A 95,487-nucleotide genomic window follows, 5' to 3' on the forward strand; every position below is an offset into this window, starting at 1 on the left:
CCCGCCCCTTGGCGGGTTTGCCGTCCCCGTGCGAGACGGGGGCGGATGCACACCTCTGCGATGGAGGCAGACCATGACCGAACCGACCACACCGGCCGATCCGACCACGGCACCGGCCGAGCCCGACCCGGGAACCGTCCAGCAGGAGCCGGCGGCCGATCCGCCCCAGACCGCACCGGACGAGCCCCTGGGCGAGGGCGGCAAGAAGGCGTTGCAGGCCGAGCGAGAAGCTCGCCGAGCCGCCGAGAAGGCCGCCCAGGAAGCCGCGGAGAAGGTCCGCGCCTTCGAGGACCGCGACAAGACCGAACTCCAGAAGGCCCAGGACGCGGCGGCCGAGGCCGACAAGCGCGCGGTGGATGCCTGGCGCGAGGCGCTGACCACCGCACACCAGATCAGCGAGGACGACGCCGCGGTGTTCCTGACCGGCTCAGACGCCGAGACGCTCAAGCGCCAGGCGGCCCGCCTGGTGGAGCTGCGCGGCGCCCAGGCCCCGGCACCGGCCGCGCAGCCGAGCCAGCGCACCCCGGTGGAGAACCTGCGCCCCGGCCAGGTCCCGGAACCGCCGGAACCGACCGTTGCCGACCAGATCGCCGCGGCTGAGAAGGCCGCCGACTGGCAGACGGCGCGGCGGCTGAAGACACAGCAGATGCTCACCAAGAAGTAGGCGGGGATCACTCCCCCGCCGGGATAGAGAGGGCACGCGATGCCTGGAATCGTCGGGCAGGGGACCACGTTCAACCTGCCGAACTACGTGGGCGAGCTTCTCGCCACCACACCGCAGGACACCCCGTTCCTGTCCGCGATCGGCGGGCTGACCGGCGGCGTGTCCACCGACAGCACGCTGTTCGCGTGGTCGACCTACGACCTGCGCGACCCCGACCACGAGCGCCAGCGGCTGGAGGGCGGCGACGCGCCGGCCCCGACCGCGCGGACCCGCCAGCGGGTGCGCAACGTGGTCGAGATCCACCAGGAGGTTCTTGAGGTCTCCTACACCAAGCAGGCCGCGACCGGCCAGCTCGGCGGGACGGGGTCCAACCACCCGCACGGCGACGCGCTCGGCGGAGCCACGAACCCGGTCATGGATGAGGTGGACTGGCAGGTTCGCCAGCACCTGGTTCAGATCGCCCGTGACGTCGAGGTCGGTTTCATCCTGGGTGAGTTCCAGGAGCCGAGTGACAACGAGTCTCCCCGTCGCACACGCGGGCTGATGGAGGCGATCGAGACCAACGCCATCGACGCCGACGGCGAGCAGCTGTCGGAGAACGGCGGCGAGGTGCTGCTGGACCTGATGCAGCAGGTGTGGGAGTCGGGCGGAATCCTGGAGCAGGAGACCGCCACGATCATGGTGTCCGGGACGCAGAAGCGCCACCTGACTAACGCCTTCATCACCCAGGGCAACTACCGCGAGGCTTCTCGGACGGTCGGCGGTGTGCGGGTCGACACCGTGATGACGGATTTCGGCGAGTTGAACGTGATGCTGAACCGCTACGTCCCCTCGGACACGGCGATCGTGACCAGCCTGGAGCAGTGCGCGCCGCGGTTCCTCGCCATCCCCGGCAAGGGGCACTTCTTCGTCGAGGAGCTGGCCAAGGTCGGCTCGGCCGACCGTTACCAGATCTACGGCGAGATCGGCCTCGAATACGGCAACGAAGCCGCCCACGGCAAGATCGAGGGGCTTTCGACCTCCTCGCCCTCGAACGGGAACGGGAGCTGACCCATGGCGAACATCAGCAGGCAGAAGCGGCCCGCGACCACCGCGACCGTGCCGGTCACGGATGAGAACGGGCGCCGCCTGAAGGTGCCCGAGAAGGCGGTGCAGGCGTGGGAGAACCGCGGCTGGACGCGCGTGTCAGCTCCTGCGGCCCGCCGGTCCGCTGGCGGCAAGCAGGGCAAGTAGATGCGGGCCCTGATCCTGGCGCAGGGCGACGGGCGACGGTGGCAGCGGCCGGACGGGTCGCTGCCACTGGGCGTTCCCAAGCACCTGGTCCAGGTGGACGGACAGACGCTGGTGGAACGCATCGTCGGCCAGCTGGCCGAGCGGGGCGTGTCCGACATCGTCGTGGTGGGCCCCGAGGACGACCGGTACCGGGTGGCGGGTTCGCGCCTGGTCACGCTGGATCAGCCGCACCCGACGGCCACGTCCATGGACAAGCTGATCGGCACCCGCGAACTGTGGGCCGAGGAGGACCGGACCACGATCCTGTGGGGCGACTGCTATTACTCGTCCGAGGCGAGGGACCTCATCGTGGCCTGCGACAGCGCGGACCCGCACTGGTTCCGGCGCCCGTGGCCCTCCGAGGTCACCGGGCACAAGTGGGACGAGTCGTTCGCGTTCAGCTTCCTGCCCGAGCACCACGAGGACGTCCACGACCTGGCCGACCTGATCGCCGACACGGTGCCCGCACGCAAGAGCCACATGTGGCGCCACTACGCCGGCCAGCTCGGCCAGGATCCGGCCACCGCGCGCATCCGCGACTACGAACACACCCCGCACCAGACCGTCATCGACGACTTCACCGACGACATCGACTCGTGGGCGGAGTGGTGCGCGTGGATGGGCCGCTACCACGCGGGCCGGGTGCCGCTGGCGGTGTGCATCCCCTGGTGGGACACCGGGTGCCCATGGCGGCAGGCATCGGCCGAATGGACAGAGAAGTACTGGCGTGCCCTCGGTGTGCCGGTCGTCTACGGCACGGGCGAGTCCCGATCGGCCGCACGCAACGACGCCGCACGCACAGCCATCGGCCAGGGTGCGGAGGTGCTGGTGTTCACCGACGCCGACACCATCGTGCCCGCACACCAGCTCTGGGCAGCCGCCCATCTCGCGCGGGAGTCGGACCGGCTCGTGCCGGCCTACGTCACCCACGTGCGCATGGACCGCACCTCGACCACACGGCGGCTGCGCCAAGACCCGGGAAGGTCCCTGCCGCGCCGCGGCCGGGACGTGCAGGGGTCCGCGTCGGGCTGCATCGCCATCAGCGCCGGTTCCTACGCCGAAGTGGGCGGGCACGACGAGCGCTTCATCGCCTGGGGCGGTGAGGACCGGGCGTTCCAATACGCCTGTGACACCCTCCTCGGCCCCGGCGAGCGCATCCACGGACGCTCGTTCCACCTGTGGCACCCGCCCTCGGAGTCGGCCCGCAAGGGCGACCCCGGCCGGGCCGAGAACGTTGCCCTGGCGCTGCGATACAAGGAGGCGGCCGGCTACCGGCCGGTGGCCGGAGTGCTGGGACGCACCCCTAGTGCCGAGCCCTGCGCGGAGTCCGTGCGGGCGATCCTGGCCGAGCCGGGCGGGCCCTACGACACCTGGAGGTGACGACGGTGCTGCCGCCTCTGGCCACGACGGACGACCTTGCCCAGCTTCTCGGGCGCGAGCTGACCGAGGACGAAGCCACCCGCGCCCAAGCGCTGATCAAGGGCGCCTCGGCGCGGGTGCGCCGCTACACCCGGCGCCGGTTCGCCGTGAAGGTCTCCGACGACGTGGTGCACGTGGTGTGCGCGATGGTGCTGCGCACCCTGCTGTCGCCCTCCCAAGCCGACGGCATGGTCTCCGAGCGCATCGGCCAGTACAACTACCAGCTCCAACAGGGAGCGGGCACGGCCGGGGCGACCGTGCGCATGTCCGCCGACGACCGCGAGGCGCTCGCGCCCTACCGGCGCACCGCCGGAACGATCCGAGTGCGGGCGAGGTGAGCCGATGAAGACCCGCGGTCTGCCCGAGCACCTGTTGCCCCACCGGGTTGTGCTCGTCCATCCGGCGCAGAGCACGGACGACTACGGCAACACCGTCTACGACTACGGCGAGGGCGCCACACGCACGCCGGTGCGGGCGTGGATGCAGCAGGACCAGCGCTCCCAGCTCGCCTCATCCGAGGGCGCCGAACCGTTGCAGGCACGGTGGCTCATGGCCACCAACCACACCGACATCCATCGCCGCGACCGTATCGAGTGGCCCGGCCACCCTGAATCCGAACCCGACCATCCGGTGGTCTTCACTCTGGACGGGCCGTCGGCTCCGCTGACGAACCCGCTGTCCGGCGAGCCGGTGCACCACCACGAGGTGAACCTGAAGGTGGTGCAGGGCTGATGGCATCTCGGGTCCGGTTCCAACGCAACTCGCGCGGGTTCGACGCCCTACTCAAATCGTCCGGTGTCCGGGCCGACCTGCAACGCAGGGCCGACGCCGTCAAACGCGCGGCCGAACCGCAGTACTCCGGCCGAGACCTGCGCGGCACCGACGTGCAGGTCATCGCCGACACCTACGTCGGCAAAACCCGCGCCGGTGCGACCGTCATCGCGATCCATCCGGCCGCCATGGCCATTGAGCGCAAGCACCGCGTGCTCGGCTCGTCCATGGATGCCGCCTCCGACTGACCCACGGCGACCGCCCCGACCTGATGAGAGGGGGCGGTCATGGGTTTTCCCGACCTCGTCCCGCACCTGCGGGACTACCTGGTCACCGACGTTGTGTCGGTCCCGGTGTTCACCTTCCGCCCCGACCCGCGGCCGACGGCCTTCGTGCAACTGCGCCGGGTGGGCGGCACCGCCAACGATCCGGTCCAGGACCAAGCGCGCGTGGACCTGTTCACGGCCGCGCCCACCGACGCCGAGGCCATGGCGTTGGCGCTCCAGGCCCGCGCGGCCGTGTGGGCGCTACCCGGGACCGCGCGGCTCTCACCCGTCGTGGTCTACCGGGTCGCCGAGTTCCTCGGCCCCCGCATGGGCCAGGACAGCGACACCGCCACGCCCACGGTGTGGGCGACCTACGACATCACCATCCGCGCGAACTCAGCCATTCACCTACCACCACCCATGGAGGGTTCACCATGAGCGCCGAGCTCGCCGCGGAAGAGGTCCGCGTAGCCATCACCGGTGCGTTCTACAGCGCACCCCGAGGCGAGGCCGAGGCGCCGGCCAGCGCCTCCAGCTCCCTCGACCCGAACTTCATCGGCCACGGCTACCTGAACGAGGACGGGGCGACGGAGAACTGGGACGACAGCGTCGACAACATCATCGCCTGGCAGGGCGCGACCACGGTGCGGGCGGTGCGTACCGAGTCCACGGCCACCCTGGAACTGACGCTCATCCAGACCCGCGGCTCCACCCTGGAGCTGTTCCACCCCGGTTCCCGGATCGAGGAGATCGACGGGCCTGGCCCGGGGTCGGGCTGGAAGATGCACGTCAAGCCGCCCACCTCCGACCCGCGAGCGTTCGTGCTCGACGTGGTCGACGGCTCGGACCTGATCCGCATCTATGTCGGCAACGGCGAGCTGACCGAGCGCGACGAAGTGCCCTACGCCAATTCCGGCGATCCGGTCCAGTACCCCATGACGCTGACCTGCTACCCGGATGAGAACGGCGACCTCATGGTCAAGTACTCCAACTCCGATGCCTGGGGCGAGGGCCTTCTCGAAACCTCCTGACAGACCACCCTGTGGCGCATCTCGCGCGGAGTGCGCCACAGGGTGCCCACCCTTGTCCGCGCACTGGGAGAGGAGATCCGCGCGATGGCGACATTCGACGCACGCGAATCAGTCAAGAAGCTGGAACCGTTCACCTTCGTGGACCTGGACGGCGAGGAACACGAGCTTCCACACATGAAGTCGGTCAAGTCCGCTCTGGTTCAGCGCCTACAGGCCGGCGACGAAGACGCTCTTCGGGAGATCGCCGGGGAAGACGCCTTCGAGGCCCTGCAAGAGATGCCCGCCGGCGTCGGCGAGGACCTGTCCAACGCCTGGGCGGAGCACTCCGGCGCCTCGGGAAAAGAGCGCTCGCCCTCCTCGCCGACGAAGAAGCCTTCGAAGCCGCGGAAGCGGACCTAGCCGCACGCGGGACGGCCGCGCTGGAGCTGTCGGTGGGCCAGCTCGCCGGGGCCGCGCAGGTGCTGGCGGCTGACCGCACTTCCCTGTTGGCGCGGCACCTGGGCGGGGACGGCTACACCCTCTCCGAGCACCTTCTGATGCTGGTCGTGGATGAGCTGCGGCTGGCGAACTGGCAGCGCTCCAAAGACGGATCGAAGGGCCGGCGCAAGCCCAAGCCCATCTCTCCCCTGGCGCAGAAGGACACCTCCACCAGCTACGGCGACACCAAGGGCCGGGACCCGGCCGAGGTCGCCGCTCTGCTTGACCGGTTCGGACCCTCCTCGTAGCGCCACCCGTGGCGCCCTGACTCGTGAGGGGGTGCCGCGGTGGCCAGCACGGAAGTCGGCGTCGGCCACGTTCGTTTGGTCCCGTCGATGCGCGGGTTCTCCGGGGCCGCTCAGCAGCAGCTCACCGCGGGGATGATGGCTCCGGCCGCCGCGGCCGGCCGCCAGTCCGGCCAGCGCATGGGCCAGACGGCCACCACCGCGGCCGGTGCGGCCCTGTCGCAGTCGGGCCAGCGGCTCACCTCGGCACTGTCCGGCCCGGCCGCCGCGGCCGGTACGGGGTTCTCCCAGACCCTCGGAGGCCGCGTCAGCGCCGGGGCGGGTGCGGCGTTCGGGTCGGTAGGTGCTGCCGCCGACCGGGCGGGCACCTCGGTGCGCGGCGCCGCCTCGGGGATGGGTTCGGCACTGTCGACCACGCTCGGGGTCTCGGCCAACAACGCCTCGCACAGCATCGGCGGCATCGGCGCGAGTTTCCGTCAGATGGGCGCCGCCGGTTCGGCGGCTCTGGCCGCCATCGGCATCACGAACTTCACCCAGTCCGTGTACTCCATGGGCTCCTCCATCCAGGACTCGACGGCCGCCCTGACCGGTTTGTACGGCAGCGCGGACACCGCCTCCTACACGGTGGATTCGCTCAACGAGTCCTTCGCGGCCTCCCGTCTGGGAGCCGAGGTCTTCCACGACGGCGCGGTGTCCCTGGGCTATCTGGGCATCGAAGGTGACCAGGCCGTCGGGATGCTCGAAAACATGGAGACCGGCGTCAACGCCCTCAAGGGCGGCCCGGCTCAGATCGACTCGATCACCTCGGCGCTGTCCAAGACCCAGTCCCAGGGCAACGCCTTCAACGGCGAGCTGAACATGATCAGCGAAGCCGGGTTCCCGATCTTCGCGGAGCTGCAAGGCCACCTCGGCAAGACCGAGGAAGAGATCAAAACCATGGCCTCCCAAGGCCAGATCGGGCTGGAAGACCTCCTCGCCGTCCTGGAGAACCCCACCTCGGACGCGTTCGGCAACGCCGTGGCCGCCGCCGAGGAACTCGAACAGACCTTCGCGTCGTCCTTCCAGGCCGCCAAGGGCGAGGTCATCACCGCCCTGGGCGAAATGATGGTCCCGCTGCTCGACAAGTTCGCGCCCGGCGTGGAATCCATCGGCGAGCACATCCAGTCCGGACTCGGCGCCCTGCCCGGACTGCTCTCCTCGGTCGGCGAGACCATGGAGCGCTACGGCATCACCGACGCTCTGAGCCGCTTCGCCTCCGGGCTCCAGGACGTCGCCGTCGGGGCGGTACCGCTGCTGAAGGGCTTGGCTATCGGCCTGGCCGGAGCATTCGGCGCCGTCCTTCTCGTGCTGGGCCCGCTCGGCGATCATCTCGCCACTCTTGGCGGGCTGATGCAGGAGCACCAGGGCATCGTTCAGACCCTGGGCACCATCGTCGGGGTCTGGCTCGGCGCCCGGTGGGCCGCCATGGGGGCCGCAGCCGTGCTCAACGCGGGCCGGGCCGCCGGGGCGTTCCTCTCAACGCAGGCGGCTGCGCTGCGGGCGATGGGCGCCCACATCCGCACGTTCGCGGTGATGACCGCCCAATGGGTCGCCACGGCTGCGCGTGCCGTGGCCTCGGCCGGCCGCATCGTGGGCGCGTGGATGATGACCGCGGCCGGTGCGGCGCGCGCCGCCGCCGTCCAGGTTGGCCAGTTCGCCCTGGTGGTGGCCGGGTGGGTCCGCATGGGCGCGCAGGCCCTGATCCAGGGCGCGCGCATGGCCGCGGCCTGGGTGCTGGGCATGGGCCCGATCGGGTGGGTGATCGCCGCGATCGTCGGCCTGGTCGCCCTGGTCGCCATCTACTGGGACGAGATCGTCGGGTTCATCACCACCGCGTGGGAGTGGATCCAGACCGTCTCAATGCAGGTATGGAACGCCATCTGGGGGTTCCTCACCGGCGTGTGGGACTCGATCGTGGAAACCGCGATCGGCGTGTGGGACTGGCTGGTGGACATCGTCTCCGGCGCCCTGGACTGGCTGCTTGATCTGTTCATGTCCTGGCACCCGCTCGGCATCATCATCAGCCACTGGGACTCGATCGTCGCCGCTTTCCAGGCCGGGATCGACTGGGCGCGAAACATCGTCGACGCCGGGATTCAGGCCGTCCTCGGGTTCCTGGGCAACCTGGCGCAGATCCCCGGCATGGTCGGCGGGTTCTTCTCGTCGATGGTCTCCACCGCCGCCGGGTGGATCTCGACCTTCCTCGGCAACGTCCGAGCGATCCCCGGAAACGTGCTCTCCGCGCTGGGCAACATGAGCCGCCTGCTGGTCAACGCCGGCAAGAACGTGATCACCGGGCTGATCAACGGCCTGCGCTCCATGCTCAGCAACTTGCGCTCGACCGTGTCCAACGTGGCCTCGACGATCCGCGACTTCCTGCCGTTCTCCCCGGCCAAGACCGGGCCCCTGTCCGGCAGCGGTAGCCCGGACCGGGCCGGCGCGGTGATCGGCGACATGGTCGCCGACGGGATGCGCGCCAGTATCGGCGGGGTGTCCACGGCCGGCGCGTCCTTGGCCGGTGCGGCCCTGCCCTCGGGCATGGGAGCGGTCCGGGGCGGCGACGGCGCGGCCGTGCAGGACCTGACGGTCACCATCGACGGCGCCGGAATGCCCCGTGCTCTGGAGCAGTGGCTCCGCAAGTCCGTTCGGGTCACCGGCGGCGGCAGTACTCAGCAGGCATTCGGACGGAGGTAGCCCGCGTGGATGAACAGCACGACTCACCAGGACCGGACAGGCCGGTTCTGGCGATCTCGGCCCTGGGACGCAAGGGCGCCCGGGGCGCGGCCGGTGTCCGGGCGGACGCGGGCACAGACGACAACGACGTGAAGGAGACGGGCTATGGCGCTGACCGTGAGTCTGCGTAACACGATGGTGGACGCGGCCACCGAGGAGGTGTCCGAGGTATCGCTGCACGATGGCGACCCGGGCGAGGAGGGCGACAACGAACTCAGCGGCAGCGGCTACAGCCGCCAGTCGGTGAGCTTCGACGACGCCTCGGGCGGGTCCGCGCCCGCCGATGACGACATTGTCTTCGACGTCCCGGGCGATGGCACCGAGGTCACCCACGTGGGGGTGTGGACCGACGACGGGACCTTCCTCGCCGGCGGCTCGACCACCGAGGAGTCCTTCAGTAACCCCGGCACGTACACGCTTACCGAGCTGACCCTGTCGGTGAACAACCCCTCGTCGTAGGGCAGAGAGGGGGCCGGACGTGGCGGTCGTGTGGAAGAACAGCTTCGACGGCGTCCCGTTCTCGCTGGTCTCCGAGGACCTCGACGGGCCCGGCACGTCCGGCGAGTGGGGCGACCCCATCGTGGACCTGCGCAACACCGGCGACGTGTCGCACGTGCGCTACGGCGATCGCGCCTATCACGGCCGGTCCTCGCTCATGCTGGGCGCCGACGACACCTTTTCCGGCAACCACGGGGATGTCCAGCTCACCGAGGCGTTGACGGAGTGGTCCGTCAGCTTCTACCTGTACCGCACCGGCGACGGATGGTTCAGGTTCCTTCAGGACGGCCGCGTCAACGTCACTGACTTGTACCTGGACTTCGACTCTGGGGCGCACTTCGTCGGCTGGGATGAACTCGACTCCGAGGCGACCGACCAGATGCCCGACCGGTGGGTGCGCATCGAAGCATCCCAGGGCGCCGACGAGGTGACGTGGCGGTTCTGGTGGACCGATCCGGACAGCACCGGCACGCCGGACTATGAGTTCACCGTCGAAGCCTCCGCGACCAGCGGTTACCTGTTTGTGCAGGGCGGCGGGAGCGAGGCCGATCATCCGCCCGCCTACATCGACTCCGTCCAGGTCGGCGAGGGCGAGTGGATCCGTCCGTGGCCTGCCGAGGACCACGAGGGCACCGCCGAAGTTCCGTCCCACGGGGCGGCCTCGGCACAGGGCACCAAGAACACCGGCACGCCCGTGCACCTGGCGTCCGAGGCCGGTCTGACCGTGACCGGCGGGCGCTCGGTCTCCTCGACGGTGTCTCTGGCCGCCAAGACCGACCTGGCCGCCCACGGGCACAAGACCACCACGGGCGCCCTCGACCTTTCCGGTACCGGCCACGTCCAGGCCGAGGGCACCGGCGTGCCCGTCACCACGGCCCGCCTTCAGGCCCGCGCGCGCCTGCGCGCCGCCGGCCGCAAGAGCGCGCAGGCCACCGGCCAGGTGCAGGGCCAGGGCGCCGCCTCGGCGCAGGGCTACGCCCCACCGCACCACACGGGCACCGCAGACGTGGCCGCCTCGGCCACCGTGTCGGCGCCCGGCACCAAACACGCCACCGGCCGCGGCTCCGTCCTTGCCGAGACATCCGTGTCCGGGCAGGGCCACCAGCCCGAACACCACACCGGCACCGCTCACGTGGGCGCGCACACCGCCGTCCACGGTGAGGGAACCGGTCTGGTCGAGGGCGAGGGCATGGCCCGCCTACAGGCCACAGCCGCCGTGCAGGCGTCCGGCCACAAGACCACCACCGGAACCGCGCACCTGTCCGGCCGCGCGGAACTGCATACGCGGGTGCCACCGCCCATGGTCATGGGCCAGATCACCATCCGCCTTGAGCTGGGGATCAACGGCCAATGGGTCGACGTCACCGAGGACGTGCCCGGACAACAGATCCAGATCACCCGGGGCCGCCAAGACGAGGCGTCCCAGGCCGACCCGGCCGAGATGACGCTGGAACTGGACAACCCCCACGGCGACTACACGCCCCGGCGTCCGCAGTCGCCCCACTACCCGCACATCCGACAAGGCACGCCGATCCGGCTCGCCGTGTGGTGGCAGGACGAATGGCACGTCCGGTTCGCCGGCGAGGTCGCCGAATGGTCGCCGACCTGGCCCCACGGGGACCTGTCCGTGCCCGAACGCGGCCTTCCCGGCGAGGCGCGCGTGTCGGTCACCGCCAGCGGTGTACTCCGACGGCTCGGCCAGGGACAGGCCGAACTGGGCTCGGCCCTGCGACGGTTCATCATGGCGCACCGGCCGTTCGTGTACTGGCCGCTCGACGTCGGCGAGGACTCCCGCCAAGCCGACCCCGTCCTCGGAGCCGGCCCGATGCGCTCTCAGTCTGCGCTCGGGGCGTTCTACGCCGACCAACCCTCGTGGGGGCGCGGCGAACTCGCCCCCTGGCTGGAACAAGTCGTGTTGCTCGACACCGACCGCGGCCGCATCACCTCCCGCGCACCCTTGCACTCCGGCAACGGATGGGTCGCGGACTGGGTGCGCTCGGGCGCCGGAGGCATCGACACCGTCACCTTGCGCGACGTGGGCGCGGGCACCGACGAGTCGCCGCGGGTTCAGTGGCACATCGGCACCGACCCGACCGTGCAACCGCGCGAGGCGCTGGTGTCAGTGTCCGTGTTCTCCGACTCGGGCGCCTCCACAACCATGCTCGCGCGGCTACCCAACGCTGTGATGTTCGCCCGGGGAGTGCACCACATGCGTTTCTCCGTCGTTCCCACCTCGGGCGGCGGATCGGCGTGGGCACTACTCGTGGACGGCGCCGAGCTGGCCTCGGGCACCCAGACGGGCATCTCCTATGCCCCCATCGGCGGGTCCACCACCGAGTGGTGGGTGCCCGACGACGGGATTTCCGAGGAACACGCCATGGGGCACCTGGCCTTCTACGACGCCGACCAGGCCCCGGAGGCCGGCGCCGTGGTCCGGGCCGTCAACGGCTACCGGGGCGAGACCTCCGGCCGCAGGATCGAGCGCCTGTGCTCCGAGGAAGGCATCGGGTTCGTCGCCCACGGCGACATGGACGACTGCCAAATCCTCGGCCCGCAGTACCCCAAGCCGGTGCTGGAGCTGTTGCAGGAGGCCGCCGAGGCCGACGACGGGTTGCTCTACGAGGCCCGCGAGGCAGTCGCGATCGCCTACCGATCCGGGCGATCCCAGTACAACCAGGGGGTGAACACGTGAGCGTGCAACACATGTGGGTAGGCGCTCTCACCCCGACCTCGGCGCGGGTGGTCGCCCGGGTCGAGACATCCGGGTCGGTGTACCTGACCGTGGGCACCGCCCCGGACCTGTCCGGCCCGAGGTTCGGGCCGGTGGCCCCTTCCCCGGACGGGATCGTGCACCTGCAGGCATCGGGGCTGGAGCCGGACACCGCCTACTACTACGGGATCTCCCTCGGCAACGAGGTGGACCCGCTACGCGGCCGGTTCCGCACCCACCCGCCGACGGGCGAGCCCGCCAGCTTCACCTACGCCATGGCCACGTGCGGCGGACACGCCGAAGCCGGGGGCGACCCCGACTATCCGGGGGTCGGCGAAGTGCTGGCCTCCAACCGCCAGACCAACCACCCGGTGTTCGACGCGATCCGCGGCCACGACCCGTTGTTCTTCATCCACGGCGGAGACCTCCACTACTACGACATCGGGTCCGGCAACCACGGCATCGAACCGGCCGGGGAGCTGGCCACGTTCCGGCGCGGCTATGACGACGTGCTCGCCCAACCCCGCCAGCACCAGCTCTACCGAGAGGTGCCGCTGGCCTACGTGTGGGATGACCACGACTTCGGCCCCAACGACAGCGACCGGACCGCGCCGGGCCGGGACAACGCGTGCCGGGCCTACCGGGAACGGGTGCCGCACTACCCGCTTCCGGCCGGTGAAGGCGCCAACCCCACCTACCAGTCCTTCCAGGTCGGCCGGGTGCTGTTCCTGATGCCGGACGTGCGAGCCGAACGCGACCCCAACGGCGACCCGCAGACCCGCGCCAAGACCATGCTCGGCACCCAGCAGAAACGGTGGATGGAACACCTGCTGTCCACCACCGAGGCCGAGGCCCTGGTGTGGGTGATGCCCTCGCAGTGGAACTCGGGGCACGTGGACGCCTGGAGTCAGTTCATGCACGAGCGCGCCGAGCTGGTCGAGATGTTCGGCGACCTGGGGTGGCTGAACCGGATGTGCATCAACTCCGGCGACGCCCACGCGCTGAGCATCGACACCGGCGGCGGACACCGCCACGGCGGGTTCCCCATCTACCAGTTCTCATCCCTGGACTCCGAGCCCTCACCGGGCCCGTCCACCGACACCGGCCCGAACTTGCCGGGCCGCGGCCAGTACGGCCTCGTGGACGTCGTCGACCGGGGCCACACCATCGAAGTGATGGGCACCGGCTATCGGATGGGCCAGCCGTGGCGCTCCCACACCTGGTACGCCCACGTCGGCAACCGCGTGTTCGGGCTGGACGCGCAAGCGCGCGGCCTCGGCGACATCGTCGAGCCCTTCACCCCGGTCCTGGACGACCAGGCCATGCGCAACGACGTGACCGCCTCCCGTCCCGACGGCGGGGAAGAACACGTCGACGACGAGGAACACGTGACCGAGCACGGACGCTTCGACGAGTCCGTCACAGTCGCCGTTGACCACGATGACCAGCTTCTCGACCAGGCCGGATGGCGGGTCCACCGCGGCACGTGGCCGGACATGCGCTACCCGCAGGTGGCCCCGGCGCTGAACGTCCGTCCGGAGCTGGTCGAGGACTGGCTACAGATGGACCTGGGCGACCAAATCCGCGTCGGCGGCCTGCCTCCCCAGCATCCGCTCGGGGCGGTGGAACTGCTCGCGCAGGGCTACACCGAGACCATCGAACCGCACCGGTGGGACGTGGAAGTCAACACGAGCCCGGCCGGCCCGTTGCGGGTCGGCCAGACCGGACCCGAGGAACATCCGGCCCCGAACAGGGCGGACCGCGCCGACACCACCGGTGCAGCGCTGATCCACCCGGTCGGCCCGGACGAGACCGAGTGGAGGGTGCGCACTCTCCAGGACGGCCCCACCGATTACCCGGTCTGGGTGACCTCCCTCGGGCCCGGCGCCGCCCCCGATCAACTGCCCGTGGATCTCCAGGTCGGCGGCGAGGTCGTGCGCGCCACCGACATCAGCTCGCTGGGCTGGGACGCCTTCGACCGCACCGTCACCGGCGGATGGGGCGAGGCCGACTCGGGCCAGGACTGGCACGCCGCCGGCGGTTCCTCCTCGGACCGGTTCGTCGACGGCGCAGGACGCATCGTGCTGTCCGAAGACACGACCCGGGCGCGGTTCCAGATCCTGGACACACCGGAGCTGGACGAGGCCGACCTGGCCGTGACGATGTCGGCCGACCAGTTCGCCGAGGACGCGAGCCTTGCGCCCTCCATCGTCGTCCGCTACCTCGACGAGGCGAACTTCTACGTCGTGCGCACCCACCTGACCGCAGCAGGCAACGTTTACCTGTCGCTGTCGCACTCGACCACGTCCACACACGAGGGAGAGATCGGCGGCAACGTCTCCACAGGCTTCACCTACGAGCCCGGACAGCGCTTCCGGGTGCGTACTCGCATCTGGGGACAGCGGGTGCTGGCGCGGCTGTGGCACGACGACGGCCGCCCCGAGCCCGGGTACTGGCAGCTCGACCGCACCGTTGAGACCGACCCGTTGGCGGCCGGTCGGGTGGGGGTGGCCGCCTATGCCTACACCGGCAACACCAACGACGACGTGCGGCTGACGTTCGAGCAGTTGGAGATTCTCAACCCGCAGACCGTGACGGTGCAGCGCGCGGTCAACAGCATCACCGCCAGCCACGACGAGGGCGCGCGGGTGGCGCTGGCAAACCCGACCGTGATCGCACTGTAGAAGGGCAAGACATGGTGTTTCGCTGGCGCGCGGGTGAGGTGATCACCGCGCACCGTCTCAACGCCGGACAACCGGTCCTGGTCACCCAGGAGAACGACCAGACCATCACCGACCAGGAAGAGTTCGAGCCCTCGGAGATCTCGTTCCTTCCGGAGCCGAACGCGGTCTATGCGTACTGGCTCTACATCTCCTACTCGGCGCACAGCACGCCCGACTTCGTGTGGCGGTGGCCGGCGACGGGCACCGGCGTCTCGTTCGCGTCCTTCACGCAGGCGTACCACCGGTCCGCCTCCGGGGGGATCAACTCCGGGTCGGAGATCATCTTCCGGCGCCCGGCCAACAGCACCAACCGGCTGGCGGGCGGCATCGGGGCGGACAACTACTTGTCCGCCTACGACTCAGGGACGTTCGAGTCGGACGGGGACCCGTCGACGACGACGATGGAGTTCGCCCAGGCGAGCGCGAGCGATGAACCGACCACACTGCGGGGCGGTAATCAGACCCGGATGCTGTACATGAGGATCGGGTGAGCGCGTGCCCGATGAGAAGCACCGCCCCTATGCCGTGGTGACCGTGGCCGACGTGTACGGGCAGCAACGAGAACTCGCCGGGAAGGTCGAGGCCGCTCTTGCTCGCCAGCAACAGAACGCCGCGCGCCTCGACGACCACGAGACCCGGCTGCGGTCGTTGGAGGCGTGGCGTTACGCGCTCCCGCTGTCGACGATCTCGGCGATCATCGCGGCACTCGCTGCCGTCGCCACGACCATCTTCGGCTGACCAACCCCGCACACACGCCCCGACCGATCCGGTCGGGGCTTTTCCATTTCCAGGAGGACATCCGCATGGTTTCGATCGTCCCGCGCTCCGACTGGGGCGCGAGGGCAGCACGCAGCCGGGACACCGTGGCGTGGTCGGCGCGCACCGGGTTCACCGTCCACTACTCCGCCGGATCACCGACGCAGACGGTGCGATCCATCCAGGACTTCCACATGGGCCCCAACGCCTGGAGCGATATCGGCTACAACTTCCTGGTCGATCAGGCCGGCACCGCCTTCGAGGGCCGTGGCTGGACTGTGGTCGGCGCCCATGCCGCGCCGCACAACTCGACTCACGTGGGGGTCTGCTTCATCGGCTCCGACGGCGACGCCACCGACGCCGCGAAGGCAACCATCCGCGCACTCTACGACGAGGCGTGCACCCGCGCCGGACGCACCCTCGCCCAGACCTGGCACGGCGGCCTGTCCGGCAACAGCACATCGTGCCCGGGTGCGGACCTGCGCGCCTGGGTTCAGGCGGGGATGCCCGCCACCGATTCTCTGGAGGGACACATGCTCGGACTCAAGCGCGGCGACACTGGCGCCCGCGTGGAACTGCTTCAGACCCGGCTCAGGCACGCAGGTTTCGCCGAGCTGCTCGGCACGAGCGGCCCGCGCGGCGATGGCGTGGACGGTGACTACGGCAGCGGGACCGAGGGCGCGGTGCTCGCCGCCCGCAAGTACGTCGGCTCCGGCGCCACGAGCGGGGCGACCATCTCGGGGCCGGCCGCCGCGCAGATCGAGCGTGCGGCGACGAAGAAGGACATCGAGCGCGCGATCGACGGCCTCGACCTCGACGAAGGGAGCTGCTGACATGGCACACGGCGCACCCGCACCGACCCCGGGCAGCAAGTCCGAGGCACGCAAGGACGCGCGCTCGCGCGGCTGGCGAACCGCCCTTCAGGGCGCGATCTCGACGGCCCTCGTCGCCGTCGCCGCCGTGGTGACCGACCAGGTCGTGCCCGGCGAGATCATCGACTGGCCGACGCTCGGCCTGGCCGCGGCCACCGCCGGCGGTACCGCGCTGGCCGCGTGGGTTCAGCGTCGCCTCGAAGGCGGCACTGACCAGCCCTGATGCGTGATATCTTCGTACACGTGTTCTAGTCGTGGCTGGGGAAGGCCCCGACGCGAACACAACAAGGCGCCCTCACTCTCTCGGCGGGAGAGTGAGGGCGCCTTTTTTCATGTCCAGGTCTCAGGCGAGCCGGTCGGCCGGGGCGCCGTTCAGACAGAGCCTGACGGCGCGGAGAGCGCTTCGAACTGCGCATCGCTCAGCCGGATGCGGGCCGCTCCGGTGTTCTCCTCGACGTGGGCGACCTTGGACGTGCCGGGTATGGGCAGCATCACCGGTGAGCGGCGCAGCAGCCAAGCCAACGCGAGCTGCGCCGGGGTGGCGCCGTGCCGTGCGGCGGCTACGTCGAGCGGGCCGCCGGCGCGTGCCAGATCGCCGGTCGCCACCGGGGCATACGGGATGAACGCGATGCCTTCTGCGGCGCAGTAGTCAAGGACCTCCTCGCCGGCCCGGTCGAGGAGGCTGTAGCGATTCTGGACGGAAGCGATGGGGGCGATCGCGCAGGCCTGCTTGATCTGCGCAACTGTGACTTTGGAGAGGCCGATGTGGCCGATCTTGCCCTCGTCGCGCATCGCGGCCAACTCGCCGACCTGGTCGGCTATCGGCACCTGTGGGTCGACGCGGTGCAGTTGGTAGAGGTCGATGTGTTCGAGGCCGAGGTGTCGAAGGCTCAGCTCGAGTTGCTGGCGCAGGTACTCCGGCCGGCACACAGGGCGCCAGTCGTAGGGACCGCGCCGAGTCAGCCCGGCCTTAGTGGCAATGACCAGGTCATCGCGGTAGGGGTGCAGCGCCTCCCGGATCAGCCGCTCGCTGACGAACGGTCCATAGGAGTCGGCGGTGTCGATGAAGTTCACCCCGAGGTCGACGGCGCGGCGCAGCACGCGCACCGCCTCGTCGGGGTCGGACGGATCGCCCCACACGCCTTCGCCGGTAAGCCGCATCGTGCCGTAGCCGAGGCGGTTGACGGGCAGGGCCCCGCCGATGGCAAACGTCCCCGACGTACCGGCGGGGCGTTCGGCGGCGGGGTCATCGATGGTGCTCAATATGGGTCCCTTCTGTGGGCTCCCAGGGAGGTTTAGAAGAGGGTCGGGTCTTCGGGGGCAGGCACACCCTGCACGGATGCGGCTGACAGCAGCTCGGCCACGGTGCGGACATCCGCGGACTCATTGACCAAGCGGTTCAACAGGAGCGCAGCGGCGACCGTGTCCCACAGCGCCCGATGCGGGCGTCCAGTAGGAACCGACTTGTCGACTTGCTCGCGTAGCTCGAACCGGTCGAGGAGCGCCCCGAGCCCGCGGGGGGCTGGGATGCCTGCGTGGCGGGCAAGACGAAGTGTGTCGACCAGGCCGAGAGGTCGAATGTCCGGGTAGTGGCGGTGAAGAAGCCGCCAGTCGACGCCGATGTTGTGTCCCACGAGGTAGCGGTCGGACACACGCTCGGCGAGGTCGTGTCCGACCTGCGCGGGGCTCGGGGCTTGGCTCAGCACGTCGTCGGTCAGCCCCGGGCTGATCCAACGTCGGCGAGGCACCGGGCGCCCGGGGTTGACGAGGCTCTCATAGGCCGATGACGCCGATGACAGGTCGGGGGAACCGTCCACGATCGCGACTACGGCGACCTCCAGGATCGCCTCGGACTCTCGGTCCTGCGCGCCCGTACCCTCGAGGTCGAGCGCGCACAGCGGCGCCTCGGTCCACGGTCGATCGAGCATGACGGTTCCCCCGGTGGTTCTAGTCGTCCTCGTGGCGAGCGGCGGCGTACAGACGCTCGCGCGCCTCGTCGAGCTGTCGCTGTTCATCCTCGCTCAGCTCGTACCCGGTCAGGGTGCGCCCGTGTGCGCGGTGAACGTGCGGGTGATCGACCTCCCACACCTGATAGCCGAGGGTGTGTTGGATCGCGTACCGGCGCTGCTCACCCAGCGCGTGCGTGAGGACGTGCCCTTCCTCCACGAGGAACGGCACCTCGGGGTCGTACTCCAGCTCGGCGAGGACGTTGCGGAACTCGGCCTCGGTCGGCGCGTGGTGGTTGTCGGCGCACAACTTGCGCTGCTTGGCCGGGCAGATGTCGCACAGCTCGGGCACACCCCAGTGCCCGTTGTAGTCCGGGAGCTGGTGGGCGTAGGTGACCCCGCAACTGGTCTTCCTGAACAACGGAACGGACGTCCCGTGCTCGCGCCACGCGGCGACCACCTTCGCGTCCAGCTCTTCGGGGAGCACCTTCCGGCGCTGGTAGTCGTCCTGATAAGGCACCTCGACGCCCTGACCCCGCAGGTACTCGGCGTTCTCCTCCTTGTGGTAATAGCCGGTGAACACCAGCGCATCGACACCGGCCTTGTCGGCGACGTCGAGCACGTGCGCCATGGTCTCCGGGGAGTCGTTCCACCCCGGCGTGATCGGACGCCAGTACAGGATCACGCCGGTCCGCTCGCTCAGGGCCGCCGCCGTCTCGATCGACTTCACCGTGGTCTGTGACTTCGCGATGGGCTCCACGCGTGCGTCCGCGATCCCCGAGTAGGTGAACAGCAGCGTCACCCGCACGTTCTCGAGGGACTCGAAGCGCTCCATGTCGCTCTTGCCGACGTGGAAACGGGTGATGATCAAGACCAAATTCGTCATGCCCCGACGGTCCAGTTCCTCGAGGACGGCGAAAGTATGCGGCTTCACGCCGGGCAACATCGGGTCGGTCGCCTTGTTGAACAACTGGATCGGCGTCGAGTGCGCCCGGAACGCCTCGTGACCGGTCAGCATCTCCACGGCCTCCTCGGTGGTGATGAGGAGTTGGGGCGTCTTCTGCTCGAAGTTGCCCCAGAAGTGGCGCACGCAGTACCCGCAGTCGAGCGGGCATCCGATGATGTGGTTCAGGCTCAAGCCGCTCTTGCGGTTGGTGATGATCTGAGCCATGTACGGGTCGAGGCCGGACTGTTGCTCGTCGGGCATCACCCGGAGGTTGTTCGGCCCTACGGGGATCGTGGCGCCGTTGATCAGGACGGACTCAGTCACGGGACAGCTCCTCGTGTTGGGGGGTGAGAAGGTGCGCGAACGCGGGGCCGAACCACACGTTGAACTCGCGCTCGGAACCTTCGGCGTCGTCTGAGGTGTGGATCAGGTTGTCGATGAACCGGCGCTCGGAGCGGGCTTGCGCGATGGAGTCCGCGCCGAAGTGGCCCCGGATCGTGGAGGGGTCGGCGCGGCCGGGGTCGTAGTGGCCGAGCAGCCCGCGCACTCGCTCGGGGGTGTCCTCGGTCTGGCCGTGGAACAGGGCGACCGTGACGGTCTTGCCGACCCAGTTGCGGCGCAGCTCGGCGCGCACGTCGAAGGGGAACCGGTCGTCGATCTCGATCATGTCGGCGTAGTGGGTGAAGATGTGCCGCTCGGTCACGACTACCGATCGGCGCTCGACCAGGCGGACCTCGGAGCCGATCCATTCCAGGATCAGCTCGACCAAGCTGCGGCGGGTCGCGTCCGGCTTGCACGTGGCGACGGTCCACCGGCCCCAACCATCGGCCGGCATCACGTGGTCCCCTCGAGCTGGGGCATGCGGTTCTTCCACCGACGGGTGACCAGCCACCGGTACCCCGGGTCGAGTGCGGCCACGTGGTCGGCGCTGACTGTCTCGTCGGTGTGCTTGATCTGCCGGAAGATCTCGAACAACAACAGGATCTGACGCCAGTACTCGCCCAGCCCCGTTTCCGTCAGGGTCTCCGGGGTGTGCGAGCGCTCGTTGGTGCGCAACGCTTCCTCGTGTTCCAAGACGACCTCGAGGGTCGACCAGGAGGTGTCAGCGGGCATCTCCGGCGGCCGGAACGCCGGTCGCAGGTACCCGGGTTGGCGGGGCTCGTCGAGCACGCGCCGCACGGTCGCCGCGTCGGAGTTGTTGACGTGCATCGACGCCACGTGGTGGGTGTAGTGCCCCAGCTCGACGCCGAGCTGACAAGCGGCGACCTCTTGGAGGAAGGTGAACGCGAAGACGTCCGAGACCATCCCCCTGTATCCGTCGTTGCCGCGCATGTAGCACGCCAGGTGCAGGCGTCCGTCTCGCACCAGGAATTGAGCGGCGACGGTGCACGAGACGTCGGGATTGTCGGGCACTGCCAGTTCGGAGGGCTGGTAGATGCCCAACACCGCGCGCTTGGTGTCAGGGTCGGCGCGAAGCAGGTCGAGGACGCGCCCCCACTGGGTGACGCCCTGGCCGTCGGGGGCGAACATCTTCGTTCCGTAGGCGGTGCCCGTCAGGGTCTTTCCGTCGACGGAGTGCTTCGCCATGCCGGGCGCGTAGTAGCCGATCATGTCGAGGTCATCACGGCCGGCGGCGTACCAAAGGGTCTCGGCGAGGTTGAAGACGATGTTCACCGGCCGCTGCATCAGGAAGGGAAGCCGGTCGCGGGGGTCGGCGATCCTGAAGCTGACGTTGGTCAGTTCGGCCGCGTCGTTGCCCCTCGACGAGATGGTGTGGTCGGTGTGGTTGGTGACGGCGTCGAGCACCGTCAAGTAGGCGTCGTGGAAGTTCTGTTCGACATGGGGGGTCAATCGCTGCAAGAGCAGTCCTTCCGTGTGGGGGGCGCCCTCGAGCCCCCGTGACTCGAGGGCGGGGCCCGCGTGCCTGGCGAACAGCCACGTAAACCAGGCACGCGGGGGTTCAGGGGGTCAGCAGCCGCGCGTTCGCGCGGCCTCGATCTCGTCAGCCAGGACTTCGCGCATCCTCGCCACGGGGTGACCGTCCTCGACGGCGCCGGGCGGGAGGATGAGCGCGAGGCCGACCGCGGTCACGGCGGTGATCTCCGGTGCCTCGGGTCTGTCATCGGACACGGTCACCACCTCCCGTAGACGTAGGGGCGAACCAGCGCCGGGGGAGGCTCCTCGTCGATTTCGCGAATGCGGCGGCGAGCCTCGTCGGGACAGTGGGCGCGCACGACGTGGGCACCACGGGCGGCGACGTAGTAGAGGCCGAAGCGCGCCGGGAGGACCAGCACTCGCCAGTCGGGGTGGTCGCGCGCGATCAGGTCGGCGTCGGCGTTCAGAGTTCGGCGCGCCTGGCGAGGAATGGGCGGGACGGCCGCGCTCGGTGCAGGTCGAGAACGGACGTCGGGTCGAACGGGCCGAAGGACGGCGCCGAGGAGGCAGAGGAACAGCCGGATCATCGCCGCCCCTCCCTCGGTGGGAGCACCGCATATGCCTCGTCCACGGGCACGCGAAGCTCGACGCCTCGGTGCGTGCGGATCATCAGCATGTGGCCGGCATCGCCGGGACGGCCCCGCTTGTAGCCGATGACCACGTCAGGCTCGGTGCGCTTGCTGTTGACGACACTCACCCATGAGCCGAGCGGGTAGTGACGCTGGAGCTCACGCCACAAGGTGTCGAGCCGAAGCGGCTCGAGCTGCTTCATCAGCTCGCCGATCTCGTCGCCGGTCAGCTCTCGTCCGTCAGCCAGGACGGCGTCGGTCGTGAGAATGACGTCTCTCTGGTCGTCCAAGGCGAACATCTCCATCACTCGACCACCGCCCAGTGGGTGCAGAGATAGGGGCGGACGCGGGAAGCGTTTCGGGGCCTGCCCAGGGGTGAGACACCGCGCGTTTGGGGAGTTCGGCCGGGGGTTCCTTCCATGAAACCGGACATTAGGGATCTTCTCCTGTCCGCTGTCTGTAGGAGCAATACTCAGGTGTCGACATCATGCGCCAGAAACACCGAGTAGCACAACCCCAAAAGAGAGACTCTACGATTTACGTGCGGAGGTACGATACGTCTATGGCACGCGCGAACCCCACCTACTCGCCGTCCGTTCGGCGTCGACGCCTCGGGCGGCACCTGCGACGTCTTCGTGATGACGCTGGTCTGACGATGGCTCACGTCAGCGAGCGCCTCGGCTGGGCGAAGGCCAAGGTCGGCAAGTTGGAGACCTCGGAGCTGAAGACGGTCAAGCCCGGCGACCTTGACTCGTTGCTGGCCCTCTACAACGTCGAGGAGAACGAGCAGCGGGAAGCGCTCCATCAGCTCGCGCGCGATGCCAAACAGAAGGGTTGGTGGTGGAAGTACCGGGATGTGTTCGGCGCCGAGAGCCTTCCGGACTTCGAGACCGAGGCAAACCTGATCCGCACGTATCAGGTCGCGATCGTCCCGGGGCTTCTACAGACGCCCGAGTACGCCGAAGGCGTGTTCCTCGGCGGCCGGTACACCTCTCCCGACAAGATCAAGCGCCAGGTCGACGCTCGCATGGAGCGCCGCGAAATCCTGACGAGGTACGAGGCACCGCCGCGGCTGGTGGCCGTCATCGACGAGGCCGCGCTACGCCGTCCGATGGGCGACCGGTCGGTGATGACAGGTCAGTTCGAGTACCTCTTGCGGATCGGCCAGTTGCCGAATATCGACATCCAGGTGCTGCCGTTCTCCGCCGGCCCGCACGCGTCGTTGGGGATGAGCTTCACCCTCCTGGACTTCCCCGATCCGCTGGATGCGCCGATCGCCTACACCGATAGCGTGGCCAGCGGCGTCTTCGAGGAGACCGAAGCCGAGTTGGAGCGCTACACGGCGACCTTCGGCGAGCTGCAAGGCGCTGCTCTCAGCACAGTGCAGAGCGCCCGTTTCATCGAGGACATCCTGTCCGAAGAAAGCGATTAAAAATGTTGACACCTGAGTTCGAAAAAGCGTCCTACAGCAACCACAACCAAGACTGCGTCGAATGCTCGCTCATGCCCGGTGCAGCCGGCGCGATCCGAGACACGAAGCACCGCGAAGCTGGCCACATCTCGTTCCCGCGCGGCGAGTGGACGGCGTTCCTCGCAGACGTGAAGCGGGGTCCGCTGGCCGACTAGTGAGCGGCCGCCGCTGGACACCACAGAACCCCCGTGCCGTCATCGGGCGCGGGGGTTCTGTGTACCTGAGTCGCGCCTACAGACGCGTCTTGAAGGAGCATACCGGCCCAAGCTCTCTCTCGATACGGGGGAAGCTGCGTGCGTCAACCGTGCGTCAGAACGCGCGTTCGTGCCCGAACAACCGCGAACATCCGCGAACAGAAATCGCAGGTCAGAGCATCATGCAAGTTGCTGACCAGGGGCTTTGGATTCCTTCGGGACGAAGAGGTCGTGGGTTCAAATCCCGCCACCCCGACAGAGGCAGATGCCCGGTAAGGTTCATTCCTTGCCGGGCATTTTGCGTTACCGGGACCTCGGGAGGTTCAGATGACCATTTCGCCTGCCGACGACGCGAACGCGCTCATCCCGCAGCCCCCGCAGAGACTCCCCGAGCTCCGACAGGCACTGGCAACGGTCGCACCGTCCCGCCCCAGCGATTTCTTCGACGAGATACAAGGCGCTTTCACCCAGGCAGGCGAAGAGAACAGCGTGGTTCCGACCGGCACTGGGAACACGACCCCGACACTCTCCTCGATGACCTGCCGGAAGGGGCTGTTCGCGCGGTAACCGCACTGGCTGCGGAGATCGCGGTCCGCGAATCCATGGTCTTCCTGGAGGGCGGCGCCCTCTCCGGAACCATGCCGGGTGTCCGCACCGAGCAACATGAGAGGCTCATGCTGACCTACCTCACTGAGGTCCGAGGTGAGCGCGTCGTGATCGTCCAAGTCACTTGGATGGGTTGAACACCTCCACCGGAGCGGCGAAAGGGGCACAAGCGACCATGGACGAGATCCAACAGATGTCAGCGGCGGCCCTGGTCCGCGCGATCCGGCGCAGGGAGGTCTCCGCCAGGGAGGCCGTCACCGCGCACTTGGCACAGATCGAGGCGGTGAACCCGGCGATCAACGCCGTGGTCACCGTGGAACCCGAACAGGCCCTCGCTGCCGCGGACGCGGCCGACCGGCGCACTCTTTCCGAGGCCGAGCTGCCGCCCCTGCACGGGCTGCCGATGACCCACAAGGACACCCACGCGGTGGCCGGCATGCGCAGCACCAGCGGATCCCCGGTCTTCGCCGAGCACGTCCCCGTCGAGGACGATCTGGTCATCGCCCGGCTGCGCCAGGCCGGCGCCATCGCCACCGGGAAGTCCAACGTGCCGGAGTTCGGGGCCGGGTCGCACACCTTCAACGAGGTCTTCGGCACCACGACCAACCCCTATGCCACCGAACGCAGCGCTGGCGGCTCCTCGGGCGGGCTGGCCGCGGCCCTCGCCGCCGGCATCCAGCCGCTCGGCGAGGGGTCGGACGTGGGAGGGTCGCTCCGCATCCCGGCGTCGTTCTGCAACGTGGTCGGCTTCCGCCCGTCCTACGGGGTACTGCCCGCGCCCGCGTTCAACAACGACTGGGCCTGGCTCGGCCGCACCGGGCCCATGGCCCGCGAGGTATCCGACATCTCGCTGTTCATGTCCGCGGTCGCCGGTCCCTCGGACCGGGTCCTGCCTCCCGCCCCGCTGACCGGTGCCGACTTCGCCGCGCCCGCAACCGGTGGCCTACAAGGCGTACGGATCGGCTGGAGTCCGGGCTTCGGGCTCGGTGTTCCCGTGGACCCCGAGGTCCTGGAGGTGCTGAACCGGCAGCTGAGCGTGTTCGAGGACGCCGGAGCCGTCGTGGAGGAGGCCGCTCCCGACCTCACCGGGGCGGACGGGGTCTTCCGGACCACCCGCGCCATCGACTTCGCCGCCGGGCTCGGCCCCCTGGTGCGCGAGCACCGAGACCTCATCAAGCCCGAGGTGGTGTGGAACGTGGAGGCGGGATGGGACCTGGACGCGCGGCAGATCATCGACGCCACCGAGGCGCGGACCCGGCTCGCCGCCGCCGTCCGGGACTTCTACTCGCGCTACGACCTCTTCCTCAGCCCGGCCGCCCAGGTCGTGCCCTTCGACGCCCGGCTGCGCTACCCCGCCGCGGTCGACGGCGTGGAATCCACGACCTACCTGGACTGGATGCGTTCGGCCTGTGTGCTGTCGGCCACGGGACTGCCCGTGCTGGCGGTACCGGCCGGGTTCACCCCGACGGGGCTCCCGGTCGGGTTCCAGATGGCCGTGGACCACTACCGGGACGTGGAGGTGCTGCGCTACGCACGGGCCTTCGAAGAGCGCACGCGCTGTGTCGACCGACGACCGGGTACCGACCACGTGAGGCGCCCCGGGCCGGCTGGCGAGGCCGGACCGGGGCTCGGGCGCGTGCGGGAACCAGCCGTCCACCGAACACGCCCTCGGCGCGCTCAGGCGCCCGGAGGGGATGGTTAGCTGATGTCGACGTCGACGCAGACGTAGAAGGCCATGTCGGTGTCGGCGACGTTCCAGCGGGCGAGCACCGTCTGCTCACCGCTGTAGCCGGACAGGTCGACGTCGTGGGTGAAGCTGAACGGCGGCTGCGCGCCGCCCTCGTCGAAGCTGTCGACCAGTTCGCCGTCGATGAAGTACTCCCACGTGGTGGTGGCGTGGGCGGCGGTGATCGTCCAGTCGAAGGCGGCGGTGCTGCTGACCGGGGTGACGTCCCAGCCGTAGTCGTCGTCGTCCAGCTCGGAGAAGGCTTCGTTGCCTCCGGAGCAGCTCATCAGGCCCTTGGGGCCCTCGACGCTCTGCGGCTCGTACTGGATGGGACCGCACTCGACGGTGCCCTCCGCACACTGGGCCTGGCGGCTGGGCGGGTCGGAGACGTAACCGTGGGCGCTGGCGGTGCCGGCCGGCATCATGGTGAAGGCCAGGGCGGTACCGGCGGCGACGGCCGCGGTGGAGCGGATCTTGCTGCGAATGCTCATGAACAGAGCCCTTCTGTGGGTCACGACCTCGGAAGGCCGTAGCGGGATGACCCGAACCGTTTCCGGTCCAGGGCGGGCGGGTGCAGGCTCACGGCCGGTTATTTCCGTGAGTCCCGGACGGGGTCCGGGAACTGTCCCTTGGTTTCCGGGAAAGTCCGTCCACCCAGTTCCGATGACGGTAAAGAGCGGGTTACCCGCCGTCAAGACCCCTGTTACCGGTGGGAGTGGAGTGGTTCCCGTACCAGTGCGCGGGCCCAGGCGGTGGAGTTCCGGCACCGGTACTGGTCGGCTGTCCCGGTCCGGAGCGCGCGGAACTGGACCGATGCCCGGCTCCTGGGCGACCGGTCTGTCGGGAAGAGGACTAGACCAAGAGGTCGACCCGCGGAGTTTCCGGCCAGACCTCACCGAAAGGACATATTTCCCTTACCTCCGACCCAGGAGGGAATTCCCTGCCCGGTGGGCACGTGAGGGCGCGGGAAAACCCGTGGACGGGCCGCGCCACGCATGGGAGAACGGGGTTCCGACCGGCCGGCCGGGCCTGGCCCGGCACCAGCGAGGAGAGGCCGACACCGATGACCGAACCGCCCCCGTTCCCGCCCGGCGTGGAACCGCCCCCGTACCAGCCTGACGGGGGACGGCCCCGATTCCTCCCCGGGGTCGAACTGTCCCGCGCCCTGTACGAGGAGGCCGTGGCCCCGCTGCTGGGCGGAGTGCCGCACGCGGCGGCGCTGGTGGGAGCGGGTTCGGAGGTGCTGGGCCTGGACACCGAGCGCTCCACCGACCACGACTGGGGGCCGCGCCTCCAGCTGTTCCTCTCCGAAGGCCACGAGCGGGTCTCCGACCAGTTGGCGGAAAAGCTGCCCCAGCGGATCCGCGGCTGGCCCACCCGGTTCGCCCCGGTACCGGACGACCCCGGGGTGCACCAGCTCACCGGCGGCGTTGGAGGGCGGCACCTCGTAGACGCCGTCGAACCCGGAGCGTGGTTCGTCGCGGAACTGGGATTCGACCCGCGCTCCGGTGTGAGCACCTCCGACTGGCTGGCCACCCCGACCCAGCGGCTGGCCGGAGCGGTGGGCGGCGCGGTTTTCCATGACGGCACCGGGGAACTCACGGCCGCCCGCCGGAACCTGGCCTGGTACCCGGACGACGTCTGGCGACACGTGCTGGCCTGCCAGTGGCAGCGGATCGCCCAGGAGGAACCGTTCGTGGGCCGCTGCGCTGAGGTCGGCGACGAGCTCGGCGAACGGGTGGCCACCGCCCGGCTCGTCCGCGACCTCATGCGGCTGTGCCTGCTGCTGGCCCGCCGCTACCCGCCCTACTCCAAGTGGCTGGGGTCGGCCTTCTCCGCACTGCCGGAGGCGTCGGAGGTGGCCCCGGTGCTGCGCCGGGCGCTGACCTCCGCGGACCCGAAGCAGGACCTGGCCGAGGCCTACCGGCTGGTGGCCGCGTGGCAGAACCGGACCGGACTCGCGGAAGCACTGTCGCCCGAGCCCCGTTCCTTCCACTCCCGGCCGTTCCCGGTGCTGGACGCCACGAGGTACACGGAGGCGCTCCTGGAACGGATCAAGGACCCCGTGCTTGTCGGCAGGCCTCCGGTGGGCGCAGTCGACCAGTACGTCGACAGCACCGACGCCTTGGTACGTCCAGGACTGCTCCGGGCCGTGTCGGCCACCGTCCGGTAGGGGCGGTGAGGTGGAGATGCCCTCCGGTGGGTGCGCGGTCGAGTAGGTGTGTGTTGCAGTGCGCGCTCGCGGACGCTGTCATACGATCCAGGCATGGGACGATCGTCCGACCAATCCCCGCTCCGGCGGATCAACGCGGAGGCCTGCCTCCTCGCCGGGGCGGGACGTGCGGTCCTGCTGCAGATAGCGCACCCCAGCGTCGCCCGGGGCGTGGCCGAGCACAGCGATTTCGCCTCCCGCCCCCTCGACCGGCTGCGCGGCACCCTGTACTACGTCTACGGGACAGCGCACGGCACCGAGGAGGAGCGCGAACGCGTCCAGGCCATCGTGCGCGCCATGCACCGCAAGGTACGGGGCCCCGGGTACAACGCCCTCGACCCCGAACTGCTGCTGTGGGTCGCCGCGACTCTGTACCAGACCGCTGTGCGCCTCTACGAGCTGACCGTCGCCGAGCTCTCCGAGGAGGAGCACGCCGAGCTCCTGCGCGAGGCTGCGGTGTACGCCACCGCCCTCGGATTGCCTCCGGAGGAGTGGCCGCAGAGCCCATCGGAGTTCGACGCCTACTGGGAAGGTGCCCACGCGCGTTTGGAAGTCAGCCCGGAGGCCCATCGCCTGGCCCAGGAGCTCTTCCGCCCGAACAACCGGCTGCTGTGGCCGCTCACCCTGACCCAGCGCTTCCTCAGCGGGGGCCTGCTGAGCCCGGAACTGCGGAGGGATTTCGGGATCCCCTGGTCGGAGGCCCACGAGCGCCGGTTCGACCGGCTTATGCGCCTCACCCGCAAGGTGTATCCGAAGCTACCAAGGGCAGTGCGCACGCTGCCCGCCCGGTTCTACCTGCGCTCGATGCGCCGGAACGGCGGCTGGACGGCGTCGAAGTCACGGTCCAGGAAACCCAAGCGGTCCGGCGGGGTCAGATAGCCGCCAGAGCCTCCCTGGCCTGCTGAACTTCGGGCAGCCCGAGCTCCTCGAAGGTCCGCAGTGCCTCTGTGAGCAGCTCTCTGGAGTGCATGGCCTCAACGACGGGTTCGGGAAGCCGCCCAAGCGCGAGTGAGGCGCGGGCCAACATGTATGCCTCGCCGCGCTCACTCGCGATATCCCTGGCTCTCTTGAGCACCTCTACAGCCTCGTCAGAGCGGGAGGCAGCCGCATAAGTCATTCCCAGGTCAGTGAGGATTTCAGAGTCCCCGCTACGGTCCCCCGACTTTTCCGCGAGAGCCAAGGCCTCGTTGTGGGACTCGATTGCCTCTTCCCAACACTCCGCCGACCGGTATGCCAGTCCGAGAGAATTGTGAACGTAGATCTGGTTGCCCACGAGCCGCAGCTTGATGGAGAATTCCAACGCTTCGCGCAGGTCCTGGAACGCGAGCGGGAGGTTTCCTAGCCCAATCCTGGCTTCCCCCGTCACGCGCTTGACCCTCGCCCTGACCTCGCTCTGTTCCTCCCCGCCCGACTTCAGTATTGCCTGCTGGCCACAGCGAAGCGCGTTTTCGTGTTCACCGATCGTCTGATGCAGCACGGCGAGGTTTCCCCACTGCTGCGCTTCCACTCTGACGTTGCCGATTTCAGCGGAACGATCCAGGACGCCCCGGATCGCCACCATTGAATCAGAGAAACGGCCGACTCTCTCATAGACCATACCCAAATTAGCCAGGGCACGAATGGTACCCTTCGAGTCACCGATTTCTTCCAGTAGATCACGAGCTTCCGTGAGGAAATTGAGCGCGTCATCGAAACGGCCCGATATGTAGTGGGCGATTCCGAGACCAATCAGCATCACGGCGCGCCCACGGTGGTTTCCCTGCTTGTCACTTATCTGGAGCGCCCGCTCCTGCGAGCTGACCAGCAGGCCCATCTGTCCACGCAGTGCATAGAAGCGCCATACGGCGTCAGCCATGCGCCACGCATGTTCACCGTTGTCGTGTGAAGCGAAGTGTTCGATCGCATCAGTCAGATTTTCCTGATGCAGCGAGAACCACTTCTCCGCACCCTCGGCGCCGGAGATATCCGTTCGGTACCTGGAGCTCAGACTGTCCGAGTCGTCACCATGTACGCGCGGGCCTAGGAGCTCTGCGGCGTGCTGAGCCGTGGACAGATAGTACTCCGCCAGGCGGGACCTGGCCCTCGCGGACTCGTCGTGCCCGAACTCCTCGACCGCACGCTTATGCGCGAAAACCCGGATCAGATCGTGCAGACCGTAGACGTCCCCCTGCGGTTCATCCAGCAGGCAGACGCCGACGAGCTCTTGGAGCGTGTCATCTGCGTCCTCCATCGACGTTCCAAGCAGAGACGAGGCACCGGCAAGGTCGATGGTGTGCCCGATCATCAATCCCAGCAGAAGAAAGGCCCGGCGCTGTTCGGGGTTGAGACTCTGGAAGGAAAGATCGATAGCCGACTCGACGCTCTGGCCTTCGACACGCAGTTCGTGGAGTTTTCGGTCCCTCTCTCCGAGCCTCCTGGCCACGTGCGCGAACGACCACCTGGGGCGGCTGAGCATTCGACCGGCGATCACCCGCAAGGCGAGCGGAAGACCACCGCATATACGTGTGATCTCGCGCGCCTGGCCAAGTTCGTTCCGTACTTTCTCATCCCCCAGAACTCGCCCCAGGAGTTCCAGTGATGACCTTTCATCGAACATACCGAGCGAGATGAAACGGGCACCACTGAGCCCGGACAACTCATTGCGGGTCGTGATGAGGGTGATCGACCCGGGGGAGGACAACAACAACGGGCTCACCTGAGCGTAGCTCGCCGCGTTGTCCAAGATGAGGAGTGCCTTGCGCCCCATGAGGGTCGCTCGCCACAGTGCTGACCGCTCCTCCAAGGACTCGGGTACAGCCCTTGGCTCGACCCCCACGGCACGCAGCAGGACACCGAGTGCGGAGGCCGCGTCGAGCGGCTCCCTGTTCGACGTGTATCCGTAGAGGTCGATGAACAGTTGGCCGTCGGGGTATTTCTTGGCGAACTCGTGTCCGAACCGAACCGCAGTCGTCGTCTTACCCTCGCCACCCGAACCGGTAATGACACAAACCTTGGCCCGCTGCTCGTCGGAGAAGGCCAGTTCCTGCAGCTTCTCCAACGACTCCTGGCGACCGGTGAAGTCGGTCAAGTCACGGGGAAGGTCATTGCGGACCAGGTAGGGACCAGCGGAGTCCGCAAGCGACGCGCTGGCTGGGTTCTCCCTCGAAACCTCCCCAGCGTCCTCTTGGAGGATCCGGGTGTGCAGACCGACGAGCTCCGGCCCGGGGTCGACGCCGAGCTCCTCCGCGAGCCTGGATCTGAACTCCTCGTACACCGCCAGCGCCCTGGCCCGCTCATTGTCTCGCCACAGCGCGGAGATGAGCAGATGGTGCAACCGCTCCCCGAACGGTTGCTCGCTGACGAGCGGGCTCAGGACTGAGGCCACATCGCCGTAACGACGGAGATCCATGGCATGCGTCGCCCAGGCGATGACGACGGACCAGCGTTCCTCGACCAAAGGGGTGACAACTGAGTGGTCAAGGTACTCGGAACCAACCCCAGAGAAGGGGGCACCACGCCAGCACCGCAGCGCCTGGTCCAGCAACTCGACAGCGGCTTCCGGATCACTGTCGGCCGCGCGCCTCCTTAGGCTGCGGAATCGGTGCAGATCAACGCTCTCCGGATCGACATCCAGAACGTAACCGCCCTGGGTCGTGGAGATACTTCCTGGAATAATACGGCGCAGGTGCGAGACTTGGACCTGAATAACCGAACGCGCTGTGCGCGGGGGATCATCACTCCAGAGATAACCGATGATCTGGTCAACGGTGACCTCCCGCCCTAAGTGCACCAATAGCGCACCTAGTACACAGCGCTGGCGTGGTCCGCCGACCGGAATCGGTCTGCCATCGGACCAGACGGTGATGGGGCCAAGCACTCCGAATTCCACAAGCAGCCACCCTAGCAAGGGGAATGGACCGTGAAGTGGAATCATGGCATGCCAACGGCTCCGAGCATCACCCTCCACGGGGACACTCGGAGTGACCGCTGGACTACCTTACGGAGAAGTCACTTGTCGTCGCCGGACTTCTCCTCGGCCGGAGCGGACTCGGCGGGCTTCTCCTCGGAAGGGGCAGGCTGCTCGCCGCCGTCGGGGTCGCGCAGGGGGCTCATCTTCGCCGTGATCTCGGCTCCGGCGATGATCGCCTCGAACTGCTCGTCCACGGTCAGCATCTTCGGCACTCGAACTCCTTTGCGTACAGCACTCGTGTAGAGCCGCAATGTTGCCCTACGTCGTCTACGAAGCATCATCAGGACTCACCGCCTTCCGGCGGACCGGCCACCCGCGGCGCTGCCGCCTCAGCTACGCCACGGGTGGCATGTGTCCAACGAACGTCGGACCGGATGGGACCACGAGCCGTCCTCTCGTGGAGACCGATCGCGTCGAACGTGCATCACACTAGAGAGATTCTCTTGCGCTCTGCTTTCAACCGGCTTTCAGCAACCACAAGAAACCCAAGGTCGTAGCGCCGCTACCCATTGTTGACTCCTGGCCTTATCGGGGCGGCCACGGGCCGCAGTCAACACTTCAGGTAACTACACGAACACGCCCGAGCGGTTCTTCGGGACTCCGTTGCCGGAACACAAGGGGAAGCCCTGAACGCTTTCGGAAGCGGGGTTCGGGACGAGAAGTTACCCGGGCGGCCTCACACTGAACACCATCGGCGTCGAAAGGGCGGGCCGCGGCCGAACCATAAGATTTGACCTGGCCTCTTCCGGCCACCAGCCGGTCTTCAGAGGTGATCGCGATCCGCTTCGCCCGCTTTCCGCCTACACTTCGGCCTCGTGGTTCACCATGTCAGCGAGGCCGACGTCCCCAATCGGCCCACCCTCCTCGGGAGTCCCCTAGCGCGCGCCGCGGTCCTGTCCGCGGTCGGTGCGGTCTTGGCGCTCGGTGTGCTCGTCGTGGCCGTGTTCGGGGGACTGGAAAAGGCCGACGCGCTCGCCGATCCCGAACCGGCCGGGACTGAGTTGGCCAACGACCTGATCCGCATCGCCCCGCACGAGGCCCGGGTGGTCTCCGACGAGTCCGACGACTTCCTGCAGGTCCGGGCGGACATCGAGATGCACGGGTCCGAGCGTCCGGTCGGGACCTTCGACGCGATCGAATCGGCCGTGGCGCACATCGGGCCCTCCGACGACGCCCTCGAGGACCCCGACCTCCTCTTCCAGCGCATGCCGGAGGGATACGTGTCCCACCTGCAGCCGCACATGTTCGAAGAGGACGCGATCATCTCCTGGCCCCTGCCGGACGGGATGGCGCCGGACGAGGTGGACGACGTGCGGGTGGCGGTGCACGAGATCGAACGGATCGAGGCCCGCGGCGGCGGGGGCATCCTGTGGGTGGCCGACGACGGCCTCGTGGGTTCCGTCTCCGTGCCGCTCGAGGAGGCCGGACCGTGAACCGAGCCCTCTCCGTGCTGGTCTGCCTGGCCATGATCGCCCTCATCCCCGTCCTCCAGTACTTCGTCGTCAGCGATGAGGACGCGGTCGGGCCGATCACCACCTCCGGCGACGCGAACGAGGCAGTGAGCACCGACGACTTCACCGTCGAAGTCGCCGAGGTCGACCTCACCAGCTCCCTGTCGGTCCCCAGCGGCCTCGGCGAGGGCGGTGAGACCGTGGAGGCCAATGGCGCCTGGTTGGTCGTCTGGGCGCGTCTCACGGCCGCACACACCACCATCGACGCGTTCCCCGCCGAGCTCCAGATGGCGGACGGCACCACCTACTTCGAGCGCGGTTGGTTCACCGACACCCTCGACCGTGAGTCCCTGTCCCCCGGACTCCCCCTGCAGGGCGCCTTCGTCTTCGAGGTCCCCGTCGAGCAGATCGACGAGCCCGCCCTGGTGGTGACGCACGCCGAGGGCTACGACGGCCGTCTGGGCGCCCAGGCCTCGATCGACTTGGGCCTGGCCGCCACCGAACCCTCCGACGAGCCCGTCGCCCTGCTCCCGCCGGAGATCCAGACCGGGGAGGACACCCATGCGTCCGAATGACCCCTACGGGCCGCGGCCCCAGGGGTGGCACCCCGGACAAGCTCCCTGGCAGCCGCCTCAAGGTCCTCCGCCAGCTCAGGGCCCTCCGCCGCCTCAGGCGCCCCCGCCCTCCCAGCCCCCGGGGCCGCCACAAGGGCCGCCACCGGGCGCGCACCCGCAACAGGGCCCGCCCCAGCAACCACCGCAGGGGCCTCCCGCATCCCCGGTGCCCCCTGGCCAACAGGGCTACGGACCGCCCGGACAGCACTGGCACCGGCCGCCGAACCAGCAGCCCCAGCACCCCGCCGCCGAGGCCACCCGGTCCGGCCGGGGGCGACGGCGCCGTACCGAACCCCCGAGCACAAGCGGTCTCCGGCACGTGCGCCCCCTGTGGAAACGCCTGCACCTGCCGTACGTGGCGGCTCTGCTGGTGCTCCTGCCGGTCATGCTCGGCTGGCCCTACTGGACGGAGCTCAACGAGGGCCGGGAACACGGGCTCATCCCCCCGGAGGCTGAGCCCGTGTCGGAGGAGACCGCCACCCTCGCCGGAAGCGAGTGGCACATGCTCGGGTACCTCACCGGGTACCTGGAGGGCAACCCGCCCCCGCCGGACGGGGTCGAGCTCGTCGACGCGGGCTTCCGCGTCACCCCCGACGACGAGGACGCCAGCGCACTGCTGCAGTCGTACTGCCGTTTCAAGGCGGTGGACGAGGACGGCCGCTCCTGGGAACCGGTCCCCGAGTACAGCATGCGCAGCCTGGCCGACGATCCCGGTTCGACCATGGGCGGTTGTGCCGACGGCGAGGGCCAGGCCATCGCACCGGGCTCCGAACAGACCTTGGTGCTGTCGTTCCTGGTCCCCGAGGACGTGGCGGAAGAGCTGCGCTTCGAGGTCACCGTGGCCACCTCCGACAGCGAGGAGGGGCCCAGCCCGGAAGCGCTGCTTTTCGAGGCCGAGCCCATGGAGTAAGCCACCGTGAACGGCTGCGTCAGGCCGCGGCGCCCCCGCGGCCGTCCGCCCCTTCCCCGGGCTCCTTCCCGTTCAGCCCCGGTGGCGGCGCTGGCCCGCCGCTGGTCGCCGTAGGGCGTGCCCGGCCACCTGCCACACGCGTCGGCCGGTGCTGTTCCCCTCCGCCCGGCGCAGCGCGATCTCGAAGGCCGCGGCCAGCAGGCACAGGCGCATCAGCATGTGCAGGGCCTCGACGGCGAAGTCGACCGGCTGCAGCCACGGCCACAGCTCGCCCTGGAACCGGCCGGGTCCGAGCAGGACGAACACGCCACGGTTCAACAGGCTGAAGATCAGGTCCAGGAGCACGAAGAACACGCAGAAGGACAGGTAGAACACCGGACCGGAGCGGAACACGAAGCGGACCGCGTTCACGCAGGGGAGGAACTGCTCCCGGAGGCCGGAGGCGGCATTGCGGCCGAACAGCCTGCTCAGGCGCGCCGCTCCTGCCACCGCGGTCCCGAAGCGTCCGTGCCGGCGCTGGTCGAAGAGCGCTTCCTGGTCGTCGATCTGGGCCCTGTAGACCACGGCGGTGATGGTGAGCCACAGCATCGGGCCGAGGAAGCCCTCCTTGACCGCGGTCCACACGGCCGCGAGCGCGGCGGTCACCCCGGCGGCGAACTCGGGGACGTTGATGAGCTCACCGAGCCCGTCGAGACTGTTGGTGTAGGCGGTCTCGACCGCCACCCAGGCGACACGGGCCGACATCCAGTCCTGGGCGAGGCCGATCATGGCACCGAGCGAGAAGATCACCATGAACATCCACACGCCCTCGAAGAGCGCGGTGAGGATGCCCAGCACCGGGTTGCGTCCGCTGTTGTAGAAGTGGCCGCAGACGCGGCGCAGGACCCAGGCGAGCAACGCGATGACCAGGGGCAGGCCGAACCAGGTGAGTTCGGTCGGGGCCGCGAAGGCCTCCACACCCGCGGTGTTCAGCAGGCTGATGCTGTAGGTGTTGTACTCCTCCTCGATCAACCCCCAGGCCCCGTAGAAGATCAGGAACGGCAGGATGGCCAGCGCCACCCCGTCGACCACCCGTCGCTCGCCCTCCGCGAACCCGCTCCGCTTGTTCCGCCGGACGACCTCGGACCCCAGTTCGGTGTCGACCAGCCGGAGTCCCGGCCTGAGCAGCTGGAACATGAGGACGAAGGTGACCAGCGTGACGAGCAGCGTGAGCCCGAGCCCCGCGAGGGAAAGGGCCGGGTTCACGTCGATGAAAGCCACCAGACCGCGCATGAGCAGGGTGTGCAGGAGCATCCCGGCGGTGTAGACGCACAGCAGGGGAGCCCAGTGGCGCCGGGCGAGGTCGAGCGCGTAGACGGGAAGGAAGGCTGCGGAAGAGGTCATACGGGCCATAGGTTCAAGAGATTAGCGGGAATGTCCCACTCGTTTTTCGGTTGTCCACAGGCAGGCGGGTGGCCGGACCCTTGATCGTCGGACGCGAGCAACCGCTCAGGTTGGAGGAGCTTGATGCAGGAGGGCGACGGAAACGGCTGGGTGGAACTGGCTGACGGCTCCAAGAGGTGGGGGCTGTACGGTGCCGCCGGGCTGCTGTTGTACGCCACCGACATGACCGGTTCCGGTCACGTGCTGCTGCAGCACCGGGCGGGCTGGACCCACATGGGCGGCACCTGGGGCATCCCCGGCGGCGCCCGCAACCGGGACGAGAGCCCGCTGGAAGCCGCCGTGCGCGAGTTCCGCGAGGAGGTCGCGGGCGACCTCGGAGACTACACCGTCCTGGGCAGCCACGAGCAGGACCTGACGGTGTGGCGCTACGACACCTTCCTGCTCCGGATCCCGAACCTGGCCCCGTTCCGCCCCGGCAACGCGGAGAGCAAGGAGATCCGATGGGTCCCGGCCAGCACCGCTGAGACGCTTCCCCTGCTCCCCGCCTTCCGCGCGTCCTGGCCGCACCTGCACGCCGGGCTGCGGTCCGATTCGGTCGGCGCCGGAGAGGCGGCAAACCCCGACACCCGGGGCACTTCCCAGGCCGGTTGATCGTTGAGACCAGAGGAGGGACAACGTGCGCACCTCTGGGATAGTTCGTACCGGTACCCGATGCCAGGTGCCGGGGACCCTCCTAGGGGGTAAGTCAGGGACGTGCCCTGATGTGTGCGCAGCCCTGGTATTGCATGCTGAAGGGAACGGCCCTGCGATGAGTGGGCGCCACGCGATTCGACTGGAGCTGTGAACATGACGCTGGAGCGCGGTAACGCATTCACTCCCGTCGCCTCGGCGACGATGATCTGGCCGTGGGGGGCATCCATCGTGGGCGGTTCGGTCGCCGGCGCCCTCTCCTTCCTGACCAACTTCGGCATGGCCGGAATCCCCGGCGCGGTGACCACCGGCATCTTCTTCTTCGCCCTGATCGGCGGGATCGGCGGGGTGCTGAGCAGCAAGGGTGACCGCCGGGGCCGCCGTTGGGCCGCCAACTACCCGTTCCGTTACGCGACCGCCCCGGCGCTGCTCGGTGGTGGCGGTGCCGCCGTCATGAGCTACATCGCCTCGGTGGTCGGCAGCTTCGCGATCTTCAGCGGGCTGTTCACCGCGGCCTTCGCCGGCCTGGGCGTGGGCCTGGTCCTCTGGGTCATCATCGGTGTCATCGCGATGGTCGCCGGCAACAAGAGCTAGGTGATTCGGTTGGTGATCGGCGCCACCGTGATGAAGGTGGGGAACAAGAGGGCTTAGGCTCGATGTTTTCCGCCTTGGAGCGGATGGACGGACTACACCTCACCTACGGGAGACAACCGGCGCCGATGACTGAAGCTGCTCGTCAGAAGATGGTCGAGCGGGTCCGCGGGCTCCTTCGCATGGCGGAGGACCCCGCGGTTACTGATGCCGAGAGCCAGGCGTTCACCGCCAAGGCCGCCGAGCTGATGACCCGCCACGCGATCGCCGAGGCTGAGGCCCGCGCCGAAAGAGGCGAGGAACCGGACGCGATCAGCCGCATGGACTACACCGTTGCGGGGGTGGGCGGCCACGGAAAGGCCCGGGTCCGTGCGCTGGCCGACATCGCCGCCGCTTACGGGTGCCAGTCGGCGGTCCGGGGAAACAACTCCGAGAACACCGAGCGCACCATCATCCTGGTGGGGACCGTCGACGCACTGGACGCCCTGCGCATGCTGATGCCGTCGATCTCCATGCAGATGGAGGCCTCGGCGAAGTTCATGAGTTCCGCCCACGTGGCCGATATCCGGGAACTGCGCAACTACACCCGCTCCGCTCTGGAGACCGAACGCAAGCGTTACTACCGTTCGTTCGTGCGCGCCTACGGTCAGGCGGTGGCCGAACGCATTCGCGACTTCCGTGCACGCCTACAGGAAATGGCTTCCCCGGACGGAGAATCGGGCGTCACTCAGGGTGATGGCGAGAAGGGTTCCGCACGCGGCGCGGAGTTGGTACTCAAGGACGATGTCCACCGGGTGACCGAAGAGTTCCACAAGCAGTTCCCACAGTTGCGCAAACACCGGCCCGAGCGCACTCACAGCGCCGCCGGATACCGCGCTGGTTACCGCCGCGGGCGGCAGGCGGAGCTCGGTCTGGACACCCCCGTGACCACTGGCCGGGCGTCCTCTCTGGCCGAGGGCGAATAGCTCTGCGCGCGGAGTTGTCCACAGGCTGTGCACAGTTTCCGAGTCAACACCGTTTTCCCTTGTCACAGCGGAAATTCGGGTCGATTCGAGGGGCAGTTCGGACCTCCGGGAGGGCTGATCACCCCGGGTTATCCACAGGCTTGCGAACAGCCTGTGGATAACTTGTGGACAGCCCTGGGGGCAACGTTCCCAAGAACGGGAAAACCGCTGGTCAAGTAATACGCAACGGCTGGACAAGGTAGCGGAATACCGGGTCCTCGCCCTCCTTCGCCGGAACATCGGTGAACACCGCGGGTTTCGTGGGCTCGGTGAAGTTCAGGTAGGCCGTACCGCTCCCCGCACCGTTGAGCCCGTCGACCAGGTAGTCGGGCTTGAAGGCCAGCCTGATCGGCTCCCCCTCGTACCCCACCTCGATGGCCTCCACGGCCTGGGCGTCCTCGCCCGAACCCGCCTCCAGAACGACCTCACCCTCCGTGAAAGCAAGCCGCAGCGGGGTGTTTCGGTCCGCCACCAAGGCGACCCGTTTCACGGCCTCCAGCAGCGGAGCGACGGCGACCTCGGCCCGTCCGGAGAACTCGGTGGGGAACCAGGCGTCGTACTTGACGAAGTCACTGTCGATCAGCCGGGTGGTGCTGCGGCGCTCACCGTTCTCGAAGCCGATCATGCCCTCGCCCGGCGAGAGGCTGACCCCCTCACCCACCTGGACGGTGGACAGGGCGATGTCCACGTTGCTCTGGTTGATCAGCCCGCGGACCGTGTTGGACAGGGTGCGGGCGGGCACGAGCGCGGACAGGTCGATCCCCGGGTCCTCCGGCTGCCACCAGAGCTCGCGCACCGCGATCCGGTACCGGTCGGTGGCCACCACCCGCAGGGTGTCCCCGGAGAAGTCCAGGTAGGCACCGGTGAGCATCGGCAGAGTGTCGTCCCGGCTGGCCGCGGGGGTCACCTGGCGCACGGCGGCGGTGAGGGCGTCGGACGGTACCGAGCCGATCCGGCCCGGCATCCCGGGCAGGCTCGGATAGTCCTCAAGCGGCATGGTGATCAGGGTGAACTTGGCAGCCCCTCCGCTGACCAGGACCTTCGGCCCGTCGGTCTCGATGGACACCGTGCCGGTGGGGAGGTTGTTCACGATCTCGGCGAGCAGACGCCCCGGCACCAGTGCCGCCCCGGGCTCCTCCGACAGGACCTCTACGGAGGCCCTGGTGGAGACCTCGTAGTCGAACCCGGACAGGTGCAGCGCGCTGCCGTCGGCGGAGACCTCCATCCGCATCCCCGCGAGAACGGGGACCGCGTGCCTCGTGGGCAGGGCCCGAGCGGTCCATGCGACCGCCTCCGCGAACGCGTCGCGATCCACTCGAAGTTTCACTGCACTGCCTCCTGGTCGACCCGACTGGCTTCCAGGTCAACGTACCCAGCAGTACCGACAATCGACAGGCCCCGAGTGGGCCCCGTGAAAAGGCCTGAGACAGGGGAATGCCCCGGTCGGACGGGCGGAAGGGGTGTCTGACCGGGGCGGTTGAGGGGGGACGCCCGAGCGGGGTGCCCGTGCGCCGGGCTCCGACCCGGCTGGCGACGTTACTTCCGGTTGGGGCGCAGCGTCCAGACGACGGTCATCTTGCCGGTGACGGTGCCGTCGTCGGTGCGCAGCTCGATGTCGACGGGGAACTCGGGGCGCTTGCCCTCGTCCAGCTCAGCGACGATCTCGTCCCGCGTGCGCCCCAAGGTGGCGTCCGCGGTGACGTCGCCCATGGCGAGCTTGAGGTAGCGGATCTCGGCGCTCACGGCCAGCGGAACGGCCCGCTCCAGCTGGTCGCCGAAGGTACCGATCACGATGGCGCCCGAAGCCGACTCGGCCAGCGTGAACATGGCGCCCGCGTGCGGGCCGCCGACGTGGTTGTGGTGCTCCGCGTTGTCGGGCAGGCGCATGACGGCACGCCCCTGGTCCAGGTCGCTGAAGGTCACGCCCAGGGTCCGCGCGAAGGGAACCGCGGCGAGGAACCCGGACTTGACCATCTCCGCCGTCTCGGCGTCCATTTTCTCCATGCCCCCAGGTTACTCACGAGTAACCAGCGAACGCCACCCCCGCCCGCCCCTGCGGCGCGGCAACCCCGATATCCACGCGAACCCGTCCCCGCCGTGGGCTACCATGTCTGGCGGAGAGTCACTCTCCCCCAGGAGGGTTCGCATAGCGGCCGAGTGCAGTGCTCTTGAAAAGCACCAAGTCCTTGACGGGGCTTCGTGGGTTCAAATCCCACACCCTCCGCAGCAGCGGTACACAGCGCAGGCCGCCCACCGGAACGGTGGGCGGCCTGCGTCATGCAGTGGCTTCTACCGCCGCCAAGGCTCCGGAGGCTCTTCCCCGGAGCGAAGGCAGGCATCGAGCTCACTCAGCAGCCGGTCCGCCAAACGCAGGGCCTCGTAGGCCTCACCCGCGTGCCGGGGCCGCGTGCGCAGGGGCTCAGAGCCTACTGACAAAGGGGGTTTGGTTACCCAGCCCTTGGGGCGCTTGCCGCGTGGGTGGGAGAGTCCGCGTGGGTGGGGGCTGAGGGTGGCTGGGGTTTGTTGTTGGGTGCGGGTGGTTTCCCCGTTTCCTGCCGCCCGATGGTGGCCGTCTCCGCTGCGCGCCTCAAGGTCGTCGCCATCGAGCGCTCCGCGCGTCATTGGCGCTCCACCTTGACCCGCTTCGCTCCGACGGCGGGTCGGCGGCAGTCAGGAAACGGGGGACGTGTGGTCGGGGCGCCAAGGGGCCCTTCGGGCCCCGGGCCTGCGGCCCGAAGGGCCGGGCTTCGCCCGGTCCGGCCGTGACCGGCCGGCTTCCCGCCCATCCGCCCGGCATCATCGGACAGCGCGTCCCGATCCAGTGACCAGCAGGCGACGAAGGACCCGAGCAGGCGAGCGGATGGCCGGGCGCGTCCCACCGGTCTTTCGGTCGGACTCAGCCCCCTTCCCGACGATGATCTTGCCCCTGGCTCAACCCTCGACGGCCGAGGGTTGAGCCAGGGGCAAGATCATCGGGGATCAACCGGTTTCGGACGCAACGGACACCACCACCGGGCCGGTTTCGGACACCGGGACCGTCCCCGCTGGGAGACACCCCGGTTGGGGCACCCCCGGGACGCCCGCTACCCCCGGTGGAGGCACCCGGGACACCGACCCCCGCCCAGAAGCACCCGGGGGCCGGTGAACCCCCTCCCTGGAGGCAAACTCGGCGCCCACAATGCCTCCAACAGGGGGGGCTCACCACACCCCACCCCACACCCGACCGCGCCACCGACCCCCAACTGACCAGGCCACCACCGAGCCGCCAGACCGGTGGGACGCGTCCGGCCACCCAAGCACCTGAACGGGCCCTTCGTCGCCCACTGGCCACTGGATTGCGACGCGCCTGCCGACACAACCAGACCCACGGGAAGGAACAGCTCACCGGGGTCTACAAGAACATGAGCCGGGGAATCGTCGTCCTGGTCTTCCGCTGCAAGCCTGCTGACGGCGAAGCTCAGCCTTCGTCTGAGGCCACAGCAGTCAACTGGTTCGCTCCCGACGAGGCCACGGAGCACATGGCCGAGGCATACGCCGTGCGCTTGCTTGATGCCCTCTCCCCGAACGCACCCCACAGCCGGACCCATGACGGCAAGCGCCTCAACCCGATCAGGTAGTCGCCCGCCGAGCCCACAGGTCAATCAATCCAACTCGCGCAAGGGGCCTGGCCGGATCTCCCTCCCGGCCGGGCCCCGTGTCCTGCTCGTCTACTCCTCGTCGGCGTGCCTGGGGAGGACCACCACCGGGATGTGCGAGCGGTGCAGGACCCCCTGGCTCACGGAGCCCAGCAGCAGGCCCCGCACGGTGCCCCGGCCCCGGGAGCCCACGACGATGGCGTCGGCCTCCTTCGCGGCCTCCAGGAGGGCGTCCACCGGGCTGGACTGGGTACGCACCACGCTGACCTCGACGTCGATGTCCTCGCGCTGGTCGTCCATGACATCGGCGATGAGTTCGGCGACGACCTTCTCTGACTGCATCTCGAACACGTCGTCCTGCGGCTGGTAGCCGGCGGCGGTCATCGCTATCGGGTCGTACGGGTACGGCACCTCCCAGCTGTTGACCACCACGAGGTCGGCCTCGCTCTCCGCGGCCATGCTCACGGCCAGCCCCAGGGCCCTCCGGGCGGTCGGGGAATCGTCGACACCGACGACGATCCGGTCGAGGTTGGTTGTGGCCGGTTTGCCCTGGTCGTCCGAGGGGACCACCACGACCGGGCACGGGGCCTGGGCGGACACGCGCACACTGACCGAGCCCACGAGCATCGACTTCACCGTGCCCATGCCCCGGCTGCCCAGGACGATCAGGTCACCGGGATGGCTCTGCCGGATCAGCGCCAGCGGCGCCTCCTCCAGGGCCGTGAAGGTCTCGACGTCCACCGAAGGCTCCGCCTCGTGGATCAGCTCGACGGCGGACTCCAGGACTTCGGTCGCCTGGTCCGAGATCTCGTCGGTGGGTTGGAACCGTGCCGGGCCGGCGTAGGCCGACACGATCATCGGCATGCCCAACGCGTGCACGACATGGAGTGGAGCCCCTCGGCGCGCCGACTCGGCCGCAGCCCACTCCAGTGCGGCACGCGAGTTGTCGGAGCCGTCCGCGCCCACTACTACCTTGGCCGGGCGCACCTGATGCTTTGCCATAGTTCCCCCTTAGGGCGTTCGCCCTTGGTGCTGTCCACCATCATCACCGAGTAGAGCCGGATCATGCGGCAACGGCACGGGTGAAAAGGTCCCTACCACGCCCGACTTTGGTCCCTCAGTCCGTCTCGTCGGCGTGCGGTGGCAGCACGGCGACCGCGCCCTTCGCGTGGTGCAGGACGCCCTGACTGACCGAACCCATCACCAGGCCCCGGACACCACCGCGCCCCCGGGAACCCACCACGATGAGGTCGGCGTCCTCCCCGGCCTTCAGCAGGGCCTCGACGGGGTTCGCCTGCATCCGGACGGCGCTGATGTCCAGGTTCTCGGTCCGGTCGTCGATCACCTCGGCCAGCACACCGGCGACGACCTCCTCGGACTGGCGGTCGAAGACTTCCTCGTGCAGCGACTGGGCGTCGGCCGCCAGCGACGCCGCATCCTGCGGCAGCGGTACCTCCCAGCTGTTGACCACCACCACATCGGAGTCGGTGGCCAGCGCGTGCTCCAAGGCGAAACGCAGGGCCCTGCGCGAGGAGTCGGAGCCGTCCACACCGACGACCACCCGTCCCTCGTGCCGGCCCCGCTCTCCCTCCGGCACGATGACCACCGGGCAGGGCGCGTGCGACGAGGCACGCACACTCACCGAACCGAGCATGATCGCCCGTACCGCACCCAGGCCCCGGGAACCGACGACGATGATGTCCCGGTGCTTGGCCTCGTTGAGCAGGACCGCCGGCGCGTCCTCCGGGGCCAGCACCGTGGCCACGTCCAGACCGGGCTGCGCCTCGCGCGCGTACTCGGCGCTCTCGGTGAGCAGTGCGTGCCCGGCCTCCCTGGCCGCCTCGTCGGCCTTGTCGCGCCCCGACTTCAAGTTGGGGGAGGTTCCCGTCACCGTCGGCGTACCGAGGCCGTGGACGATCCGGAGCTGCTCGCAGCGCCTCGCTGCCGCCGCCGTCGCCCAGGCCAGGGCCGCGCGGGCGGCGGGTGAGCCGTCCACCCCCACGATGACCGTCTGCGGGCGTTCCTGTGCGTTCATGTCCTCCCCTTCCCCCTCCCCTCCATTGTCGGGATCGAGCGGCGAGAAGCCAGAGTCGGACGGTGCCGCGCGTAATCGACCCCTCCCGCGGATTCCTCGGATCCCCCGGACCACCCTCTTCCACAAGCCTTCTGCCACTCTCTCCCCGTCCTCCCTGCTTGCCCTAGCGTGCGAACGCCTCTCCCACACCCGCGGCCAGCTGCAGGTAGGAGTCCTTGGTGGCGGGCGCGAGCTGGTCCAGGTCCACCTCGGCCCCCTCCTCCAGGTGTCCGTCCCAAGGCACCCGCACCACGGAGCGGCAGCGTCCGGAGAAGTGCTCCTCCAACCGGTTGAGGTCCACACTGCTCTTACTGTTGGAGCGCACCATGGACAGCACCACCACGGCGCTCTGCACCAGGTTTCCGTGCCCGTGTGCCTCCAACCAGTCGAGGGTGGCGCTCGCGCTGCGCGCCCCGTCCACGGAGGCCGAGCTCACCAGCACCACCTGGTCGGCGAGTCCGAGAACGCCGCGCATGGCCGCGTGCAGCAGGCCCGTTCCGCAGTCGGTGATGCAGATCGAGTAGAAGTGCTCGACGATCCGGGCGACCTCGCGGTAGTCCGCGTCGCTGAAGGCCTCCGAGACCGCCGGGTCACGGTCGGAGGCGAGGATCTCCAGGCGGCTGGGAGCCTGCGAGGTGAACCCGCGGATGTCCGCGTAGCGCGAGACCAGGTGGCGCTCGTTGAGCAGGTCACGGATGGTCGCGGCGGTCTCCAGTCGCACCTTGTCCGAAAGCGTGCCCCGGTCCGGGTTGGCGTCGACCGCGAGGACCCGGTCGCCGCGCAGGGAGGCCAGGGTGGCGCCCAGGGCGACCGTGGTGGTGGTCTTGCCCACCCCGCCCTTGAGGCTGAGCACTGCCACGCGGTGGTGCCCCTGCGCGACCGGGGTGCAGGCCCGGGCCACGAGTTCGCGCTGGCGCAGCACCTTCGCGGACTCGCCCGGGTTGATCAGGCCGAGGCTGGCTGTGTGCACGGCCTTGCGCCATCCGGTGCTCGGGCCGTGACGCCGGTTGCGGACCAAGGTCGCCGCGTTGAGCGAGTCGGAGGTCTCCCCGTGCTCCTGCTCGGGTCGCCGGGTCGGCGCGGCCCCGGTGGCGGCCCGCGGCGAGGGGGCCGGTCCGGGGTGGCGCGGCCCGGTCAGGGACGACGGCTGGCTCGGGGCGGCGGGCGGGTTCGCCTCGGAGGGTGGGCTCGACACGGAGGGCGGTTCGGTCCGCTCCACCGGAAGCGTGTCGTCGGAACCGGTGTCCCGACGGCCGCTGTTCCAAGGGCTCGGCGATCCGAGGAAGTCCGTGTCCTCGTCCTCGTCGGCGGGCGCCGGCGCGGAGCGTGCCACCGGGGACGACGGCGGGCCCAGGCGTTCGGTGCGCTCTGCACGGTCGGCCTCCAACGGCGGCAGCTGCTCGGGTTCGGGGACCTCCGGGTCCTTGCGCAGCTTCCGAGGGCCTAGGGGGTCCGGGTCCTCTCCGCCGGGGCGGGCGGGGCGCTGCGGTCGGCGCTCCTCACGCCACGGCTGCGAGTTCGGCGGCTCCGGCGGCCAGGGGCGGCTGCGGGGCCCCGGCATCAGACGCACCGTGCTGCTGCGCATCTCCTCGGGTTCGTCGAGGGTGTCCTCGTCGTCCAGGCCTCCCTCTTCCTCGCCGGGGGCCGGCCCCTGGAAGGCGGTGCCCGGCAACGGGGGCGGTGTGTCCTCGGGAATCCGTGCGTAGGGGGGCGGCGGGGGTGCCGCGCCCTCGAAACCGCCGAACCACTGTTCCCTGGGGGTGGGAGAGGAGGCCGCCGGGCCCGACGTGTCCTCGGTCGCGGACTCGCCGAACTCCTCGGAGTCGTCCGTCGGCCGCCAGATCGACTCCCGGTCCCGCGACTCCGACTCGGTGCCTGACCCGTTCTGTTCGTGCTGTGCCACCGGGGCTCTCCTGCGTCGAGGGGGCGTTTCGTGGAGGTAGGGCGTCCCCGAGGAGGTGTCGGGATCGTCCCTCGAGTGTTCTCTTACCCCCACAAGCACAGCAAAGCATCATCGAAGGCCTGCTGAACAGAGCGATCCGGGGACGTAGCCCTGCCCGCCCACCCGTGGGTACTGTCAGCCACATGCACGCGATCCGAATCACCGAACCGGGCGGACCCGAGGTCCTCGCCTGGTCCGAGGTCCCCGGCCCCGTCCTCCAAGAGGGCGAGGTCCTGGTGGATGTGGCAGCCAGCGCCGTCAACCGGGCCGATGTGGCCCAACGTCAAGGAAACTACCCACCGCCGCCCGGAGCCTCCGAGTACCCGGGCCTGGAGTGCTCGGGAACCGTAGCGGAACTGGGCCCCGGCACCGAAGGCTCGGGATGGTCCGTAGGGGACCGGGTCTGCGCCCTGCTGACCGGCGGGGGTTACGCAGAGCGGGTCGCCGTACCCGTAGGCCAGCTCCTCCCTGTCCCCTCCGGGGTCGACCTGGCGACGGCCGCGGCCCTGCCCGAGGTCGCCTGCACCGTGTGGTCCAACCTGGTCATGGTGGGCGGCCTGCGCGCCGGACAGACCGTCCTGCTGCACGGCGGCGGCAGCGGCATCGGTACGTTCGCCATCCAGTTCGCCCGGGCCCTGGGCGCGCGCGTGGCGGTCACCGCGGGCAGCGAGGAGAAACTGGAGCGCTGCCGTGAGCTGGGCGCCGCGATCACCGTGAACTACCGGGACGAGGACTTCACCGAACGCGTGCGCGCCGAGGGCGGTGCCGACCTGATCCTCGACATCATGGGCGCCTCCTACCTGGACGCGAATCTGCGTTCGCTGAACACCGACGGCCGGCTCGTGATCATCGGCCTGATGGGCGGACGCCAGTCCGACATCAACCTGGGCCGCATGCTGGTCAAGCGGCTCTCCGTCCAGGCGACCACGCTGCGCTCCCGGCCCGCCGCGGAAAAGGCTGCCATCGTCTCGGGAGTACTCGAGCAGGTTTGGCCGTTGGTTGAGGAAGGAACCATCCGCCCCGTCGTGGACCGCACGGTACCCCTGAGGGACGCGGCGGAGGCGCATCGCGTCATGGAGTCGAGCGCGCACACCGGAAAGATCGTTCTCACCCGTTGACAGCGTGCCGAACACAGCCGAATAGGGGATCGATGAGCAACGCAGACAACCAGAAGGAGCAGCCCCAGGTCCTGGTCGTGGGTGCCGACGAGCACGGCGCCGACGGGGCCGAAGAGGGTTCGGGGGAGCCGAGGACGCTCGCCGACATGGTGGAGCAGCCCGCGAAGGTCATGCGGATCGGCAGCATGATCCGGCAGCTGCTGGACGAGGTGAAGGCGGCTCCGCTGGACGAGGCCAGCCGCACCCGGCTGAAGGAGATCCACACCTCCTCGATCAAGGAGCTCGAGGACGGGCTCGCACCCGAACTCATCGAGGAACTGGAGCGGCTGACCCTGCCTTTCGCCGACGGGTCGGCGCCCAGCGACGCCGAGCTGCGGATCGCCCAGGCCCAGCTGGTGGGCTGGTTGGAGGGTCTCTTCCACGGCATCCAGACCACGCTGTTCGCGCAGCAGATGGCGGCCCGCGCCCAGTTGGAGAACATGCGCCAGGCGCTCCCGCCGGGGCTGTCCGACCTCCAGGCCGGGGGCCAGGGCCAGGGCAAGGGCGCCGAGGGGTCCTCGCCCATGAGTTCGGGCCCCTACCTGTAACGGGCCCAGCGCACAGGAACGGAGCCCGACCCACGCGCGTGGTTCGGGCTCCGTTTTCGCGTCGGCGGTGGTCTGCCCCGCCGGTGGTTCTGCCGGCCGAAGGCCCTACTTCTTCTGGCCGCTGCCGCCCTTGCCGCCCTTGGGCGCCTGGACCGGCTCGAGGACGTCCTTGCCCAGGTACGGTCGGAGCGCCTCGGGAACGACCACCGAACCGTCCTCCAGCTGGTGGTTCTCCAGGATCGCGACGATCCAGCGGGTGGTGGCGAGGGTGCCGTTCAGGGTGGCGGCGAAGCGCGGCTTACCCTCGGCGTCCCGGTAGCGCACGTTGAGGCGGCGCGCCTGGAACTCGGTGCAGTTCGAGGTCGAGGTGAGCTCGCGGTACGTGTCCTGCGTGGGCACCCAGGCCTCGCAGTCGAACTTGCGGGCCGCGCTGGTGCCGAGGTCGCCCCCGGCGATGTCCACCACACGGTAGGGAAGTTCGAGCTTGTCGAGCATCTCGCGCTCCCAGGCGAGGAGCCGCTGGTGCTCCTCGTGCGCCTGCTCCGGCGTCGAGTAGACGAACATCTCCACCTTGTTGAACTGGTGGACCCGGATGATCCCGCGGGTGTCCTTGCCGTAGGAACCCGCCTCGCGGCGGAAGCAGGAGGACCAGCCCACGTACCGGTTGGGCAGCGCGTCGGCGGGCAGGATCTCCCCGGCGTGGTACCCGGCCAGAGCCACCTCGGAGGTGCCCACCAGGTAGAGGTCGTCGGCGGGGAGGTTGTAGACCTCGTCGGAGTGCTCACCGAGGAACCCGGTGCCCTCCATGGTCTCGGGCTTGACCAGGACCGGCGGGATCATCGGGGTGAACCCGGCCCCGGCGGCCTGGTTCATCGCCATGTTGAGCAGGGCCAGCTCCAGCTGGGCGCCCACGCCCGTGAGGAAGTAGAACCGCGCACCGGAGACCTTGGCGCCGCGCTCCATGTCGATGGCGCCGAGCATCTCGCCCAGCTCCAGGTGGTCGCGCGGGGTGAAGTCGAAGGTGCGGGGCTCACCGACGGTCTCGAGAACGACGAAGTCGTCGACGCCGCCCTCGGGCGCACCCTCCTCGACGAGGTTGGGCACGCGCGCCAGCGCGGCGTCGAACTCGTCGCCGAGCCGACCCGCTTCGGCCTCGGCCTCCTTGACCTCGGCGGAGAGCGCCTTGGCCCGGGCGAGGAGCTCCTCGCGCTCCTCCGGGGAGGCCTTGGAGACGGACTTGCCGACGCTCTTCTGCTCGGCGCGCAGGGTCTCGAACCGGGTCAGCGCGGAACGGCGGCTGGCGTCCAGTTCAAGCAGCCGGTCGGCCACGGCGGGGTCCTCACCGCGGGCCCGCTGCGAAGCACGGAGTCGGTCGGGGTCTTCTCGAAGAGCGCGAAGGTCGATCACGCTTGCAGGTTACCGTCCGCCCCCGCATGGACCCACATCTTTTGCGGAGACTCACGTCATGAACGCCCCCCGGCCTCGTCTTCCCACTGACAGGGCCGGTCGGGCGGTGCGCCTCCCGACGCAACGCCGAACGTGGGGAGTAGTCGTGAAACCGCTGGGTGAGATGACCACCGAGGAGCTCACCGAAGCCCTGGAGGCGCTCGACGACGCGCGCCCGGAGGACACGGCGCTGCGGCTGGCGCTGTACCTGGAACTGCGCCGGGCCGCGGCGGAGGAGTGGATGTTCGAGGAGGAGGCGGAGCCCTCGGGAGGCACCTGACCGCGGGCCGGGACGGCCCGAGGGGCGCCCCTCGGGAGTGGGCCGTCCTTCGCGGACGGCAAGGACCGCAGCGGGCCGGGTCAGTCGACCTCGCCGGCGCGGATGCGGGCGAGCCAGAGCTCGGCCTCGGCGAAGTCCGCGTCGGTGGCGGAGCGCGGCCGCAGTGCGGGGTCGATCTCCGTGGGACGGCCCCGGTGCGGATAGCTGCCGAGGAACCGCACGTCGCGGCAGACCCGGCGGATGCCCATCAGCGCCTCGCCCACGCGCGCTTCGGCGACGTGGCCCTCGGCGTCGATGCAGAAGCAGTAGCTCCCGAGGCCGTCGCCGGTGGGGCGCGACTCCAGCCGGGTGAGGTTGACCCCGCGGACCGCGAACTGGTTGAGCACCTCGATGAGCGCACCGGGGTGGTCGTCGGCGATGAAGGCGACCAGGGAGGTCCGGTCGGAGCCGGTGGGCTCGGGGAGGGAGCCGGCCTTCGAGAGGTAGATGAACCGGGTGGCGGCGTCGGAGCGGTCGCCCACCCCGTTGGCCAGGGCGTGTAGCCCGTAGCGCTCCCCCGCGATGACGGCGCAGATGGCGGCGTCGTAGGACGAGCCGGGTTCGGACACGGCGCGCGCGGCGGCGGCCGTGGAGGAGACGGTGTGGGTGTCGGCGTCCGGGAGGTGGGCCGACAGCCAGCCCCGGCACTGCGCGAGGGCGTGGGGGTGGGTGGCCACCCGCTTGACGTCCTCCAGCACGGTGCCGGGCCGCGCGAACAGCGCGAACTCGACCGGGACGGCGGTCTCGCCGGTGATGAGGAGGGGTTCACCGTTGATGAGTTCGGCGATCGTGGTGGTGACGCCGCCCTCCACGGAGTTCTCCAGCGGGACGACCCCGCCGTCGACCGCCCCGGAACGCACGGCGTCGAAGACCGACACCACCCCGTCGCACGGGACGCGGGACTCGTCGTCCGCGCCGGGACGCAGGTCGTGCAGGGCCGCTTCGGTGAAGGTGCCCTCGGGGCCGAGGTAGGCGTAACGGTTGGGCATGCTGTTCAGGCTATACGCCCCCGGCGCGGCGGGCGTGCTGGTCTGCGTGCGCGCTGTCCTGTTCGTCCTGCTTCGGCTCGTCCTGGCCCTGGTCCTGGTTGGGCTCGTCCTGGTCCGGCCCGGCGACCACGGTGACCATCGCCTCGGACACCTGGTCCGGGCCGTCGGCCGCCTCGCCGTCCGGTTCGGTGCCGTCGGGTCCGGGCAGCGCGGACCCGATCCCGTCGCCCAGCCGGGCGGAGCGGATCACGCGGTACTCCTCCGGGCTGAGCAGACTGTCGGCCTCGCCGCGGGTGACGGCCTTGGCGTAGGTGCGCGTCTCGGTCCGCCCGTTGATGGACGTGACGACCACACCGTCTCCACAGCTGTTGAGCATGGCCAAGGAGAAGGAGCGCGCGCCCGACATCTCCTCCAGGGCGTCGTAGTGCAGAACGGAGACGTCGCGGATGGCACGCGGGTCGGAACCGGCGGCGTTGACCGCCAGCGCCCGCTGGGCGAGGGCCTGGTAGTCGCCCCGGACCTCCCGGGTCCGGATCAGCGAGTACACACCGAGGGCCAGCCCGCCCAGTGCCGCGAGCAGAGCGATGGAAGCCATAAGTGTAGTGAACACAGCGCGAGCGTATCGCTACAGAACGCACCCATGGGGTCGCTCTTGGCGATTTTTGCGACTAATGTGCCCGATTTTTCGCGAGACATCATGATGGGCGTCGCGGGGGCGGTGGACCTGCCCTCTTCAAGCCCGGCGCAGGGTAGGCCTCAGCCGCCGGACGGCGAGGGCCCGCGCCACGTCCACGAACTGGTGGGTCCGGTGCATTTGGGCCCGCATGTCAGTCCCGGTGGCCCGGTGCTCCATCGGCACCTCGACCTCGACCACGCGGAAGCCCCCGCGCAGCACGTCGATGGTCAGCCCGGTCTCCACACCGAACCCGGAGGCGAGGGGACCGGCGGCGTCGAAGGCGGCCCTGGTCAGGCACCGCTGGCCGTTGAGCGGCTGCTCGGGTTCCCACCCGGTGGTCCGGCGGACACCGTCGCGGGCGAGGCGGACCACGAAACCGTGCCCGCCCAAGCGCATACGGGTGGCGGGGAACAGGGCGATGGTCATGTCCGCTGAGCCCTCGAGAACCGGCTCCACCAGGAGTGCGCCGCCCTTGGCCGTGGCGCCCAGGTCGCCGTCGAGGAAGAGGAGGTGGCGCGGGTCGCGCACGAGGCCGTCCCTCGCCTCGTCCTGCTCGATGAGCCGGACCACCTCGGCGCCCGTCTGCATGGCTGCGCCCTTGCCCTTGTTGCGCCGGTGCCGCAGAATCCGGGCCCCAGCGTCCATGGCGACACCTGCGGTGCGGTCGGTGGACCCGTCGTCGACCACGAAGAGCAGGTCCACCCCGGGAAGTGTGCGCGCGGCGGAGACGGTGGGGCCGATGCGTTCGGCCTCGTTCTTGGCGGGGATCACCACGGCGACCCCCGCGCCCGACGGGCCGTCGGGCCCTCGACTCGCCTCGGCCACTCGGCTACTGGGCGTTGCCGGTCCCCGCGGCCACCGGCAACGCGTCGACGTCGGAGTGGATGGTGAAGACCTCGTCCAACCCGGTCACCTGGAGGACCTTCATGATCGCCGGTTTGGGCGCCACAAGCTCCAGGTCACCGCCCTTGTCCCGGGAGCGTTTCATCGCGGAGAGCAGGACGCTGATCCCGGTCGAGTCACAGAACTCCGCCCGTGACATGTCGATGACCAGCCGCCGCACCCCTTCCTCAAGGGTCTCGACGAGCTCGTTGCGCAACTGGGGTGCCGTGTACAGGTCGATCTCACCGCCCACGGTTACCACCGCGAGGTCGTCCTGAGATCGGCTTGATATCTTCAACTCCACAGTCGTGACTGTAGCGTCCCGACCAGGGCCAAGCCACCTCGTTGGCGGTGTTTCGCGACATCGGTCACGTTCATCCGTGCTCACAGCCCGCGCCGGGACGGCCCGGGGCTTCGCCGACCGTCCCGGGGCCCTCACCTGTTGCCGTAGGCCTTCGCCGGTGGCCGGGACGCCTTCGCCCGCTGTCAGGCGGGTTCGTTCTCTCGCGCCCGGAGGTCGAGTTCGACGACGTCGGCCGTGCTCCCGAGAGTGTCGCCGGAGTCCGTGAAGGGGACGGGCAGGTCGGTGACGACGCCGCTGGGTCCGGGGGATACGTCGCCCTCGGCGATCTCGAGCACCGCCCAGACCGTGGTCGTGGTCGCGTCCATCTCGGTACCCCAGCGCCCCGCCAGCGTCTGCACGATGCCCAGGCCCCTTCCGCCCAGACCGGACAGGGAGGGCCGGGCCACCCGCGGCATGGTGCTGGCGCCTCCGTCCCGCACGGCGATCTCCAACCAGCCTCCAGCAGGAGCGCTCTGGTTCACCTCCACGCGCCAGGACACTGCGACGGTGTGTTCGGGGAGGGGGCTCGCGTGTCTGAGGGCGTTGCTGACCAGCTCACTCACGATGAGGGCCGCGTCATCGACCCGGCCGGGGCAGATCTCCAGGGAGCGCAGGTCCGCGCACAAGCCCTGTCTGGCTCCGGTGACGCTCTCGGGGACGTAGGGAAGCGCGACGCTCCGCTCGACTTTCAGCGGGTTCCCGGGGTCCCCGTCGTCGTGTGCGGCGTTGTCTCCTGACACGGCTTTCTTCCCTGCGCGTTCGTGCTTCTCGGTCAGCCCGGAACCCGCCCGAAGTGTGCCAGCGAATTCCACCAGGGGTGGAAATGCCCCGATCCCCCGCAGGGGAAACCCACCCCGAGGTGAATCCACAGTGGCTGAACCCGCCGCCGACGCCCGGATCACCGGACTGGTAGGGATTCGGAGGCAGATGAGTTTTTTGTTGCCCCTGTGAAGGACTGTGTCGCTATCTACGACTTGGCCGGCGAAACCTCCGCGTTCGCCGTGCCCGTCGGGGTTTCGGACACGACGGGGCCGAGCTCCGGCTCCTCTCCCCGGTGCCTGGGCAGGGTGACCCGCATCCGGGTACCGTCCGCCAAGCGCTGCGCGGTCACCTCCCCGCCCTGTTCCCGTACCAGCTGGCGGACGATGTAGAGACCGATCCCGAGGCCGCTGTAACCCCTCCGGTCGCCGCGCTCGCCGCTCTGGAAGAACCGTTCGAAGATCCGCTCCTCATCACCCTCGTCGATCCCGATCCCCTCGTCGTCGACGTGGATCGTGACAGTGTCCTCGCCTTCCTCTTCCTCCACACCGACCCGCACCGTTCCGCCGCTGGGGGAGAACTTCAAGGCGTTCTCCAGCAGCTGGTCGATGACCATCCCGGTGACCAGCGGGTCCCCGACCGTCCACAGGGTTCCACCGGAATCGAGTGCCAGTTCCTGGCTCTCGGCCAGTGGCCTGAAGGCCGCCACCGACTGCCCGAGCAGTTCCACGAGGTCGAAGGGCACCCTGTCGACGGTCATCTCGCCGCTGGCCACGTCAGAGCCCAACCGGAGGCGTTCCACGAGCTTGGCCAGCGCTCGGGCCCGGTCCAGGATGATCTCGCTCGCCTCTTGGCGGCCGGCCGCCCCCAGGCGCTCGCCCTTGCGGGAGAGCAGGGCCGCGTACCCCTGGATCACGGTGACCGGGGTCCTCAGCTCGTGCCCGGTGCTGGCCAGGAAGAACTCCCGTTCCTCCTCCAAGGCCTTCTGGGCGGTGATGTCACGGAAGTCCACGACCCACTCGTCGGTGCTGGGGATCCGCGCCATGAGGATCTCCAGCCAGCGGCCGCCCCGGTTCCGGTGCTTGACCGGGTCGCCGTGCGCGGCCGGGATCGGGAAGGGCGGATGCTGCCCCACCATCTGCTCGGAGGAGTAACCGGTCAGCTCCGCGGCAGACCGGTTCCACTTGCGCACCTTGCCACTGGAGTCCAGTACGGCGATCCCGTCCGCGCTGGAGTCCGAGACCGCCTGTTCCCGGGCCCGCTGGAGTTTGAGCTCCTCGTAGGCCTTGGCGTTGCCGATCGCCACCCCGGCGTGCTCGGCGAGGAGTTCCAGCAGCTCCAGTTCCACGTGCCCGACCTTGCGCTGGCTGTACAGCGCGTACAGGGCACCGTAGGGGCGGCCGTGCACGTTGGACACGCACAGGGCGATGGTGTGCAGGCCGGGCAGGTCGGCCCAGACCAAGTCCTCCAGGCTGCGGGTGTCGCTGTTGGCCAGCAGGACGGATTTTCCGCTGCGCAGGAGCTCACCGAACAGGCTCGTCTCCAGCGGCGCGCTCACCCCGTGCAGCTTCTCCGACAGGTGGGTGAGGCTGACGAGCTCCACACGGTTCTCGTTCAGCAGGACGAACCCGCCCGCGTCAGCCCCGGTGAGTTCGGTCAGGCTGCTGGTGATGCGGTCCAGGACCGATTTGAGGCTGAGGTCGGCGTTGATGTCGGCCACCACGTCGGTGAGCCGTCGTACCAGGCGGGCGCGCTCCATGGCGGAGGCGCGGGCCTGGACCTCCTTGTCACCCGGGTAGAGCACGAGGACCCACCCGGTGTGCCGCCCTTCGTCGTCGTACACGCCCCCGGTGCTGAGCCGCACGTCGACGGCGGCGCCGTCCTTGCGGAGCCGGCGGGTGAAGATCGTCAACGGGGTTCCGGCGCGCACCTGTTCGAGCACCGCGCCGTACTCGGGCCGCAATTCACGGGGGATGATCGGCAGCTCGCCGCCGAGGACCTCGTCCGCGTACCAGCCGAACATGCGCTCGGCCGCCGGGTTCCAGACGGTCACTCGGAGCTCGTCGTCGATACCGATCACCGCGTCCGCTGAAGAGGCCAGCACGGCTTCGGCGCTGAGGGGCGCGCGCTCGGAACTCACGTCGTCATAGTGCCATTGGAAAGCCTCCGGGTGGCGCGCCTTCGCACAATCCGACCGGATTCGGTCCTCAGATGACCCTGGGCTCCCCTTCGTCCTCGGACTTCATGTCGCGCGCCGCGTGCTCCCAGGCCTGCATCCCGCCCGCGACGTTCACCGCGTCCCAGCCGGCCTGGTTCAGCGCCATGGTCGCCTGGCCGGAGCGCCCGCCCGAGCGGCAGATGACGTACACCTTCTGGTCCTTGGGGACCTCGCCCGCGCGCTCGCCCAGGGTCCCGAGCGGGATGTGTACGGCGTCGGGCGCGTGGCCCGCCCGCCATTCGTCGTCCTCCCGGACGTCGAGCAGGTAGACGCCCTCGGGAACCTCGTTGACGAGAACCTCAGCGACCTGTCCACCGAACATGATGGTGACCCCCTGTGTCAGGTGTATTCGAAAAAAGTGAGAACCGGCGGAACCGCGTGTTCCGGGCCCGCGTCCAAGCAATATGCGTAAGCACACCTTCGCAACGGCCCTGCCGACCCGCCTCGCCGCACTCGCAGCTCTTGGCCTGCTTATCACGGCCTGCGGCAACGAGCCCGACGAGGTGGGCGCGCCGGCACCCGAGAACGAGACCGAAGCCCCCGAGAACGACGCCCCTGAAGAAGAAGCCGACGACCAGGACGAAGCCGACGACGAGAACGGGTCCGCCGAGGTGGACCTCGTGATCGAGCGTTCCCTGTCCGAAGACGACGGCCTGACGGCCGAGGAGGGCTTCGAAGAGGGCGAGCTGACCCTGACCTGCGCCCCCGCTGGCGGCGACCACCCAGATCCCGAGGCCGCCTGCGCCGAGATCGAGGACGTCGGCGTGGAGCCGTTCACCATGGACACCTCAGACGACATGTGCACGATGCAGATCGGCGGCCCCGAGGTCGTGCACGTGTCCGGCCAGGTGGAAGGCACCGAGGTCGACACCGAGTTCAACAAGCGCAACGGTTGCGAGATCGACCGCTTCGACCAGGTCAACTCCGTCATCAGCCCCTAGTCCCCTACTCCCCTTACCCCCGAACGTGCGAGGGGCGGACCCGCCGGGTCCGCCCCCCTTTTTCGGCCCTTCTCCAAGCGCACGGGGTTCCTACGTGTACGGGGTGTCCCAGAAGGCGACCTCGTGGCGCATGCCCTCCAGGAAGAAGCGCTCGGCCCGCTCCGGATCGGGTCCGGCCTCCTCCAGCATCCGGCCGTACTTCTCGGTGAGTTCGGTGAACCCGGGGTCGGCGTAGGTGTCGATCCAGCGCCGGTACCGGGGATCCTCCGGCATGGTCTTGGCCAGTTCGAGCCCCAGTGAGTTGTAGCCCCACATGCACGGGTAGACAGCGGCGAGCCCGTCCCGGTAGTCGGCCGCCGCGTCCAGGAGCCACGAGGTGTAGTCCTCGCAGGCCTGACCCTTGTCCTTGGTGGTCAGGTCGGCGCCGAAGTCCCCGGATAGGGAGCGGTGCAGTTCCAGTTCCTCGGTGAGTGTGCTGTGCGCGATCCCCACCAGGTCCGCCAGGTGCCGGTCCGGCGCCTGCCAGGCCAGCCGGGAGAAGGCCCGAGCGTAGTCGAGCAGGTACAGGTGGTCCTGCTCGAGCCAGTACCGGAAGGCGCGATCGTCGAGGTCGCCCCGGGCGATCCCCGCGACGGTCGGGTGCGCGAGCTGTTCGGCGACCAGGGGCCGCCCGATCTCGTGAAGTCGTTCAGTGATTCCCACGCCCGGAGTGTCCCATCCGGACGGTTACGGCCCAAGACCCGCCGGACCACCGACCGCCCCACCCTCCGAAACTTCCCGGTGACCGCACGGCTACCTTTCCGAAAATCCAGGGGTGCAATCGGGAAGATTTATACCTCACCGACCAGCACTTTCTCTCTTGCAATGTGACTTGTCTCTCCTATGGGGTTGACCCGACAGGGCTGTAAACGTACATTCACCGCCAACATGTTTCGCGAAAATTTACGAAACTTTCGGTGAGCGACCCTGCACCGACACCGCCCCAGACGTCTCCACCCCCATTGCAGGAGGACACTCCTTGACCCGTTCCACCGGCAACCCGGACACAGCGGACCAGGTAGCCACAGACCCCGCCTGGCGGGATCCCTCGGCACCGGCCGACAGGCGCGTCGACGCGCTCCTCGCCGAGATGACCCTGGAGGAGAAGGTCGCTCAACTCCACGGACTGTGGGTCAGCGCGGACTCCAACGGCGCACCGGTCGCACCCCACCAGCACGACCTGACCCAGGAACCGCCCGAGTGGGACCAGGCCATCGCCCAGGGCTTGGGGCAACTCACCCGCCCCTTCGGCACGGTCCCGGTCGACCCCGCGGCCGGGCACGAGTCACTGGCCCGGAGCCAGCGGGAGATCATGGCGGCCAACAGGTTCCGGATCCCGGCCCTCGCCCACGAGGAATGCCTGGCCGGCTTCGCCGCCTGGACCGCGACGATCTACCCCGTGCCCCTCGCCTGGGGCGCGAGTTTCGACCCCGACCTGGTCGAGCGCATGGCCGCCCAGATCGGGGAAAGCATGCGCCGCGTCGGCGTGCACCAAGGGCTCGCCCCCGTACTCGACGTCGCCCGAGACGCCCGGTGGGGCCGCGTCGAGGAGACCATCGGCGAGGACCCCCACCTGGTGGCGACCGTCGGCACCGCCTACGTCCGCGGCCTCCAGTCCTCCGGGATCGTGGCCACCCTCAAGCACTTCGCCGGGTACTCGAGTTCACGGTCCGGGCGCAACCTCGCGCCGGTCTCCGTCGGCCCCCGCGAGTTCGCCGACGTGCTGCTCCCCCCGTTCGAGATGGCCCTGCGCGAAGGCGGCGCCGGATCGGTCATGCACGCCTACAACGACAACGACGGCCTCCCCGCCGCCGCCGACCCCGGACTCCTGACCGGCGTACTGCGCGACACCTGGGGGTTCGAGGGCACCGTCGTCGCCGACTACTTCGGGGTCGCCTTCCTGCACGCCCTCCACGGTGTGGCGGAGTCCCCCGCCCGGGCCGGGGCGCTCGCCCTCTCCTCCGGCGTGGACGTCGAACTCCCCACGGTGCACTGCTACGGGGACCGGCTCGTCGAGGAGGTCCGGACGGGCAGGCTGCCCGAGGCCACGGTCGACCGCGCCGCACGGCGGGTCCTGCGCCAGAAGTGCGAACTCGGACTGCTCGACCCCGGCTGGTCTCCCGAGGGCTCCGCCCCGGACGCGCGGATCGACCTGGACCCGCCCGAGCACCGAGCGCTGGCCCGCCGCCTGGCCGAGGAGTCGGTGGTCCTCTTGGAGAACCCGGACGGACTCCTGCCCCTCCGCGACACCAAGAGCGTGGCCGTCGTGGGACCGCTCGCGCACTCCGGTGACGCCATGCTCGGCTGCTACTCGTTCCCCGCGCACGTCGGACGCCGGTACCCGGACACGGACCAAGGGGTCGACATCCCCACCGTCCTGGAGGCGCTGACCGGAGAGCTGCCGCGCACGCGCGTCGAACACGCCGCGGGGTGCTCGGTCGACGGCGCCTCCACCGACGGGTTCGCCGACGCTCTGGCGGCCGCCGGATCCGCGCCGGTGTGCGTGGCCGTCCTGGGCGACCGCTCCGACCTCTTCGGCCGCGGCACCTCGGGCGAGGGGTGCGACGCGACCGACCTCTCCCTCCCGGGTGTGCAGCAGCAGTTCCTGGAGGCGCTCGTGGAGACCGGCACCCCCGTCGTCGCCGTACTCCTCACCGGACGCCCCTACGCCCTCGGCGCGGTGGCCGACCGGCTGGCCGCGACGGTCCAGGCCTTCTTCCCCGGCGAGGAGGGCGGGGCCGCGGTCGCGGGTGTGCTCTCCGGGCGGGTGAACCCCAGCGGACGCCTTCCCGTGTCGATCCCCCACTCACCCGGCGGCCAGCCGGGCACCTACCTGGGCCCGGCACTCGCCCACCGCAGCCAGGTGAGTTCGGTGGACCCGACCGCGCGCCACCCGTTCGGGCACGGCCTGTCCTACAGCTCCTTCTCGTGGGCGGCGCCGCGGGCCGACGGTCGGCCGCTCGTTCCGGACAGCCCGACGGACGCGGACACCGACGCGGCCCTGACGGTCGGGTGCACCGTCCGCAACAACGGCACGGTGGCCGGTACCGAGGTGGTCCAGCTCTACCTGACCGACCCCGTGGCACAGGTGTCCCAGCCCGTCCGCCGTCTCGTCGGCTACGCCCGGATCGACCTCGGACCGGGAGAGGCGCGCACGGTCGACTTCACCGTCCACGCCGACCTCGCCGCCTACACCGGCCCCGGAGGGCGGCGGATCGTCGAACCGGGCGAGCTCCACCTGGCGCTGGCGGCCTCCAGCCGGGACATCCGGCACACGTTCCCGGTACGGCTCACCGGCCCCGAACGCATCGTCGACCACACCCGCGCACTCACCTGCGACGTCCAGCTCGCCACGGCCGACCGAGCGGCCGTCGCGGCCGACTGACCGCTCCTCCACGAGAGAACCCCGTCCCGCGCCCTAAGGAGGACCCCCGTCATGAACTCCCCGTCACCGGAGCCGGTCCCCGGTCCCACCTCTGACAAGTCCCGCGGTCAGGCGCCCGTCCGCGTAGCGATCGTCGGTACCGGCAACATCGCGCGGTTCCACGCGGAGGCGCTGCTCGCCGAGCCGGAACGCGCCTCGGTCGTTGCCGCCGTCGACGTCGACCCGCCCGCGCTGGAATCTTTCCGGTCCCGGCACGCGATCCCCCGCGGCTACGCCTCCCTCGAGTCGATGCTCGTGGCGGAGCGGCCGCAGCTGGTCCACGTGTGCACCCCGCCGGGTGTGCACCGCGACCAGGTCGAGGCCTGCCTCGGCGCCGGAGCGTCGGTGCTGGTGGAGAAGCCGCCGGCGCTGAGCCTGGTCGAGGCGGAGAAGATGGCCGCCGCCGAAGGCGGTGAGCACGGGCCGTGGATGGCCACGGTCTTCCAGCACCGCTTCGGTTCGGGCGCGCTCCGGGTGCGGTCGCTCATGGAGGCCGGTGTCCTGGGACGGCCTTTGGTGGCCACCTGCCACACCACGTGGTTCCGCCCGCAGGAGTACTTCGACGTCCCCTGGCGCGGGCGGTGGAAGACCGAGGGCGGCGGACCGGTCCTGGGCCACGGGATCCACCAGACGGATCTGCTGCTCGCCCTGCTGGGGGAGTGGACGGAGGTGTCGGCCGTCGTACGCCGCCAAGCGCGCCGGATCGAGACCGAGGACGTGTCCATCGCCCGGGTGGACTTCGCCAACGGCGCGGTCGCGAGCGTCGTCACCAGTCTGCTGTCCCCGCAGGAGGAGAGCCGGATCCGGATCGACTTCGAACACGCGACGGTCGAGCTCACGCACCTCTACGGCTACGGGGACGACGACTGGCGCATCACCCCGGCCCCGGGATTCGAGGAACAGGTTGCGGAGGCCTGGGAGGCGGCCGAACACGGGGTCAACAGCGGCCACCACTCCCAGATCGTCCGCGTCCTGGACGCCCTGCGCGACGGGTCCCCGCCACCGGTGACCTCGAAGGAGTCGCTGAGCACCCTGCGCATGGTCGCGGCCGTCTACGCCTCCTCCTTCGAAGGGCGCCCGGTCACCCCCGCCGATCTGGGCCCCGACTCCCCCTTCCACGAGCGGATGAACGGGGGCCGCTCGCTGTGAGGGCGTGCGAAAGGCCGGACGCGGAAGGGGGCACAGTGTGCGCCGCTACGTGATCCGACGCTGTCTGTACATGATCCCGACCCTGTTCGCCATCTCCGTGGTCGCCTTCCTGGTCATCCAGCTGCCGCCGGGCAACTTCCTCACCGCCTACATCGCGCAGCTGGCCGCCCAGGGCCAGGGTGTGGACGGGGCTCAGATCCGGGCCCTCGAGGAACGCTACGGGCTCAACGACCCGCTGATCGTGCAGTACTGGAAGTGGATCTCCGGCATCCTCACCAGCGGCGACTTCGGACAGTCCTTCCAGTTCAGGAGGGACGTCTCCGAACTGATCTGGGACCGCATCGGGCTCACCCTGGTCCTGGCGGTCAGCACCCTCATCCTGAGCTGGCTGATCGCCTTCCCGATCGGCGTCTACTCGGCGGTGCGCCAGTACTCGGTGGGCGACTACGTCGTCACCTTCATCGGCTTCCTCGGTCTGGCCACCCCGAACTTCATGCTGGCGCTGCTGTTCGCCTGGGTGTCGTTCCGCTACTTCGGACAGAGCGTCGGCGGCGTCTTCTCGCCCGAGTACGCCGATGCGGCGTGGAACCTCGGCAAGGTCCTGGACGCGGTGTCCAACCTGTGGATCCCGGTGGTGATCATCGGCACCGCGGGCACCGCAGCGCTCATCCGAGTCCTGCGCGCCAACCTGCTGGACGAACTGCGCAAGCCCTACGTGACCACGGCACGGGCCAAAGGGCTGCCCGAGTGGCGGCTCATCCTCAAGTACCCCGTGCGCATGTCCCTGAGCCCGTTCATCAGCACCATCGGCTGGATCCTGCCCACCCTGATCGGCGGCGAGGTCCTGGTCTCCATCGTCCTGAGCCTGGAGACCACCGGCCCGCTGCTGGTGGAGGCGCTGCGCAACCAGGACATGTACCTGGCCGGGAGCTTCATCCTCGTCCTCGGTGCGCTGACGGTGATCGGCACCCTCCTGTCCGACCTGCTCCTGGCCTGGTGGGACCCGCGTATCCGGCACCAACACGTCGAGAGGGTCTAAAACCATGGCACTCCCCAAACCATCGCCCGACTCCCCCGGATCGAGCACCGACACCGGGAGAGCCCCGGGCGACGTCCCCCAGCGCGTCCTCATCTGGCGGCGCTTCCGCCGCAACAAGCTCGCCGTGTTCGGCGCCCTGGTGCTGATCGGGCTCATCTTCGTCTCGGTGTTCTCCGAGTTCCTGGCACCGAGCACCCCGCACGCCTACGACGCGGCGCGCACCCACGCGCCACCGCAACAGCTGCACTTCGTGGACACCAGCGACGGCTTCGAACTCGGCATGTACGTGCACGACTACGAGGTCGAACGCGATCCGGAGACCTACGCGAACACCTACGCCGCGGACGAGTCCACGAAGGTCCCCGTCGGCTTCTTCGTCCAGGGCCAGTCCTACGAGATGTGGGGGCTCATCCCCATGGACCGGCACCTGATCGGCGCCAAGGAGCCCGACCAGGAGGTGTACTTCCTCGGCGCCGACCGCAACGGGCGCGACATGGCGTCGCGCATCATCCACGGGACCCGGGTGTCGATGTCCATCGGCCTGGCCGGGGTGGCGCTGTCGTTCGTCCTCGGCCTGGTCCTCGGAGGGATCTCCGGCTACTTCGGCGGCCGGATCGACAACCTCATCCAGCGCCTCATCGAATTCCTCATGTCCATCCCCACCATCCCGCTCTGGATGGGCCTGTCCGCGGCGGTACCCCGCGAATGGGGGGCGATCCAGACCTACCTGGCGATCACCGTGATCCTCTCGCTGATCGGCTGGACAGATCTGGCACGGGTGGTGCGCGGCCGGTTCCTGTCCCTGAGACAGGAGGACTTCGTCACCGCCGCCAGGCTGGACGGCTGTCGCAGCGGACGCGTCATCGGCAGACACATGCTGCCGTCCTTTACCAGCCACATCATCGCCTCCCTGACCCTGGCCGTGCCGTTCATGATCCTCGCCGAAACCTCCCTCTCCTTCCTCGGTCTCGGCCTCCAAGCGCCGGTCGTGAGCTGGGGGGTGCTGCTCCAGGAGGCGCAGAACATCCACTCGATCGCCGGCGCCCCCTGGGTCCTGCTGCCGGGTGTCGCGGTGACGGTAGCCGTCCTGGTCCTCAACTTCGTCGGTGACGGTGTCCGCGACGCCGCCGACCCGTACAAGTAAGGAGGCCGGGATGACGAGCCGTACGGCCGACGAGTCCGCGACCCCCCAGCCGTCCAGGGCACCCGAGGGGAAGAGCGACGCCGTCCTGGACATCCGCGGCCTGCGCACGCACTTCCTCACGGACGACGCCGTGGTGCGGGCCGTGGACGGGGTCGACCTGCGCGTACACCGGGGACGCACGCTGTGTGTGGTCGGGGAGAGCGGCTGCGGCAAGAGCGCCATGGCGCGCTCGGTGCTCCAGCTGGTCGAGCCGCCCGGAAAGGTGGTGGACGGGCAGGTGCTCCTGCGCCCGGAGGGCGGAGGGGAACCGGTGGACCTGGCCTCCCTCAGGCCCACGGGCCGGGAGATCCGCTCAGTCCGGGGCCGGGACGTGGCCATGATCTTCCAAGAGCCCATGTCGTCGCTGTCCCTGGTGCACACCGTCGGCAACCAGGTCGGCGAACCCCTCAGGGTCCACACCGGCATCTCCCGCAAGGAGGCGCGCGCCCGATCGGTGGAACTCCTGGAACGGGTACGGGTGCCCGGCGCGGAGCGCATCGTGGACTCCTACCCCTTCCAGCTGTCCGGCGGTATGCGCCAACGGGTCATGATCGCGATGGCGCTCGCCTGCGCACCGCGCGTGCTCATCGCCGACGAACCGACCACCGCCCTCGACGTGACCACCCAGGCGCAGATCCTCGACCTGCTCGCCGAACTGCGGCGCGACACCGGCATGGGCGTCATGTTCATCACCCACGACATGGGAGTGGTCGCCGAGATCGCCGACGAGGTCGCCGTCATGTACCTCGGAACCGTGGTCGAGCAGGGGCCGGTCGACGAGGTCTTCCACGACCCCCAGCACCCCTATACACGCGCCCTGCTGGAAGCGGTGCCGCGGCTGGGCTCCGCGCGCAAGGACCGCCTCCCCACCATCCGGGGCACCATCCCCGACCCCGGGTCCCAGCCCTCCGGGTGCGTGTTCCGCACCCGGTGCCCCGAAGCCGTCGAAGGCCTGTGCGACACCACCGTCCCGCCGGTCACGGTCCCCGGACCGGGCCGCCGGGTCCGGTGTCTGCTCCGAGAGGGCCCGTCCGCCTCTCGGGACAGCACCGCTTCCACCAGCCGTGAGGAGACCGCCGATGCCGAGTGAGAACCCGGAGACCGTCCTGAGCGTGCGCGGACTCGAGGTCGCCTACCCGGTCCGCGGCCGCCGCTCGAGGCGCGAAGCGAGCCACGTGCGCGCCGTCGCCGGGGTGGACCTCGACATCCACGCGGGCGAGACCCTCGGCCTGGTCGGGGAATCGGGCTGCGGGAAGACCACCCTCGGTTCGAGCGTGATGCACGCCCGGCCGGAGGCCACGGGCAGTATCCGGTACCGCGACAGCCAGGGCCGCCTCCTCGACGTCCTGAACCTGCCCCGCGAGGACGAGGCGGTCTTCCGGCGCGAGGTGCGCATGGTCTTCCAGGACCCGCACTCCTCCCTGAACCCGCGCATGACGCTGCGCGACATCGTCGGCGAACCCCTGCGCATGCTCACCGACCTGAAGGGCGGGGAGCTGGACGAACGGGTGCGCGACGTCATGGAGCGCGTCGGACTGCACCCGGACCACCTGCGCCGGTACCCGCACGCGTTCTCCGGCGGACAGCGCCAGCGCGTGAGCATCGCCCGCGCGCTCGTGCCCGGCCCCCGCCTGGTCGTGGCAGACGAGGCCGTCAGCGCCCTGGACACCTCGGTCCGTTCTCAGATCCTCAACCTGTTGCAGGACCTACAGGACGAGATGGGGTTGACGTACCTGTTCATCTCGCACGACCTGTCCGTGGTCGAGCACGTCTGCGACCGGGTCGCGGTGATGTACCTCGGCAGGATCGTGGAGGTGGCGCCGACCCGGGAGCTCTTCCGCAACCCCCAGCACCCGTACACGGAGGCCCTCATCTCGGCCGTGCCGATCCCCGACCCGCGGCTGCGCGGAAAACGGGAGCGGATCCGGCTCACAGGTGAGGTCCCCGACCCCTCGCGGCCGCCGTCCGGCTGCCCCTTCCACCCCCGGTGCCGCCACGCCACCGAGCTCTGCGCCACCGAGGTCCCCGTACCGCGCCCCGTCGGCACGGGGCGCCTGGTCGCCTGTCATCACGCCGACGACCTCGAACTGGCCGGGATCACCGGCCCCAGCGATCCCCCGCCCGACACGAGCCGGGCATCCACCGCACAGAGGCAGGAGTAGGCAATTGAGACAACACCGGAGTACGACAGCGAGGCGGTGTCTGGGAGTCACCGCGGGCACGGCGGCGGTCGTGATGGCCACCGGGTGCACCTTCTTCTCCTTCGACCCCGATACCGACAACGGCGAACAGGCTGAGGGGGTCGGCGAGGCGCCCATGCTCGCCACCCTCGTGGAGGACGACGAGCTCCCGCCGCTGGAGGAGCGGCTTCCGGAGGAGCCCGTGGTGGTGGAGCCGCACGAGGAGGTCGGCCAGTACGGCGGTGAGTGGAACACCGCCACCCTCGGCGTGCACGACTGGCCCTGGCTCGGCCGGACCGTCGGGTACGAGAACTTCACCCGCTGGGACCCCGCGTGGGACGAGGCCGTCCCCAACCTCGCCACCGAGTGGGAGTACAACGACGACGCGACCGAGGTCACCATCACCCTCCGCGAGGGCATCCGCTGGTCCGACGGCGAGCCCTTCACCGCCGACGACGTGCTGTTCGCGCTCAACGACATCTTCAACGACCACGACATCAGCCCCATGGCGGCGTCGAACCCGGGCGACGGCGAGAAGATCGACGACTACACGTTCTCCGTCTCGTGGGACGACCCCAACGCCCTGTGGATCGAGGACGACTTCATCCTCTACCAGCTCGTGGAGAAGCCCAAGCACTACTTGGAGGAGTTCCACCTCGAGTACAACGAGGACGCCGAGGAACTGGCCGAGGAGGAGGGCTACTCCGACTGGATCGAGATGCTCGACGACAAGGCGGGCATTCTCGACTCCGCCCAGTACTGGCAGAACCCGGACATGCCCACCCTGCGCGCGTGGGAGGTCGTGGAGCCGCTGGCCGACTCCGGGCGCATGGTCTTGGAGCGCAACCCCTACTACTGGAAGATCGACACCGAGGGCAACCAGCTGCCCTACATCGACCAGGTCAACTTCGACATCCTCCAGGACGAGGAGGTCATGCTGGTCCGCGCCCTCAACGGCGAGATCGACATGCACGCCCGCCACTTCAACACCCTGGGCAACCGCCCCACGCTCGCAGAGAGCAGCGAGGCCGGCGGATACGACTTCTTCGAGCTGGTGCCGGGCGAGATGAACACGGCGATGATCTCGCTCAACCTCACCCATGAGGACGAGGGCCTGCGGGAGATCTTCAACGACCACGACTTCCGGGTGGCGCTCTCGCACGCGATCAACCGGCAGGACATCATCGACGTCGTCTACCAGGAGCAGGGCGAACCCTGGCAGGGCGCACCGCGCGAGGAGAGCCCCTTCTACAACGAGGAGCTGGCCAAGCAGTACACCGAGCACGACATCGACCTGGCCAACGAGATCCTCGACGAGGCCGGGTACGACGAGCGCTCGGACGGCGTCCGGGTCAGCCCCGACGGGGAACCGGTCCGCTTCACCCTGTCCGTGCCCACCGACTTCCGCCCCGACATCGTCGACTCCATGGAGATGGTCGTCGGCTTCTGGGAGGACCTGGACATCGACGTGGACCTCAACACCGAGGACCGCGCCCTGTGGCAGAACAACCGGGAGAACAACGAGCACGACGCGAACGTGTGGTCCGGTGACGCGGGCCTGATGGACGCCGTCTACGACCCGCGCTGGTACGGCCCGCTGCACAACGGTGAGTCCAACTTCGCCATCCCGTGGGCCCAGTGGTACACCTCCGACGGTGAGGACAGCCGTTCCATCGAGCCTCCTGAGGACGTCCAGGAGCACATGGAGATGTACGACGAGGTCCAGGCCGAGCCCGACCCCGACCTGCGGATCGAACTGATGGAGGACTTCCTGGCCGTGTCCCAGGAGCAGTTCTACGCCATGGGCATCAGCCTCACCCCGGACCAGTACGGGATCGTCGCCGACCACTTCCGCAACGTGCCCGACTCGATGCCCACCTCGGCCGTCTACAACGACCCCGGGCCGACCAACCCCGAGCAGTACTTCATCGAGCAGTGAGGGAGCAGCGTGAGCCCGAACGAACCCGAACCGAACGGACTGGCCCTGGTCCACGAACAGGGCCGATCCCTCCGGCTCAGCCACGAAGGCCGTGAACTCCTCCGGTACGTCTACGAGCCCTGGGACGTGCAGCTGGAGTCGCCGAGGCCCTACTTCCACCCCCTCCGCACCCTCGGCGGGGACACGGTGAGCCTCTACCGTCCGCACGACCACGTCTGGCACAAGGGGATCGCCTGGTCCTTGCCGAACGTCGGATCGGCCAACTTCTGGGGCGGCCCCACCTATCTGCGGGACAAGGGCTACCAGCAGCTCGACAACGACGGCTCCACGGTCCACATGGAGTTCGACGGCATCGAGGCCTCCCCGGACCGGGTCGCGGTGGACGAGTCCCTGGAGTGGGTCACCCAGCAGGGTGACACCTGGTTCTCCGAGAAGCGCTCGTTCCAGGTCACCGTGGCACCGGAGCAGGACGCCTGGACCCTGGTGTTCCGGACGTCTTTCACCAACCTGACCGGCGAGACCGTCCCGATCGGCAGCCCCACCACTGAGGGCAGGCCGAACGCGGGGTACGGCGGCCTCTTCTGGCGCGGGCCGCGCTCCTTCAGCGGGGGGACGGCGCGCACCGAGCACGTCGAAGGCACCGACGAGCTGATGGGGACCCGCTCCCCCTGGCTCGGTTTCACCGGCAGGCACGACGGCACCGACCGGTCCTCGACCCTGGTGTTCGTCGACGCCCCGGAGAACCCGGGGCACCCGGTCCGGTGGTTCGTCCGCAGCGGGATCTTCGCGTGTGTCTGTCCGGCACCGTTCTTCGACGAGGAAGTGGCGGTCGCCCCGGAGGAGACCCTCACCTACCGCTATGCGGTGGTGATCGCCGACGGCGACCAAGAGGCGAAGGACCTCGCCGCTCTCGGCACGCGCGAGCTGGAGCGGCCATGACCCCGTTCCCCGGCGGAACCGCCGTTTCGCACCTGTACGTCTACGACTGGACCGCGGCCGACGGTCTCGCCGGGGGATCCCCGCACCTGCACACCGCCTCCGCCGAGGGCTACGTGGTCCTCAACGGCGAAGGTGCACTGGAGACACTCAGTTCCCACGGATACCAGCGCACGCCGCTCCGCCAGGGCAGCCTGCTGTGGTTCACGCCGGGAACCGTGCACCGGCTCGTCAACGAAGGCGACCTGGAGCTCCTCGTAGTCATGCAGAACGCCGGCCTCCCCGAGGCGGGCGACGCAGTGCTGACCTATCCGAAGGAGGTGCTGGCCGACACGGAGGCCTACAAGAGGGCAACCGTGCTCCCACCAGGACAAGAGGCCGAAGCCGCACGCACCCGCCGCGATCTCGCCGTCCAGGGCTACCTGGAGCTGCGCGACCGCGTGGAACGCGAGGGCCCGTCCGTCCTCGCGGACCTGTACGGGTCCGCGGTGCACCTCGTGCGCGAGAAGGCGGCCGGGTGGCACCACCACGTGCGCCACGGGGTGGTCCAGCAGGCGGAGACCGCTCAGCGGCACCTGGAGGCCCTGGAACGGGGTGACGGAGGTCATCTGTCGGAGTCCGCCGTGTACACCGCCCAAATGGCTTCAGAAGCGCTCAAGAAGGGAATGTGCGGCCACCTCAGGGTCTGGGACCTGGACGGCGCCACGGTCTGACAACCATGGGAGCCGGGCCACCCCGGCTCCCATGGCCGCATCCGGCCCCATAACGCCCATTTCCACCTAACAATCCAAGATCATTAGAGGCAGAGGACGACGGACCAGAAACAGGGGAAAGCCGCGATCAGCCATGGTGGCCCAACAGGAGAGCTCGCGGATCACCCCGGCCGCAAACGCGATCGCCCAGCTCAGCCACCACCCAGCAAGAGCACGCACGGATCACCCCGGCCGTGAGCGCGATCACCCAGCTCAGCCACGGTGGTGCCGCGAGGCGAGGAGGCCGGAGGCCCCCGCAGCCGAGCGGCACACCGGGGGGTCTGGGGGGTCGTCCCTCCAAAAAAGACGAGACGACCCTGGTCGCAAGCACAGCTTGCGACCAGGGTCGTCCTCGTCGAGTGGGCGAGGAGGGATTTGAACCCTCACGTCCTTTCGGACACACGGACCTGAACCGTGCGCGTCTACCGTTCCGCCACCCGCCCGAGTGACATGCATTAAGTTGTGTTGCTGGGAGTTCCGGGCGTTTTGCCTGTTCCTCCTGGCGACGTGAATAAGGCTAGCACGGGCTCGAGGTGGGTTGCACACGGTTTGCGGCCGGGCCCGGCCCGGCCTCTCGGAGGGCCTTCACAGGGGTGCGCTTGAAACCAGGGGCACCCCGACACGGTTACGATCGTCTACACATACGGAGTGGAGTACAAAGGGAGGTACCTCGTGGGAGTGCTCCAACGCTTCGAGCGCAGGCTCGAGGGCATGATCGAAGGCACCTTCGCGATGGCCTTCAAGTCTGAGCTCCAGCCGGTCGAGGTCGCGAGCGCTGTCCAGCGGGAAATGGACGAGCGCGCTGCGATCGTCGCCCAGGGACGCACCCTGGTCCCGAACGACTTCATCGTCGAGCTGTCGGCCAGTGACAAGGAGCGCCTGGAGGTCTACGCCGACAGCCTCGGTCAGGAACTGTCCAAGCTGGCCCGCGACTACGCGACCGAGCAGGGCTATTCCTTCGTCGGTCCGGTGCGGGTCCAGTTCAGGTCTGACGACGGCTTGAAGACGGGCCGATTCCGAATCAGGTCCGGGGTTGTCCGCGGGACCATGGTGAAGGACGGTGAGGTCCGTCAGCCGGTCGGTGATCCGGGTCAAGGCGGGGGGCAGCCGCAGAACGGGCGCCCGCGACTGCTGATCTCACCCGGTGGCGCCACCGCTGAGGGCAATATCGCCAGCCAGGGGACGCAGCAGTCCTTCGAGCTGACCACCCCGGTCACCTTGCTGGGGCGCGGCACCGACTGTGACCTTCGCCTGGTCGACAACGGGGTCTCCCGCCACCACGTGGAGATCCGAGTCGACGGCGAGGAAGTCATCCTGGAGGACAAGGGTTCCACGAACGGGACCTTCGTCAACGGACAGCAGGTCAGGCAGGCCAGGCTGGTGGACGGGACCAGGGTCAGCCTGGGTCGCACCACCATGACCTTCCGCCGCGACTGACCCTCAATTCCGAGAAGTCGGGCGATCTGGCCCCAACCGGACCGCAACCAACCGCGCCGATCAGGCGTCTGAAAGGTCGAAGTCCGGGTCAGGCCCGATAAGGACCTGCTGTCGGATATCCGGGCGGGCGGGTAGTCTCCGCGAAGACCTGACCGATCGGACAGAATGGCCGCGGCCGGCTGGGCCGCGGGCCAGCGACCTAGACTCACCGACTCGAAGGTGGGGCAGACACGGTGGCGGCGCCGATGACCGCCACCCCGGCCGAAGCACGACAGGGGCTGAAGAGCAGTTCGATGTCCAACTTGACCCTCATATTGATCAAGATCGCGTACCTCGCGGTGCTTTGGCTGTTCGTCCTCATGGCGGTCGGCGTCATCCGCACGGACCTCTTCGGGCAGTCCAAGAAGAAGGCCAAGAAGAAGGCTCGCCCCGCGGCACGCCCTCCCCAGCGCCGGGCGGCGTCGTCTCAGTCGGCGCGGGCGCAGAGGCCGCGCCGCAACGAGCCCTCGATCCTGGCTGTGACCCAGGGCCCGCTCTCGGGAACCACCGTCAATCTGGCCTCGCAACCCATCCTCATCGGACGTGCCCCCGACTCGACGCTGGTCATCACCGATGACTACGCGTCGGGTCGCCACGCGCGTGTCTACACAGACAACGGCCGCTGGTTCGTGGAAGACCTCAATTCGACGAACGGCACCTACCTCGGCCAGCAGAAGCTGAACCGCCCCCAGCCCATCACGGTGGGTCAGCCCATCCGTATCGGCAAAACCGTCCTGGAACTGCGCAAATGACAATCGCTCTCCGATACGCGGCGTACTCCGACGTAGGATGCCTCCGCGAAGGCAACGAAGACTCCGGCTACGCCGGCCAACACCTCCTCGCGGTAGCCGACGGCATGGGCGGTTACGCGGGCGGTGAGGTCGCCAGCTCCATCGCTATCGCCTCCATCCGTCAGCTCGACTCCGATGACGACCCTCGGGGCGAGGAGATGGCGGAGATCCTCCAGCGCGCCGTCGAGCAGGCCAACGAGTCGCTCGCCATCCGCATCCGGCAGGAGCCCCAGCTGGAGAACATGGGCACCACCCTGACCGCGATGCTGTGGTCGGGTTCCCAGGTCGCCCTCATCCACATCGGTGACTCGCGCGCCTACCTGCTGCGCGGCTCGCGCTTCGAGCAGATCACCCACGACCACACCCTGGTGCAGACCCTCGTCGACGAGGGCAAGATCACCGAGGAAGAGGTCGCCACCCACCCGCAGCGGTCCCTGATCCTGCGCGCGCTCGACGGCAAGACGCCGGTCGACCCGGACATCTCCATCAACCGGGCCAAGGTCGGCGACCGCTACCTGCTCTGCTCGGACGGCCTGTCCGGTGTGGTCAGCAAGAAGACCATCCACGAGACGCTCGCCAAGGAGGCCGACCCGCGCACGGCCGCCAAGAAGCTGATCGAGTTGGCCAACCGCGGCGGCGGGCCGGACAACATCACCGCGGTTGTGGCCGACGTCATCGAGACGGACTCCGACCGCGGGGGTCCGACGTTCGGCGCTCAGACGGTCGGCGCGGCGGACCAGCGGGACGAATCCACGGGGCCGAACGAGAGCAGCCCGGCCAGACGCGCCCAGGAGCTGCGCCGCAACGGCGGCGACACCGCCGAGATGGACCCCGTCCAGGCCGAGTACCCGGATCAGGATCAAGCCGACCCCGCTTACGGAGCCCCTTACGAGGAGCAGCCGTACGGTTCCTACGACGACTACGACGCGCCTCCGCCGCGCGAGGAGCAGTCGGAGCCCGAGTACCGCACCCGCAGCTGGTGGCCGATGGTCATCGTCTTCCTGGTCGTGGTCGCCTTGGTCGCGGGCGGTGGCTACTACTTCGGTCGGCAGTACGTCGAGAGCCAGTTCTACGTGGGCGTCTCCTCCGAGGGTGAGACCGTCAGCGTCTACCAGGGCATCGACACCGACATCGCCGGCTTCAGCCTGTCCGACGAGATCGACGTCACCGACCTCCGCCTCGACGACCTCCAGCAGACCGACCGCGAGGACGTCACGCGCACCATCCCGGTCGACGACCGGGACGATGCCGACCGCGTCATCGCGGAGCTCGAGGAGAGCGCGTCCCCGGCCGAAGAGACCCCGGCCGACGAAGACGAGGCCGGCCAGGAGACCGAAACCGAGGAATCGGGGTGACCCAGTGAGCACCACGAGCGCCCCAGGCCACGAAGCACCCACGGAGTTGCCGCCGATTCAACGGCGCAACGCCGAACTGGTCCTGATCGGGATCACCATCGTCATCACCATGGGCGCGATGGCGATGTCCGGGCTCAACCTCAACGGCCAGGTCCCCGCAGCGATGTGGGGATACGGCCTGATCTTCGGTGCCATGGCACTGGCCACGCACGTCGCCCTGCGCTTCATCGCCCCTTACGCCGACCCCCTGATCCTGCCCTGCGCGCTGTTCCTCAACGGGATCGGCGTGGCGATGATCTGGCGCCTCGACGCCGCCGACTCCGGCGACATCGAACACGCCGGTGTCGGCATGCAGCTGATCTGGACCGCGGTCGGCATCGCGATGTGCATCGCCCTGCTGTTCTTCCTCAAGGAACCGCGGGTCCTGCAGCGCTACACCTACATCTGCGCCCTGGCCGCGATCATCCTGATCGCGCTGCCGATGATCCCGGGCCTCGGTATCTCCGAGTACGGCGCCCGCCGCTGGATCGGGTTCGGCGGCTTCACGCTCCAGCCCTCCGAGTTCGCGAAGATCGCGCTGGTCATCTTCCTGTCGTCCTATCTGGTCACCAAGCGGCAGGTGTTGTCGCTGGCGGCCAAGCAGATCAAGGTCGGCCGGTTCAAGATCATGGACTTGCCCCGTGCGCGTGACTTCATGCCCATGGTGGTGGGCTGGGTCGCCGCGATCGGCCTGCTCGTCATCACCAAGGACCTCGGGAGCTCGCTGCTGCTCTTCGGTACCTTCCTGGCGATGCTGTACGTGGCCACGCAGCGCTCGTCCTGGGTCATCATCGGCGTCAGCGTGTTCGTCGCGGCCGCGGCCCTGGCCATGCAGGTCTTCTGGCACTTCCGCCAGCGCGTCGACATCTGGTTCCACGCCTACGACCCCGAGGTCTACGACCGGCTCGGCGGCAGTGCCCAGCTGGTGCAGGGCCAGATCGGTATGGCTTACGGCGGCCTGTTCGGCACCGGCATGGGCGGCGGCCAAGCGCACCACATCTTCGCCGCGGACAGCGACTTCATCCTCGCATCACTGGCCGAGGACCTGGGCCTGACCGGCCTCATGTCCATCCTGATCGTCATCTTCCTCTTGGTGGAGCGGGGCATGCGCATCGCGCTGGCCTCCCGAGAGCTGTTCGTGAAGATGCTGGCGAGCGGCCTGGCCTTCGTCATGTGCTTCCAGGTGTTCGTCGTGCTCGGCGGTCTGCTCCGGATCATCCCCCTGACCGGTATGACCACGCCTTTCCTGGCCGCGGGCGGTTCCGCCCTGATGGCCAGCTGGCTCATGATCGGCCTGCTGCTCCGGATGAGTGACAACGCGCGCCGTCCGGCCCCGCAGGCGATCCAGGACGAGGGGGCCACCCAGGTGATCCGGCGATGAACACAACCATCCGACGCCTCAGCGTCTTCTCGATGATCCTGTTCGGTGCGCTGATGCTCCAGCTCACCTGGATCCAGGGGTTCCAGGCGGACGCGATCCGCGAGGACCCGCTGAACTCGCGCCAGTACTCCGAGCGCCTCACGGAACCGCGCGGACCCATCGTCATCGGCGACGAGAACGTCGCCTACTCCGAGGACATCTCCGAGGGTGACGACCCGGCGCGCTTCCAGCGCATGTACACCGACGGCACCATGTACACACCGGTGGTCGGCTCCTTCCGCAGCTACGGGGCCTCGGGGATCGAGAACACCGAGAACACCCTGCTGGACGGCACCGACGACCGGCTCGCCGTGCGCAACTTCCGCGACATCATCACCGGTCGCGAGCCCGAGGGGGCACGGGTCGAGCTGACCCTCGACCCCGCCGTGCAGACCGCCGGATTCGAGGGGTTCGAGAGCCTCGGCATGAACGGATCCGCGGTCGCCATCGAACCGGACAGCGGCGCCATCCTGGGTTCGGTCTCCTACCCGTCCTACGACGCCAACGACGTCTCCAGCATCACCGACGAGGCCGCGGCCATCGACAACTACGGCGACCTGGAAGCGGACGAGGACCAGCCGCTGCTCAACCGGGCGTTCAACGAGCGCTACCCCCCGGGTTCGACATTCAAGGTCGTGACCGCCGCGGCGGCCATCGAGCACTTGGACGCCGACCCGGAAAGCACCATGGACGCGCCGGACACCCTGGACCTCATGGGGCACACCCTGCCCAACGCGACCCCGGACGGCACCTGCAACGGCGGGCAACCGGACACCCTGGCGCACTCGATCCAGATCTCCTGCAACACCTCGTTCGCCAACTGGGCGATCGAGATGGGCGGCGACGCCTTGGCCGAGCAGTCCACGGCCTTCGGTTTCAACGAGGAGAACGAGCCGCTCAACGTGCCGATGGGCGTGACCCCGAGCCTGTCCCCGCCCGAGGAGGACCACAACATCCTGGGCCGAGCCGGTATCGGCCAGTCCAACGTCGAAGCGACCCCGTTGCAGATGGCGATGGTCTCGGCAGGTGTGGCCAACTCTGGCGAGGTCATGCACCCCTACCTCGTCGAATCGGTCCGCGACTCGGACCGCTCCGTCGTCACCCAGACCACACCGGAGGTCTACAGTCAGGCCACAAGTGCCAGCACCGCGTCTATGCTCACGGACATGATGGTTCTGGTCACCGGACCCGACGGGTCCGGTACCAACGCTGCCATCCAGGGCGTGGACGTGGCTGGCAAGACCGGTACCGCTGAGACCGGCGATGACCGCGGAACGCACAACTGGTTCATCGGATTCGCACCCGCCGACGACCCGGAGGTCGCGGTCGCGGTGGTGATCGAACACGGTGGCGGCAGCGGCGGCGAGCTCGCCGCGCCGATCGCCCGCGAGATGATGGAGGCAGTGGTTCTGTAGTGAGCGCCTACGAGCCGTCTTCGCAGAGCGGTCCCGGTGAACTCATCGGGACCGTTCTCAGTGACCGTTACCGCCTGGAGGAGCAGATCGGCTCCGGGGGGATGGGCACGGTGTGGCGGGCGACCGACACGCTGCTCAACCGCTCGGTCGCCGTGAAACTGCTGCACCCGGCCCAGATGGCCGAGCCGACGGCCAGAGAACGGTTCCGGACGGAGGGGCGGATCACCGCCGGCCTGTCCCACCCGGGTATCGCCCAGGTCTACGACTACGGCGAAGGGGACGGACGCGCCTACCTGATCATGGAGCTCGTGGTCAGCGAACCCCTCTCCCAGGTATTGCGGGAGCACGGGCACCTGAGCGCCGACCAGACGCTCGACTTCATCTGCCAGGCGGCCAAGGCGCTCGCCGCGGCGCACTCCCGAGGGGTGGTGCACCGCGACATCAAGCCCGGAAACCTACTGGTGACCGGGGACGGCCAGCTCAAACTGACCGACTTCGGCATCGCGCGCGGGGACATGTCGGTCACCCTCACGCAGACCGGCATGGTCATGGGGACCGCCCAGTACATCTCGCCCGAGCAGGCGTCGGGACGGCCGGCGAGCGCGGCGTCCGACCTGTACGCGCTCGGTGTGGTGGCCTACGAGTGCCTCGCCGGCCAGCCCCCGTTCACCGGGGACAGCCCCGTGGCCCTCGCCCTCGCGCACACCCGTGACGACCCGCCTGAGCTTCCCGACCACGTACCGGCCGAGATCGACAACCTGGTCACCTCGATGCTGGCGAAGGAGCCGGACGACCGTCCTGCGTCGGCCGGCGAGGTCGCGCACCTGGCCGCGGTGATCCGCTCCAACGCGGGTACCGGGCCGCCCACCCCGTCGACGGGGTTCAACGGCCTGGCCCAGACCATGGTGGTCAGCACCGTTCCCGAACCCGGATCTCGGACGGGGCCGACACCCTCGGCCCGCCGAACCGCCGGTCAGCCCGCCGTACCCGCTGGTCAGGACGGGGATTCAGCTACGCTGGCCGAGGATTCCGACTCCAAGCGCCGGATCAGCGCTCCCGTCATCCTGGCGGCGTTGGCCGCGACGATCCTGATCGTGGCGGTGGCCTTCGCCGGGTTCCTGTTCGGTGAAGACCCGGACACGCAGAACGTCAACGACACCACGAGGCCCCCGGTCTCGGAGAACTCCCCCACTCCGTCGCCCACTCCCACCGAGGAGGAGGCGGAAGAAGAGGAGCCCGAGGTCCCGGTGCCGGTGGAGGAGACCCCCGAGTGGAACACTCAGCCCGAGGAGGGGGAACCGACCCAAGACCCCGTTCCGGGGGAAGGCGAAGAGGAACCCACCGCCCCAGAGGAGGACGGCGACGAGGATTCCGAAGACGACGGGGAAGACGATGATCCCGGCGACGATGATCCCGGCGACGATCCCCCTCCGGAGGATCCCGGCGATGAGGACCCCGAAGCCCGTTAGCAATGAGAGCAAGACCCGTGACCAAGCAATGAGCGGCAGACGCTCAGGGTAGGCGGCGGCCCACGGGCGGCCTCCGGAAGACACGAGGATTAGTGCACGACATGTCCCAGCCCCGGCTCCTCGGTGGACGCTACGAACTCGACTCGGTGGTCGGGCGCGGCGGCATGGCCGAGGTTCACCGCGCACGCGACCTACGGCTCGACCGCCTCGTCGCGATCAAAACGCTCCGACACGACATGGCCCGCGACCACGTCTTCCAGGCGCGCTTCCGCCGGGAGGCACAGTCCGCGGCCTCGTTGAACCACCCCGCGATCATCGCGGTGTACGACACCGGCGAGGACATGATCGACGGGGTGTCCATCCCGTACATCGTCATGGAGTACGTGGACGGGCGCACGCTCAAGGAGCTGCTCGACGACGACCGCAAGCTGTTGCCGGAACGCTCGGCGGAGCTGGTGGACGGCATCCTGAAGGCGCTCGAGTACAGCCACGACAACGGCATCGTGCACCGGGACATCAAGCCCGCGAACGTCATGCTCACCCGCAACGCCGACGTCAAGGTGATGGACTTCGGTATCGCGCGGTCGATGAGTGACGACCAGGCGACGATGACGCAGGCCTCGCAGGTCATCGGCACGGCGCAGTACCTCTCCCCGGAGCAGGCGCGCGGCGAGCGGGTGGACCCGCGCAGCGACATCTACTCCACCGGCTGCGTGCTCTACGAACTGCTCACCGGGCAGCCGCCGTTCACCGGTGACTCACCGGTGTCCATCGCCTACCAGCACGTCCGTGAGGATCCGGTCCCGCCGTCCGAAGTGGACCCGCAGGTACCGGACTGGCTGGAGGACGTCACCCTCCGCGCGATGGTCAAGGACCGCGAGGACCGCTACCAGAACGCCGCGGAGATGCGCGCCGACATCCAGCGGGGCCTGGCCGGGATGCCGACCCAGGCCGGCACCATGGCGATGGCCGCTGCGGGCGCGACCACGACGCTGCCCCCCGCCGACAACTCGGAGTACGACGACTACGACGATTACGACGACTACCGGGACGAGAAGAAGGGCGGCGGCGGAAAGGCCGCCCTGTGGCTGCTCCTGGCGCTCGGCGTGATCGGCTCGCTCGTTCTAGTGTTCTTCCTGTTCAACCAGGAGGGCGCCGAGGTCGAGACCATGGCTGTCCCCGACCTCTCGGGGAGCACTCAGGAACAGGCGGAAGCCCAACTCACCGAGGACGGCTTCGAGAACTTCCGCGCCGAGGAGCAGGCCGACGACGAGGCCGAGGAGGGGACGGTCCTGGAGACCGATCCCGAAGCCGGGGCAGAGATCGAGGCCACCGACTCGATCGTCATCTACGTCTCCTCCGGCCCAGGCGACCTGGAGATCCCGAGCGTCGAGGGCCAGTCCGAGGCCGACGCGATGTCCACGCTGACCGACGCCGGGTTCGAGAACGTCACCACGGAGAACAGGGCCAACGAGACCGTCGCGGAAGGCAACGCCATCGGCACGGAGCCGTCGGCGGGCAACCAGGTCGCTCCCTCCGACGAGGTCACGCTGATCATCTCCTCCGGCCCGGACCAGGTACAGGTTCCGGACCTCCAGGGGATGACCCAGGACCAGGCCCAGTCCGCCTTGGACTCAGCGGGTCTGAGTGCAGACTTCCAGGAGCAAGAGGACGGGGCACCCGAGGGCACGGTGATCAACCAGTCGCCCGCAGCCGACCAGAGCGTCAACGCCGACACCACGGTGGTCGTGACACTGGCCGTGGCTCCGGACGAAGATCCGACGGACGAGCCCACCGAACCCGAGGAACCGACGCTTCCGGACCTGCCCACCGACCCGGACGACCCTCCGCCGAATGACGACGACGATGACGATGACGAGCGCGGCTTCCGCCCCGGCCGCGGCTAAGGGCTGAGCCGCTAGGTACAAGGCAGGCCGACCGGGCCGAAGCGGGCCGTGCTCAGGGAGCGCGGCCCGCTTTCGTGTTCCCAGTGCGCCGGTTTGCCGCGCCCTACAAGCCCCATCCGTTCAGGTTTTGGGACCTCCCGACGGTGACGATGGACCGGCGCTGGGCGTAGACTGTGGTTTCATTCCGAACCGCCCCACATACTGGAGCAGCGACCGTGCCCAAGTCCCGCAACGATCGCAAGAAGAAGGCTGTTTACACTCCGCCTCCTTCCAAAGAGAAGCCGAAGGTCAGTCCTCGTTGGCTCGTGCCGACGATGCTTGGCTTCTTCATCTTGGGCATTCTCTGGATCGGGGTCTACTACATCGCGGGTACCCACGTGCCCTACATGCAGGACTGGCACAACTGGAACCTGCTGATCGGCTTCAGCGGGATCATCGTGGCCGTCATCCTGTCGACGCGCTGGCACTGACCCCCGGCCCCTTTCCCCTCGGCCGCGACGACCCCAGTCGACGGTCCCATAACGGCGCCAACGACCCGGAATGGGCGTTCGGCCAGCTATCTGGTTTTCCACAGGGTTATCCACAGGTTGTGGGTAGCTCTGTTCGGTATGCCCGCGTGTACGTGCTCTCTGGGTGGTCCGCGCATGGATAAGGCCCTCGGAGAGCTCTCCGAGGGCCTTGTCCACGTTCTGGGGCCGCCGTGTTCCGGGGCAGCGGCTCAGGCGGCCGACGACATCACGACGAACCAGATCATCGGGGCGAAGACGACCAAGGCCAACAGCAGCAACCCGAACAGGGTGACCAGGCTGGCGTGCACGAGCGTGCGCGTGGACGCCTTGGTCTTGTTGTCCGAGGGCCGCGGCAGGTAGGCGAACACCGCACCGATGGCCAGACCCGCCACCAGGCCGCCGATGTGGGCGGTCCAGGAGATGTTGGGGACCAGGAAGGTGATGACGAGGTTGAGCCCCAGCAGGACGACGATCATCCGCATGTCCAGCCGGAGGCGTCGGCCGATCACGAACACCGCACCGAAGAGCGCGAAGATCGCACCGGAAGCGCCGACCGAGGGCTGTGTCGGTGAGACCAGCAAGCTCAGCACCGAACCGGCCAGTGCGCCCATGGCCCACAAGGCGAGGAACCGGCCGTGCCCGAGCCACCGCTCCAGCTGCTGGCCCAGGAGGAACATCGCGTACCCGTTGAACAGCAGGTGCATCACACTGCCGTGCAGGAAGGCGGCGGTGATCAGCCGGTACCACTCACCCTGCAGGACCCCGACGCCCCACATGCTGAACAGTTCGACCAGCGGCGACGGGACGGCCTGAAGGGCCGGTTCCGTGCCCATCTGAACGACGAAGCCCACCGCCATCATGGCCAGGATCGTCCAGGTCACGTACGGCTTCTGGACGACCTTGCCCCCGAAGGTGGTCCGCGCGGACCGCACCCTCCGGTTCCCCTCCGCGACGCATTCGGGGCAGTGGAACCCCACCGAGGCCTCGGCCATGCAGTCCGGGCAGATCGGCCGTTCGCACCGGGTGCAGCTGACCCCGGTCTCGCGGTCGCCGTGCCGGTAACACGTGCGCGGCGTTCCCGGTTCGGGGCCGGGTCCGGAAGAGGCCCCGGGCGGAGGGGGAGATGCGGTCATGGGTGGCTCGTCGCTCCTCTGTGTCGCAGCGCGGGGTCGCCCTATCGGGTGATCTCGACGCTGTTGACCACCACGTCCTCGCGCGGACGGTCCTGCGCGTCCGTCGCGACATTGGTGATCTCGGTGACGACGTCACTTCCCTCGACGACCTCGCCGAAAATGGTGTGGCGGCCGTTGAGCCAGTTCGGCTCACCGACGGTGATGAAGAACTGGGAGCCGTTGGTGCCCGGTCCGGCGTTGGCCATGGCCAGCAGGAACGGACGGTCGAAGCGCAGGTCCGGGTGGATCTCGTCGGCGAACGTGTAGCCGGGGCCACCGCGACCGGTGCCCAGCGGATCCCCGCCCTGGACCATGAAGCCGTCGATGACACGGTGGAAGATCGTGCCCTCGTAGAGGCTGCTGTTGGACGGCTTGCCCGTGGCGGGGTCCATCCACTGCTTCGAACCGTCGGCAAGCCCGATGAAGTTGGCGACCGTCTCCGGCGCCTGCTCCTCGAAGAGCTTGACGACGATGGTTCCCTTGGTGGTGTTCAGCCGCGCGGTGGGCTGACCCGTGGAGTCCGACACCTCAGTGCCTTTCGGTCGAGTGCGATTTACGTGCTCACGTTACCGCTCTGTTCGTTGCGTTCCGCCTGAACCCGCCCGGCCGCGGAGGGTTCCGGCCCAGCTCCGGACTGAATCTGATACCGACTCGCAAGACACTTCGCGACGGCCGGTGTTGAAACGTAGATCACAGACGCAGAGGACGTATGTTGAGATAACACCCGGATAACAGGGAAGGACGACGAGAAGCCGCCCGCAGTGGCCGTGATGCGTCGGCCGCCGCGGGTAGTGGGACCGTACGAACCAGTGAACGATCGAAGGAGCTGACGACGTGCCTATCACTTCCAAGCGTCGCAAGGCCCGCCAGGCCCGCAAGGAGGCGGAAGCGACCCTCGCCCGCCTGCAAGAGCTTGCCCAGGAGCAGGCTGACAGGTTCGGCCCGTACGCCGACCAGGCCCGGGACCAGGCTGCCGTGAAGCTCCTCCAGGCGCGTGGTTGGACCGCTCCCCGGTTGGAGAACGCCGCGCTCCGGGTCGAGGACACGGTGGCACCGCGGGTGGCGGGGCTGCTGACCACGGCCGCGCAGCGAATCGACCCCAACCCGGGTCGGCGGGGACTGCGGCTGTTCCGCAGCGGGAACCGCCGTATCCCCCGCGGGGTCCTGATCGGCGGGGCCGCGGTGGTCGGCGGTGTGGTCGTGTACTCGCTCATCCGGCTGCGGCAGGCTTCCCAGGACGCCGAATGGCAGGAGCACCTGGACCAGGCCCGCGATCAGGTCCGCGAAACCCGCGAGAACTTGGAGGAGAAGGCCTCGGACACCGCTGACAGCGCGGCCGACACCGCCAAGGCCACCAAGGCGAAGGCGAAGGAGACAGTGCGCGCCGCCAAGGGCGACAGCCGCGCACAGGACAACGGGCGCCCCGAACGCTGACGTCCCTCCCGCCGGTTCGGGCGGGGCCCTTCCGCAGTGGCCCCGCCCCAGGGCGGAACCGCGCATGGAGCACCGTGCTGGAACAGCACATGAGGGCCCGCGTCTTGAGGCACGCACCGAGGCGCGCGCTTTGCGGCCCGGGGCCGGACCTCCCGCTCAGCCGTCTCAGTCGTCCTTGATGAGGCGGTAGGTCAGCGGGTACTTCCAGTCCCGGCCCATCGCGCTGGCGGCGGTCGCGAAGATCGGCAGGATGAAGAAGCCGATGGCGAAGCCCAGCAGCGTGAGGATCGGCAGGACCAGCCAGAACAACAGGGCGCTCGCGATCATCCCGATGATGCAGAAGAGCTGGAAGTTCAACGCTTCCAGCGCCTGCCTGCGCAGGTAGGGCGAGCTGTTCCCGCTGACGAGCAACAGGACCAGCGGGGTGAGGACGGGGAAGAAGTACGGCGACAGGTGCCCCACCGCCGCGCCGACCTTCTCCGCCGGGTTCTCCGTACGCCTACCCCCGTCCGTGTTCGTTCCTCCCGCGAAGCGGTTCCGCTCCGTGAGGGAGGCTCCGGCCGGACGGGCTCCGCCGTCCGCGGAGATCTGGACCCCGAGGTCCGTCGTGAGCGGCGCGAGTTCGGAGCCCACTTTGGCCTTCATGGTCTTGTCGAGCCGCTCGTCGAACTCCTCCTCGTCCAGCTGCCCCTGCGAGTAGGCCTCACGGAGCACCTCCGCGACCGCGTCACGGTCGGCGTGGGTGAGCCTGACTTGGGGTTGCGGCGCCGCGGTGCCCTGATCCCACGGGTACCGCCGCTGCGGATTCTGAGGGTTCTGCACGGCCATCCCCACTCCCAATGCGCTTCGCCGAGCGCGGCCGTTACGAGGATGGCCGCGCCTCCATCCATGATGCGGCATAGCGCCGTGCGCGGCTATGGGGGTCGTCCCTGATCCTCCCCTGAGTCGGCCTCCCCGCTGAGGGGGCCGACATCGGCTTCGGCCGGGACTCGCCTCACACCACCACGGTGGCCAGGCCGTACGCGGACATCCTCGTACCGGCGCTCAGATCCGCCCGGGCTCCCCTCCCTGGCGGCGGCTCCGTCAGTGCCGTGCGACAGCGGCCGCGGGGGTACGTACCGGCTCTTGCTGAGCCTGTTCCTCCGTGTAGCGGCGCTCCGCGCTGGTGAGCAGGTCGTACCAGCTGCTGACATCCTTGCGCCGACGCAGCAGGGCCCGGCGCTCGCGTTCGGTCATGCCTCCCCAGACACCGAACTCGATCCGACTGTCCAGGGCCTCGGCGAGGCACTGGGTGCGCACCGGGCATCCCCGGCAGATCAACTTCGCGCGATTCTGTGCGGCGCCCTGTACGAACAAGGCGTCGGGGTCGATTTCGCGGCACTTAGCACGCGCCGCCATCTTCTCATTCCACATGTTGCCCCACTCCCAAGATCAGCATGTGTGGTGATCGGAACCCACCGTTCGGCATGGCCTTCGGTGGACGAGGGACAGCTGGCCGATGCGAGGACGGTGCACGATGCCGGGCGGGGGGCCGCACGGCTCGCCTTTGGGGGTCGATCGTTTCGGCGGGCTGTGTTCCTCGTTGTCGTTGGTGTCGAAACTACGGATCGGCCGAGTTCACCAACAGACCCCAAGAGGCCTATTTCTCATATGGCCCACTAGGACCATTGCTTCTTGGGGAAGTGTCATCATACACACACGCAGGGTTACTGCATGTGATACGAGCACCCCCGTGCAACCGTAATGAAAGGTCACTCTCAGACCATTCTTCGGCAAGCCGGGTGACCTGCGACTACGCGTCATCCCATGAGCGACTCACCCGACCGTGACAGGCCTGGTCGAACTGGACACCTGGACACTGAACCCACCCGATCGGGCTATGCGGACGCTAGTGCCGTACACCCTAGGCAACCCCACATGCCACCCAATTCCCACCCGCACAAACGACCCCGGAACTACTGATTAGTAACTATGAGAAACCGACGCAAACCAGGGATAATTGTCCTCTGGAGGACAGAGGCCACCCCCTCAATCGGACCATGGGACCCCCATTTGGATTTCCCATCCCTGTTTCGGGGCCCGCCGTCCGGCCGTTGGAACGACCGGACGGCGGGGTCTACTGGAAGGAGACTGGGCAGGGGTGGGATCAGGCGGGGGCGTTGGCCTTGAGCTCACGCACAAGGTCGTCCAGGACCTGCTTGGCGTCCCCGAAGAGCATCGAGCAGTGGTCCCGCTCGAAGAGCTCGTTCTTGATACCCGCGTATCCGGGGGAGAGGCTTCGCTTCACCACCATCACACGCTTGGCGTTCTCCACGTCGAGGATGGGCATCCCGGCGATCGGGGAACCGGTGGCCGCGTTGGCCACGGGGTTGACCACGTCGTTCGCCCCCACAACGATCACCACGTCGACGCTGGCGAAGTCGTGGTTGATCCGCTCCATCTCCACTAGCCGCTCGTAAGGCACATTCGCCTCGGCCAGGACGACGTTCATGTGGCCCGGCATGCGGCCGGCCACCGGATGGATGGCGAACCGCACCTCCACGCCCTGGTCCGCTAGAACGTCGGCGAGATCGGCCGCCGCCTGCTGGGCTCTGGCCGCCGCCAACCCGTAGCCCGGAACGATCACCACGCTCCGGGCCACCTCCAGGACCATGGAGGCCTCCTCCGGATCGGAGCCGACCACGTTCTCGTAGGTGTCGCTCCCGCCTTCGAGGGCCGCCCCGTCACCGAGACCTCCCGCGAACACGCTCAGCAGGGTGCGGTTCATGGCCACACACATGATCTGGGTGAGCATGAGACCCGCGGCGCCCACGATGATGCCGCCCATGATGAGCATGGTGTTGCCGATCGCGAATCCGCTCGCGGCGACGGCGAGGCCGGAAACCGAGTTGAGCAGTGAGATCATCACCGGCATGTCCGCGCCGCCGACCGGCGCGACCGCGAGGAAGCCCACCAGGAGGCTCAGGACCAGCAGGCCGAGGATGGCCAGGGCCGCGAACCGCACGTCCGTCAGGACCAGCGCTGTGACCGCGGAGGCCACACCCAGCACCGACCCCGCGATGAGCAGCGGAGCACGACCAGGAACCCTGCTGAGGCGGCTCAGGCGCCCCCACAGCTTGGCTTCGGCGAGAATCGACCCGGAGAAGGTCACGGCCCCGATCACCACAGAGATCAGTAGGGCGATGGACTCCAGCACGCCGAGGGTGCTCAGCGGTATCCCGCCAGTGTCCGGGGCCACCACCCTGTCCCAGAACAGGGAGAGAGCGACCAGGGCCGCGGCGGCACCACTGAAGCCGTTGAAGCGCGCCACGACCTGTGGCATGGAAGTGGCTGAAGCGCGAACCACGATCACCACTCCGGCCGCCGCTCCGACGACCATCCCGGCAATAATCCAGGTGTAGTCGACCACTCCCATCTCCACCAGGGTGATGACTACGGCCAGCAGCATGCCGGCCGCCAGCATGAAGTTTCCCCGGCGCGCGCTGCGCACCTTGGAGAGGCGCTTGAGTCCGATGACGAACAGCGCCACCGGTACCAGGTAGGAGAGTTGGACCAGCTCCACCGCGATCATTCCTTGCTCCTTCCAGTGGTGAAGCTGCCCAGCATGCGGTCGGTGACCATGAAGCCGCCGACCACGTTGGCGGTGGCCAGGGCCACGGCGAGCCCAGCGAAGACCGTCGCGGTCACGCCGGTCGTGGATCCGGCCAGCACCAGAGCACCGATCACCACGACACCGGACATGGCGTTGGCGCCCGACATCAGCGGGGTGTGGAGCATCGGGGGCACCTTGGTGAGCAACTCGTACCCGAGGAAGGCGGCAAGCACGAAGACGTAGACGGCGAGAACGAGTGTGCCGGTCATGAGGCGGCCCCCATCGAGTCGGCCGACCCGGCGGACGCGAGCGCGGCCGCGGCCGGTTCATGGCGGATCTCACCGTCTTTGGCAAGAACGAACCCGCTGAGTTCCGGGTCCGCGTCGACGTCCAGCTCTCGTTCGTCAGTGACGATCCGGGAGAGGAGGTTGACGATGTTGCGTGCGTACAGGGCGCTGGCCTCGCTCGGAAGGCTGCGCGCCAACTGCGGGGCCGGGATGACCCGCACCCCGCCGTGGTCGACCTGGCCACCGCTATCGGTGAGGGAACAGTTGCCACCGTCCTCCGCGGCGAGGTCGACCACCACCGAGCCGGTCGGCATCCGCTCGACCATCTCCGCTGTGAGCAGGGTCGGTGCGGGCCGCCCGGGGATCTGGGCCGTGCAGATGACAGCGTCGGCCTGGGCGACATGGGGCGCCAGAGCTTCGTGCTGCGCCCTGGTGAGTTCCTCGCCCAGCTTCTTCGCGTAGGCACCGTCGGTCTGGTCGGTGACACCGGGGATGTGGATGAAGTCCGCGCCGAGCGAGCTCACCTCGTCAGCGGCGGCGGCTCGGACGTCATTGGCCTTCACCGTGGCGCCCAAGCGCTTGGCGGTGGCGATCGCCTGGAGGCCCGCCACTCCGACGCCCAGGACGACCACTCTGGCCGGTTTCACCGTTCCGGCCGCGGTCATCGAGAGGGGGAAGAGCTTGTCGACCCCGTTGGCCGCGATGAGTACAGCCTTGTACCCGGCGATCCCTGCCTGGGAGGACAGCGCGTCCATGGACTGGGCCTTACTGATGCGCGGCACCAACTCCATGGCGATCGCAGTCACCCGGCGCTCCACCAGAGTTCTGGCCACGTCCGTTTCGTGGACCGGGCGCAGGAGCCCGATCAGGGTCGCGCCTTCCGCAATCGTCGCGAGTCGCTCGACGGACGGTGGGACCACGGTCACGACCGTCTCCGCCCGGGCGAAGAGTGTATCGCCGTCGACGATGACGGCTCCTGCGTCTCGGTAGTCCTGGTCCGAGTGGCCGGCCCCCTTGCCGGCACCCGTTTCGACTTCCACCTCCAGACCGCGTCCGGTCAGGGTGGCGACACTCTCCGGAGTCGCGCCTACCCTGCCGTCATCGGGGTCGTCGGATCGTGCGAAAGCCAATCGCATACATCACCTGATTCCTCGGTGAGCCAGCGACAGAGGCCGTGAGGGGTTGGGGGTAGGAGAAAGGGGGAGGCCTGGCCCTCGTCACCTGAAACAGACGAGGCTGTCGTTGGCACGGACCACGGGTTCATACCCACCCAAAGAGAGACCCAGACCACATATTTATCAGGGCGCAACAGGAACGGGGACGCCGACAGCGCAAGCCTCGGACAGCACCCCTGGAACAGGCCGGGGACGCCGTGTCCGCTCGCCGGCCCCGGCTACGGGGCCTCCGCCGAGCGTTCCCGTGGGAGGACCGTAATGACACGCCTGTGCGCACCCGATATCCTGAAAGCCTCATCACTTGCGCAATCACCGGGCCCCAGTCAGCCGGTTCGGCGCCACGGAGCCCGCCAGCTGAGGAGGGACGCCCACCATGCCTATCTACGTGATCGAACGAGACCTCCCCGGCGCCGGTGAGCTGACCGCCGACCAGCTGGCCGACATCGCCGCGAAGTCCAATTCCGTGGTCGACGGCCTCGACGTCGACCACCGCTGGTTGCACAGCTACGTCACCGATGACCGCCTGTACTGTGTACGCGAAGCACCCGATGTGGCCACCGTGCGCGAGCACGCCGATCGTGGCGGGTTCCCCGTAAGTCGGGTGAGTATGGTCCACTCCACCATCGACCCCACCACAGCCACCGCTGGTGGCTGAGCCGCCCCGGCTGGCCCGGGGATCTGGGGTTCCCCAGAGGAAATGACGAAGCCGACTCGTGCGAAGCCCTCGATGGCATATCGAACCGAGATCATGGCAGGCGGGTAGAGACGCAGCGCTTCAGAGACGATGTGGCGGACCTGGATCTCCCGCTCGTGCACGAGATCTCCGAAGCCGAGCGAGAGGCGGCTGCACACGGAGATGACGGAGCCTTGCTTCGGCGCGCCCAGACCGTGGCCGAGGCGATGCTGGCGCGACCCGATCACGTCCGCGCGCGGTTCCACCTGTATCTCGACGCCTCGGGGAATCCGCGCCGGGAGGCGATCGTCACCGCGGCCAGGAATCGGTTCGTGGCCAAGATCGCCCAGTCACTACCCGGGCCCGATTCGCTGGCGGCCGCCCGATTCGTCTGTGCAGTCATGGACGGCATCTTGCTCGATCAGGTCTCGGCTCCCGATCCCGTGGTCCGCGAGCACACGGCGACGTACATTCTTGCGGCCGGTGCGGCCGGCATGCAGATAGCAGCATCGACGGTGCCGTAGGCGGGTAGCGCGCTCTCGCGGTCCCGCCAAAGAGCGGTCGGCCGCGCTCCGAGAGGCGGCCTGCCCGTGTTCTCCTGTACTAAATGTGCACCGGACCCCGGAAACAGCGAACGGGGACCCCCGCTGGGAGCCCCCGTCTACTACGCCTGATCTGCTGTTCTTCTCTGTGGAGCCAAGGGGAGTCGAACCCCTGACCTCCGGTATGCAAAACCGGCGCTCTGCCAGCTGAGCTATGGCCCCTTGGACCGGGTCTGGGACCTGGTCACCTAGGAGAGCATACCCGCTTCGGGAAGCGGTCCCGGTCACGGCGCCGGAGCTTCGGCGCCCGTGGGCCGACCAGGGACCGGATACAGCACAAAGCCGTGGGTCGCACCACGGGATTGTCGGCCCACCCACGTCTTCGTGTCACTCTGATACGGACGCTCGGTGACACTCGTGGGTGTTCACCGACGACCCGTTGGTAACCTCCCGGCCCCCGATCGGTGGCCAGATGGATCCGCTGATCAGCTCTCGCTGGCCGCGGTGGCTTCCGTCCACAGGTCGAGCTCTGCGCGGTCCGCCTGGATCTTGCGGTAGACGGCGAAAGCCCCGAGGGCCACCAGTGCCAGAACGATGATCTTCTTCACTGTCCGGACCTTTCTCTCTTGGAAAACCGGTCGTACGCACGGGCTCCCGCCTTGAGGCGAGGGCTCCATGGCCAACTTTATGAGGTTGTCACCTAGCAGACTAGCAAGCCACGGCGGGCGATCCCTGCCACGGTGGACGGAATCACACCGGCTTCTTCCTCGGATCGCCCCTGTGGCGGGCCCGTCCAACTAGGTCAGGAGCGCCATCCGGCGCAGAATCCCCACACTGGCCTGCGGTGACGCCGCTATCCGGGTGAGATGATCCCAAACTCTCCGGCAGGAACGGACCGATTCATCGGCTTCGACAATCCCTCCGCCCTGGGTGGCGTCGACGTAGGCCAGGTCAGCCTCGTCCTCTTCGAACTCCAGGATCGAGAAGGGCCCGGCGAGGCCTGGGTGCGGGCCAGCGGAGGTCGGCAGAAGCTGGATGGTCACCCGTTCGGACTCGGTCGCCAGTTCGACGATCCGGTGGGTCTGGGCGCGCAACAGCCCGAGATCGGCGGAGACGCGCTGGAGGGCGTCCTCCTCGATGACCGCGCGGTAGCGGCGCAGGGAGCCGGAGTCGAGGATCTCCTGGCGTTTGAGGTAGGCGGCGACCATGCGTTCGGCTCCGTGCTCTCCATGGCCGAGGGAGCGCGCGAGCGTCGCGGTGTAGTCGGGGACCTGGAGGAGATCCGGAACGAGAATGCCCGCGTAGGACTGCACGGAGACCGCACCGGCCTCGTTTCCCACGTAGGCGGAGGAGAGAACGTCTTCGTACTCGGTCCACCAAGGGCGCAGCCGCGACTCGCGGACCAGGGTCAGAATCGCCTCGCGCTGCCCTCCGGTAACCCCGTACAGCCGCAGCAGGGCGGAGATCTCCATGACCGAGGGCCACTTGCGGATGCCGGTCTCGATGTGGCCGAGTTTGGCCGGTGACCACTCCAGCTCCTCCGCCACGTCGTTGAGGGTCATGCCGGCCTGCACACGGCGGCGGCGGAGTTCGGCGGAGAGTCGCCGTCGGCGGACCGTGGGGCTGGTCATAACACTGATCCAATGACGCAGAGTGGCGAGGGTATGCCACCAGCGAAACACGGGGCCTAGCATCTAGCAATGAGTTTCTAGAAAAGTGCGGCCGTTTCGATGCATTAGCCGCGGGATAGGGCGCACCGGACATCAAGAAAACTCGCACTTTGTTACGATAAGTAACTGGAGTTGCGTACAGTGGAGTCACATGACTCGTGAGCGCCCAACACCCTTTTCTCGGCCCCCAGGGGCCCCGTCCGGCCCTTCCGGAGAACCCCGGGCCGACGCCTCGGAGGGCGTCCCGCGGGGTGTACGGCACGCGCGACGGGCGGGATGCGCGAGCAGCAAGGCCCGTACTGCGGGGGTTGTAGCTTCATGTCACGTATGGCTCAGCCCGATACTTGCGGGGGCAAAGCGCGTACGATGCTTGAGGTGCCCGCCCCGGTGGGCGTACCCGTACATGTAGAGGAAACCCATGAGCTACCCGATTGACGACGCAGAGCAGCTGATCGCGAACGCGGAGGCCCAGATGCCCCCTAGCACCCGATCACGCCTCATCGCAAAACTCCGCATGGGTAAGCACATCGACGACGCCGCCGGAGAGCTGGGCATCAACCCCAAGCAGGTCTTCTCCACAGCGCGCGTCCTCAAGCCCTTCGGCGAACAGCTCGACGCGACCCTCACCGAGCAGCGCGACCCCTCCCTGCCCCACGGCAGCGTCACCGGCTACAACAAGCGCTGCCGCTGCCCCGAGTGCCGGAGCGCCCTCCAACAGCGCGTCTGACGGACCGCAAACACCGGGGCCCATTCCGGCCAGCTCCCCCACCTGCGCCAACACGTTGTTAACCCAGACTTCTCGAACCAATACCGCCCTCAGAGGCTTATCGGTGCGGAGTTTGGGGAGACCGCTGAACATGAACGAGCACGTGGACTGGTCGGCAATGAGCGAGGACGATTTCGTTGCCCTGCTGCGGCAACTCATCGAAACGCCGGAGGCCGACGACGATTAGGCCGTGTTCGACGGTTTCCGGCCAGTGGCGGGCACCGTTCCGGCAGCGGCTGACCGGATCCCGCTCCCGGCCTCCCCGACACCGGGAACACCCTCGGGTGCCCCGGCCTCGGCCACGTGGCGGGCTTCCTCAGTGGTGGCCCGCCGCAACCGCCGAACGGTTCTCCCAACCGTGCGCCTGCGCGGCCTCACCCGTGAAGAAGGCGACCTCCCCGGAGACCCGGATCCACACCTGCGCACCGATCTCGGGGGCGGGATGACGGTGTGACCGCGCTCTGACGCGTGTGCCCGACCCCTCCACGGCCAGGTGCACCACGCTGTCGTGCCCGGCGAAGGTCACGTCGGCCACGCGGCCGAGCACCCCCTCCCCTGAACCGCTCTCACCCTCAAGGGCGAAATCGATCCGCTCGGGCCGCAGCACCACGGACCCCTCTCCGGCGTCGCCAACCGTGTAAGCCTCCACAGCGCCCAGCGCACACTCCACCCGGCCGGCACGCAGCTCCCCCGGGATCACCACGGTCTCCCCCAGGTATTTGGCCAGCCCCGCGTCCCCCGGCCGCTCATACACCCCACGTGGCGTCCCGGCCTGGACGACCTCGCCCTCCCGCATCAACGCCACGCTGTCGGCGGTCGACAACGCCTCCTCGGGGTCGTGCGTAACCAGCAGCGCGGTGACCCCGGCGGTGCGCAGTACCTGCCGGACCTCCTCGCGCAGCCCCGTCCGCAAGGCCGGGTCGAGGGCGTTGAAGGGCTCGTCCAGCAGGACGAGCTCGGGTTCCGGTGCCAGAGCCCGAGCCAGTGCGATCCTCTGCTGCTGCCCGCCGGACAGCTCGTGCGGCATCCGGTCCGCGTACCCGACGAGCCCGACCAGTTCCAGGACCTCCTCGGTGCGGGCCCGTCGGCGGGCTCGTCCACCCATCCGCTCACGCCAGTTCCGGCCCAGGCCGAAGGCGACGTTGCGAGCTACGGACAGGTGGGGGAACAGCGCCCCCTCCTGCGGAACCACACCGACACCCCTGCGCTCTGGTCGCGCGTGGACGGCCCGGCCGCTGGCGAGCACCCGGTCACCGACCCGGAGGGTTCCCGCGTCCAGCCGTTCGAACCCGGCGACCAGCCGCAGCAGTGTGGTCTTGCCGCAACCGGACGGGCCCAGAAGGGCACCGAGCGAGGAGTTCTGCACTTGCAGGTCGACCCCGTGCAGTACACCGGTACGGCCGAAGGACTTCTCCGCCCCTTCGACGACGAGACCGCTCATGGAATCACCTCTCCATTGCCGTGGCCTTGCGGCCCAGTACGAACGCGGGCACCGAAGCCAGGACGATGAGCATCATCGCGTAGGGCGCGGCCTCGGCGAACCGGCCCACGTTGGTGGCGCTCCAGAGCCGCATCGCGATGGTCTCCATCCCGGTGGGGTGCAGCATCAAGGTCACCGGAAGTTCCTTCATGCAGGTCAGGAAGACGAGAGTGCCGCCGGCCGCGACGCCGGGGAACGCCAGGGGCAACGTGATCCTGGTGAACACCTGCGGGGGAGTACGGCCAAGCGAACGCCCGATCTCCTCCAGTCCGGGCGGGGACTGGGCGACCGCGCTGCGCACCGAGCCGACCGCCGCGGGGAGGAACAGCAGCGCGTAGGCGAAGATCATCAGCGGAAGCTGCTGGTACAGCGCGAACGCGTGATTGACCGCGAAGTAGACCAGGGCCACCGCCACCACCACACCGGGCATCGAATAGCCCATCCAGGTGGCGCCTTCAAGCAGGCGGGGGATCCGGCCCCGGTGGCGGGCGGCGAGGATTCCGACGGGAAGCGCCAGGATCAAGGTGAGGACCGCGGCCACCGCGGAGACGCCCAGCGTCGTCAGCGCGGTCTCCGTCATGCGGGGCAGGTCGATTCCGGCAGAGGTACCCCGGACGATCCAGTAGCTGAGGCTGGTGACAGGGAAGACCAAGGCGGCCGATGCAACCAGGACGAACGGCAGCACTAGGAGGCCGCTCACCAGGCCACGTGCGGCACGGGCAGGACCGGGGGAGAGGTGTGCGGTGAGGTCCCCGGCAACGTCCTTGGGCGGCCGGAGCCTGGTCGCACCGGCGCCGACCCGGCTGAACCGCGCCCGTCCGCGTGCCCGTGCCTCGCCCCACAGCACCAGGAGGGTGACGGCGACCAGGAGAGCACTGAGCGAGGCCGCGCTCGCCATGTCGAACCGGTTGGCGTAGTCGTTGTAGATGGCCCTGGTGATGGTGTCATAGCGCAGGGTCGCTACGGAGCCGAAGTCCGAGAGGACGTACAGCGCCGCCAAGAGGGATCCCGCCGCGGCGGAGGGCTGGACGTGGCGCAGGGTCACCCGGAAGAACACGTACAGGGATCCGCGTCCGAGAGAGCGCGCCACTTCCTCCTGGTCCCGGTCGGCCCGGCTCAGCGCGGCGACGACGGGGAGGAAGACGTAGGGGTAGCAGGTCAGGGTGAGGACGATCAGCGAGCCGGTGAACCCCTGGACCTCGGGGACGGCCTCCATCCACACCATCGCGGCGACATAGCTCGGGATGGCCAGGGGAAGCGTGGCGACCAGGGCCCAGAGTCGACCGCCGGGCAGCCGTACGCGGGCGACCAGCAGGGCCAGCCCGATCCCGAGGATGAGACAGCCCGCGGTGACGGTCGCCGTCAGAACCAGGCTGTTGAACAGCAGTTCGACGGTCCGGCCGCGGGTGAGTGCGTCGAACAGGGTGCCCGGTCCGTCCGAGAAGGCCTGGACGAGCACGTACAGCAGGGGGAGCACGGCCAGAACAGCGGTGGTTCCGGCCAGTAGGTACAGCGGCAGGGAGAAGGGGACAGACACGGCACGGCCGGAGCCGCCCGTCTTCAGGGGCGACTCCGGCTGTGTGCGTCCAGGATGGACGTCCGTCACTCCAGGCCCGCTTCGCGGATCATCTCGACGGTCTCGTCCAGGGAGTGCAGATCGGTGAGATCGATGTCGGGCTGCTCGAGGCTGTCCAGTTCCTCAAGGTCCTCGTTGGGCGGAACCCCGTCGACCAGCGGGTACTCGGAGGTCTCCTCCGTGAAGTAGGTCTGGGCCTCCTCACCGATGAGGAACTCCAAGGCGGTCTGAGCGCCCTCCGGGTTCGCCGCGTCAGCGGTGATGGCTGCACCGGCGACGTTGACGAGGCTTCCGGCGTCAGCGACAGGCAGGTAGTGCAGCTCCGAAGTGACCTCGTCCGGGGTCTCCTTCAGGCGCTCGTACCAGTAGTAGTGGTTGTTCAGGCTGAGATCGATGTCGCCGGTCTCGAGGCCGTCGAACATCGCACGGTTGTTCTCGAACAGCTGGACGTCGTTGTCGGCCATGTCCTCGAGCCACTGCTCCGCGGTCTCGTCGCCCTCGATCACCCGAAGGCCGGTGACGAAGGACTGGAAGCTGGCGTTGGTGGGCGCGATACCGACCCTGCCCTCCCATTCGGAGTCGGTCAGGTCGAGGACGCTGTCAGGGACCTCGTCGACGTTGTCGGGGGCATAGGCGATGACTCGGGAACGGCCGGAGAGCCCGATCCATTCACCGTTGCCGTCCTGGTACTCGTCCGGGACCTGGTCGGTGATGTCACCGGGGAGTTCGGCGAGCAGCCCTTCCTGAACCAGGAGTCCGAGTGCACCCGCGTCCTGGGCGATGAACAGGTCCGCGTTGGTCTGGTCGCCTTCGGTCTGGATCTGGTTGGCCATCTGGGCGGTGTCACCGTAACGGACATCGATCTCGAGGCCGGTGGCCTCCCGCATGTCCTCGATAAGCGGCTCGATCAGTTCCTCATCGCGACCGGAGTAAATGGTGATGGCGTCTTCCGCGTCGTCATCCCCGGACGCGGCGCCACCATTACCGTCCCCACCACAGGCCGCGGCCATCAGAGCGAAGACGGGAACGGCCACCAGCGCGAGCTTGAACCGTTGGGGGATCGTGTTCATCTGGGCTTCTCCTACCGAGGTTCACGGGCATAAGACTCGGCCGGCCCGAGCTCACAACATAGGCGAGCCTAACCCAGGAAAGGCTATCCTTACAATATTCAAATCGTGGGTAATCAATGTTTACGCAGGTGACCAATGTTACACGGGAGTAGGATGTTCACCAAGCGCACTCCTGTTCACATAAAGAACAGAATAAAAAGGATCACCCAATGAAAGGATGATCCCTTGAATATATTTCAAAAAAACTGAACCACACGTGAAAAAAATAAGGGGGTTGCCCCCGCAGGAACAACCCCCCCAAGAAAAACCGTGGCAGCGACCTACTCTCCCACCCCACCACAGGGCAGTACCATCAGCGCAAGGAGACTTAACGACCGGGTTCGGAATGAGACCGAGTGTGACCCTCCTGCCAAAACCACCACGGAA

At 68.7% G+C, this 95,487-nt stretch carries 95 protein-coding genes, 3 tRNA genes, 1 rRNA gene and 1 pseudogene; 59 read left to right on the plus strand and 41 right to left on the minus strand.

Features of this window, described 5'->3' with window-relative positions:
- Window positions 1-73 precede the first annotated feature (73 nt).
- The 19 genes from ACYVDG_RS06750 to ACYVDG_RS06840 all read left to right on the plus strand — a co-directional run bounded on the left by ACYVDG_RS06750 (window position 74) and on the right by ACYVDG_RS06840 (window position 16,699).
- Window positions 74-664 (plus strand): hypothetical protein, encoded by a 591-nt coding sequence (locus ACYVDG_RS06750; RefSeq protein WP_460747491.1) that lies wholly within the window; start codon window positions 74-76, stop codon window positions 662-664.
- 39 nt (window positions 665-703) lie between these two features.
- Window positions 704-1,714 carry an SU10 major capsid protein gene (locus ACYVDG_RS06755; RefSeq protein WP_460747492.1) on the plus strand — a complete coding sequence of 337 codons (1,011 nt, stop codon included), beginning with the start codon at window positions 704-706 and terminating at the stop codon, window positions 1,712-1,714.
- A 3-nt stretch (window positions 1,715-1,717) separates the two neighbouring features.
- Complete coding sequence (locus tag ACYVDG_RS06760; RefSeq protein WP_460747493.1) at window positions 1,718-1,897, plus strand: hypothetical protein; 180 nt, start codon at window positions 1,718-1,720, stop codon at window positions 1,895-1,897.
- Complete coding sequence (locus tag ACYVDG_RS06765; RefSeq protein ID WP_460747494.1) at window positions 1,898-3,316, plus strand: NTP transferase domain-containing protein; 1,419 nt, start codon at window positions 1,898-1,900, stop codon at window positions 3,314-3,316. It abuts the gene before it with no gap.
- Between the two features lie 5 nt (window positions 3,317-3,321).
- The gene (locus tag ACYVDG_RS06770; RefSeq protein WP_460747495.1) at window positions 3,322-3,693 is read left to right on the plus strand and encodes a Gp19/Gp15/Gp42 family protein; all 372 of its coding nucleotides are present in this window, start codon (window positions 3,322-3,324) and stop codon (window positions 3,691-3,693) included.
- A gap of 4 nt (window positions 3,694-3,697) precedes the next feature.
- On the plus strand, window positions 3,698-4,087 hold the full coding sequence (locus ACYVDG_RS06775; protein ID WP_460747496.1) for a hypothetical protein: 390 nt from the start codon (window positions 3,698-3,700) through the stop codon (window positions 4,085-4,087).
- Window positions 4,087-4,374, plus strand: coding sequence for a hypothetical protein (locus tag ACYVDG_RS06780; RefSeq protein WP_460747497.1), 288 nt, complete (start codon window positions 4,087-4,089; stop codon window positions 4,372-4,374). The genes ACYVDG_RS06775 and ACYVDG_RS06780 overlap by 1 nt, the downstream gene beginning before the upstream one ends.
- Before the next feature lie 39 nt (window positions 4,375-4,413).
- Complete coding sequence (locus ACYVDG_RS06785; RefSeq protein WP_460747498.1) at window positions 4,414-4,830, plus strand: hypothetical protein; 417 nt, start codon at window positions 4,414-4,416, stop codon at window positions 4,828-4,830.
- Entirely contained in the window at window positions 4,827-5,423 is a 597-nt protein-coding gene (locus tag ACYVDG_RS06790; RefSeq protein WP_460747499.1) for a phage tail tube protein, read from the plus strand. Before ACYVDG_RS06785 ends, ACYVDG_RS06790 begins: the two co-directional genes overlap by 4 nt.
- An 84-nt stretch (window positions 5,424-5,507) precedes the next feature.
- Window positions 5,508-5,822, plus strand: coding sequence for a hypothetical protein (locus tag ACYVDG_RS06795; RefSeq protein ID WP_460747500.1), 315 nt, complete (start codon window positions 5,508-5,510; stop codon window positions 5,820-5,822).
- Between the two features lie 32 nt (window positions 5,823-5,854).
- Window positions 5,855-6,148: a DUF5361 domain-containing protein gene (locus tag ACYVDG_RS06800; protein WP_460747502.1), complete on the plus strand. Its 294-nt coding sequence runs from the start codon at window positions 5,855-5,857 to the stop codon at window positions 6,146-6,148.
- 39 nt (window positions 6,149-6,187) lie between these two features.
- A complete protein-coding gene (locus ACYVDG_RS06805) occupies window positions 6,188-8,878 on the plus strand; it encodes a tape measure protein (protein ID WP_460747503.1) in 2,691 nt (896 codons plus the stop codon).
- A gap of 144 nt (window positions 8,879-9,022) precedes the next feature.
- Window positions 9,023-9,376, plus strand: a complete 354-nt coding sequence (locus ACYVDG_RS06810) for a phage tail fiber protein (protein WP_460747504.1) — start codon at window positions 9,023-9,025, stop codon at window positions 9,374-9,376.
- Between the two features lie 19 nt (window positions 9,377-9,395).
- Entirely contained in the window at window positions 9,396-12,107 is a 2,712-nt protein-coding gene (locus tag ACYVDG_RS06815; RefSeq protein WP_460747505.1) for a hypothetical protein, read from the plus strand.
- Window positions 12,104-14,809 (plus strand): alkaline phosphatase D family protein, encoded by a 2,706-nt coding sequence (locus ACYVDG_RS06820; protein ID WP_460747506.1) that lies wholly within the window; start codon window positions 12,104-12,106, stop codon window positions 14,807-14,809. Before ACYVDG_RS06815 ends, ACYVDG_RS06820 begins: the two co-directional genes overlap by 4 nt.
- A gap of 11 nt (window positions 14,810-14,820) precedes the next feature.
- Window positions 14,821-15,339 (plus strand): hypothetical protein, encoded by a 519-nt coding sequence (locus ACYVDG_RS06825; RefSeq protein ID WP_460747507.1) that lies wholly within the window; start codon window positions 14,821-14,823, stop codon window positions 15,337-15,339.
- 4 nt (window positions 15,340-15,343) lie between these two features.
- The gene (locus ACYVDG_RS06830) at window positions 15,344-15,586 is read left to right on the plus strand and encodes a hypothetical protein (RefSeq protein ID WP_460747508.1); all 243 of its coding nucleotides are present in this window, start codon (window positions 15,344-15,346) and stop codon (window positions 15,584-15,586) included.
- Window positions 15,587-15,651: 65 nt separating this feature from the next.
- Window positions 15,652-16,437 carry a peptidoglycan recognition protein family protein gene (locus ACYVDG_RS06835; RefSeq protein WP_460747509.1) on the plus strand — a complete coding sequence of 262 codons (786 nt, stop codon included), beginning with the start codon at window positions 15,652-15,654 and terminating at the stop codon, window positions 16,435-16,437.
- Window position 16,438: 1 nt separating this feature from the next.
- The gene (locus ACYVDG_RS06840) at window positions 16,439-16,699 is read left to right on the plus strand and encodes a hypothetical protein (protein WP_460747510.1); all 261 of its coding nucleotides are present in this window, start codon (window positions 16,439-16,441) and stop codon (window positions 16,697-16,699) included.
- Between the two features lie 149 nt (window positions 16,700-16,848).
- Here ACYVDG_RS06840 and ACYVDG_RS06845 read toward each other — a convergent pair whose 3' ends face one another.
- The 8 genes from ACYVDG_RS06845 to ACYVDG_RS06880 all read right to left on the minus strand — a co-directional run bounded on the left by ACYVDG_RS06845 (window position 16,849) and on the right by ACYVDG_RS06880 (window position 22,171).
- Window positions 16,849-17,739, minus strand: coding sequence for an aldo/keto reductase (locus ACYVDG_RS06845; RefSeq protein WP_460747511.1), 891 nt, complete (start codon window positions 17,737-17,739; stop codon window positions 16,849-16,851).
- A gap of 32 nt (window positions 17,740-17,771) precedes the next feature.
- Entirely contained in the window at window positions 17,772-18,404 is a 633-nt protein-coding gene (locus tag ACYVDG_RS06850) for a 3'-5' exonuclease (RefSeq protein ID WP_460747512.1), read from the minus strand.
- Between the two features lie 19 nt (window positions 18,405-18,423).
- The gene (locus tag ACYVDG_RS06855) at window positions 18,424-19,692 is read right to left on the minus strand and encodes a radical SAM family protein (protein ID WP_460747513.1); all 1,269 of its coding nucleotides are present in this window, start codon (window positions 19,690-19,692) and stop codon (window positions 18,424-18,426) included.
- On the minus strand, window positions 19,685-20,203 hold the full coding sequence (locus ACYVDG_RS06860; protein ID WP_460747514.1) for a nucleoside-diphosphate kinase: 519 nt from the start codon (window positions 20,201-20,203) through the stop codon (window positions 19,685-19,687). The genes ACYVDG_RS06855 and ACYVDG_RS06860 overlap by 8 nt, the downstream gene beginning before the upstream one ends.
- Entirely contained in the window at window positions 20,203-21,228 is a 1,026-nt protein-coding gene (locus ACYVDG_RS06865) for a thymidylate synthase (protein ID WP_460747515.1), read from the minus strand. The genes ACYVDG_RS06860 and ACYVDG_RS06865 overlap by 1 nt, the downstream gene beginning before the upstream one ends.
- 108 nt (window positions 21,229-21,336) lie before the next feature.
- Window positions 21,337-21,498, minus strand: coding sequence for a hypothetical protein (locus ACYVDG_RS06870; RefSeq protein ID WP_460747516.1), 162 nt, complete (start codon window positions 21,496-21,498; stop codon window positions 21,337-21,339).
- A 2-nt stretch (window positions 21,499-21,500) separates the two neighbouring features.
- Complete coding sequence (locus tag ACYVDG_RS06875; RefSeq protein ID WP_460747517.1) at window positions 21,501-21,830, minus strand: hypothetical protein; 330 nt, start codon at window positions 21,828-21,830, stop codon at window positions 21,501-21,503.
- On the minus strand, window positions 21,827-22,171 hold the full coding sequence (locus ACYVDG_RS06880; protein WP_460747613.1) for a hypothetical protein: 345 nt from the start codon (window positions 22,169-22,171) through the stop codon (window positions 21,827-21,829). Before ACYVDG_RS06880 ends, ACYVDG_RS06875 begins: the two co-directional genes overlap by 4 nt.
- Before the next feature lie 263 nt (window positions 22,172-22,434).
- Between ACYVDG_RS06880 and ACYVDG_RS06885 the strand changes: the two genes are divergently transcribed.
- The 5 genes from ACYVDG_RS06885 to ACYVDG_RS06905 all read left to right on the plus strand — a co-directional run bounded on the left by ACYVDG_RS06885 (window position 22,435) and on the right by ACYVDG_RS06905 (window position 25,845).
- Complete coding sequence (locus ACYVDG_RS06885; protein ID WP_460747518.1) at window positions 22,435-23,304, plus strand: helix-turn-helix domain-containing protein; 870 nt, start codon at window positions 22,435-22,437, stop codon at window positions 23,302-23,304.
- 2 nt (window positions 23,305-23,306) lie between these two features.
- Window positions 23,307-23,498: a DUF397 domain-containing protein gene (locus ACYVDG_RS06890; protein WP_460747519.1), complete on the plus strand. Its 192-nt coding sequence runs from the start codon at window positions 23,307-23,309 to the stop codon at window positions 23,496-23,498.
- Window positions 23,499-23,864: 366 nt separating this feature from the next.
- Entirely contained in the window at window positions 23,865-24,104 is a 240-nt protein-coding gene (locus tag ACYVDG_RS06895; RefSeq protein ID WP_460747520.1) for a hypothetical protein, read from the plus strand.
- A 35-nt stretch (window positions 24,105-24,139) separates the two neighbouring features.
- Entirely contained in the window at window positions 24,140-24,280 is a 141-nt protein-coding gene (locus tag ACYVDG_RS06900; protein WP_460747522.1) for a hypothetical protein, read from the plus strand.
- 38 nt (window positions 24,281-24,318) lie between these two features.
- Window positions 24,319-25,845, plus strand: a complete 1,527-nt coding sequence (locus tag ACYVDG_RS06905) for an amidase (protein ID WP_460747523.1) — start codon at window positions 24,319-24,321, stop codon at window positions 25,843-25,845.
- Here ACYVDG_RS06905 and ACYVDG_RS06910 read toward each other — a convergent pair.
- On the minus strand, window positions 25,842-26,360 hold the full coding sequence (locus ACYVDG_RS06910; RefSeq protein WP_460747525.1) for a lytic polysaccharide monooxygenase auxiliary activity family 9 protein: 519 nt from the start codon (window positions 26,358-26,360) through the stop codon (window positions 25,842-25,844). The two genes, ACYVDG_RS06905 and ACYVDG_RS06910, sit on opposite strands and share 4 nt — an antisense overlap.
- 572 nt (window positions 26,361-26,932) lie before the next feature.
- Here ACYVDG_RS06910 and ACYVDG_RS06915 point away from each other — a divergent pair.
- Together ACYVDG_RS06915 and ACYVDG_RS06920 are read left to right on the plus strand one after the other, a co-directional pair.
- Entirely contained in the window at window positions 26,933-28,042 is a 1,110-nt protein-coding gene (locus ACYVDG_RS06915) for a DUF4037 domain-containing protein (RefSeq protein WP_460747526.1), read from the plus strand.
- 93 nt (window positions 28,043-28,135) lie between these two features.
- Complete coding sequence (locus ACYVDG_RS06920; protein ID WP_460747527.1) at window positions 28,136-28,960, plus strand: oxygenase MpaB family protein; 825 nt, start codon at window positions 28,136-28,138, stop codon at window positions 28,958-28,960.
- On the opposite strand, the gene ACYVDG_RS06925 is transcribed toward ACYVDG_RS06920, so the two are convergent.
- Both ACYVDG_RS06925 and ACYVDG_RS06930 read right to left on the minus strand, forming a co-directional pair.
- Window positions 28,953-31,994, minus strand: a complete 3,042-nt coding sequence (locus ACYVDG_RS06925) for an AfsR/SARP family transcriptional regulator (RefSeq protein ID WP_460747528.1) — start codon at window positions 31,992-31,994, stop codon at window positions 28,953-28,955. The genes ACYVDG_RS06920 and ACYVDG_RS06925 overlap by 8 nt on opposite strands.
- Window positions 31,995-32,068: 74 nt before the next feature.
- The gene (locus tag ACYVDG_RS06930) at window positions 32,069-32,242 is read right to left on the minus strand and encodes a hypothetical protein (RefSeq protein ID WP_460747618.1); all 174 of its coding nucleotides are present in this window, start codon (window positions 32,240-32,242) and stop codon (window positions 32,069-32,071) included.
- A 603-nt stretch (window positions 32,243-32,845) separates the two neighbouring features.
- Here ACYVDG_RS06930 and ACYVDG_RS06935 point away from each other — a divergent pair.
- The 3 genes from ACYVDG_RS06935 (at window position 32,846) to ACYVDG_RS06945 (ending at window position 35,005) form a co-directional block, all read left to right on the plus strand.
- Window positions 32,846-33,463: a hypothetical protein gene (locus ACYVDG_RS06935; RefSeq protein ID WP_460747529.1), complete on the plus strand. Its 618-nt coding sequence runs from the start codon at window positions 32,846-32,848 to the stop codon at window positions 33,461-33,463.
- Window positions 33,460-34,056: a DUF4352 domain-containing protein gene (locus tag ACYVDG_RS06940; RefSeq protein WP_460747530.1), complete on the plus strand. Its 597-nt coding sequence runs from the start codon at window positions 33,460-33,462 to the stop codon at window positions 34,054-34,056. The genes ACYVDG_RS06935 and ACYVDG_RS06940 overlap by 4 nt, the downstream gene beginning before the upstream one ends.
- Before the next feature lie 358 nt (window positions 34,057-34,414).
- Window positions 34,415-35,005, plus strand: a complete 591-nt coding sequence (locus ACYVDG_RS06945; RefSeq protein WP_460747531.1) for a hypothetical protein — start codon at window positions 34,415-34,417, stop codon at window positions 35,003-35,005.
- 72 nt (window positions 35,006-35,077) lie between these two features.
- Here ACYVDG_RS06945 and ACYVDG_RS06950 read toward each other — a convergent pair whose 3' ends face one another.
- Window positions 35,078-36,388: a hypothetical protein gene (locus ACYVDG_RS06950; RefSeq protein ID WP_460747532.1), complete on the minus strand. Its 1,311-nt coding sequence runs from the start codon at window positions 36,386-36,388 to the stop codon at window positions 35,078-35,080.
- Between the two features lie 123 nt (window positions 36,389-36,511).
- Between ACYVDG_RS06950 and ACYVDG_RS06955 the strand changes: the two genes are divergently transcribed.
- The 3 genes from ACYVDG_RS06955 (at window position 36,512) to ACYVDG_RS06965 (ending at window position 38,634) form a co-directional block, all read left to right on the plus strand.
- Window positions 36,512-37,039 (plus strand): NUDIX hydrolase, encoded by a 528-nt coding sequence (locus ACYVDG_RS06955; RefSeq protein ID WP_460747533.1) that lies wholly within the window; start codon window positions 36,512-36,514, stop codon window positions 37,037-37,039.
- Window positions 37,040-37,234: 195 nt separating this feature from the next.
- The gene (locus ACYVDG_RS06960; RefSeq protein ID WP_460747534.1) at window positions 37,235-37,672 is read left to right on the plus strand and encodes a hypothetical protein; all 438 of its coding nucleotides are present in this window, start codon (window positions 37,235-37,237) and stop codon (window positions 37,670-37,672) included.
- 149 nt (window positions 37,673-37,821) lie between these two features.
- Window positions 37,822-38,634, plus strand: a complete 813-nt coding sequence (locus ACYVDG_RS06965; protein WP_460747614.1) for a DUF2786 domain-containing protein — start codon at window positions 37,822-37,824, stop codon at window positions 38,632-38,634.
- A 211-nt stretch (window positions 38,635-38,845) separates the two neighbouring features.
- Here ACYVDG_RS06965 and dnaN read toward each other — a convergent pair whose 3' ends face one another.
- Together dnaN and ACYVDG_RS06975 are read right to left on the minus strand one after the other, a co-directional pair.
- Complete coding sequence (gene dnaN, locus ACYVDG_RS06970) at window positions 38,846-39,988, minus strand: DNA polymerase III subunit beta (RefSeq protein WP_460747615.1); 1,143 nt, start codon at window positions 39,986-39,988, stop codon at window positions 38,846-38,848.
- Between the two features lie 221 nt (window positions 39,989-40,209).
- Window positions 40,210-40,668: a DUF4442 domain-containing protein gene (locus tag ACYVDG_RS06975; RefSeq protein ID WP_460747616.1), complete on the minus strand. Its 459-nt coding sequence runs from the start codon at window positions 40,666-40,668 to the stop codon at window positions 40,210-40,212.
- A 140-nt stretch (window positions 40,669-40,808) separates the two neighbouring features.
- Between ACYVDG_RS06975 and ACYVDG_RS06980 the strand changes: the two genes are divergently transcribed.
- Window positions 40,809-40,897: transfer RNA gene (locus tag ACYVDG_RS06980), tRNA-Ser, on the plus strand.
- Window positions 40,898-42,074: 1,177 nt separating this feature from the next.
- On the plus strand, window positions 42,075-42,290 hold the full coding sequence (locus ACYVDG_RS06985) for an NUDIX hydrolase (RefSeq protein ID WP_460747535.1): 216 nt from the start codon (window positions 42,075-42,077) through the stop codon (window positions 42,288-42,290).
- 90 nt (window positions 42,291-42,380) lie between these two features.
- On the opposite strand, the gene ACYVDG_RS06990 is transcribed toward ACYVDG_RS06985, so the two are convergent.
- The 3 genes from ACYVDG_RS06990 to ACYVDG_RS07000 all read right to left on the minus strand — a co-directional run bounded on the left by ACYVDG_RS06990 (window position 42,381) and on the right by ACYVDG_RS07000 (window position 46,285).
- Window positions 42,381-43,310 carry a universal stress protein gene (locus tag ACYVDG_RS06990; RefSeq protein WP_460747536.1) on the minus strand — a complete coding sequence of 310 codons (930 nt, stop codon included), beginning with the start codon at window positions 43,308-43,310 and terminating at the stop codon, window positions 42,381-42,383.
- 115 nt (window positions 43,311-43,425) lie between these two features.
- Window positions 43,426-44,343 carry a universal stress protein gene (locus ACYVDG_RS06995; protein WP_460747537.1) on the minus strand — a complete coding sequence of 306 codons (918 nt, stop codon included), beginning with the start codon at window positions 44,341-44,343 and terminating at the stop codon, window positions 43,426-43,428.
- 163 nt (window positions 44,344-44,506) lie between these two features.
- Window positions 44,507-46,285 carry a MinD/ParA family ATP-binding protein gene (locus ACYVDG_RS07000; RefSeq protein WP_460747538.1) on the minus strand — a complete coding sequence of 593 codons (1,779 nt, stop codon included), beginning with the start codon at window positions 46,283-46,285 and terminating at the stop codon, window positions 44,507-44,509.
- Window positions 46,286-46,467: 182 nt separating this feature from the next.
- Between ACYVDG_RS07000 and ACYVDG_RS07005 the strand changes: the two genes are divergently transcribed.
- The gene (locus ACYVDG_RS07005) at window positions 46,468-47,442 is read left to right on the plus strand and encodes an NAD(P)H-quinone oxidoreductase (protein ID WP_460747539.1); all 975 of its coding nucleotides are present in this window, start codon (window positions 46,468-46,470) and stop codon (window positions 47,440-47,442) included.
- A gap of 32 nt (window positions 47,443-47,474) precedes the next feature.
- Window positions 47,475-48,029: a bacterial proteasome activator family protein gene (locus tag ACYVDG_RS07010; protein ID WP_460747540.1), complete on the plus strand. Its 555-nt coding sequence runs from the start codon at window positions 47,475-47,477 to the stop codon at window positions 48,027-48,029.
- A 105-nt stretch (window positions 48,030-48,134) separates the two neighbouring features.
- Here ACYVDG_RS07010 and serS read toward each other — a convergent pair whose 3' ends face one another.
- A complete protein-coding gene (gene serS / locus ACYVDG_RS07015; RefSeq protein ID WP_460747541.1) occupies window positions 48,135-49,436 on the minus strand; it encodes a serine--tRNA ligase in 1,302 nt (433 codons plus the stop codon).
- A 145-nt stretch (window positions 49,437-49,581) separates the two neighbouring features.
- On the opposite strand from serS, the gene ACYVDG_RS07020 reads away from it, so the two are divergent.
- Complete coding sequence (locus ACYVDG_RS07020) at window positions 49,582-49,755, plus strand: hypothetical protein (RefSeq protein ID WP_460747542.1); 174 nt, start codon at window positions 49,582-49,584, stop codon at window positions 49,753-49,755.
- 80 nt (window positions 49,756-49,835) lie between these two features.
- On the opposite strand, the gene pheA is transcribed toward ACYVDG_RS07020, so the two are convergent.
- The 7 genes and pseudogenes from pheA to ACYVDG_RS07055 all read right to left on the minus strand — a co-directional run bounded on the left by pheA (window position 49,836) and on the right by ACYVDG_RS07055 (window position 55,983).
- Window positions 49,836-50,783: a prephenate dehydratase gene (gene pheA / locus ACYVDG_RS07025; RefSeq protein ID WP_460747543.1), complete on the minus strand. Its 948-nt coding sequence runs from the start codon at window positions 50,781-50,783 to the stop codon at window positions 49,836-49,838.
- Window positions 50,784-50,793: 10 nt separating this feature from the next.
- Window positions 50,794-51,393: a DUF4446 family protein gene (locus tag ACYVDG_RS07030; RefSeq protein WP_460747544.1), complete on the minus strand. Its 600-nt coding sequence runs from the start codon at window positions 51,391-51,393 to the stop codon at window positions 50,794-50,796.
- Between the two features lie 15 nt (window positions 51,394-51,408).
- Window positions 51,409-52,233: pseudogene (locus tag ACYVDG_RS07035) on the minus strand (glycosyltransferase family 2 protein).
- 55 nt (window positions 52,234-52,288) lie between these two features.
- Window positions 52,289-52,645 carry an STAS domain-containing protein gene (locus ACYVDG_RS07040; RefSeq protein WP_460747545.1) on the minus strand — a complete coding sequence of 119 codons (357 nt, stop codon included), beginning with the start codon at window positions 52,643-52,645 and terminating at the stop codon, window positions 52,289-52,291.
- Window positions 52,646-52,827: 182 nt separating this feature from the next.
- Window positions 52,828-53,424 (minus strand): ATP-binding protein, encoded by a 597-nt coding sequence (locus tag ACYVDG_RS07045; protein WP_460747546.1) that lies wholly within the window; start codon window positions 53,422-53,424, stop codon window positions 52,828-52,830.
- Between the two features lie 227 nt (window positions 53,425-53,651).
- Window positions 53,652-55,583 carry a PAS domain S-box protein gene (locus ACYVDG_RS07050; RefSeq protein ID WP_460747548.1) on the minus strand — a complete coding sequence of 644 codons (1,932 nt, stop codon included), beginning with the start codon at window positions 55,581-55,583 and terminating at the stop codon, window positions 53,652-53,654.
- A gap of 67 nt (window positions 55,584-55,650) precedes the next feature.
- Window positions 55,651-55,983, minus strand: coding sequence for a rhodanese-like domain-containing protein (locus ACYVDG_RS07055; protein ID WP_460747549.1), 333 nt, complete (start codon window positions 55,981-55,983; stop codon window positions 55,651-55,653).
- Window positions 55,984-56,065: 82 nt separating this feature from the next.
- On the opposite strand from ACYVDG_RS07055, the gene ACYVDG_RS07060 reads away from it, so the two are divergent.
- Complete coding sequence (locus ACYVDG_RS07060; RefSeq protein WP_460747551.1) at window positions 56,066-56,602, plus strand: SSI family serine proteinase inhibitor; 537 nt, start codon at window positions 56,066-56,068, stop codon at window positions 56,600-56,602.
- A gap of 90 nt (window positions 56,603-56,692) precedes the next feature.
- Here the strand turns inward: ACYVDG_RS07060 and ACYVDG_RS07065 are convergent, their stop codons facing one another.
- Window positions 56,693-57,304, minus strand: a complete 612-nt coding sequence (locus ACYVDG_RS07065; protein ID WP_460747552.1) for a TenA family protein — start codon at window positions 57,302-57,304, stop codon at window positions 56,693-56,695.
- 316 nt (window positions 57,305-57,620) lie between these two features.
- Between ACYVDG_RS07065 and ACYVDG_RS07070 the strand changes: the two genes are divergently transcribed.
- The 9 genes from ACYVDG_RS07070 (at window position 57,621) to ACYVDG_RS07110 (ending at window position 69,204) form a co-directional block, all read left to right on the plus strand.
- A complete protein-coding gene (locus ACYVDG_RS07070; protein WP_460747554.1) occupies window positions 57,621-60,026 on the plus strand; it encodes a beta-xylosidase/alpha-l-arabinosidase in 2,406 nt (801 codons plus the stop codon).
- A 51-nt stretch (window positions 60,027-60,077) separates the two neighbouring features.
- Entirely contained in the window at window positions 60,078-61,214 is a 1,137-nt protein-coding gene (locus ACYVDG_RS07075) for a Gfo/Idh/MocA family protein (RefSeq protein ID WP_460747557.1), read from the plus strand.
- A 37-nt stretch (window positions 61,215-61,251) separates the two neighbouring features.
- A complete protein-coding gene (locus ACYVDG_RS07080; RefSeq protein ID WP_460747560.1) occupies window positions 61,252-62,253 on the plus strand; it encodes an ABC transporter permease in 1,002 nt (333 codons plus the stop codon).
- Between the two features lie 4 nt (window positions 62,254-62,257).
- Window positions 62,258-63,397 (plus strand): ABC transporter permease, encoded by a 1,140-nt coding sequence (locus ACYVDG_RS07085; RefSeq protein WP_460747561.1) that lies wholly within the window; start codon window positions 62,258-62,260, stop codon window positions 63,395-63,397.
- A gap of 10 nt (window positions 63,398-63,407) precedes the next feature.
- Window positions 63,408-64,526: an ABC transporter ATP-binding protein gene (locus ACYVDG_RS07090; RefSeq protein ID WP_460747563.1), complete on the plus strand. Its 1,119-nt coding sequence runs from the start codon at window positions 63,408-63,410 to the stop codon at window positions 64,524-64,526.
- Entirely contained in the window at window positions 64,516-65,598 is a 1,083-nt protein-coding gene (locus ACYVDG_RS07095; protein WP_460747567.1) for an ABC transporter ATP-binding protein, read from the plus strand. The genes ACYVDG_RS07090 and ACYVDG_RS07095 overlap by 11 nt, the downstream gene beginning before the upstream one ends.
- A 73-nt stretch (window positions 65,599-65,671) precedes the next feature.
- Entirely contained in the window at window positions 65,672-67,555 is a 1,884-nt protein-coding gene (locus ACYVDG_RS07100; RefSeq protein WP_460747568.1) for an ABC transporter substrate-binding protein, read from the plus strand.
- 9 nt (window positions 67,556-67,564) lie between these two features.
- Entirely contained in the window at window positions 67,565-68,494 is a 930-nt protein-coding gene (locus tag ACYVDG_RS07105; RefSeq protein ID WP_460747570.1) for a DUF6807 domain-containing protein, read from the plus strand.
- Entirely contained in the window at window positions 68,491-69,204 is a 714-nt protein-coding gene (locus tag ACYVDG_RS07110) for a cupin domain-containing protein (RefSeq protein WP_460747573.1), read from the plus strand. The genes ACYVDG_RS07105 and ACYVDG_RS07110 overlap by 4 nt, the downstream gene beginning before the upstream one ends.
- A gap of 399 nt (window positions 69,205-69,603) precedes the next feature.
- On the opposite strand, the gene ACYVDG_RS07115 is transcribed toward ACYVDG_RS07110, so the two are convergent.
- Window positions 69,604-69,686, minus strand: a tRNA-Leu gene (locus tag ACYVDG_RS07115).
- 229 nt (window positions 69,687-69,915) lie between these two features.
- Between ACYVDG_RS07115 and ACYVDG_RS07120 the strand changes: the two genes are divergently transcribed.
- The 8 genes from ACYVDG_RS07120 to ACYVDG_RS07155 all read left to right on the plus strand — a co-directional run bounded on the left by ACYVDG_RS07120 (window position 69,916) and on the right by ACYVDG_RS07155 (window position 79,585).
- Window positions 69,916-70,680, plus strand: a complete 765-nt coding sequence (locus tag ACYVDG_RS07120) for an FhaA domain-containing protein (RefSeq protein WP_460747575.1) — start codon at window positions 69,916-69,918, stop codon at window positions 70,678-70,680.
- Between the two features lie 293 nt (window positions 70,681-70,973).
- Entirely contained in the window at window positions 70,974-71,471 is a 498-nt protein-coding gene (locus ACYVDG_RS07125; protein ID WP_460747617.1) for an FHA domain-containing protein FhaB/FipA, read from the plus strand.
- Entirely contained in the window at window positions 71,468-72,865 is a 1,398-nt protein-coding gene (locus tag ACYVDG_RS07130; RefSeq protein WP_460747577.1) for a Stp1/IreP family PP2C-type Ser/Thr phosphatase, read from the plus strand. Before ACYVDG_RS07125 ends, ACYVDG_RS07130 begins: the two co-directional genes overlap by 4 nt.
- Before the next feature lie 4 nt (window positions 72,866-72,869).
- Window positions 72,870-74,285, plus strand: coding sequence for an FtsW/RodA/SpoVE family cell cycle protein (locus ACYVDG_RS07135; RefSeq protein ID WP_460747578.1), 1,416 nt, complete (start codon window positions 72,870-72,872; stop codon window positions 74,283-74,285).
- Entirely contained in the window at window positions 74,282-75,739 is a 1,458-nt protein-coding gene (locus tag ACYVDG_RS07140; RefSeq protein WP_460747579.1) for a peptidoglycan D,D-transpeptidase FtsI family protein, read from the plus strand. Before ACYVDG_RS07135 ends, ACYVDG_RS07140 begins: the two co-directional genes overlap by 4 nt.
- Entirely contained in the window at window positions 75,739-77,208 is a 1,470-nt protein-coding gene (locus ACYVDG_RS07145) for a serine/threonine-protein kinase (protein WP_460747580.1), read from the plus strand. Before ACYVDG_RS07140 ends, ACYVDG_RS07145 begins: the two co-directional genes overlap by 1 nt.
- Before the next feature lie 101 nt (window positions 77,209-77,309).
- Window positions 77,310-79,115, plus strand: coding sequence for a Stk1 family PASTA domain-containing Ser/Thr kinase (gene pknB, locus ACYVDG_RS07150; RefSeq protein ID WP_460747581.1), 1,806 nt, complete (start codon window positions 77,310-77,312; stop codon window positions 79,113-79,115).
- Window positions 79,116-79,330: 215 nt separating this feature from the next.
- Entirely contained in the window at window positions 79,331-79,585 is a 255-nt protein-coding gene (locus ACYVDG_RS07155; RefSeq protein ID WP_460747583.1) for a cell division protein CrgA, read from the plus strand.
- A 248-nt stretch (window positions 79,586-79,833) separates the two neighbouring features.
- Here the strand turns inward: ACYVDG_RS07155 and ACYVDG_RS07160 are convergent, their stop codons facing one another.
- Entirely contained in the window at window positions 79,834-80,757 is a 924-nt protein-coding gene (locus ACYVDG_RS07160; protein ID WP_460747585.1) for a rhomboid family intramembrane serine protease, read from the minus strand.
- A 41-nt stretch (window positions 80,758-80,798) separates the two neighbouring features.
- A complete protein-coding gene (locus ACYVDG_RS07165; RefSeq protein WP_460747587.1) occupies window positions 80,799-81,323 on the minus strand; it encodes a peptidylprolyl isomerase in 525 nt (174 codons plus the stop codon).
- A gap of 307 nt (window positions 81,324-81,630) precedes the next feature.
- Between ACYVDG_RS07165 and ACYVDG_RS07170 the strand changes: the two genes are divergently transcribed.
- On the plus strand, window positions 81,631-82,230 hold the full coding sequence (locus tag ACYVDG_RS07170) for a hypothetical protein (RefSeq protein ID WP_460747588.1): 600 nt from the start codon (window positions 81,631-81,633) through the stop codon (window positions 82,228-82,230).
- A 165-nt stretch (window positions 82,231-82,395) separates the two neighbouring features.
- On the opposite strand, the gene ACYVDG_RS07175 is transcribed toward ACYVDG_RS07170, so the two are convergent.
- From ACYVDG_RS07175 to ACYVDG_RS07195, 5 genes are all read right to left on the minus strand, one after another.
- The gene (locus ACYVDG_RS07175; protein WP_460747591.1) at window positions 82,396-83,058 is read right to left on the minus strand and encodes a DUF1707 and DUF4870 domain-containing protein; all 663 of its coding nucleotides are present in this window, start codon (window positions 83,056-83,058) and stop codon (window positions 82,396-82,398) included.
- A 255-nt stretch (window positions 83,059-83,313) separates the two neighbouring features.
- A complete protein-coding gene (locus tag ACYVDG_RS07180) occupies window positions 83,314-83,643 on the minus strand; it encodes a WhiB family transcriptional regulator (protein ID WP_460747593.1) in 330 nt (109 codons plus the stop codon).
- Between the two features lie 733 nt (window positions 83,644-84,376).
- Complete coding sequence (locus tag ACYVDG_RS07185; RefSeq protein ID WP_460747596.1) at window positions 84,377-85,801, minus strand: NAD(P)(+) transhydrogenase (Re/Si-specific) subunit beta; 1,425 nt, start codon at window positions 85,799-85,801, stop codon at window positions 84,377-84,379.
- A complete protein-coding gene (locus tag ACYVDG_RS07190; protein ID WP_460747597.1) occupies window positions 85,798-86,091 on the minus strand; it encodes an NAD(P) transhydrogenase subunit alpha part 2 in 294 nt (97 codons plus the stop codon). The genes ACYVDG_RS07185 and ACYVDG_RS07190 overlap by 4 nt, the downstream gene beginning before the upstream one ends.
- Window positions 86,088-87,245, minus strand: coding sequence for a Rossmann-fold NAD(P)-binding domain-containing protein (locus tag ACYVDG_RS07195; RefSeq protein WP_460747598.1), 1,158 nt, complete (start codon window positions 87,243-87,245; stop codon window positions 86,088-86,090). The genes ACYVDG_RS07190 and ACYVDG_RS07195 overlap by 4 nt, the downstream gene beginning before the upstream one ends.
- 412 nt (window positions 87,246-87,657) lie before the next feature.
- On the opposite strand from ACYVDG_RS07195, the gene ACYVDG_RS07200 reads away from it, so the two are divergent.
- Together ACYVDG_RS07200 and ACYVDG_RS07205 are read left to right on the plus strand one after the other, a co-directional pair.
- The gene (locus tag ACYVDG_RS07200) at window positions 87,658-87,939 is read left to right on the plus strand and encodes a DUF4242 domain-containing protein (protein ID WP_460747600.1); all 282 of its coding nucleotides are present in this window, start codon (window positions 87,658-87,660) and stop codon (window positions 87,937-87,939) included.
- Window positions 87,940-88,094: 155 nt separating this feature from the next.
- Window positions 88,095-88,481, plus strand: coding sequence for a hypothetical protein (locus ACYVDG_RS07205; protein WP_460747602.1), 387 nt, complete (start codon window positions 88,095-88,097; stop codon window positions 88,479-88,481).
- Between the two features lie 167 nt (window positions 88,482-88,648).
- Here the strand turns inward: ACYVDG_RS07205 and ACYVDG_RS07210 are convergent.
- From ACYVDG_RS07210 to ACYVDG_RS07220, 3 genes are all read right to left on the minus strand, one after another.
- Window positions 88,649-88,721 (minus strand) — tRNA-Ala (locus ACYVDG_RS07210).
- Between the two features lie 263 nt (window positions 88,722-88,984).
- Window positions 88,985-89,107 carry a DLW-39 family protein gene (locus ACYVDG_RS07215; RefSeq protein ID WP_014912962.1) on the minus strand — a complete coding sequence of 41 codons (123 nt, stop codon included), beginning with the start codon at window positions 89,105-89,107 and terminating at the stop codon, window positions 88,985-88,987.
- 189 nt (window positions 89,108-89,296) lie between these two features.
- Window positions 89,297-90,130 carry a helix-turn-helix domain-containing protein gene (locus ACYVDG_RS07220; RefSeq protein ID WP_460747604.1) on the minus strand — a complete coding sequence of 278 codons (834 nt, stop codon included), beginning with the start codon at window positions 90,128-90,130 and terminating at the stop codon, window positions 89,297-89,299.
- A 457-nt stretch (window positions 90,131-90,587) separates the two neighbouring features.
- Here ACYVDG_RS07220 and ACYVDG_RS07225 point away from each other — a divergent pair, with 457 nt between their 5' ends.
- Window positions 90,588-90,896, plus strand: a complete 309-nt coding sequence (locus tag ACYVDG_RS07225) for a hypothetical protein (RefSeq protein ID WP_460747605.1) — start codon at window positions 90,588-90,590, stop codon at window positions 90,894-90,896.
- 355 nt (window positions 90,897-91,251) lie between these two features.
- On the opposite strand, the gene ACYVDG_RS07230 is transcribed toward ACYVDG_RS07225, so the two are convergent.
- The 4 genes from ACYVDG_RS07230 to rrf form a co-directional block, all read right to left on the minus strand.
- Window positions 91,252-92,376, minus strand: a complete 1,125-nt coding sequence (locus tag ACYVDG_RS07230) for an ABC transporter ATP-binding protein (protein ID WP_460747606.1) — start codon at window positions 92,374-92,376, stop codon at window positions 91,252-91,254.
- Between the two features lie 4 nt (window positions 92,377-92,380).
- The gene (locus tag ACYVDG_RS07235) at window positions 92,381-93,952 is read right to left on the minus strand and encodes an ABC transporter permease (protein ID WP_460747607.1); all 1,572 of its coding nucleotides are present in this window, start codon (window positions 93,950-93,952) and stop codon (window positions 92,381-92,383) included.
- Between the two features lie 65 nt (window positions 93,953-94,017).
- On the minus strand, window positions 94,018-95,061 hold the full coding sequence (locus ACYVDG_RS07240) for an iron ABC transporter substrate-binding protein (RefSeq protein ID WP_460747608.1): 1,044 nt from the start codon (window positions 95,059-95,061) through the stop codon (window positions 94,018-94,020).
- A 307-nt stretch (window positions 95,062-95,368) separates the two neighbouring features.
- Window positions 95,369-95,484, minus strand: a 5S ribosomal RNA gene (gene rrf / locus ACYVDG_RS07245).
- Between the last annotated feature and the right edge of the window lie 3 nt (window positions 95,485-95,487).

This window comes from Nocardiopsis oceani, from assembly GCF_054777395.1.

Excerpts from the sequence above, each read along its gene's own strand:
- ACYVDG_RS06750 (WP_460747491.1), top strand. The coding sequence starts at position 74 with ATGACCGAACCGACCACACCGGCCGATCCGACCACGGCACCGGCCGAG.
- ACYVDG_RS06755 (WP_460747492.1), top strand. The coding sequence starts at position 704 with ATGCCTGGAATCGTCGGGCAGGGGACCACGTTCAACCTGCCGAACTAC.
- ACYVDG_RS06760 (WP_460747493.1), top strand. The coding sequence starts at position 1,718 with ATGGCGAACATCAGCAGGCAGAAGCGGCCCGCGACCACCGCGACCGTG.
- ACYVDG_RS06765 (WP_460747494.1), top strand. The coding sequence starts at position 1,898 with ATGCGGGCCCTGATCCTGGCGCAGGGCGACGGGCGACGGTGGCAGCGG.
- ACYVDG_RS06775 (WP_460747496.1), top strand. The coding sequence starts at position 3,698 with ATGAAGACCCGCGGTCTGCCCGAGCACCTGTTGCCCCACCGGGTTGTG.
- ACYVDG_RS06780 (WP_460747497.1), top strand. The coding sequence starts at position 4,087 with ATGGCATCTCGGGTCCGGTTCCAACGCAACTCGCGCGGGTTCGACGCC.
- ACYVDG_RS06785 (WP_460747498.1), top strand. The coding sequence starts at position 4,414 with ATGGGTTTTCCCGACCTCGTCCCGCACCTGCGGGACTACCTGGTCACC.
- ACYVDG_RS06790 (WP_460747499.1), top strand. The coding sequence starts at position 4,827 with ATGAGCGCCGAGCTCGCCGCGGAAGAGGTCCGCGTAGCCATCACCGGT.
- ACYVDG_RS06795 (WP_460747500.1), top strand. The coding sequence starts at position 5,508 with ATGGCGACATTCGACGCACGCGAATCAGTCAAGAAGCTGGAACCGTTC.
- ACYVDG_RS06810 (WP_460747504.1), top strand. The coding sequence starts at position 9,023 with ATGGCGCTGACCGTGAGTCTGCGTAACACGATGGTGGACGCGGCCACC.
- ACYVDG_RS06825 (WP_460747507.1), top strand. The coding sequence starts at position 14,821 with ATGGTGTTTCGCTGGCGCGCGGGTGAGGTGATCACCGCGCACCGTCTC.
- ACYVDG_RS06835 (WP_460747509.1), top strand. The coding sequence starts at position 15,652 with ATGGTTTCGATCGTCCCGCGCTCCGACTGGGGCGCGAGGGCAGCACGC.
- ACYVDG_RS06840 (WP_460747510.1), top strand. The coding sequence starts at position 16,439 with ATGGCACACGGCGCACCCGCACCGACCCCGGGCAGCAAGTCCGAGGCA.
- ACYVDG_RS06850 (WP_460747512.1), bottom strand. The coding sequence starts at position 18,404 with ATGCTCGATCGACCGTGGACCGAGGCGCCGCTGTGCGCGCTCGACCTC.
- ACYVDG_RS06860 (WP_460747514.1), bottom strand. The coding sequence starts at position 20,203 with ATGCCGGCCGATGGTTGGGGCCGGTGGACCGTCGCCACGTGCAAGCCG.
- ACYVDG_RS06875 (WP_460747517.1), bottom strand. The coding sequence starts at position 21,830 with ATGATCCGGCTGTTCCTCTGCCTCCTCGGCGCCGTCCTTCGGCCCGTT.
- ACYVDG_RS06880 (WP_460747613.1), bottom strand. The coding sequence starts at position 22,171 with ATGTTCGCCTTGGACGACCAGAGAGACGTCATTCTCACGACCGACGCC.
- ACYVDG_RS06885 (WP_460747518.1), top strand. The coding sequence starts at position 22,435 with ATGGCACGCGCGAACCCCACCTACTCGCCGTCCGTTCGGCGTCGACGC.
- ACYVDG_RS06890 (WP_460747519.1), top strand. The coding sequence starts at position 23,307 with ATGTTGACACCTGAGTTCGAAAAAGCGTCCTACAGCAACCACAACCAA.
- ACYVDG_RS06895 (WP_460747520.1), top strand. The coding sequence starts at position 23,865 with ATGACCATTTCGCCTGCCGACGACGCGAACGCGCTCATCCCGCAGCCC.
- ACYVDG_RS06900 (WP_460747522.1), top strand. The coding sequence starts at position 24,140 with ATGGTCTTCCTGGAGGGCGGCGCCCTCTCCGGAACCATGCCGGGTGTC.
- ACYVDG_RS06905 (WP_460747523.1), top strand. The coding sequence starts at position 24,319 with ATGGACGAGATCCAACAGATGTCAGCGGCGGCCCTGGTCCGCGCGATC.
- ACYVDG_RS06910 (WP_460747525.1), bottom strand. The coding sequence starts at position 26,360 with ATGAGCATTCGCAGCAAGATCCGCTCCACCGCGGCCGTCGCCGCCGGT.
- ACYVDG_RS06915 (WP_460747526.1), top strand. The coding sequence starts at position 26,933 with ATGACCGAACCGCCCCCGTTCCCGCCCGGCGTGGAACCGCCCCCGTAC.
- ACYVDG_RS06920 (WP_460747527.1), top strand. The coding sequence starts at position 28,136 with ATGGGACGATCGTCCGACCAATCCCCGCTCCGGCGGATCAACGCGGAG.
- ACYVDG_RS06925 (WP_460747528.1), bottom strand. The coding sequence starts at position 31,994 with ATGATTCCACTTCACGGTCCATTCCCCTTGCTAGGGTGGCTGCTTGTG.
- ACYVDG_RS06950 (WP_460747532.1), bottom strand. The coding sequence starts at position 36,388 with ATGACCTCTTCCGCAGCCTTCCTTCCCGTCTACGCGCTCGACCTCGCC.
- ACYVDG_RS06955 (WP_460747533.1), top strand. The coding sequence starts at position 36,512 with ATGCAGGAGGGCGACGGAAACGGCTGGGTGGAACTGGCTGACGGCTCC.
- ACYVDG_RS06960 (WP_460747534.1), top strand. The coding sequence starts at position 37,235 with ATGACGCTGGAGCGCGGTAACGCATTCACTCCCGTCGCCTCGGCGACG.
- ACYVDG_RS06965 (WP_460747614.1), top strand. The coding sequence starts at position 37,822 with ATGGTCGAGCGGGTCCGCGGGCTCCTTCGCATGGCGGAGGACCCCGCG.
- ACYVDG_RS06975 (WP_460747616.1), bottom strand. The coding sequence starts at position 40,668 with ATGGACGCCGAGACGGCGGAGATGGTCAAGTCCGGGTTCCTCGCCGCG.
- ACYVDG_RS06985 (WP_460747535.1), top strand. The coding sequence starts at position 42,075 with ATGAGCCGGGGAATCGTCGTCCTGGTCTTCCGCTGCAAGCCTGCTGAC.
- ACYVDG_RS06990 (WP_460747536.1), bottom strand. The coding sequence starts at position 43,310 with ATGGCAAAGCATCAGGTGCGCCCGGCCAAGGTAGTAGTGGGCGCGGAC.
- ACYVDG_RS06995 (WP_460747537.1), bottom strand. The coding sequence starts at position 44,343 with ATGAACGCACAGGAACGCCCGCAGACGGTCATCGTGGGGGTGGACGGC.
- ACYVDG_RS07005 (WP_460747539.1), top strand. The coding sequence starts at position 46,468 with ATGCACGCGATCCGAATCACCGAACCGGGCGGACCCGAGGTCCTCGCC.
- ACYVDG_RS07010 (WP_460747540.1), top strand. The coding sequence starts at position 47,475 with ATGAGCAACGCAGACAACCAGAAGGAGCAGCCCCAGGTCCTGGTCGTG.
- pheA (WP_460747543.1), bottom strand. The coding sequence starts at position 50,783 with ATGCCCAACCGTTACGCCTACCTCGGCCCCGAGGGCACCTTCACCGAA.
- ACYVDG_RS07055 (WP_460747549.1), bottom strand. The coding sequence starts at position 55,983 with ATGTTCGGTGGACAGGTCGCTGAGGTTCTCGTCAACGAGGTTCCCGAG.
- ACYVDG_RS07060 (WP_460747551.1), top strand. The coding sequence starts at position 56,066 with ATGCGTAAGCACACCTTCGCAACGGCCCTGCCGACCCGCCTCGCCGCA.
- ACYVDG_RS07075 (WP_460747557.1), top strand. The coding sequence starts at position 60,078 with ATGAACTCCCCGTCACCGGAGCCGGTCCCCGGTCCCACCTCTGACAAG.
- ACYVDG_RS07085 (WP_460747561.1), top strand. The coding sequence starts at position 62,258 with ATGGCACTCCCCAAACCATCGCCCGACTCCCCCGGATCGAGCACCGAC.
- ACYVDG_RS07090 (WP_460747563.1), top strand. The coding sequence starts at position 63,408 with ATGACGAGCCGTACGGCCGACGAGTCCGCGACCCCCCAGCCGTCCAGG.
- ACYVDG_RS07095 (WP_460747567.1), top strand. The coding sequence starts at position 64,516 with ATGCCGAGTGAGAACCCGGAGACCGTCCTGAGCGTGCGCGGACTCGAG.
- ACYVDG_RS07100 (WP_460747568.1), top strand. The coding sequence starts at position 65,672 with ATGGCCACCGGGTGCACCTTCTTCTCCTTCGACCCCGATACCGACAAC.
- ACYVDG_RS07110 (WP_460747573.1), top strand. The coding sequence starts at position 68,491 with ATGACCCCGTTCCCCGGCGGAACCGCCGTTTCGCACCTGTACGTCTAC.
- ACYVDG_RS07125 (WP_460747617.1), top strand. The coding sequence starts at position 70,974 with ATGTCCAACTTGACCCTCATATTGATCAAGATCGCGTACCTCGCGGTG.
- ACYVDG_RS07130 (WP_460747577.1), top strand. The coding sequence starts at position 71,468 with ATGACAATCGCTCTCCGATACGCGGCGTACTCCGACGTAGGATGCCTC.
- ACYVDG_RS07140 (WP_460747579.1), top strand. The coding sequence starts at position 74,282 with ATGAACACAACCATCCGACGCCTCAGCGTCTTCTCGATGATCCTGTTC.
- pknB (WP_460747581.1), top strand. The coding sequence starts at position 77,310 with ATGTCCCAGCCCCGGCTCCTCGGTGGACGCTACGAACTCGACTCGGTG.
- ACYVDG_RS07160 (WP_460747585.1), bottom strand. The coding sequence starts at position 80,757 with ATGACCGCATCTCCCCCTCCGCCCGGGGCCTCTTCCGGACCCGGCCCC.
- ACYVDG_RS07175 (WP_460747591.1), bottom strand. The coding sequence starts at position 83,058 with ATGGCCGTGCAGAACCCTCAGAATCCGCAGCGGCGGTACCCGTGGGAT.
- ACYVDG_RS07180 (WP_460747593.1), bottom strand. The coding sequence starts at position 83,643 with ATGTGGAATGAGAAGATGGCGGCGCGTGCTAAGTGCCGCGAAATCGAC.
- ACYVDG_RS07185 (WP_460747596.1), bottom strand. The coding sequence starts at position 85,801 with ATGATCGCGGTGGAGCTGGTCCAACTCTCCTACCTGGTACCGGTGGCG.
- ACYVDG_RS07190 (WP_460747597.1), bottom strand. The coding sequence starts at position 86,091 with ATGACCGGCACACTCGTTCTCGCCGTCTACGTCTTCGTGCTTGCCGCC.
- ACYVDG_RS07195 (WP_460747598.1), bottom strand. The coding sequence starts at position 87,245 with ATGCGATTGGCTTTCGCACGATCCGACGACCCCGATGACGGCAGGGTA.
- ACYVDG_RS07200 (WP_460747600.1), top strand. The coding sequence starts at position 87,658 with ATGCCTATCTACGTGATCGAACGAGACCTCCCCGGCGCCGGTGAGCTG.
- ACYVDG_RS07220 (WP_460747604.1), bottom strand. The coding sequence starts at position 90,130 with ATGACCAGCCCCACGGTCCGCCGACGGCGACTCTCCGCCGAACTCCGC.
- ACYVDG_RS07225 (WP_460747605.1), top strand. The coding sequence starts at position 90,588 with ATGAGCTACCCGATTGACGACGCAGAGCAGCTGATCGCGAACGCGGAG.
- ACYVDG_RS07230 (WP_460747606.1), bottom strand. The coding sequence starts at position 92,376 with ATGAGCGGTCTCGTCGTCGAAGGGGCGGAGAAGTCCTTCGGCCGTACC.
- ACYVDG_RS07240 (WP_460747608.1), bottom strand. The coding sequence starts at position 95,061 with ATGAACACGATCCCCCAACGGTTCAAGCTCGCGCTGGTGGCCGTTCCC.